This window comes from Alkalihalobacillus sp. BA299 (assembly GCF_017745675.1).
In the GTDB taxonomy this organism is placed as follows: Bacteria; Bacillota; Bacilli; order Bacillales; family Bacillaceae_F; genus Alkalihalobacterium.
Map to the genome: position 1 here is coordinate 57672 of NZ_JAFLJM010000008.1, position 115343 is coordinate 173014.

A 115343-nucleotide genomic window follows, 5' to 3' on the forward strand; every position below is an offset into this window, starting at 1 on the left:
AGCTAAAAGCAACAATCTTTGAGAAAAGAGCCTTTATTTTTAACTTATCGTGATTTATTTTCAACTTTAGCTGTTCTATTTTCAACTTATCGTGTTTTATTTTCAACTTTAGCTCATTTATCGATTTCTCGACAATAATTGACAAAATCCAATATCCAAAGATTAAGAAACCAATCTAAAATTACAAAAAAGAGGTTGGCTCATCGAAAAGTTAAAACCCCTCATGAAATGAGAAGTACTAGCACTTTAACGATGAGTCAACCTCATACAACTATTCACCTGTATTTAGATGAACTTGGTACCGGGGAATTCCTCGCTGTAGCGCAGCTCGTAATTCCTGTAATTTTTTCTCTCTTTTTTCCCCCTCGAAGTTTCCATCACTTGTGACGGTGACCCAAGCATGGCTCCCAGCCGTAATAATCATTCCTGGCGCAAAGCCTTCTTGCACGATGATTTCCCTTATTTTATCTTGGTCATCACCTAAGTCTTGTCTCTCTGGTGTTAGTGTACGGAAACTCGCGCTATGATTGATTTCTCCTTCATGGTCAATGAATGGTCGATGATTAATGACGTGGTAATTAATCGGACCAGGACCTAACATCCCATAGCTAATGTCTTGACCTGTCACCCGCTGCCCAGTTGTTGGATTTTCATCTAACGATTGTGGTGGGGTTGCCGGCGTACAAGCTGATAAAAGTAATGCACTTACTCCACAGCCAATGATGAACTTTTTCATAAAGGGCACCTCCATTGCTACATTCATGAAGCTGCATTAATAGAGTGCCCGTAACGAGCTATTACTTACCGAACAAATTTACCCAACCTTAGTTTCTTACTTTTTTAGCGTTAACGAGCTGTGGTTTTTCGGGGACAACATGACAATGACGACAGCGTGGCTCATAGCTTTCAGAAGCTCCGACTAAAATGATCGGATCATGGTAGCTCGCCGGTCGTCCTTCAATGAGTCGCTGCGTTCGACTCGCTGGTGCTCCACAACACGGACAAACCGCATGGAGCTTTTGAACTTCTTCAGCTAGTGAAAGTAAAAGCGGCATCGGCCCGAATGGCTCGCCGCGGAAATCTTGATCTAAACCAGCACAAATGACCCTTTTCCCTTTGTTAGCCAATTGGTCTACAACACCAACGATATTTTCATCAAAAAACTGAACTTCGTCGATAGCAATCACTTGCGTTTCATCTTTTACAAGTTCTAAAATATCGATTGCCTGATCCACCGGCAGCGCCATTACTTTCGATCCGCTGTGTGAAACGACTTCAACTTCACTATAACGATTATCTAATACAGGTTTAAACACTTGTACATTTAAATTTCCGTAGCTGACTCGGCGGACTCGTCGAATCAATTCTTCTGATTTTCCAGAGAACATGCTTCCACAAATAACCTCAACCCAGCCTTCTTTCTTCATTAAGTACATGAAACGTTCCCACCTTATAAGTTGTATCCAGAAAGAAAAGCGAAAGTGTCCGGTTAGCGAAGTCCACTAGACACTGGACACTGTAGCTAGCCATCACTTTCTTATCTTAATATGAAAAAACAGGCAAGTGTGTTACTTGCCTGTTATCTTCCTGATCGAGCATTACTTAAGATTATATTTTTTCTTGAAGCGGTCAACACGGCCACCAGCATCAGCAAGCTTTTGCTTACCAGTGTAGAATGGGTGTGAATCAGCACTAATTTCCACTTTAAGTAATGGATACTCGTTACCGTCTTCCCACTCAATCGTTTCGTTTGAGTACTTCGTAGAACCGCTTAGAAACTTAAATCCAGTACTAGTATCTAGGAATACAACTTTACGGTATTCTGGATGGATTTCTGGTTTCATTCGTTCTCAACTCCTTCCGCCCTGAATCTTTTCGAAACAGAGTTTAAAATCACACATGACGAAATTATAACAAGGCAAAGATCATTTTGCAACTTTATTTTGATTAAAGACAACTGAATAAAATTGGAAGTTTACCTTCTCACTTTTTTATATCCACTCATCTCTTTTTCCATCGCTTCAAAAAAGTCTTCGTTCGTCTTTGTTTCTTTAATTCGACGAATAAAGTGATCGATGAAATCTGGTGCATCGGTCATTGTTTTTCTGATCGCCCACATTTTTTCTAACTGATCCTTTGGTAATAGCAATTCTTCTTTACGCGTACCTGAGCGTAAAATATCGATCGCTGGAAAAATACGACGTTCTGCTAGCTTACGATCTAAGTGAAGCTCCATATTTCCTGTTCCTTTAAATTCCTCATAGATCACATCATCCATACGAGAGCCCGTCTCTACTAATGCCGTCGCTAAGATTGTTAAGCTTCCACCTTCTTCAATATTTCTCGCTGCCCCAAAGAACCGCTTCGGACGGTGGAACGCCGCAGGGTCAATACCACCTGATAGTGTCCTTCCACTTGGAGGAATGACAAGATTATACGCACGCGCTAGACGAGTGATACTATCCATTAAAATCACAACATCTTTCTTATGTTCAACGAGTCGCATTGCTCGCTCAAGGACTAATTCTGCTACTTTAATATGGTTTTCTGGTACTTCATCAAACGTCGAGCTTACGACTTCGGCTTTTACGGAACGCTCGATGTCAGTTACTTCTTCAGGACGCTCATCAATTAATAAAACAATCAGCTCAACATCAGGTTGGTTCTCCGCAATACTATTAGCAACTTCCTTCAATAATGATGTTTTACCCGCTTTCGGTGGCGCGACGATTAGTCCACGTTGACCATAACCAACCGGTGAAATCACATCGATAATTCGCGATGAAATTTTTCTTGGGTTTGACGTTTCCAGTTGAATTTTTTCTTCAGGATAAAGAGGGGTTAATGCCGGAAAGTGAGGTCGATCTTTTGATGTATCTGGATCTTCACCATTCACTGCTTCTACGTGCAAAAGTCCATGATATCGTTCGTTTTCCTTAGGTGGTCTAACCTTACCTGAAACTTTATCTCCATTTCGTAAATCAAATCTGCGAATTTGAGATGCTGAAATGTAAATATCTTCCTGGCTCGGGAGGTAATTGATTGGACGTAAAAATCCAAATCCTTCCGTTTGAATGATTTCAAGGACACCTTCCATAAACATAAGGCCGTCTTTTTCAGCTTGTCCCTTTAAAATCGCAAAGATTAATTCTTTTTTATTTAACTTGCTATAGTAAGACACTTTGTATTCTTTGGCTAGCTCATATAATTCCTTGAGCTTCTTATTTTCTAATTCTGCTAAATTAATTCCCATTGGGACACCACGCTTTTCTTTTTTACTAAAAACAAACCAGTATTTATTAAAAATCAAAAATTTTTTTAATTTACCTGTATACTTGGATAAAATGAACGTAAAATTCATTTGGGAAACGATCTTTTTTTGAAAGAAGGAGTAAAATGAAGTTTAATAGCATTTTTGGAAATGTAGATTCGCTTTGCGTATAATTACTATTTTAACCTTACTCTAGTGATTTATTCAATCACCAATTTAAAATTTCCACAAAAAAATTTAGATGCCGATAGGAAAAGGTTCCCACCGGCATCCAAATGTTGGTATATTATCAATTATTTTATAACTAAATCAGGCTTCTTCTTCATACTGTGTTTACCGTCGATAAATCGCACTGTACCTGATTTTGCACGCATAACTAACGACTGAGTCACAGCAGTTACACCTTTATAGCGAACCCCTTTTAATAATTCACCATCCGTTACTCCGGTTGCTGCAAAAATGGCGTCATCGCCCTTTACTAAATCATCCATCATTAAAACTCGAGTAGGATCCTCGATGCCCATTTTTCGACAACGCTCTAGTTCTTCTTCATTTTGCGGTAATAATTTCCCTTGAAGTTCTCCGCCAAGACACTTTAAGCCAACCGCTGCTAATACACCTTCAGGAGCACCACCCGAGCCTAGCATTATGTCTACACCCGTATCTTCAAATGCTGTATTAATTGCCGCTGCTACATCACCATCAGGCATAAGCTTAATTCTTGCGCCAGCATCACGGATTTCCTTAATCATGGTTGCATGACGTTCGCGATTTAATATGGCTACTACTAAATCTTCAATATCTTTATTTTTCGCTTTCGCCACCGCAGCTAGGTTATCAATGACCGGTGCATCAATATTTATTTTCCCAACCGCTTCAGGTCCGACTGCGATTTTATCCATATACATGTCTGGTGCATGTAATAGGCATCCATGGTCTGCCACTGCAATAACTGCAAGCGCATTCCATTGTCCAGATGCAACGATATTTGTACCTTCTAACGGATCAACAGCCACATCAACACGAGGACCATAGCCTGTCCCTAATTTTTCTCCTATGTAAAGCATTGGAGCTTCGTCCATTTCGCCTTCACCGATAACAACAGTACCTTTCATCGGAATCGTATCGAACACATCACGCATGGCTCCTGTTGCTGCTTCGTCTGCTTCTTCTTTTTTGCCCCGGCCCATCCAGCGAGCAGATGCGAGTGCAGCTGCTTCCGTTACTCGTACAAGTTCCATTGATAGACTTCGTTCCATATTCATTCTCCCCTTTTATTTAATTTTCGTAAAGCTGTTCGTTACGATTACCTCTTCTCCACATTCATCCGACTCTTACAATTGCATGCGTTTACGAGCTTTTGACTTGTTCTGCTTCTTCATCTGACATTTTTTCACGCCAAACTTTAGCACCTAATTGTAAAAGTTTATTTTCGAGATCCTCATATCCTCGATCCACATGCTCAAGTCCAGTTAACTCAGTAACACCTTCAGCTAATAACCCTGCAATGATAAGAGCCGCACCTGCACGCAAGTCACTCGCTCTTACTTTTGCTCCCTGAAGTTTAGTAGGGCCTGCAATGATCGCTGAACGACCTTCTACTTTTACATTCGCTCCCATTCGCCGTAACTCATCAATATGTTTAAAACGGGCATTATAAATCGTATCCGTTACGATACTTGTTCCTTGTGCTTGAGTGAGTAACGTTGAAATCGGTTGCTGTAAGTCAGTTGGAAAACCAGGATATACTAGGGTTTTAATATCGACACCTGTTTTTTCACGGTGGTTGTGAATCAATACTTGATCGTCATTCACTTCTATTTTCACACCCATTTCACGAAGCTTCGCAATTAACGATTCAACGTGGTATGGAATAATATTATCTATTAATACTTTTTGCCCCATAGCTGCGGCCATAATCATGTACGTACCCGCTTCAATACGGTCAGGAATAATCAAATGACGGCATCCGGATAACTCATCTACACCGTCGATACGAATGACATTCGTTCCAACCCCTTTAATTTTAGCGCCCATACTATTCAGCAATGTAGCTACATCAATAATTTCTGGTTCTTTTGCTGCATTTTCAATAATGGTACGGCCTTTTGCCCTTACTGCAGCTAACATAATGTTAATGGTTGCTCCAACACTGACAACATCTAAGTAAATTTTAGCACCTCTAAGCTCATCTGCTCGCAGATAAATCGCGCCTTGTTCGTTCGTAACAGTCGCTCCTAGCGCCTCAAATCCTTTAATATGTTGATCAATTGGTCTTGGTCCTAAGTTACAGCCACCGGGTAACCCAATCACTGCTTTTTTGAATTTACCAAGCATGGCCCCCATTAAATAGTATGAAGCACGAAGCTTCTTTACTTTTCCATTCGGTAAAGGCATCGCGATCATGTCTTTTGGATCAACGATAATCTCATGGTCTTTCAAATCGACCGTTCCACCGATCTCTTCTAACAAATCTGCCAATAATTGAACATCTGATATTTTCGGTAAATTATCAATTGTTACAGTGGAATCAGCTAATATCGCTGCCGGAATCAGGGCTACAGCACTATTTTTTGCACCACTAATTTGTACTGTTCCCTCTAGAGGGTAACCACCTTCAATAAGTAATTTCTCCATACTGATTCACTTCCTCATCCAATCGTCATTTTTCAAGTGAATGATGTATAAAACCGCTCTTGATATCACACACATACTTACCATTATAACCAATTTCAAATCGGATAAAGGTGTTTTTTAAAAAATTAAGTATTTTTTCATATCATTAGGGTATTAACACGTGAAAAAGCTGACCCATAAGTATTTAGCCCCTCACATTCATTGAGGTGCCTACTACTCTTTTTTCGAGTCAGCCGCTTTTTAGTGTGTTGTACATTAAATTACTTTTGTTGTTTTTCCCAATCGGCTAAAAACTTTTCAATTCCTTGGTCTGTTAACGGATGCTTTACTAATTGATGAATAACTTTATAAGGAATAGTTCCAATATGTGCACCTCTAGCCGCAGCTTCGCTCACGTGGATCGGATGTCTTATCGATGCAGCAATAATCTCCGTTTGAATTCCATGAACGTCAAAAATTTCAGCAATTTGAGTGATTAATTCTAAGCCATTATGTCCAATATCATCTAAGCGCCCAAGAAACGGAGATACGTAGGTAGCACCTGCTCTTGCAGCAAGTAGCGCTTGAACTGCAGAGAAAATAAGCGTTACATTTGTTTTAATTCCTAATTCAGAAAAGGCATGAACTGCTTTCAGCCCGTCCACTGTCATTGGTACTTTCACTGTAATATTAGGAGCAATAGCTGCTAATGTTTTCCCTTCTTCAATCATCCCTTCAGCGTCTAAAGCAATCACTTCTGCACTTACTGAACCTGGAACGATCGCTGTAATTTCACGTAAACGTTCATGAAAATCAACACCTTCTTTTGCTACAAGTGATGGGTTTGTCGTCACTCCTGCTAGAATACCTAAGTCATTTGCTTCTCGAATCTCGTTAATATTAGCTGTATCGATAAAGAACTTCATCTTGCTCCCCCTATCCATCATTTTTGATTATTAATTTTATTACATCTAATAATGAAGAGTTAAAAGTAGAAGGGTATTTATTCTACTTTTAACTCTTACAAATGGTTATTTATGCTTTATTTGATGAACCAAATTCACGCATTTTACCTTTAACCGTTTCTTTAATCGCATCACGAGCTGGTCCAAGGTACTTTCTTGGATCATAAAGATCAGGCTTTTCAGCTAATACTTCACGTACTGCCTTCGCTGATGAAATTTGGCTTTCTGTGTTTACATTTATTTTTGCATGACCGAATTCAATCGCTTTTTGAATGTCCGCTGTCGGGATACCCGTACCACCATGAAGAACGAGAGGAATACCAACTAGGTCATCAATTTCCTTCATACGATCAAAACCTAAGTTAGGCTCGCCTTTGTATGGACCATGAACCGAACCAAGTGCAGGAGCAAAGCAATCAACACCTGTTTCACGAACTAATTGCTCACACTCAGCTGGAATCGCATATGCCGCTTCTGCCTCATCAACAACTAAGTCATCCTCTTGACCACCGATACGCCCAAGCTCTGCTTCTACTGAAACCCCTAAAGCATGTGCAACTGCAACCACTTGCTTTGTGATGGCAATATTTTCTTCTAGAGGGTGATGAGAACCATCAATCATAACTGAAGTAAATCCAGCATGAATCGCCTCTACACACTTTTCAAAACTAGAGCCATGATCTAAGTGAATCGCTACAGGAACCGTAACTTTGTATTCCTCCATTAACGATTTAACCATGTTGACAACTGTTTTGAAGCCACCCATATAGCGAGCTGCACCTTCTGAAACTCCACAAATAACTGGAGACTTTTCTTCTTCAGCTGCTAATAAAATCGCTTGAGTAAACTCTAAGTTGTTTAAGTTAAATTGTCCAACAGCGTATTTTTCAGCTTTGGCTTTTTCAAGCATTTCTTTCATTGAAACTAAAGGCATTTCTTCATCCTCCTTAAAATAAAAACTGAGTCTAGCTCACGGTCAACTTACCTATATCCACGGGTAAATTCTTTTTCAAGATACCCTAAATAAAGTAGAAATATCCGAAAAAATATACTATGTAATCTAATGATTTCCAAGTGTGGTAAGTTAACATGAACGTACTCATTATAGCATAACAACTGGGTTTGTAAAAAAAGTGCCTTAGTTTTGTTTTTTAAATTTTTTTAATACGCTTACATTATCACAAGTTATTTTTCGCATTAAAATTATCTTTAATTACGTTTCGAACATCATCAATATCAAAAGGTTTTGCGAAGTGGTTAATCGCTCCTAAGTTAAGTGCTTCATTAATCATATTGAGTTCACCGTAGGCTGTCATCATCATGACATCAACATTCGGTTTAATTTCTTTAATTCGTTTTAAAATTTCAAGACCATCCATCCCAGGAATTTTCATATCTAATAAAACCAAGTCTGGTACTTCATCTTCAACGATTTTCAATGCTTGTACTCCATTAGCGGCCTGGAACATTTGGTACCCATCTTTTTGAAGAATTTCATTTAACAATACGCGAATTCCGTATTGATCATCTACTACTAGTATTTTTTTTGCCACCCGACTTCCCTCCAGTTTATGTATTGTTTTTATATTATTATTTTTCACCTATCCGACCTACTTATATATTCTTTACATTCATAGCCACTCTATTATATTCTCTATTGATTTGTGATTTCCTTCTTTTTTAGTTATATTCAATTGAGAAAAAGTTTAGGTACCAGGCAACTATTATTTAGGCTCTTTTCTAAAAGATTGTTGCTTTTAGCTATTGGACCGTTAACCAAGCGAAAGCTTGGTTCTTCACGCTTTGGCGTGAAGCCTTTGAACATAAATCAGTCAGATGGACAAATGAATTTGTCCATTAGGTCTGATTTATGTTCAAAAAACGGTCCAATAGCAACAAAGTTTACGAAAACAGCTATTATTTAAGAAAGGTAGTCGATGATGTTACAAATTTTTACGACACAATTAAGTGGAAAATTAAAATTAGTGAAAGAAAAACATGAAGAATTATTTGAAGATTGCAGCCGAATGCTCGCCCAATCTATCGTTAGTGGGCATTCGATTTACTTGTTTGCCACAGGTGAAATGGAGAGTGTAATCCCGCAAGCAATATACGGAAATGACCGCTTTGAAAATATAAAAGTAATCGAGAGCACGTGTGAGATCCCACTACTTGAAGACCAAGATACGGTTCTTATTTTCTCCCCTACTAATCATGACAAAGCAGCTCTTCAATTGGCTCGTTTAGTTTTTGAGCAAAATAAGGATTTTATTACGATTATCGGTAGAGTGGATAAGGGTAAGGATAAGGACGAAGTAGACAGCGGGTTAATCGACTTTACCGAATTATCGATCGAACTTCAGGCAGCCCCAATGATCCCTAAAGATGACGGCACTCGGATCGGAACACCGACATCGCTTCTCGCCCTATTCGTTTATCATTGCCTATATTTAACGACCGCTGATATTTTAGCGGAGTATGAGTAGCTTTAGACGAAGGGGTGGTAGCTTTAGCGTTTCAACCTGTTTTACTAATTTCGGTTCCCTAATAGACTGCCATGACACTTAACCCCAAAAAAGAGGCGGACAGCTATATATTAGCGTCCACCTCTTTTGTTTTCATTTATACTGCTCCGTTTGTCGTCGTTTCCTTTTGTTCTGCTTCTTTATTAAGTGAAGCATTTATAAATTCACGGAACAACGGTTGTGGTCTTGTTGGTCTTGATACAAACTCCGGATGGAATTGAGACGCTACGAAAAACGGATGATTTTTTACTTCAATAATCTCAACTAAGCGACCATCTGGGCTTGTGCCAGAGAACACAAATCCTTTTTCTTCCATTTGCTGACGATACTCATTATTAAACTCATAACGATGACGATGGCGCTCATAAATGACTTGCTCATTATAAGCACGGTGCGCAACGCTACCTTCCACAAGCTTACATGGGTACAATCCAAGACGCAACGTTCCACCCATATCTTCTACATCTTTTTGCTCTGGTAACAGGTCGATGATTGGATACTTCGTTTCTGGATTTAATTCAGCCGAATTAGCACCTTCTAATCCAAGAATATTTCGCGCAAATTCAATAGAAGCTAACTGCATACCTAAACAAATTCCAAGCATTGGTACTTTATTTTCCCTAGCATATTGAAGTGCTGCAATTTTCCCTTCAATTCCGCGATCACCGAAGCCACCTGGAATCAAAATACCATCCACTTCTCCTAATAATTCTTTTACATTTTCGGAAGTCACTTCTTCTGAGTTCACCCACTTAATTTCAATATCCGAATCAAACGCGTAACCTGCATGACGAAGCGCTTCAGCAACAGATAAATAAGCATCTGGTAAAGCTACATATTTTCCAACGAGTGCAATCTTCGTTTTCTTCGAGAGATTTTGTACTTTTTGCACTAGCGCTTTCCACTCAACCATGTCCGCATCGCCGCACTTGAGACTTAAATAATTACAAACGATATCATCTAAATGCTGAGCTTGAAGATCTAACGGTACTTGGTATAGCGTTTCTGCATCTCTTGCTTCAATCACAGCATTTTTATCAATATCACAGAACAGAGCGATTTTTTCTTTCATCTCTTGAGGTACTGGTTTTTCAGTACGAACGACGATGACATTTGGCTGTATTCCCAGACTACGAAGCTCTTTTACACTATGTTGAGTCGGCTTTGATTTCATTTCTCCAGCGGCAGATAAATAAGGAATTAATGTACAGTGGATATACATTACATTGTTTACACCAACGTCACTCTTAATTTGGCGAATCGCTTCAAGGAACGGTAAGCTCTCGATATCTCCAACTGTACCACCGATTTCTGTAATGACAACATCGGCTTTCGTTTCACGCCCAGCGCGGAATACACGCTCTTTAATTTCATTGGTCACGTGTGGAATGACTTGAACCGTTCCACCTAAATAATCACCGCGACGCTCTTTTTTAATAACCGTTGAGTAAATTTTTCCAGTAGTGACATTACTATTTTGACTTAAGTTAATATCGATAAAACGCTCGTAGTGACCTAAGTCTAAATCGGTTTCTGCACCATCATCAGTAACGAATACTTCCCCGTGCTGGTAAGGACTCATCGTTCCTGGGTCGACATTAATGTATGGGTCGAATTTCTGAATAGTAACTTTTACTCCTCTATTTTTTAATAAACGGCCAAGAGAAGCAGCTGTAATTCCTTTTCCTAATGAAGAAACAACGCCTCCGGTAACAAAAATATACTTCGTACTCAATCTCATCTACCCCTTTTGAAAAATATTTATCTGTTAATTGGTGTTCACAAAGGCGGACAAAAAGATCCGAGAAGTTCGAGGCGGTGCAGTTTCGAGTAGCACGCTTGAAGGATCCCCCAGACTTTTTGATCAACCTCTTATATAAAAAAATAAATTCATTCATTGGATGGCCAAGTATGTAACTGTATGTTGGTTAGTATATCCTTGTCATGCCGAAAGAACCAAATAAAAAAACAAAAGTGAGACCTATCCCTAAAAAAGGGGGCACTCACTTTTGTTATATCTACAGTTTTATATACGAATGTATTACTTATTCAATAGCCCAAAAATGATTTTACCTAGTTCGACAAGAAAAGTCAAGATCAGATATACGTGATTAAAACGGATCTTTGTGAAGCTTTCTGTCCTTTTCACTGACAAGTTTAGCTTAGTTCATCATCATCTTCTATAGCTTCTTCGTCATCTTCTTCAAACTCTTCCTCTTCTTCATCATCATCAGAGAAGCCATCTAAATCTTCCTCTTCAAAATCATCACTATCTTCATCATCCGCTAATTCATCAAGCTCATCTTCAATTTCTTCAAACTCATCTTCAAAGTCCTCGAAATCTTCATCAACATCAATTTCATCTTCATCATCAGTAGCTTTAGCTTTCTTTCGCGGTTTTGCTGTGATGATGTCTTCTTCAATTTTCTCAATTGGGTACCAAGCTTTAAGTCCCCAAACATTATCGCCAATACACATAAATCGGCCGTCTACATTTAATTCCGTATAAAGATATGAAATGCGTTGTTTCATTTGCTCTTCTGACATACCTTTAAGCTCAACAACACGCTTGATTAAATCAAAATAAGAGAAAGTTTGTTTTTCTTCTTTTAATACGTGAAATGCTACTTCAACCATTGATAATTCTTCTAATTCTTCACGGCTGTATGCACTAATACTCATACTTACGCACTCCTTTTTCACATCATTCATCTATTATGTATCCATTTTTAGCTAAAACAGCGCTGATCGTCAACCTTAAGTGACTACCTATCGCGTTTTTCTTCACTTTAACCTTAATAAAGTTTGGGTTTTTCAAGTATAAAAAATCATACTTTTCATTATAAACATATTTCATGGTAATATGCTAGAAATGTTGAAAAAAATTCTAATATCTACTCCTTGACGTCCTTTGTGAAACAAAAAGAGTAGTATGAACAATTAAGCAGACTCTGTGTCCTATAAAGTCATAAAAAGCGGGGATTTCAATATAATAACGGATTTCCTGTCCGTTGAAATCGAATATAGAGAAAACGAACTTGGGAATCCAAGCTCGTTTTTAGAATTAGCTGTGTTTTTATTTCGAATTCTATTGTTGTTTTTCATGTGAATGAAAGTTTTACATTTCTGAATAGCACCGGTTACAGTCATAAATTAGCTTCTTTTTTTAGTCTGTTTTAATTTTATTGCCTTACATATTACGACGATATTGTCCGCCTACTTGATATAATGCAGAAGTAATTTGGCCAAGACTTGCCACTTTAACTGTCTCCATTAATTCAGCAAAGATGTTGCCCCCGTTCACCGCTGTTTCTTGAAGGCGTTTTAACGCTTGGGCTGATACGTCTTTATTACGCTCCTGGAAGGCTCTCAAGTTCGTAATTTGCTGCTCTTTCTCTTCTTTCGTTGCACGGGCGAGTTCCATTTCAAACTCTTCTTCTTCTGGTTGGTTCGGGTTAATATACGTGTTGACGCCGATGATTGGTAATTCACCCGTATGTTTTAGCATTTCATAATGCATGGACTCTTCTTGAATTTTAGCACGTTGGTACTGTGTTTCCATCGCTCCTAACACACCACCACGATCATTGATGCTCTCTAACTCTTGTAATACGGCTTCCTCGACTAAATCTGTTAATTCATCAATGATAAATGATCCTTGAAGCGAGTTCTCGTTTTTGGCAAGACCTAACTCTTTTGTAATGATCATTTGGATTGCCATCGCCCGACGGACTGACTCTTCCGTTGGAGTCGTGATCGCCTCATCATACGCATTTGTATGAAGAGAGTTACAGTTATCGTAAATCGCCATTAACGCTTGTAATGTCGTACGAATGTCATTAAAATCAATTTCTTGCGCATGCAATGAACGGCCAGATGTTTGGATGTGATACTTTAACTTTTGACTACGCTCATTGGCAGCATATTTCTTCTTCATCACTGTTGCCCAAATACGACGAGCAACGCGGCCGATCACTGAATACTCAGGATCTAAACCATTACTAAAGAAGAATGATAAGTTAGGTGCAAAGTCATCAATGTTCATGCCGCGGCTTAAATAGTACTCCACGTACGTGAAGCCATTAGCAAGCGTGAAGGCGAGCTGACTAATTGGGTTCGCCCCAGCTTCAGCAATATGGTAGCCTGAAATCGAAACAGAATAGTAGTTTCTCACTTTTTGATTGATGAAATATTGTTGGATGTCACCCATCATTCGAAGCGCAAATTCGGTTGAGAAGATACACGTGTTTTGCCCTTGATCTTCTTTTAAAATATCCGCTTGAACCGTACCTCGAACGGTTTGCAGGGTATATTCTCTCACTTGAGCTGCTTCTTCAGCTGAAGGCTTTCTACCGTTTTCTTCTTCAAATTTTTGTAACTGCTGCTCGATTGCTGTATTCATAAACATCGCTAAAATGATTGGTGCAGGGCCATTAATCGTCATCGAAACCGACGTTGATGGCGCACATAAGTCAAAGCCAGCATAGAGCTTTTTCATATCATCAAGCGTACAAATGCTTACGCCACTTTCCCCGACTTTACCATAAATATCTGGACGATGATCTGGGTCTTCACCGTATAAAGTAACCGAGTCAAACGCTGTACTTAAACGTTTTGCATCATCATCTTTTGATAAGTAGTGGAATCGACGGTTCGTACGTTCTGGTGTTCCTTCCCCTGCAAACTGCCGTTTTGGATCCTCCCCTTTACGTTTGAACGGGAACACGCCAGCTGTATAAGGGAATGAACCTGGAACATTTTCCTTCATCGACCAGTTTAAAATTTCGCCCCAGTCTTTGAATTTAGGAAGCGCGACCTTTGGAATTTTTAGTCCCGATAAGCTTTCGGTTGTTAGCTCTGTCACAATTTCTTTATCACGGATTTTTGTAACGAACGAATCGCCAGAATACTTTTCTTTTAAGCTCTCCCAGTTATCGAGAATTGCTTTTGCTTGAGGATCAAGCTTCGTTTCATAATGGGCTTTTGTTTTTTCGAGCTGAGAAATCACATTTTCGTCTGTTTGCCCTGTTTCTTGAAGAGCTTCAATGGCTCCTGTAATTTGGAACAGTTTACGAGCAACTTCGACTTGCTGCTCTGTTACTTTTTTATAGTCACGAATCGATTGAACAATTTCTCGTAAATAGTGGGTTCGGTCTGGTGGAATAATTAAGTTTTTCTTAACCACGTCTTTACTCGTTTCAAGATTCGTTACCCAATCGGTTCCATATTTTTTATTTAACGTTTCAACGATTGCTTTAAACAATGTATTCGTACCTATATCGTTAAACTGACTCGCGATTGTTCCGTAGACCGGCATCGATTCTAACTTTTGATCGAAAAGGTTGTGGCTCCGTTGGTATTGTTTACGAACGTGACGAAGTGCATCTTCTGAGCCTTTTCGCTCAAACTTATTTATAGCAATCAAATCTGCGTAATCGATCATATCAATTTTCTCAAGCTGTGTAGGAGCACCAAACTCACTTGTCATTACATACATCGCGACATCTGAAATTTCAGTAATTTCAGCGTCCCCTTGCCCAATTCCACTCGTTTCAACGATAACAAGATCGTAACCCGCGGCTTTTGCCACGTGAATCGCGTCTTGAATGCTGTCTGAAATTTCACTTCGAGAGCTTCGTGTCGCTAAACTGCGCATAAACACACGCGGACTGTTGATCGAATTCATTCGAATACGGTCACCTAAAAGTGCTCCACCCGTTTTTTGTTTTGTCGGATCAATCGAAAGGATTGCAATCGTTTTATCCTCAAATTCGTTTAAGAAGCGACGTACAATTTCATCCGTTAATGAACTTTTCCCCGCTCCACCTGTACCTGTAATACCTAGTACAGGTACATTTTCCGTAATTTGTTTTAGTTCATTTAACGCTTTTTCTGCAGTGGCTGCAACTTCATTGAGCCCCATTGCTTGCTGCTCTGCTAATGATATTAATCTAGCGACTGCACGTGCGTTCTTATCTTTTAATTGCTCGACTTCGTTTGATAGGTCACGTACTGTTGGAAAATCGCATTCTTCAAGCATTTGATTAATCATACCTTGAAGACCATTTTGACGACCATCCTCAGGGGAGAAAATACGTGAAATACCATACTCATGTAATTCTTTAATTTCTGGAGGTGTAATGACTCCGCCGCCACCGCCGTATAAGCGAATATGACCTGCTCCCTTTTCCTTCAGTAAGTCATACATGTATTTGAAATACTCCATATGACCACCCTGATAAGAAGAAATTGCAATTCCTTGGACATCTTCTTGGATCGCTGCATCTACCACTTCTTCTACTGACCGATTATGACCGAGGTGAATGACCTCTGCTCCACTCGCTTGAAGAATACGCCTCATGATATTAATCGATGCATCATGACCATCGAATAAACTTGAAGCCGTTACAAATCGAACTGAATGCTTTGGACGATAAATATCAACCGCTTGCATACTTCATTCCTCCATTTCTTTTTTTACCCTTACGTACAATTATTTAATAATGCCTTTAAAAAGCTGCTCTATTTGGAGCTCTGTATATTGTTCTAACGTATATTGCTTCTTCAATACCCATCGTCTAAAAGTCCACATATGCCCTTGAACGATGATGTTATGGGCAAGCAGCTTAATTTCCGGCTCTTCTTTTAAATCAAGCAGCCCTTCTTCAATACAGTCTCGTACAATTGACTCAATCATTGCTGTCATTTCGTTTTCTTTTTGTAGGACATACGGCAGTGCTTCTTTCGGTAACGATTTAGCTTCCTGATACATGACGAGAAATTCATCTTCCATTTCATCAACGACTTTGAAATATGAAGTAATCGCTTGCTTAAGCCGATCAATCCCCGAACGATTATAATCTAAATACTGCTTGAGTCGATCACTAACTTCTTCATAAATCGAATCACAGACGAGATATAGCACATCTTCTTTTGAGCCGATATATTCATATAGCGTTCCAATACTGAACCCGGATTCTTTTGCAATCTCTCGCGTTGTCGTTCGATGAAAGCCTTTTTCTTTAAATAAGTTAACAGCACCCTTAATCATTTGTTCGCGGCGCTTTTTAATTAGTTGTTGGTCCTTTACCATTGAAGGCACTTTCTTTTTTCGCAATAAAAGATACCTCACTTTCTCGATTATCTTTTTATGAAGGACAAACTAACTAACGTCCGCCCTTACTACTTCTCTGTCAAATCCTTTACTACAGTAAAGGTGCCTGACACCATTTTATTGCACTTTTTATCATACACTTATTAGTCTGCTAATAACATCTTTGAAATAACGAGGCGCTGAATTTCATTCGTTCCTTCATAGATTTGCGTAATTTTCGCATCACGCATGTAACGCTCAACAGGATAATCTTTCGTATATCCATATCCACCGAATACTTGCACAGCTTCAACTGTCACTTCCATGGCGGTATCACCAGCAAATAATTTCGACATGGCCGACTCTAATCCGTAGGAAACGCCTTCACTTTCCTTCCAAGCTGCTTGATACGTTAATAAACGAGCCGCTTCAATTTTCGTAGCCATATCTGCTAATTTAAAAGCAATTCCTTGTTGTACGCCAATTGATTTACCAAACTGTTTACGCTCTTTTGCATAACCAACGGATGCATCTAATGCGCCTTGCGCAATTCCTAATGCTTGAGCGGCAATACCGTTACGTCCACCATCAAGCGTCATCATCGCAATTTTAAACCCTTCGCCTTCTTTACCAAGCATATTTTCTTTCGGTACACGTACTTCTTCAAAAATAATTTCCGTTGTAGGTGATGAACGAATACCTAGTTTCTTTTCCTTCTTGCCAACTGAAAATCCTGGCATGTCACTTGTGACGATAAATGCTGTAATTCCTTTATGCTTCTTATCCGCGTCAGTTACCGCAAACACAACATAAATGTCGGCAACACCACCATTTGTAATAAAGATTTTTGAGCCATTTAAGATGTAGTCGTCTCCATCTAGTTTAGCCGTTGTTTTCATGCTCGCTACATCAGATCCAGCACCAGGCTCCGTTAAGCCGTAGGCCCCAATGCTTCTACCTTCCGCTAATGCACGTAGATATTTTTGCTTTTGCTCTTCTGTTCCAAATTTATAGATCGGCCAGCTGCAAAGTGAAATGTGCGCTGAGAGCGTTACACCTGTCGAAGCACATACACGAGAAAGCTCTTCTACAGCAATAACATAGCTTACATAATCGGCTCCAATTCCACCGTACTCTTCAGGCCACGGAATACCCGTAAGACCCAGTTCAGCCATTTTATCAAAAATTTCACGGTCAAAACGCTCTTCTTCATCACGCACTTCAGCCGTTGGTGCTACTTCATTTTCAGCAAAATCCCTAATCATTTTTCTTAGCATTTCTTGTTCTTCAGTTAATTGAAAATTCATCTTGATCTCTCCCTTAAGTTATTGGATTTCCCGGACTTTTTTGAACATCCATTTAGATATTGTTCAAAAGGAGGACAAAAAGGACCGAGAAGTTCGAGGCGGTGCAGCTGCGAGTAACAGAGCGTATGCTTTTAATACGTGAGTAACACAGCAGCAAACCAACAAAGAAATTCGACAGTAATTTTTCCCGGACTTTTTGAACATCCACATTAATCACCTAGCAAAGACTTATTAATCACAACCCTCTGAATCTCACTCGTACCTTCATAAATCTCCGTAACTTTTGCATCTCTAAAATACCGTTCAACAGGATATTCCTTCGTGTAACCATAACCACCGAACACTTGAACTGCCTCAATGGCGACTTCGACCGCTGTACGTGAAGCGAACAGCTTTGCCATCGAAGCTTGTTGACCACACTTTAACCCGCGATCTTTTAAATTTGCTGCTTGATAAACTAGTAGTCTTGCAGCTTCGACTTTTGTTGCCATATCGGCTAATTTAAAAGCAAGCCCTTGCTGCGTTCCAATAGCACGACCAAATTGCTTTCGTTCTTTCGCATAATTTGTTGCGGCTTCTAGAGCTGCTTCTGCAATTCCAAGAGCTTGTGCAGCAATTCCAATTCGTCCATAGTCTAAGTTGGCCATCGCAATTTTAAATCCACAACCTTCTTGGCCGAGCAGGTTTTCTGCAGGTACGACCGCATCTTCGAAAATAAGCGTGTTTGTATTCGAACCGTGTAGCCCCATTTTCTTTTCTTTCTTTCCTACCTTAAATCCAGGGGTATCTTTTTCAACGATAAAAGCAGAGATTCCACGTGACCCCTCTTCAGGATTAGTTTTAGCAAAAACAACATACGTATCTGCTTCACCGCCATTTGTAATAAACACTTTCGAGCCATTTAAGACGTAATGATCGCCTTTTTTTACGGCTGATGTTTTTAAACTTCCTGCATCAGATCCTGCGCCAGGTTCCGTTAAGCCGAACGCACCTAAATATTTTCCAGACGCTAGCTTAGGAATATATCTTTGCTTTTGTTCTTCCGTTCCAAAATATAAAATCGGGTTCGTACCTACGGATGTGTGTACCGAAAGAATGACACCTACCGTTGCACTTACTTTTGAAAGTTCATTAATCGCAATAATATAGGATGTAAAATCCATCCCTGCACCACCGTACTGTTCAGAAATCGGAATACCCATTAAGCCAAGTTCACCCATTTGGTCAACAATTGCACGTGGAAACGTATCGTTTTCTTCCATTTCTTCTATAAAAGGAGTAATTTGTTCGTTAGCAAAATCACGAACCATCTTCCTCATCATTTCCTGCTCTTCTGTAAAACGTAAATTCATCCTCATCACTCCACTATCATATTCTTAGTTGTAAACATAAAAGCCGCGTCCAGATTTCTTACCGAGCCAGCCTGCCTTCACGTATTTACGAAGTAATGGGCATGGGCGATACTTATCGTCACCAAAGCCTTCATGCAATGTTTCCATAATGTATAAGCAAGTATCTAAACCGATAAAGTCAGCAAGTGTTAACGGTCCCATTGGATGGTTCATCCCTAACTTCATCACTTCATCAACCGCTTCAGGTGTTGCTACTCCTTCAAAAACGGTATAGATCGCTTCATTGATCATTGGCATTAAAATTCGATTCGAAACGAAGCCTGGGAAGTCGTTTACTTCAACTGGTGTTTTCCCTAATTGACGAGACAAGTCTTCAATGACACCGTATACTTCATCTGCTGTTGCTAAACCGCGAATGATTTCGACGAGTTTCATTACAGGTACTGGGTTCATGAAGTGCATCCCAATGACTTTTTCTGGCCGATTTGTAGCTGCTGCAATTTCTGTGATTGGTAAAGATGATGTATTTGTCGCTAAAATGGTATGTTCCGGAGTAATTTGATCCAATTCACTGAAAATCTTTGATTTGATTTCCATATTTTCAACAGCGGCTTCAATGACTAAATCTACCTTTGCCGCATTTTGAATGTCTGTTGATGGAGTAATTCGCGCTACGATTGCATCGCGCTCTGCTTCTGTCATTCGGCCTTTTTCCACTTGGCGATTAAGGTTTTTCTTAATCGTGTTCATTCCTCTTTCAACAAACTCTTCCTTTAAGTCATGCATATAGACTTCGAAGCCTGACATCGCATGAACTTGAACGATTCCAGATCCCATTTGTCCTGCACCAATTACCATTACTGTTTGAATTGCCATTTTCTTCTCTCCTATCTCACAATTAAGTATTTATATATTTCTTTAAAAAATAAGAAAGTTTATCTTTTCAGATGGTGGCTAGCGCATGCGCTCAGCGACTAGCGAGACTTCCTTCTCCTCCGTACGATAAGTCAACATCGGCTCGCTGCTGCTCCCCGTGTTTCCTTTATCTCCTGCGGTTCAGTCCAGTCCGTACGTCGCTAAACGAGCGCTTGCGCTTTTCTATTAAACTTCGATCATGATGGCGTCACCTTGGCCACCACCGCTACAAATGGAAGCGATCCCAATTCCACCACCACGACGCTTTAATTCATAAGCTAACGTTAAAATAATTCGTGTGCCGCTAGCACCAATTGGGTGACCGAGAGCGACAGCACCGCCATTTACATTTACTTTTTCAGGATCTAGACTTGCAAGCTGCCCACTTGCTAAGGCAACAGCAGCGAACGCTTCATTCACTTCGAATAAATCAATTTCAGCTAACGTCTTCCCTGTTTTTTCTAATAATTTATTAATGACAAGTCCTGGCGTTTTCGGAAAATCCTTTGCTTCAATCGCAAGGGCTGTATGACCTATAATTTTCGCTAGTACTTGTTTGCCTTCTTTTTTTGCACGTTCTTCAGACATGAGTACAAGTGCTGCTGCACCGTCATTAACGCCTGGCGCATTCCCAGCTGTAATGGAGCCATCCTTACCGAATACAGGCTTTAAATTGCTAAGACCTTCAACGGTTGTTTCAGCACGTGGTGCTTCATCTTGTGAAACAACAATCGGGTCACCTTTACGCTGAGGCACTTCAACAGAAACAATTTCTTCAGCAAATTTGCCTTCTGCAATCGAAGCGAGCGCTCGCTCATGACTTCGGCATGCCCAAGCATCTTGGTCTTCTCGAGTAAGCCCAAGCTCTTCTGCCACCGCATTTCCGTAGGTTCCCATATGGACTTGATTAAAGGAGCAAGTAAGACCGTCATGCACCATCATATCAACTACTTTGCTGTCACCCATTCTCATTCCCCAGCGTGCATTGGGGATAAAATATGGTGCATTACTCATCGACTCCATACCACCAGCAACAATCACTTCGGCATCGCCCACTCGAATGATTTGATCAGCCATCGTCACACTCCGCATTCCAGATGCACACACTTTGTTAATCGTTTCGGTTTGAACATCCCACGGAAGCCCCGCATAATGACCTGCTTGTCGGGAAGGGATTTGCCCCTGTCCGCCTTGAAGAACATTCCCCATAATTAGCTCCTCTACTTCACTGGGGTCAACATTAGCGCGACGTAATGCCCCTTTAATGGCAATACCACCAAGTTGACTCGCTTTTAATGAAGCGAGATCGCCACCAAACTTTCCAAACGGTGTTCTTGCACCAGCAACAATAACAGTTGTTGACATGTTATGGTTTCCTCCTTGTTTTGAGCGAGCGTTCGCTCGACTAATTATTTTAAAAAAGCGATCCAACTCTATAAACATACGTCTACAATGTTCGCGCTTACAATTTTACTATATGAATAAACTATTCACGCCCAACTCTATAAGTACGAGGCTGACCATTTGAGGTCAGCCTCAAACCTTATATTCTTATTGTACGATTACTTCCTCTTGTTTCACAATAGATTTTTCTAAAATTTCTGCAAGATCCATCGTTTTTACTTGCTCTTCGACTTCTTTCGCTTTTGTTCCATCACTTAACATCGTTAAGCAGTATGGACAGCCACTGCCGATGACACTTGGATTAACCTCTAGTGCTTGTTCTGTACGAGCGACGTTAATCCGTTCGCCTGAGTGTTCTTCCATCCACATCATACCGCCACCAGCACCACAGCACATTCCTTTTTCACGGTTACGTTCCATTTCAACGACCTTCACACCTGGAATTGCTTCTAAAATTTCACGTGGTGGACTGTACACGTCGTTGTATCGACCGAGGTAACAAGAGTCATGGTAAACGATCGTTTCATTCACTTCATACTTCGGTGTGATTTTACCTTCTTTAATCAATTGTGCGAGAAGCTCCGTATGATGGTACACTTCTACGCCCTCTAACCCAAACTCTGGATACTCATTTTTAAACGTATTGTACGCATGCGGGTCAATCGTGACGATTTTCTTCACATCGTACTTTTGGAACATGTCAATGTTTGCTGTCGCAAGTTCTTGGAATAAGAACTCATTCCCAATACGACGCGGTGTATCTCCTGAGTTCTTTTCTTTACTACCGATAATCGCGAATTTTACACCTGCTTCATTTAACACTTTCGCAAACGATTGAGCGATTTTTTGGCTCCGCTTATCGTATGAACCCATCGAACCTACGAAGAAAAGGTATTCAAATTCCTCGCCTGCTTTTTGCATTTCTTTAATCGTCGGTACGTGAATATCATCACGGCCTTCGCGCCAGTTTTCACGCTCTTTACGGTTAATCCCCCAAGGGTTCCCTTGACGTTCAATGTTTGTAATCGCTCGCTGGGCATCCGCATCCATTTTCCCTTCTGTTAAGACAAGGTAACGACGAAGGTCAATAATTTTATCGACATGCTCGTTCATGACTGGACATTGATCTTCACAGTTACGGCACGTCGTACAGGCCCAAATTTCCTCTTCTGTAATGACTTCACCAATGAGACTTACATCATAAGCAGCAGCAGCTTCTTTGTTTGCTTGTGACTGTGCAGCAATTTGATTTCCTTTTGTATTGCTAAATGCGTAAGCTGGCATCCACGGCGAGCGCGATGTAACCGCTGCCCCTTTTTCTGTTAAATGATCACGTAATTTAATGATTAAATCCATCGGTGACAGCATTTTTCCAGTGCCCGTTGCTGGACACATATTCGTACAGCGTCCACATTCGACACAGGCATACAAATCCACTAATTGCTTCTGATTAAAATCCTCAATTTTACCAACACCAAATGTCTCTTGACTTTCATCTTCAAAGTTGATCGATGCAAGTTGACCGACCTTGTGTGTTCTTCCTAAATAAACGTTATAAGGGCCCGCAATTAAATGCGCATGCTTCGATTGCGGAATGTAGACTAAGAACGTTAATAAGAATAATAAGTGTAACCACCAGAAAACAAAGAACAACGGGGCAGCTGCACTTGGTCCAATGCCTTGAGCGACCCAAGCGATACTAGATGCGATCGGTTCAAAGCCTGTTAAAGACTTGTCTAACCAAATTTTTTCCATCCCTTTTGCGCCTAACTTCGAAAGCATTAATCCTCCGATAAAAATGAGTACTAGACCAGACTTCCAGCCGCGCTTTAAGCGGACAAGCTTCTCCACATAACGACGGTGAAAAGCCCAAACGACTGCAATTAAGATCATCACAACGACGAGCTCCTGGAAGAAAGTAAAGTATGGATATAATGGCCCTAATGGTAAATGAGATCCTACCGCAAGTCCCTTCCAAATGACATCGATCGCACTAAATTGTACGAGTAAGAACCCATAGAAAAACATGACGTGGATCGTCCCACTCTTCTTATCCTTCATGAGCTTCTTTTGACCAAATACATTGACCATCACCACGTTAATGCGCTCTTTCAACGTATGATCAAATTCAACTTTCTTTCCTAGTTTAATATATTCGTATCTCGTTTTCACAAGCGAGGCGAACAAATAAACCGCATAACCTGTTACTAATAGAAAAGTTAACAAATTTACCCATGATAGCGCTTGCATTTGATTGTCCTCTCCCTTCTTTTGTTTACCTATCTTCCTTGTTTATATCGAGTAACTGCTTTAAAGATAGTAAATTAAAAGATAAATTTCAGAAAATTTAATATTGTGATCTCATTATAACACAAAAAAATCGTGAATGAGCATTCAGTCGATATATTTTATTAAAAAATTTTTTGAGGTGATTTCATCCATCTTATTTTTCAAATGATTTTGGTAATCCTAAAAGATATCGAACTTAACATTAGGAGGTCTCTTTTTATGTTTCTTTTTTGGATTATCGTCGCCGTTATCGTACTCCTCATGATCTATCTCAGACTAGATTTTAAATACGGACAGGAAAAACAAAGAAAAGAAGCGAAGCGTTTTAACCAAAAAATGCGCTATGGTAAGGTCCAATTGCTTACGACCGGCGATGACTTATTTGATCATTTTTTTCAAGATATTCAACAAGCCTCCAAACATATTCATATTTTATTTTATATTATTAAAAACGATAACATTAGTAAAAAATTAATGGCGTTATTAATGGATAAAGCAAAAGAAGGTGTAGAGGTTCGTCTACTCGTCGACCGAATTGGTTCTCATGTTAAAAAGAGTTCTATTGAAAAACTTAAAGAAGCAGGAGTCAGTTTCGCTTACTCTCATTCTCCTAAATTCCCATATTTCTTCTTCACGTTAAATCGACGTAATCACCGAAAAATTAGTGTGATTGATGGCACCATTGGCTATATCGGCGGATATAATGTAGGAGATGAATACTTAGGAAGGGATCCTAAGTTTGGATATTGGCGCGACTTCCACCTTCGTCTAGAAGGTGACGGCGTCCAAGACTTACAAGAACAATTTATTGAAGATTGGAAAGCAACGACAAAGGAGGCGATCTCTCATGAATCCTTATACCCTCCTTTATCAAAAGGGAATACACCGCTTCGAATTCTTCCGACCGATGGTGTCTATCTGGAGGATACGTTTATCGATTTAATCCGTCAAGCCGAACACTCGATAACGATCGGTACGCCTTATTATATACCAGGATTACCGATACAAGGAGAACTAATTACTGCAGCAAAGCGTGGAGTAAATATCCGTTTAATTGTACCGAAAAAAGCAGATCACCCTCTTGTTAAAGAAGCGGCATATCCGTACTTTAAAGATTTACTCGACGTTGACATTGATATCTATCAATATTACAGAGGCTTTTATCACCCTAAGATTGTCGTCATTGACGATCAAATTTGTGATATTGGAACAGCTAACTTTGATAAAAGAAGCTTCCATATCGATCATGAAATAAATTGTCTAATCTATGACAGCGAATTTATCCAAGACGTTTTAAGCGAAATTGACTATGATATTTCAATTTCTGAACGACTAACATTAAAACAATATAATGAACGGTCTATTTTTCAAAAAGGAAAAGAACGATTCGCCACTATATTTTCTGGCTTATTATAAGAAAAGCGGAAGCGCCCGTTTAGCGGCGTATGGACTGGAGCCCCTCCCGTATGAGATAAAGGAAACACGGAGAAGTGCTAGCGATCCGATGTTGACTTATCGTAAGGAGGAGAGCGAAGTCCACTAGACGCTGGGCGCTGCAGCTAGACAATAAGAAAAGCGGAAGGTGTCTGCTTATCGGCGACAAGCGCTGGAGGCCCAGCAATTAGTGTCCTGACTTTTGGACACGTTTGATGGACCGAAGCGACCTCGAGCCGATGACACCTGCAGCTAGACAAGAAAAGCGGAAGGTGTCTGCTTATCGGCGACAAGCGCTGGAGGCACAGCAATTAGTGTCCTGACTTTTGGACACGTTTGATGGACCGAAGCGACCTCAAGCCGATGACACCTGCAGCTAGACAAGAAAAGCGGAAGCGCCCGTTTAGCGGCGTATATCCTTGCGCCCTCCCGTATGAGATAAAGGAAACATGAATTAGCCTATTTTACCACATGTATCTATTTATCATTCTCAATCTATAGTATAATTAATTTATAATAATTTTAACTTAATATCAATTGTTAAAAATCATTATCAAGTCTGCTGTCACCGCTATGGTGGCAGCTTTCGTCGTTTTAATAGCTAAATGATGTTGATTGTAATTCTCAATTAAAAAAACGAAAAATGAAAAAAAGGAGTGATCCGTTTTGAATACTAAGCTAAAAGAACATCGACAGCTCTTTTTAGCATTAACGAGTGGAATCCTCATTGCTATCGCTTGGACGTTCGACCAATTTTCTACGCCAACCTATTTAACGGTTTGTTTGTTTCTCTTCGCCTATATCATTGGTGGATATTATAAAGCAAGAGAAGGTATAAAGGAGTTTATTGAACAGCGAAAGTTTTCTGTTGAAATATTAATGATTTTAGCAGCAATTGGTGCGGCATGGATCGGCTACTGGATGGAGGGCGCTATTCTCATCTTTATTTTTGCATTAAGCGGAGCTCTCGAAACGTACACGATGAATAAAAGTCATCGCGAAATCTCTGCCCTGATGGACCTGCAGCCCGAAGAAGCTACAGTTTTAAAAGATGGAGTCGAGCAAATTGTTCCTGTATCCGCTTTAAACATTGGTGAAATCGTTAGAATAAAGCCCGGCGAACGAATTCCTACGGACGGAATGATTCAAACGGGAAGAACCACGATTGATGAATCGGCGTTAACTGGCGAATCACTGCCCGTGTCGAAACAACGTAGCGAAAATGTGTTTACAGGAACGGTTAACCTTTCTGGAATGATTGATGTATCCGTTACAAAGCTTGCTAGAGAGACCCTATTTCAAAAAATCATTTCACTCGTACAATCTGCAAAACATGAAAAATCGCCGTCTCAACAAATGATTGAAAAGCTGGAAGGCCCCTATGTTAAAATCGTTCTCCTTCTCGTTCTACTCATGATGCTTCTCCCCTATTTTCTACTCGGATGGAGCTTTAATGAAACGTTTTATCGTGCTATGGTATTACTCGTTGTCGCCTCGCCTTGTGCCTTAGTTGCTTCTGTTATGCCAGCTACACTGTCAGCCATTTCAAATGGAGCGAGGCAAGGGATTCTTTTTAAAGGGGGCATTTACTTAGAGCAGCTAGCGCATATTAAAGCGATTGCTCTAGATAAAACAGGTACGATTACTAACGGAGTCCCTGTAGTGACCAACGTATATGTTCTAAATCATGTTAATGAGAAAGACCTTCTCCATGCCATATGTGCAATTGAAAACCAGTCATCACACCCTTTAGCCCATGCTATCGTCACCTATTGTAAACAAAGAGGGATTGAGCCTGTTTCGCCTGACTTTATGGAGACAAAGAGTGGCTGGGGAATATCAGGAACCGTGGAAGGCACACTATGGAAAATTGGGAAGCCTGACTTTTTTCCTTCTGAATGCCGAAAAGCTTTTGAAGAAACTGCGGCATCTATGAGCGAGGCTGAACAAACGCTTGTGTTTGCTGGTAAAGAAAATGAAATAGCCGCCGTTTTTGCGATTGAAGATACCGTTCGAGACGTTGCGATTGAAGCGATCGATACGATGAAAAAACAAGGGATTGCGACCTTTATGATTACAGGTGATCACGAGAAAACCGCAGAAAAAATAGCCACTGAGGTTCAGCTCGATGGCTATACCGCTAATTGCTTACCTGAAGAAAAAGTCACCGAAATTAAAAAGCTGAAAAAGCAGTTTCGAACTGTTGCTATGGTTGGTGATGGAATTAATGATGCCCCTGCCCTAGCTCAAGCTAATATTGGTATTGCTATGGGAGCAGGCTCTGATGCTGCAATTGAAACAGCGGATATCGTTCTTGTTAAAAACAATCTTTCAAAAATTACAAAAGCCATCCAACTTTCCAAACGATTAAATCGAATTGTCATGCAAAACCTCATTTTTTCGGTTGCCGTCATCCTTTTACTCATTGCTGGCAACTTCATGCAACACGTCTCATTACCACTCGGTGTGATCGGACATGAAGGCAGTACAATTTTAGTCATCCTCAATGGGCTGAGATTATTAAGGAATTAGAAATGCCACCTCGTCTTCTTTCAATCAGCTACAGTCATTATTAATCGACGCCCGTAATAGGACTTAGCCTTCTATTTATAAAATCAACGATAATTCGATTGAGTTCAGGTGCATTCTTTGTCGGAATTTGGTGCGTCGCTTTATCTACCGTGACAAGTTCAATATCAGCCAACCTTTGAATAAACATTTTTGAATAATGGTGTAAGTAAAAATCAAATTTAGCATAAATCACGAGCACTGGAGCATGAATTTCTTGAAGTCGATTTGTAGATCGGTAGTGTAAACCTTCCTTGTATAATTGATAAACAATATTCGGATCACCATGAGCGAAGTAATTAGCCATTTTTTCTCGAAAAGCCGTTTCATAATTTTTAGTATGAGCAAAGGCGAGCGCTTTCGCTAAAAATGAAATTCGCTTTAACCTAGAAACGAGCAGCCCAAGACGAAATTCAGTTCGTAAAATAAAACTATTTACCTCTGGGAAAGGGCCACTCATGATGACAGCCATCGTACGTTCAGGATGAGAAAGCGCAAATTCTTGCGCAATGGAACCACCGTTCGAATAGCCAAAAATAACAGCCTTACGAATATTCAGTTCATCTAATATTCGAGCAATATCTTCTGCGAGCAGGGACATCGTAATTTGTTCACTCCCTGCTCCACTTCTACCATTACCTCTAATATCAAAAAAAATCAATTGAAAATGCTTAGCTAAATCTCGCTGCTTTTCGAAGGTAATTAACCCCATACCAGGTGGGTGAATGAATACGATAGGAAGGCCTTTTCCTATCGTTTCATAATAAATGGGTGATTGAAAACGCCCTTGCACGTACGGCATCAAAATCCTCCTCCAACATTTTTGAGTATTTACCTTCTATCCGCTAACATAAGGTAAAATCCATTGTAATAATTTATATCCTAAGTAAATTCCGATAATCCCCGCAATTCCAGGAAATGCGGGTGGTGCTGGAATCGGTAATTTAATAAATGCAAATAGCAATCCAACGATTAAGCCTGCTAATAATGCCATAATTATTTCTTGCATCACATTCACACCTTTTCATTATCCTTTTATTAAAGTTTCCAAAAAGCAAACCCTCTATTTATTCCAAATAGAGGGTTTGTTGGTTATGCTTTTTTAAACAGTCTTCTTTTATTCAAATGCTATCAGCAGCTTCTTCACTTGTTTTTGGTTATTTTCAATAAATGAGATTGCCTCTTTAATATCATCCATCACAAATTGGTGAGAGATGAGGCCATTTTCTGTTAGTAGTCCTTGGTTTAAAAGTGAAACAACCTTTGAAAATTGGTTAGTTTGTAATCTTGAGCCAAGAATCGTAATTTCCTTTTTCGTGATAGGAAGCTGCGGAATTGATGACGGACGCTCGTCAAAGGCTAACACAACAACTCTTCCGGCAATCGAAACACATTCGACGCTTAACTCAAACGTACTTGGCAAACAGACAGCATCAATGGCCACGTTTACCCCTTCCCCATTAGTAAAATGGGTTACGGCATCTACTAACGATTCTTTTGATACATCGACAATGGTATCCGCACCGCTTTGTTTCGCAAAATCAAGCCGGTCTGGATTTATATCTGAAACAATACATTTTCCACCAGCGAGCTTTGCCATTTTTAAAATGCAGATGCCAATTGGTCCGGCGCCTTGAATGAGAACCGTATCGTCTTTTTGAACATCACCTCTCCATACCGCTTGGGCGCCGATTGTGTATGGTTCGGCTAATACAGCTTCCTCCCAGGGGACATCGGATGCTACTTTATGAAGGTATTTTTCCGGTAAAACGATAAACTCTCTCATTCCACCATCCTCATGAACACCGTAAACCGATAGTTCTTGGCAAACATTCGGTCTTCCCTTTTTACAGGCGTAGCAGTTTCCGCACGAGCGAGTCGGCTCCACGACCACATGGTCACCAGCTTTTAATTTATTGACATCGGGTCCCGTTTTTATCACTTCCCCAACAACCTCATGTCCAATGATAATTGGAAAAGTCGCCATAGGGTAAGATCCGTGAAAAATGTGCATATCTGACCCACAAACCCCTGCAAGCTTTACTTTAACGAGCACATCATCGTTGTTTTTAATATTAGGTTTATCAATGTGGGTGATTTCTATATTTCCAGGTTCTGTGATTTGAATGGCTTTCACATGTATTCCCCCTTCTTACCATCTTGTCGTGACCATCTTCTTTCTCGTATAGAAATTGACACCGTCTTTTCCATTTGCATGAAGGTCTCCATAAAACGAATCCTTATAGCCCGAAAACGGGAAAAATGCCATTGGTGCGGGTACACCGACGTTGACACCTAACATCCCTGCATCGATTGTCTCACGGAAATCTCGCACAGATTTTCCACTTTTTGTAAATAGACAGGCGCCATTAGCAAAATTAGATTGGTTCGATAATTCAATCGCCTCTTCTAACGTATCCACACGTGCAATTGATAAGACAGGAGCAAATATTTCGTCTTGCCAAATCTTCATTTCAGATGTGACATTATCAAAAATCGTTGGACCAACAAAATAACCTTCGTCATCCTTGGCGCCGCGACCATCACGAATTAAATCCGCACCCTCTTTTTCACCTTCTTCAATATATTGTAGTGTTCGTTCCTTATGGCTTTCTCGAATAACAGGACCTAAGAACACGTCTTTTTCTAATCCATTCCCAATCGTAATTTCATTAGCTTTTTCGACTAGCTTTTCAATTAACGGATCTGCCGCCTCGCCGACTGCTACGACGACAGAACATGCCATACAGCGTTCACCAGCTGATCCGAAAGCTGCACTAATAATTTGTTTCGAAGCATTATCTAAATCAGCATCAGGGAGGACGATAGAATGGTTTTTTGCCCCTGCTAATGCTTGGACACGCTTTTTATTGGCCGCTGCAGTTTTATAAATGTACTCTGCTACTGGTTGTGAGCCTACAAATGAGACGGCTTTCACATCTTTATGCTCTAAAATGCCATTGACGACATCATGCGCCCCATGGACGACGTTCAATACGCCATCCGGCAATCCCGCTTGTTTAAAAAGCTCTGCTAATCGATTGGCAAGTATCGGTGTACGCTCCGATGGTTTTAAAATAAAGGAATTACCGCATGCAATCGCAAGCGGAAACATCCAACAAGGAACCATCATCGGAAAATTAAACGGAGTAATTCCACCGACGACCCCGATAGGATAACGATACATCCCAGACTCAATGTTTGTCGCAATATCTGGTAAATGCTCGCCCATCATTAATGTCGGTGCACCTGCTGCAAATTCAACACACTCAATCCCGCGTTGTACTTCACCATATGCCTCATCAAAACTCTTTCCGTTTTCTTTTGTTATTAATTCTGCTAGTTCACTCCAGTTATCTACTAAAAGCTGTTGATATTTAAATAAAATACGAGCACGGCGTGGTACCGGTGTTTTGCTCCAAGTTTTAAACGCTTCTTTTGCTGTCGCAACAGCGATGTCAAAATCTTGGCGATTGGAAATAGGGACATTCGCCAACGTTTCTCCTGTGGCTGGATTCGGTACCGCTTCAACGTTATCGGATAACGAATTAACCCACTCACCATTTATAAAGTTTCTTAATGTTTGTACCGCCATTTCTTCCATCTCCTCTTTATAGTAGTATTTGTTCTTTCGTCAAATATTGATGGGCTTGTAATAACGTTAATTTTTTCTTCACTTCTTCTTGTACTGCCCGCATCGGTTCTTTAAATAACGTAATCCGGTCGAATTCATATGGATTTTCTTCCATTTCCTTGCGCATCGTATGACCGAATGCCATTCTGATGGCCGTACCAATATTAACTTTAACGAAATGATGCTTTATTAATGCTTGTATATCTATATCAGATACGCCGGTTGACCCATGTAGGACGAGTGGTGTATCAACAACCGCCTCGATTTCTTTCAGGCGCACGAAATCAATTTGGGCTGTTTGTTCTTCCATTCGGTGCACAGTTCCAATTGCCACTGCTAAGGTGTCTACACCTGTTTCTTCTGCAAATCTTTTGGCTTCCTGAGGATCTGTTAAATGACCTTGCAAGTCACTATAACCTACAGATCCAATTTCGGCTTCAATCGGTACCCCACATGCATGAGCAAAGCGAGTGATTTCTTGTGTTGTGCGAATATTTTCTGCAAGGGGCAGCTGTGATCCATCATACATGACAGACGTATACCCACTCATAATTGCCTGTGCCACCGTTTCATAATCCGCCCCGTGATCTAAATGGACAACGACAGGAACCGTAGCATTTTTTGCAATGGTTGTTAAAATATTTCCTAATAACTGAATGGGCATATGGGCAATAGCCACTTTGTTTGTTGCTAAAATAACAGGGGCTTTAACCTCTTCGGCTGCACGAACAACGGCAATCGCGTCTTCATAACCAAATACGTTAAACGCCGGTATCGCACCATTCGCATTTTTTAGCCCATCGATAATATGATGTAATGAAACTAGCATTCTACTACCTCCTGATTACGAACCTATTTCACAGATTCGCTTTTTTTAGCCGTTTGAATAAACGTTGTAATTTGTTCAATTGTCGGCATGGCATCTGAACAACTTTGGCTTGAAATCACGAGAGATGCGGAAGCACTTCCTAATTCCATCGCATCTTTGACACTATAATTGTTCATTAATCCATAGATAAAGGCGGCAGCGTAAGAATCACCTGCACCAAATGTTTTAATAATTTTAGCAGGAAATGGCAATTGCTCAAACGATTCCCCTGATTTTGTAAAGGCAATTGACCCGGCTGCCCCACGTTTGACAACAACAATTTCAGCCCCATAATCTAACCATTTTTGCGCAATATCCTGGTCACTCTCCGGTTTGAACTTACTCACATGATCCATCATCTCAAACTCTTCACGTGTTCCAATAATGACATCACATTGTTGAGCGACTAAGCTGTAATAAATACTCGTTTCAACATCTGATTTCCACGTATATGGACGATAATCAATATCAAAAATCAATTTGACCCCATGCTTTTTAGCGTATTCTAATGCTACAAAAATCGCTTCACGAGAAGGACTCATTGATAAAGCAGTCCCTGAGATTAATAAGGATTTTGTCTTTTTCAAAAAGTCTTCACTAACATCTTCAGGTGAAAGTTTCAGGTCTACAGCACCTTCACGATACATTAAAATACTACAATCTGTCGGTGATATAATTTCTGTAAAGGTTAAACCTGTTTTAGCTCCTGTCTGATCAACAACGAGCTGGGATGTGTCAATCCCGTTTTCGTAAAAATAATTCGTAATGAAGCGGCCGAACTGATCATTTGCCACTTTACCGATAAACCCTGTTTTCTGCTTTAATCGTGCCGATGCAACAGCAATATTGGCAGGGGAACCACCAAGGAATTTGGAAAACCTTGTAACATTCTCCATCTTCGTTCCAAAATCATCAGAGTTTAAATCAATTGCAGCTCTACCGATTGTCACAATGTCAAATTCTCTATCATCCGCAAACTTAATATTACTCATTCCTTTACACCATCCAAATCTAATCGTTTAGATTTATATTTTTTATAAGGGGTGAACACTTCGTTCACCCTGGTCTTCTATTTTTTACTTGAATTTCGAACAACCAATTGAGGTTGCAAAAGGATTTCCTTTTTAAGTTCATTGGAAGAATCGGATATAATATCAACCAAAATATGTCCAGCACGTCTCCCCATTTCCTTTGCATGAGGATCAATCGTCGTTAAATCCATGAGTTCAGCAAGATCACTATTATCAATTCCAGTCAACAAGATATCATCTGGAATTCGGATGTTTTCTTCTTTGAATGCTAAATATGCACCCGATGCAAGTAAATCAGAAGAACAGAGAACGGCTTCCGGTAAATTTCCCGAAACAATCAACTCTTTTATCACTTGATACCCACATTCTTTTGTAAAATCTGTCTCGAAAATTCTATCATTTTGTAATGGGATACCATTTGATTTCATCGCATCGCGAAACCCACTCATCCTTTCTTTAAAGGTAGAAAATTCTTGAGGACCTGATAAATACGCAATGTCTCTCACTCCAAGCTCGTTAAGATGGTTGACAATCATTTTAGAAGCATTCACATTATCCAAACCTATATAACATTCATGCTCCTCTAAACGATCTGGCTTTCGGTTGACAAATACATATGGAATATTATGCATGTGTAATTTATCCAACCCTTTTTGACGAATGAGCGTTGACGTTGCAATGACAACACCACCAACTCTTCGTTCAATCAAGTTATCAATATATTTATCCTCACGCTCTAAATTCGGCCCGATACTGCAAAATAATATTTCATAGTTATGCTTCCATGCCATTTCTTCTAAACCTAATACAACTTGAAGATATAATGGATTTGTCACAGCTCGAACGAGTATGGCAATCGATGGACTTTTCGATTTTTTTAAATTTCGTGCAACCGCATTCGGTCGATAGCCCAGTTCATTAATTGTTTGTAAAATAATTTCTTTTGAACGGGGGCTTACAATCGTCTTTCCATTAATAACGGCTGAAACCGTTGCCACTGAAAAACCAGATTTTGCAGCAACATCTTTGATGGTTACCATGATTTTTTTCCTCTTTCATTTAATCTACTTTTTCATCCTAAAATGTAACACATTCCTTTAGACTTTTCATCTTAAGTAATGGGAAACGAAGCTATCCTTTAGGATCGAGCAATATTTTATAGGCTGATTTGTTTCGAACCATGTCCACAGCTTCTTCCCACTTATGAAGCGGCATTTTCATAGAAATAAGCGGTTCGACTTGAATTTGTTTTTGCTCTAATAGCTTTAACGCACGAACCCAAGACGTTCGTTCTGATGCAAATCCATTTGTAATGTTGACTTCTTTTGTTAAAGCAAGGTCCATGTCGAATGTAATATCTTTTCCATATAATCCTACTTGAACATATAATCCCGTCTTTTTTAATAATTGTAGACAGTTACGCGCAGATTGCTCTACCCCCGCACATTCAAAGGCGACATCAAATCCGCTACCATTCGTAATTTCACGAACACGCGCTGTTACATCTTCTTCATCTGCAATGATCGTTTCGAAGGCTCCTAATTCCTTTGCTAGTTTTAAACGGCTGCGATCATGAGATGTTCCAATCACAATACACTTTCCACCTGATGCTTTTGCCACTTGCATTGTCAATAAACCAATCGCACCTGGACCTGAAACTAATACGTAATCTCCCGCTTGAACGGAACCCCGTTCAATGACACAGCGAACCATACATGCCAACGGCTCACACAATGTTGCTTCATCTAACGTAACATTGTCTGGAATGTGAAAAGCTAAATGGGCTGGAATCGTCATATACTCCGTAAAAGCCCCATGCACCCCTGAACCAATCGATTTACGCTCTTCACAAAGCATCAACAAGCCCTCATAACAATACGTACATTTCCCACAAGAAACGGCTGCAGTTAAGGAAACAACTCGGTCTCCTACTTTGAATTCTGTTACATCTGAACCAACTTCAACGACAGTACCTGAGTATTCATGCCCCATTGTAACAGGATAGTTTGCTGGATATTCATCATCAATAATATGCAAGTCCGTGCCACATATTCCTGTTGCATGAACTTTTACCTTTATTTCGAAGGCATTCACAACCGGTTCCTCGAGTTCAACAAGACCCACGTTGTGCAAGCCTTCTCCTTTTTTCATTAATGCTTTCATTTTGTTATCCCTCCACTGACTAAAACTAAATATCAAAGAATAAGCTTGGTACATAGGTTGCGAGCTGCGGAATAAAAATGGTTAAAATAACGACTAGCAACATCACGCCAACATATGGAAATAAATATGGTAGCATTTCCTTTAATTTTGCTCGACCTATGCTTGCTGTAATATAGAGAATTCCTCCAACTGGTGGTGTAACTCCTGCAAATACAAATGCAGCTACCATGACAAATCCGAAGTGGACAGGGTCTAAACCAAATTGTTGATAAATTGGGATTAATACTGGTGCCACTAGGATGGTTGCGGCAATCGTTTCAATGAACATGCCAATAATCATAATGAAAATAACAATTAATAGCATAATGATTAATGGATTTTCAGTTACACTTGCTAAAAACTTAATGACAGTCTGAGGTAGTTGGACGTAAGCGACAATCCATCCAAGAATTGCTGCACCTGCAATAATAAGTAATGCCATTGATGTATTCGCAGCTGCTTCTTGAAGAATCTTTGGAATGTCTTTGATTCGATATTCCTTGTAAACAAATAAGCCAATAAATAAAGCATACAAAACGGCGATAATTCCCGCTTCAGTAGCTGTGAAAAAGCCCGTGATAATGCCGCCAATCACAACGATTGGAAGGATAAGAGCCCAGATTGCATCTTTCGTTGTTTTCCACACTTGCTTGAGCTGGGGACGACCTTCTTCCTTTAAGTTATATTTCGCACCGTAAAAGTATGTGACAATCATCATGCCGAGTGCCATTAATAGACCAGGAATGACTCCTGCCATAAATAAAGCTCCGATGGAAATCCCTGTAATTGACCCGTAAATAATCATGACCATACTCGGTGGGATAATCGTACCTAATGATCCCGCACAAGCCTGCAGAGTAGCAGCTAAGCCAATCGGATAACGTTTCTTTTTCATCGCCGGAATTAATACACTCCCTACGGCCGCTGTATCAGCAGCAGCTGAACCTGAAATACCAGCAAAAATGGTACTTGTCATAATACTAGACATCCCAAGACCACCTTTGATGTAACCGACGACCGAGTATGAAAAATCGACAAGACGTTTAGAAATACCGCCTTTTTCCATCAATTGACCAGCAAGAATAAAGAAAGGAATAGCCAATAAGGTGAAGGAATTAAGACCCTCAAACATTCTTTGAGCGATGAGAGTCAAAGGAATATCAGATTTAAATACGATTCCTATTACTGAGGCAGAGCCCATTGCAAAGGCAATAGGCAAACCTGCAATTAAAAGGATTAAGAATGCAATACCAACGAGAGCTAACATAATTCTTCATTCCTCTTTTTTATTAAAATCAAGTACGTTTCAATCTGTGCAAAAATCATCACGAGCGCACCAATTGGAAGCGCAAAATAAATATAACCATAAGGTACTCCCATGACTGGAGATAAATTCGTCATATTAAGGATAGATAAATTAATCCCTAAATACCCTACCAATCCTAAAAATAAAACACTAACCACATTCAGACCCGTAAAGACGACCTTCCAAATGGACTGAGGAAGCATGTCAATCACTAAGTCAAACGTAATGTTCACCCCTCGGCGGATCGTAAAATATCCGCCGATGAATGCTAACCAAATAAACAAGAACCTCGCCATTTCTTCTGTCCATGGCATTGTAATACTTAGTATCCGTGAAACCACCTGTAATGTAACAGCTAAAATTAGGAGAAAAAACAGTGTTACAACTAAACTGCTGATTATCTTTCGAGTAATAACCACACGACTTCCCCCTATTGCTGTGCTTTAATTAATTCATATAATTCCTCTAAATTGTTGTCAGCTACAAACTTCTCTGTATATGGTGAAGCAGCTTCTTTAAAAGGTGCTAAATCTAATTCAATAATTTCCATACCAGCTTCTACTAATGCTTGACGTGCTTTTTCATCAATTTCCACTGCCTGACTGCTGTACCATTCTACACTCTCAGCAAGAGCTTCATCTAACGCTGTACGAAGATCATCTGGTAATTCATTATACTTTTTGTCACTAATGCCAATCGCTTGGTGTACTAACACGTGCTTCGTATCTACAATATATTTTCCAACCTCATCAATTTTGATCGTTCTTAAAAATTCTGGATTTGATTCTACCCCTTCAACAACATGTGTTTGAAGACCACTGTATACCTCTCCACTAGGCATAGAAACAGGTACTGCTCCAAAACTCTTGAACGTTTCAATAACAGACGGAGAATCTAATGTACGAATTTTCTTTCCTGCTATATCAGATAATTGGAAACTATCAGGAGAATCTACAGATTTTTCAGTTAACACCGTTGATCGGAAAGATGCTGGATATAAAGCTAACGCACGAATTTGTGCTTCCTCTAACGTTCCCTTCATCAGCTTATCTCCAAGTTCACCTTGTAAAGCATTGACCGATTGATCAAGGTTATCAAACAAATATGGAGCATCTAACAATGCCATTGGCTTATAGAAGTTAGCTAAAACTCCTGTATCAACTAACGTCATATCAACTGTACCCATTTTTAATCCTTCTAAAAGGTCCTTTTGCTGACCAAGCTGACCAGCTGGATAAATTTCTATTTGAACTTGACCATCAGTTTTTTCTTCAACAATTCTTTTGAATTCAACGACTTGCTTTGACAAACTATGTGCATCAGCAAGATGATGCCCAAACTTTAATGTATACGTTTCTTTTTCTTCACTTTCTGTGCTACCTTCATTACTTGTGTCTGTTCCATTACTTGCATTTTCCGCATTGCCTCCTCCACATGCTGCTAATAAGAGAACAAAACATGTGATAAGAAAGATAGATAAAAGTTTACTAGCCTTTTTCATTGTAACTCCCCCTAATTTAATAATTTGTAATCCCTTACATAATTCCATAATCTAAACGTTTAGATTTTATCGTATACAAAACTTATTTTTTTTAGGTTTATAATAAATTGCAATAATCCCTTTTAATCTATTAGAACCTAAAAATAATAAAAGCTACTTATTTTAATTAAGTTTTGTTAGCTTTTTTAAAATCTAAACGTTTAGAATTTTTGGATAATGCTATTGTAAATGATTAGTGAAAGCGTTGTCAATCACTCTTTTAAATTTTTTTGAAAATTATTAATTCAGCACTTGTGTTACCGTATTTCTATTTTTTGATAAAAATATGTCCCAAATAAAATAGAGCTAAACCTGAAGGGTAGCACCTTCCCTAAAGGTTTAGCTCTCATTATTTACTCGCTGTGTTGCCCGCGAAAAAGAAGGATTACATACGCTCTGGTGCAGAGACTCCGATGAGTTTTAACGCATTTTGAAGTGTAATTTGTACCGATTTCACGAGGGCAAGTCGTGCGGCGCTTTTATCACGGTCTTCTGGATCTATAACACGTTCAGCATTATAAAAGCTATGTAATGCTGATGCTAGTTCGAAGGCATAATTGGTTAGTCGATGCGGCGATAGCTTTTCAGCACTTTCTGCTACAGCTTCAGGGAACTCGCCAACTTTTTTCAATAAATCAAATTCTTTTTCTGAGGAAATTAAGCTGAGGTTCGTCGTATCCTTAAGCGGTAATCCTGCTTCCTCCCCTTGTCTTAGCATACTGCAAATACGAGCATGCGCATACTGCACATAATACACTGGGTTTTCATTGGATTTACTTACGGCTAAATCCATATCAAAGTCAAGTTGTGTATCGGCACTACGCATCGCAAAGAAGTAGCGTGTGGCATCAATTCCTACTTCTTCCATTAAATCACGTAACGTTACAGCTTTACCTGTACGCTTACTCATTTTAACTTTCTCACCGTTTTGGAATAACGACACCATTTGAATGATTTGTACATCCATTTGCTCTTTATCATAACCGAGCGCTTGAATCGCTGCGCTCATACGAGGGATGTATCCGTGATGGTCAGCTCCCCAAATATTGATTAATTTTTCGAAGCCGCGCTCTAGTTTGTCCTTGTGATAAGCAATATCTGGTGTTAAATACGTATATGTTCCATCATTTTTAATAAGAACGCGGTCTTTATCATCGCCATAAGTCGTTGATCTAAACCATGTCGCCCCATCTTGTTCATACGTTTCGCCTTTTTCAGCTAATAGCTTTAATGTTTCTTCGACTTTGCCTGACGTGTAAAGTGATGTTTCCGAAAACCAATTATCAAATTGAACACGGAAATCGCTTAAATCTTTCTTCAGCTTATCTAACTCACGCTTCAAACCATAAGCGCGGAAAAACTCAAGTCGCTCTTCTTCATCCACATGAACGAAACGATCCCCATATTCATTTGCTAAATCTTGGCCGAAGCCAACAATATCTTCTCCGTGATAGCCGTCCTCTGGCATATCCTTATTTAATCCAAGTGCTTGAAAATAACGTGCTTCAACAGATACGGTTAAATTATGAATTTGATTACCCGCATCATTAATATAATATTCTCTTTGGACGTCATAGCCTGCTTTATCTAACACATTACATAATGCATCGCCAACAGCAGCCCCACGAGCATGTCCTAGGTGAAGACTTCCTGTTGGATTTGCCGAAACAAACTCAATTTGGATTTTTTTACCTTTTCCAACATTTGTTTTGCCATACTCACTTCCAGCTTGAAGTACGGCAGGAATGATATCACGTAAATACCCATTATCCATATAAAAATTAATAAATCCAGGTCCAGCAATTTCAATTTTCTCAATCGCCGCTTTTTCTTTATTTAAATGGCTGACGATTTCATCTGCTATCATACGTGGTGCTTTTTTAGCCACACGCGCTAACTGCATCGCCATATTTGTTGCATAATCGCCATGCGCTTTATCTTTTGGCGTTTCTAACACGACATCAGGAATTTGACTTTCGTCCGCTAGTCCTGCTGCTACGACAGCAGATATAATTTCTGCTCTTAATTGTTCTTTCATTTGCTCTACACTGTTCATTCATTTGCCTCCTCAATCGTCATCTTAACATCAAACGTACCAGACGGTTCATCTTGTAAAAAATAATCATATTTTAATTGGAGCTTGCCTTTCATTTGATTTTTAGGCCACTCATATGTAAAAGCATGTGTTTTGGCGTTCGTTTTCCAAAAGCCGAATGGACTCCGATATGTGCCTTCAGTGTTTTCTCCAACCGTATATGTTTGCCGCATCGACAAATCACCTTGCCGAATGATGGTTACTTCATTATGGCCAATTTTGACGGTAGTTTGAACATTTATTTTCTCTTTATGAATTTCTTTAAATAATATATAAGTATGGCCTTTTTTTACATATACATTACCTTCTCCTTTTAGGGAAAGTGTTTGTGTTTGACGGCCTTGACGAATAGTCGTTTCCATTTGAACGGTAATCGGTCTTTTTCCATCCACAGACATCGGACTTACCCACCTTTCTATTTTTCAAGTTTAGCGAGTTTGTCCATTTGTTGCAAGAAGAATTGTTGTAGTATTGTCTTTGTGCCAGGTACCAAGAGAGTAAAGTTTAAACTTTGGACGGTCTTTTCAATTTTAGACTGTTTATTTTCAAGTTCCGATGATTTATTTTCAAGTCCGGCAATTTATTTTCGAGTTCACAGCATTTATTTTCAACTTTAAGTCATATAAAGATTTCTCGACAAAAACAAACATCGTTCAACACTCAAATTTTCCTTAAAGGAATTGATCTTTCCTATACACAAAAGAAAGCTGACCTCATAAGTCAGCCTTTCATAATATTTTTATTTTTGAACCCAGCCGAGGATGATTTCTCGAATAAATTTACTTGCTGCGATCGGTGTTTGCTCGGTTGGATCGTATGCTGGTGCTACTTCGACCAAGTCAGCCCCAATGACATTTACATCAGAATTAGCAATAAGGTGGATCGCTTCAAGTAACTCTTTAGACGTAATCCCTCCTGCTTCTGCTGTTCCTGTACCTGGCGCGTGAGCAGGGTCTAATACATCAATGTCGATCGTTACGTAGACGTTACGTCCTGAAAGCTTCGGCAACACTTCCTGTAACGGTTTGGCAACATCGAACTTAGACATATGCATGCCTGACTCTTTTGCATACGCAAATTCTTCTCTCATACCCGAACGGATCCCAAATGAGTATACATTTTCAGGTCCAATTAATTCGCACGCTTTACGAATTGGCGTTGAATGAGATAATGGTTCTCCCTCATATTGCTCTCGTAGGTCTGCGTGGGCATCTATATGAATGATTGCCATATCCGAGTACTTTTTAAACATCGCTCTGAAGATTGGCCAGGATACAAGGTGCTCTCCACCTAACCCAATTGGAAATTTCCCGTCTGCAATCAGCTTATCAATATAATCTTCAATCATATCTAAACTACGGGCTGGGTTACCAAACGGAAGCGGGATGTCCCCTGCATCAAAATAATTCACTTCTTCTAAGTGCTTGTCTAAATACGGACTATATTCTTCTAATCCTAAAGAAGCTTCACGGATTCTTGCTGGTCCAAACCGAGAGCCTGGTCGAAACGATACCGTCCAATCCATCGGCATTCCGTAAATGACCGCTTCACTTTCATCATATGTAGATCTGCTCATAATAAATACATTTCCTGAGTATGCTTCATCAAATCGCAAAACGGTATCCCCCTACTTAATCAAATCTTCCACAAATCTCGGCAAAGCAAATGCCGCTTTATGAAGGTCTTTTGTATAGTATTTTGTATCGATATCATGAAAACGACTATCCTCAATTGCTAATGGGTCGTGCTTTTTTGAACCGATCGTAAACGTCCACAGTCCACTTGGGTACGTTGGAATGTTCGCAATATACAAGCGAGTAATCGGAAAAATTTCTTTGACATCACGCTGGACATTCGTAATAAGCTCTGGTGTGAACCAAGGATTATCCGTTTGAGCTACGAACACACCGTCTTCTTTTAGCGCTTTTGAAATACCTGCATAAAACCCTTTTGTAAACAGGTTCACAGCTGGTCCAACTGGCTCTGTCGAATCGACCATAATAACATCATATTCTTTTTCACTATTTGCAATGTGCATGAAGCCGTCATCTACTTTGACTTCAACTCTAGCATCGTCTAACATACCTGCAATTTCAGGTAAGTATTGCTTTGAATACTCAATGACTTTACCGTCAATTTCAACGAGAGTTGCCTTTTTCACAGACGGGTGCTTTAATACTTCACGAATCACGCCGCCATCACCACCACCAACTACTAACACGTTTTCTGGGTTCGGATGTGTAAAAAGTGGGACGTGTGCTACCATTTCGTGATAAACAAACTCATCCTTTTGGGTCGTCATGACCATTCCATCAAGTACAAGCATGTTACCAAACTCTTCTGTTTCAACCATATCCAACTTTTGAAATTCTGTTTGCTCTGTATGTAACGTTCGTTTGATTTTCATCGTAATTCCAAAACGCTCGGTTTGCTTTTCTGTAAACCATAACTCCATCCTATTCACCTCTTATATAAAATTCTTTTTTTATTTTATCCGAGTTTCTTCTTATTCTACCCGAGTTTCTTTCTCTTACTAAAGTTAATCAAACAAAAAAAGTATAAATGAATCGTACAAAAAAGCAAGAGAATTTTTAGATCTTTAGGATATTTGTGTTTAAAAATCACTTAATTTTCCAAGAATAGAGATGATTACGTGTAAAAAATAAACCGAAGTGTAAAGAATTTTTCCAGCTTCGACTTGGAACAAATAAACATTAGTTTTTAAATTTTATAGATAAAGAGGTGGCTAAATTGGAAGTCATCATCAAAAAAAGACGTTCTAAACGAAAAATTGGTTGGTTTCGCCGGTTATTTCGTTTTTCCTTATTTATGATCGTTTTATGTATGCTAGCTGCCGTTTCATTATTAACATATTTAAAAATGGAAGGTGCACCGCTTTTACAAGTTTCACAGACGACTCGCTTTTTTGATGCCAATGATGCAATCATTGGCGAGAGTCATCAAGGTCAGAATCGTTATTGGATTCCACTTGAGGAAATGAGTGAAGACCTTATTCATGCGACGCTAGCGATTGAGGATCGAAAATTTTATAACCATTACGGCTTTGACCCTACACGTATTGCCGGAGCAGTTGTGGCGAATGTAAAGTCAGGGGGTAAAGCGCAAGGTGCAAGTACGATTACCCAGCAGTACGCGAGAAACCTTTATTTAACTCACGATAAAACGTGGAAGCGAAAATTTAATGAAATCCTCTACGCTCTTCGCCTAGAGATGTATTATACGAAAGATGAAATTTTAGAAGGGTATTTAAATACGATTTATTATGGACACGGCGCATATGGTATTGAAGCAGCAGCTCAGTATTTTTTTAACAAAAAAGCATCTGAACTAAATTTAGCAGAAGCAAGTCTTCTTGCTGGTATTCCGAAGGGACCAAGCTATTATTCGCCGCAAAATGATTTCGATCGAGCAAAACAGCGTCAGGAGCTTATATTACGTTCAATGGCTCAAACCGGATATATCACACCATCAGAGGCTGAATCGGCTAAAAACGAACAGTTAAAGTTTGCCACAATCGAACATGAAAAATCTGCAATCATTGGACCTTATTTTCAGGATGTTGTCAAACAGCTGCTAGTCGATGAGTACAAAATTGATGAGACGTTAATCGAACAAGGTGGCTTACAAATATTTACGACTCTCGATCGCGATATGCAAGAAGAAGCTGAACGTTGGATTGAAGCTGAGCTTGGAGCGAAAGAAGAACTGCAAACTGCACTTGTTGCGATATCCCCTCGGACTGGTGATGTAAAGGCACTCGTCGGTGGTCGAAACTATATGGAAAGTCCATTCAACCGGGCCACGCAGGCCAAACGTTCACCTGGATCGACATTTAAGCCCTTTTTATACTATGCTGCCCTTGAACATGGCTTTTCACCATCGTCAACTTTATTAAGTGAACCAACGACATTTACATTTGACGATGGCAGACCTGATTATGCGCCTTCTAATTTTAATGAAAGGTATGCAAATGATTTTGTCACCTTATTACAAGCACTGGCGTTTTCTGATAATATTTACGCAGTGAAAACGCATCTATTTTTAGATACAGAAACATTAGTAGAAACAGCTGCAAGATTCGGTATTCAAAGCCCGTTAGAAAATAACCCGTCACTTGCTTTAGGGACAAACGAAGTCAGATTACTAGAGCTAACCAATAGCTATGCAAGCTTTGCCAATGGTGGTCAACGAGTTGAACCTCGGTTTATTCGAAAAGTCATCGATAAAAATGGACAGGTTTTATTCGAGCGACAACCGATCGCTGAACAAGTGTTAGATCCGAATCTTACATTTATCATGACCGATTTAATGACAGGAATGTTTGACCGCTCGTTGAATGATTATGCTAGTGTCACAGGTGGTTCTGTTGCCCATCTTATCAATCGGCCAGTTGCTGGTAAGTCAGGCTCTACTCCTTATGACAGCTGGATGGTTGGATTTACACCGCAGCTTGTTACAGGTGTCTGGGTTGGTTATGATCAAAGAAAACAGCTCGACCATCGTAAAGAGGGACAATTTGCGAAACGAATTTGGGCACAATTTACAGAACACGCACTAAAGGATGACTTAAAACTCGATTTCCATAAGCCTCCCGGCGTCACGGGTGTGTTCATTAATCCGAAAAATGGTTTACTTGCTACCGATGCATGCCCGGTTCGCCGAATGACCTATTTTGTAGCCGGTACAGAGCCGACCGAGTATTGCCAAGACCACGCTCCAGAAGAGGAAGCCGAAGCTGAACTGACAGAAGAAGAAGTACACGAAAAAGAGAAATTCCTTGATCGCTTTATAAAATGGTTCAACTAAAAAGTGATGGAAACGTGAAATATGGTGAAAAAATTATAAAAACAGTGGTGTTAGGCACCTTTCACTAAAACACGACAAAAGGCAGAGGATAACTCCCCTGCCTTTTGTCGGTCCTAGTATAAATATGTGTCGATTTATACTAATTTTAAGTTTAATTCGATTTTCACAAAAGCTCAAGTCCTTGGAAAATAGTTCATAAATCGTTCAAAGATAAAGAAAAAACGGACTAGACAAACGGTAATTTATTGTTCTTCACCTAGAAGTTCTTTTCTTAACTTTAATTCGGAATGATTCCACATCTCTTCACTATAGGATTTTAAATACTCCCCTAGTATTTTTTTCGACTTATCATCCATATGATCAACGATAATATGGCCTTTTAACGATTTATCCATTCGGTTCACATGCTCAGGTAAGCTTTTATAACCACGGCGTGTTTCCATATCAATGACCATTTCACACGCTGTCACTCCGGCATAATACGGCACACTTCCTTTATTGTTAACAGACACCCAAACTAACCAATACAGCTTCCCGTTTGGTGAGTCCTCGCGGTTCGGTGTAAACTTAATTCGCTTTTCAACCGCCGAGCGCGCATGTAAAGCACCCATATCTACAAACGCTTCTTCGCCCTCTACATTAATAATAACCGGCGAAACATTATTTAAGTCAATCACTCCGGTCCCGTATCCGCCATGTCCATCAGTCGAGTCATTACTTAAAATATTAAATCCAGCTTTTGTTTTTTTCTGTTTATCTTTTTCAAAGAGATCCATAAGTTGATCATCCCTTCTTCAGTTTTCTATTAGTCAGCATAACGTTTCATTATGCATTTATTCTTACATTAGTGTATCACATGAAAATTATTAGTGCATGGATCATATATAGACTGTATTAATCTATAAGTTTCTGTAACTTCTACTTAATCAGCTAATGGCATACCTCTAACCCCTAATCCTCCATCACTCTCAATAATCGTTCCTGTCATGGCTCTCGCTTCATTAGAAGCAAGCAGGACATAGGCCCCCATATGGTCTTCAGGCCTTTGTGCAATTTGCAGTGGATTCCGTCTGCGGATTAGTCTTTCTCGTTCAACAGGGTCTAACTTCTTTACACAATCTTTTAAAGGCGGAATAGCACCTAAGTTTGTAATTGTACCTCCAGGCGATACACCGTTTACTCGAATTTCAGGAGCTAGCTCATAAGCAAGTTCTTTTATTAAGCCAACGACAGCATGTTTACTCGCCGTATAAATGGGTCCTCCACCGTTTGGATAAAATGCAGAGTTAGAAACTGTTGCGATAATCGTTCCGTTTGTCTTCTTTAATTCCTTGAAGCTCGCTTTCGCACCGTGAAGTAACCCTTTTACATTTATATCAAAAATCATTGAAAAAGCTTCATCCATTTTATCTTCCGGTAATTGCTCAAGAGAAACAAAACCATCAAATACACCTGCATTTGAAACAAAGATATCGACTTTCCCAAAAGCTTCAACCGTTCTTTTTACTACTTCTTTATGGTCAGCTAAGTTTCTTACATCGCCGCAAAAAGTTATGATCGCTACACCAAGTTCATCTTGCAGACTTGCTAATCTGTCTTCTGAGAGATCAAACACACAAACGAAGGCACCCTCTGCTACATATCGCCTCGTAATTGCTTCACCAATTCCCGATGCCCCTCCAGTAACAATAGCGACTTTACCTTTTAATGCATTAGACATAGCAACTACTCCTTTATTTTCCATTCTAACTTTTCTACCTTTAAACAAATATGGCTAGATTTCGTGTATCAATCGTTGTTTGGTCGACAATAAAGAAGCGCTTTGAAAGCTTCCATTCCCCATCGATATAAGTAAATTCATCTTGGCGTTCTCCAGAAATTAAATCATGGTGTATATCCGTTGTCCGGTTGCGATAAATGAGTAAATAGCTTCTCACCACCGCTTTTTCATTTTCCGTATACTCTTGAACGGTTACATTACTTACGTATCGCCTTGTACGAGAAGGAGGAATTTCTGCCCATGCATAATCGGTTTTTAAACGATCTACGCGCATTTTCATTGTTTCATAGTCATCTTCGAACGTAAACATATCTGTAGAATAATCAGGGCGTTCAATCCCATCTTTATTGACACGAACAGGCATTTGATATTTTAAATTCGGATGAAGGAGGTTGTACCAGCTATCAAAATCAATATTATCTAAAAAGCTCGCTTCATTATATAACCAACGCTCAAAATAGAAGGTGGCTAGCATCAACTCTTTATTCTCCATCTTCGGTCTCCTTTCTTCCACGATTTAATAACTCCAACCAATACTTGTAGTAGTTCCGGTGACTTGCTTCTGTAAACTTGTCATCATAAACAACACCAGGGCCAGGGAAGTCTTTAAGTGGCTCACGATGTAACCCCATCGTGTAATTTAAGTTCATTTCCCTTATTTGCGGTAAAATTCCTTTTGCAGCAGCAGTGATATCTGTAAATACTTCGGTATCATCTTGTTCAAAAATACCAGAAGGACTAAAGGTTAAAACAAACGATTCTCTTGAACGGCGCTTCCAGTCCTCTGATGCATGTTTCTCTACTAAAAACCATGTGATCACTTCCATCTTATCTGGTCCAACAGGTCTCCATTGGCGAAGAGACGTATTAGAGATATGCTGCCCTTTAATTTCTGTATGCGAGACTAAAAATGAAAGGTTAGGAAACAGATTCCCGTTTGTATTTTTTAAATTAGAAATAATTTCAAATTGCTCAGGTGATAAGTTTTCTTTATATTCTGGTATGAGCTCTTCTGGAAAGGCATAAATCGGATTGGGCATCCCAATATTACAGCCATGACCATTTTCAGTATGAACTTGAACTCCTTTTTTCGAATATTTCGGTCCAGGTACCATTCCTAATTGGGCAATGGATCCATGAGTAACCATCGTGTGGTAGGAGTCACCGACAAAATTATCTGCTCCTGTTTTCCAATGCGAATGAATAATATACCGTTGTGGCGGACCTAATACAACCATTTCGGCACGGCAAATCACTAAATCCCAGTAAAATTTAAAATCACCTAGAAAATCTGATAATGGTTCTGGATCAGGATTCCACGTTCCAAAAATACATCCTTTATACGTTTCGATCGTCACTTGATGCAAAGACATTTTTTCTTTATCGAGTGTGTCACCATAAATCTCTTTTTGGAGCGGAACACCGACTAACTTCCCATTATTCTTAAAGTTAAAACCATGGTACGGGCACGTAAATGTCTTTTTATTCCCGTGATCAGCACGGCAAAGCTTCATTCCGCGATGGGTACACATATTATAGAATGCTCTTATTGTCCCCTCATCGTCTTTTGCAATGATAATTGAATACCCAGCTAAATCTCTCGTAATGTAATCACCCTTATTGGCAATTTCACTTTCATGGCCAAGAAATAACCAAGTTTTCATAAAGATTTGTTCTTCTTCTAATTTATAAATCGTTGGATCGCCCAGAATAAAAGCTGGTATTCTTCCTTCCTCTGGGCAAACCGTTTCGTTAATATGATCTAGAACTTCGTTTCGGCTCATTTCAGATACAAGTTTCGTTTTATTCATGAATACACATCCTCCCCTTTATGTTTCTATCCATTAAACCTCATATTTTTCTAAAAGTTCAATAATCACTTTAAAAGTTGAGGTTGTATCCATATAGGCATAACGCCCTCGATTGTTCCAAAAGTTTCCTTTTTGGATAACTGGGTAACCCATCTCTTCCAAAATTTTAATTTTGTCATCTAAATTGTCAACAACAAAAGAAATATGATGGATTCCTTCTCCTTTTGTTTCTAAATGTTCTTTCCATGTACTTGGAGAGTCTAGTGCTGGTTCAATTAATTCAAGTTGAATTAACGGCGTATTAATAAACATAAATTGACCCTTCGCTTCAGTAGGCTCTCCTCTAAAAGTAATATGCGTAATTTCACTTTTCCCTGAAGGTATAACCGCTGGCTTTTCTACTCCTAGTAACTTACAATAGTGATCTGCTGCTTTATGAAGGTCACAAACTACGATCGCAATTTGCGTTAGTTTATCTGTACCTAATAGCGCTTTTTCATTTTTTCCGTCACTTTCTAACGGCTTATATGCTTCTTCACGTTCTAATAGCTCAATAAGTGTTTTATGTGTATCTAATGTATCTACGTAAGCATATTTACCATTACTTGACGTAAATTCACCTGTCTGCACCAACGGAAAACCTTCCTGATCCATCGTTTCAAGACCTAGTTTAACCGCATCAACATCAAACGCAATATGATGAATCCCTTCTCCGACTGTATCTAAATATTCACGCATCGTACTAGGCTCTGGATTCGGTTCAATTAACTCAATTTGAACAGAAGGTGTATTGATAAAAACAAGTTTACTACGTGCTTCAGACGGTTGACCATTATAAACTACTTTTGAAATTTTACTCGGTGCTGTCAAAAACCACTCTGGCTTTGGAATTCCTAATAATTTAGCAAAAGCATCTCTAGTTGCTTCAATATCTTCTACGACAAAAGCAATTTGGTTCAATGTATTATTTCCTAATAACGGTTCATTCGTACCCATCTAAAACACGCTCCTTTTAATCTATGAACTGTGATTTATTGTAAATAGGAAGTTTTCGTTTTAACCAACTCGAACGTCTTCCCCGATATTTTTTAAAGTTGATAAAATACTTAATGCTGCTAAAAAACTCGTTTTCGGATTACTTGGCATCGGATTATTTTCTATATTAATGGAAAAGGTGCCAAAAGCCCCTTTTGCCTCAATTGTATGAATATTTTTATCGATCGTTGGGTCGGCAATAATTTTTACTTTCGTTGCCTCAACCCCGATACCTGCTAAGGAAAGTACAATCGACACATTTACATTTTTCGGGAATTGTGCAATAGCCTCTTTCGCTGAACCTTCATAAATAACTTTTGCTTCTGTAATTTCTTGTGTTATTAACGAATGTGCCGGCTTTCTCGTTGTAATGGAAACATAGTCTACCGTATCAGCCGCAATCGCTGATTTTATAATATCTAATCCTCCAATTGCCCCAGATGGAAGATAGACGGTTGTTTTAAACTCTTTACATATACGTTTGATTTTTGCGTCAAATTCAGTATCAGCAAATGCTCCAACGCTAATTACTAAAAGGTTTTTTCCATTTCTTAGAATTAAAGGGGCGTATTGTTTGGCAACTTCGAGATTTGCTGCTTCAATGACTAAATCGAGGTCTGCTGTAAGGAACGTTGCAAAATCATGATAAGCAATTGCTTCATATTTCTCTGCAAGTGCATTGGAACGTTCACTATTTCTACTATAAATAGAAGTAATTTCATACTTGTTATTTGGGTCATGGTTTATTTTTTCTAACAAAAACTCTCCAATGTTTCCTGAGCCTATTAGTCCAATTTTCATTTTCTTCTACACCGCCTAATTCGCAAATCCATAAGAGTCTGTAAAAAATTCTAGTCCCCCGTAAATCGTTTCTGTCGATAAACCACTTTCTTTTAAACCTGGAAAATCGAGACGTAAATCTTTAAAGATTGTATGGTTATTATGGAATACGGCACCTGCTTGAATTCGGTCTGCTAGTTTAATTGCTAGACTCTCATCTTCAGTCCATACCGATGCTCGTAAACCAAACTCGGTATCATTGGCTAAATGAATGGCCTCTTCAGTATCAGAGAAAGGTAGAATTGGTACAATCGGTCCAAATTGCTCTAATTGAACGATGTCACTAGTTTGTTTTACTCCGGTAACAAATGAAGGTAACATGAAATACCCATTTTCCCAAGATTCATCATCGAGTTTTCTCCCACAATTCACTACATTTGCACCTTCTTGGATCGTTTTATTTTTTAGGTCGTTCACAAAATCAAACTGAGATTTATTGTTTATTGGACCCATTGTCGTATCTGGATGTAATCCATTGCCGACAACAATACGGTGAAAATCTTTTTCAAGCTTCGTCACGAATTCTTCGTAACGAGATTGATGAACATAGATTCTTTTCACTGCCGAGCAAACTTGACCCGCGGCACGTAAGACAGCACCTCTCATATTTCGAATGGCTTCATCATCTAGTTTAGCATCCTGTAATACGAGTGCTGGATCATTTCCCCCTAATTCTAACGACAGTTTTTTTACTGTTGGCGCACAATTTTTAATGATCTCTTTACCTGTTTCCGTACTGCCTACAAAGGCAACTGCTTTTACTTTCGGATGACTACAAATCGTATCGCCAATTACTCGTCCTGAACCTGTCACAATATTTATGACACCTTGCGGGAAGCAGGCTGCAACTTCCTTTAAACAATTCATGACCGTTAAAGGACAATCTGTTGCTGGTTTAAAGACAACGGTATTACCTGTGAGTAATGCAGGAACCAATCGTTTAAACGTTAAAATCATCGGTGAATTCCAAGGAGCAATAATGGCAGTCACACCACGCGGACGCTTTCTTATCTGCACTTTTTGGTGTTCATTGCTAAAATCCTGTACTTGCCACCATTCTTTGAGTAAGTCAGGTCCTTTTTTCATAATTTCTACACAACGACCTAAATCCTTTTTCGCTTCTATTAAAGTCTTTCCGTTTTCTCGAACAAACAATGAGATGTTTTCAGAGATGATTTTTTCTAATTTACTAGCTACAGCTAGCATTAAATTGGATCTTTCTTCAATTGTCGTTTGTGACCAAGTTTGAAACGCTGAAGAAGCCGCTTCAACCGCTTGGTTGACATCATCTTGGGAACAGAGAGCAATCTCACCGACTACTTCTTTTATATTGGCTGGGTTTATAACTGGTTTGACATGAGAAGACGAAATCCACTCTCCATTTATTAAATACATTCCTGATATGGAAGGAAAATTATCTTTTACTAGCACTTGTATTCCTCCTTTATAATTTTTTCGGTTTAAATGCCGAAGCTGCTCCCGGAGGTCCTGCAAATGGCTTAGCCATTGGCCCAACCGCATTCATATCTACAACGATCATCGTCGTTTCATTTCGTTTCGTTGCTGCTTCTATTTCAGTTGCAAATTCTTGTGGTGAACTGATTTTTACCGAATAAGCTCCCATGGATTGGCCTAACAAAGCAAAGTCTGGGCTTAATAAATCAACAGCAACCTGTCTACCGTAAGCTGCATCTTGGATATTCCTTAAAACTCCGTAGCCACCATCATCAAATAGAACAATAATTAATGGAAGCTTTTCTTGAACAGCAGTTGAAAGTTCTCCAACGTTTACCATAAACCCGCCATCACCTGCGATTAATACAACTTGACGATCACGGTTCGCAATCTGAGCTCCAATTGCTGTTGGTAGACCTTGCCCAATACCGCCACCTGAAGCGTGAATTGAATTTCTTGGTGCTGAAATCTCAAGTAACCGACTTCCCCACACATTGGCTGGAACGGTTACGTCTCTCACATAAATTGTTTCACGAGGTAAGCTTTCTCTCATACTATCTAAAATTTGTTCATATGGCCCCAGTGTGCTTCGTAAATGGTCACGAAGTTTATTTCGTAATGCTTTTATTTCTTCTACATACGATTCTTTACTTGGCAACTCACCAATTTGAGTATTTAAACGATTGATCACTTGTTTTGCATCGCCGACTATGCCATAAGAAACAGGATAATTACGATTCATCGCATCATAGTCGCCATCAATAGCGATATGGTTTTCTGGAGCTGTTATTTTCCAGTTCGATGTTTCGTTGCTTCTAAAGCGAACGCCGATACTAATTAATAAATCCGCATCCGCCATTAAGTTTCTCGTATCTTCATAAGCTGCAAAATGACCAATACATTGATCATGATCTTCTGGAATAATTCCTTTTCCTGACTGACTTGTAATGACAGCAGCTCCTAAGTTTTCAGCGAGTGTTAAAACTTCTTCAGAAGCATTGGCAGAAATTGCTCCGCCGCCAACCCAAAGAACTGGGCGCTTAGCTTTTGTTATCGAAGCAATCACTTCTTCAGGTATTGAAACAACCGGCTTTACTGCTTCACTATTATTTTGAAAATCTACGACATTACTTTTTTCAATAATTGCTGATTGATAATCAATTGGAATTTGAACCGTAATCGGGCCTGATGGTACGGCGAATGCCTCTTTAATCGCTTTTCGAATGAAGAAAGAAGTTTGTTCAGGGTTCCGTAATTGATACGCTTTTTTACTACAGCCTTCCATCATTGAAAGCTGATCTTTCATCTCATGAATATAGCCTTTTCCTGTACCGATATATTTAGATCCAACTTCACCGGTTAAATGTAAGATAGGTACACCCGCACTCCACGCTTCAACTAATGATCCTGCCGCATTACCAGCTCCTGTACCTGTACTTGTAATGACAACTCCTAATTTTCCTGTTGAGCGAGCATATCCATCTGCCATATTAACGGCACCACTTTCCCCTCGAGAACATACAAGATGAATACTACCCTCTCTTAAAATCGCATCGTAAATTGGCATATTGTGAATACTTACGATTCCAAAAGCAACTTCAACCCCAGCTTGAACGAGTTCTTGAACAATGGCATCTGCCGTTGTAAATTCCATTCCATAGACAGCCATACATTACCCACCCTTTATTGTAGTTATAATGTTTTCCCTAACCCACCAGCTACTTCAATTGTCGTTCCTGAAATATAGCTGGCTCTTTCAGACGATAAAAAGAGAATGGCACTTGCCACTTCATCTGCTTCTCCAACGCGACCTAGTGGAATTTTTCGCTTTTGCGCTAAATCGTTATAATACTCTTCCACAGGAACGTCCAGATTAGACTGTAATCTTCTTCTTTCCCATTGATCCGTTTTAATTAACCCTAAACTAACCGAGTTGACGAGAATATTATCTTTTGCAAATTCATGGGAAAGTGTTCGACTTAAATTGAGTAACCCAGCTCTTGTTGCAGCTGTTGCCACCATATGTGGTTCTGGCTCTTTTGAAAGAGTCGCGTTAATATTGACAATTCTCCCACCATTTTTTTGCTTCAAATAAGGATAAACTGCTTTTACCGCATAAATAATCGCAAAATATTTTAGCTGAAATTGTTCTTCCCATTGTTCGTCTGTAATATCAAAGAAATGCCCCATAATACTTTTTCCTGCTGAGTTTACTAAAATATCAATGCCACCGAATGCTTGAGCCGTACCTTTGACGAATTCATCAACATCAGCTTTTACCGTTACATCACATGTTTTTGCAAAAATTCGCTCACTCGGAGCGTACTCTAGTAAATAATTGACCGCTTGATCTAGTCTTGATTGATCACGACCACAAATGGCAACATAAGCACTCTCTTCTAAAAAACGTTGAGCTGTTTTCAAACCAACTCCTGAAGATCCGCCCATAATGACAGCCACTTTTGAATTTAACCCTAAATCCATAAAATTACCTCCATTTATTAATGAACGTTTCTTTCTGCCTTAAACCAGCCTTCATCAGGAACGCCACCCATTGCTTTCCGCGCTTCAGGTGTTGGTGGTCCAGCAATTCCCCATTGGTCCATCAGGTGAGGAACCCGTTTCCATACATGCGCTCTCCAAGTTGTTTCATCTTCAATAGTCGCTAAGTAGCATGTATATTCCATAACGAACCCACCTGGATCTTGAAAGTAACAGAAAATATTATCGCCAGGGCCGTGTCTTCCTGGTCCCCACAATTCTTTATATCCGTTATTTCGGATTTGGGCGATTCCTCGCATAACTTCATTTACACCATCCACTTCATACGCAATGTGGTTGACCGCACTGTGACCTTCCTTGTTAAAGGCAATACAGTGATGATTGGTATTGCAGCGGATGAAACACATTTGATGTTCGCTCCAATCCGAAATCTTAAATCCCAATACACGAGTATAAAACTCTACAGCATCATCAAGATTGGCCGTATTGAGTACAACATGGTTTAAGAGCATTGGGTTTGTAGCCACTTTTTGTTTCCAATGGTTTGTATGAATCTCAACCCATGCCGATAATTCAATACAGCGGTTTTCCGGATCAACGAATCTGAAGCCATACCCTCCACCTTGTTCATCTAAATAACCGGGCTCAGATACAATTGGGCAACCTTCTTTTTTAATTTTTTCATATGCTTGATCAACTGCAAATTTATCAACAAGCCCAAAGGCTAAATGGTGAAGTCCTTTTTTATCACCAGCTTTTAAATGCAAGATATGATGTTCTGGACCTGAGCCACGAAAATAGATATTTTCGTTATCTTCATAAACTTTATCTAGTCCCCATATTTCTTGATAAAAGTCAGCTTGCTCTTTTATATTTGGGGTAATTAAACTAATATGTCTTAAATGAGTAATCCCTAGCAATTGAAAAACCCCTCTCTCCTCATTTTTTGTATCTTATACGAATATGGAGACCTTATTAGATCTCCATATTCGTTCGATTTTCTTTTCCTTATTTATTATCAGCTTGCTGTATAATTGCATCTCTTTCTTTTGCACGCTTCAAACGCATTTCTTCTAAAGGTGTTCCTTCTGGATAAGTTGGTAATTGTGGTTTAGGTGCTCCTAGCATAACAAGCATCATCGCATCTTCATCCCCGTCGTTACGAATGCCACGATAGTATCCTGGAGGGCAACTAATGCAATCTCTTTCGTTCAATTTGATTTCGTAGTCATTTCCTTCATGTTGAAGAAGGGCTGTTAACTTTCCTTTAAGAACAAAGAATACTTCTTCAACATCTGAGTGAAGGTGTAGCGGTCCGATACAACCTGCTGGCAAAACCATTGTACTTAATGTAAAGTTTTCAGCTTCAATGACATTGGCATCTTTATTTGCAGTTGCACCGCGGCCAATATAACGCATTTGCGCTCTTTTATAGCGCGGATCAATTTCTTCTTGGAATGATAATACTCCCCAATCTAGTTTGCGATCTTCTAATCTAGCTACATATTTTTTTTCAAATTCCTCAATTGAAAATTGTTGTTCTGACATATAAAATTCCTCCTAAAATTATTTTGTGTTTTATATATAAAACACTGTTTTTTATTATATACATATTGTATTAAAGCTAAAAATAGATGTCAATAAACATTGTTCGAATTGTTCGAATTTTTTACAATGTTTTATTTAGCCTAATTGTTTTATTTATACTTTTCACATGTGTTTAATCGGAATTATGCATATGTTTATGCTATACAATAAGAAAGATTTGATTCAATGAATGGGAGTATAGGTCCAATGGGTTGATTCTTTTAACCATTGGACTTCTTTACCCACTTTAATTAAAAATATTAACACTGTAACTAATTGTCGATGAAATATCCTTTGCACATCTACATACTTTTGTAATGACGTCTCCGATGACTTCTTCATTTAAAGACTGAATTGGCGCTGCTACATTCACAGAAGCTACCACACCATCATGATTAAAAATAGGAGCTGCTACTGAGCGAATATTAGATTCAAACTCACCATCACTTATGGCATAACCCTTCATTTTAATTTCTTCTAACTCTTTCCTAAATTCTGTAAGCGTTATTTTCGTACGCTCTGTAAATTGTTTTAAATTAATACGCTCTAATTTTTCGTTTAACTTATCCTCAGATAAATAAGCTAATAAGCATTTCCCCATCGCTGTCGCATGGGCTGGCAAACTTGATCCGACATTGATTGTAACCGTCGTTACCCCCATTGTTGGCATTCTTCCAATATAGACAACTTCAAAGTTTTCTAATATCCCTAGGTGAGATGAAAAACCCGTTTCATCTCGTAATTGTTCCATAAATTTTCTTGATAATTCAGGGAGTTGCAATGTATTCATATACGAAAAACCTAGTTCTAATACTTTTGGTGTTAAACTATATCTTTTTGTGACTTCATCTTGATGTAAATACCCTAAATCTTGTAACGTATAAAGTAATCGGTATGGTACCGTACGACTTACCCCTAAATACCCTGAAATTTCAGCTAACGAAAGCGTTGGTTGTTCTGGACTAAACATTTTTAAGATCTCCAGACCCCTTACTAATGAGTTCGAAAGGTATTTACTTTTATCTTCCTTTGCCATGAGCGATCCCCTCCATTTTTAAGCTATTTCTATTATATTAAACAAGTTGATATTATTCCTATTATATGAAAGCTTATGCTATTTTCCATTATTATATATATAGTGCGTGTGCTTTTACAGTATATATAGGAGGAAAGGGTTTAAAAGACTCTCCATACAAGGAAGAATTATATGACTTTAATTTCCTTTACATAAGTAAAAATGATCTCATTAAAGCTTTCTGGGTCTTCTTGATAACAGAGATGGCCTGTCTTAGGAATAATATACATGGTAGAGTAAGAAAGTTGTTCATGGAAAAACTGTGATTCACTTACAGGAGTAACGCGATCTAGTTCCCCACATATGATTAACGTTCGAACTGCAATGTTTTTTAGCGCATTCATTGGATTAAAATGATATAGACAATTTGCGACGGAACGATATCCAGATGGACGAATTTGTGCCATAATTTCTTCAGCTTCTTTCTTTACTTCTTCAGAAGCATACGGCGAAAGCAAATTCGGAACACGCAGCTTCGCTATTTCTTTCGGATTGAGATTGTCAATCATATAATAGCGATCGTCCCGCCTCTTCTTGTTTTCTTCTTCTGTTAATGCAAAGCCACCGCGTGTTGAGCTTGCTAATATTAATCCTTTTACTTTTTCAGGGTATTTGGCACAAAACTCTACAGAAATTCCACTTCCCATTGAATGTCCCAATAAAAAAACGGTTTCATACGAAAGGGCATCAATAAATTGCTTTAGTACATCAGCAAATTCAATAAACGACTGGAATTCTACTTTTTGATCAGAGCTTTTCCCGTAACCTGGCGCATCCCAAGCAATAACTGTGAAATGCTCTTTTAATGATTCCACTTGATTTTTCCATGAGCGGGAATTGTTACCTAAACCATGTAATAATACTAATGGTTCCCCTTGACCCTCAATGACATAATGAATTTGGAAATCTCCTGCCTGAACAAATGGCATTTGTTTACCTCCCTAAAGAACAATTACTTCCAAAAAATAAATCTATTTTGTACAAGATCTAAACAAGTACTTAATAAATAACCGACAACACCAATTAATAATACCATCGCTAATACCGTCTCTTGTACGAGTGAAGATGATAAATAAACTAATAAATACCCCATTCCCTCAGTTGAGCTAATCATTTCTGTTAAAATCGCAATAATTAATGCTAAGGGAACAGCCATTCGGAGGCCTGTAAAAATTGCAGGGGTTGTTGCTGGTAATAATACTTTCCAAAACATTTTTCGATCGTTAGCTCCCATATTTTGTGAAGCCCAAATATATAAATGGTTAACACGTAAAGCCCCATAATACGTACTAATTACAATAGGAAATAAACATTCTAACGTAATTAATAAAATCTTCGAACCTGAACCTATACCAAGAATAAATACTAAAATAGGATAGAGCGCAACCCTCGGGATTGGATAACCAATTGAAAGCATTGGCTGTATTAATGTGTTAAACACATTATAGCGGCTCATCATTAACCCGATTGGAACTCCTATAACGGCTGCTAGTGTAAAGCCGACGATTACACGATACATCGTTACAGATAAATTATCCCAAAACATACTAGAAGTTGCGATATCAAAAGATACTCCTGCTACTGTGAAGAAAGAAGGAAATAACCTTTCCGGAAACACACCCGTAATTGCAATAATTTCCCACAAAATAAAAAGAATAAATATCGACTGATACTTTATTATTTTATTCAATATTTTTTTTACCATGTTTTCACCCCGTTACGTTTGGCACTTTGCTAAAAATTAGACTAGGCAACTATGCTCGCTTTATATCCCACCATAATACTTTGCTACGAATTTTTAATAAAATCCGATCAAAAATGAAACCTAAAGTCCCGATAAATGCAACTGCAGCAAACATAATATCCGTTCTTCCTACAAGATCAGCATTTAATATTAAAAATCCGAGTCCAGACCCATTAGATGCACCAATGATTTCAGATGAAAACATCATGACAAACGTTAACCCTAAAGAAATTCTTAATCCATCGAATATTTTAGGCAGAGTACCTGGAAAAACAACTTTATATAGGAGTTGAATCTGAGATGCTCCCATATTTTCTCCAGCCCATAAATGAACTTGTTTAATAGAGCGAACACCGTCTCTAGTTGCTACAAAACTAGGAAAAAATGCCGTTAAAAAGATAATTAAAATTCGCGTGGTGTCTGTCATCCCAAACCAAACCATAAGAATAGGTAATAATGCTACCTTTGGAATAGGATTTATTGCGTTTATTATAGGATCAAAAAAATTACCTATTCTTTTATAGTAACCTGCTAAAATACCAAAGCCTACTCCGATCACTACAACTACAATAAAGCCTAGTAAAGAGCGATAAAGACTTGCTTCCATATGGGCAAATATCTCTCCACTACTTACCAATTGCCACATTGCTGTTAAAATAGTGGATGGACTTGAAAGATAGGTTGGGATCCACTGAACAAGTGCTAATCCCTCCCAGATCAACATCAACACAATAATTTCTATAGCGGCAATTTTTTTGAAATTCTTATCCATTGACAACCTCCGGAGTGCTTGTAACTGGTTTATGGTGTTCTTCGTGCAAGAGATCCCAAATATGATTGCGGTAGTCTCTAAATTCACTAGACTTATATAAACTTAAATCACGTGGTCTTTCAAATTTAATATCAATAATTTCTGATATTGTTGCTGGTCTACCAGAAAAGACAACAACTTGGTCACTTAAAAAGACAGCTTCTTCAATATCATGTGTAACAAATAAGACACTTTTTTGTGATTCACTCCAGATTCGTTGTAATTCGACTTGCATCTCTTCTCTCGTTTGTGCATCTAATGCTCCAAATGGTTCATCCATTAGTAATACATCTGGATTAAACGCGAGTACTCTTGCTAGCGATACTCTTTGTCTCATTCCACCTGATAATTGAGAAGGTAAATGATTTCTAAAATCCCATAAACGAACGAGCTTCAAGAATTTTTCAACAATTTCAATTCGTTTGTCCTTTGAAACTCCTTGAACATCTAATCCCCACGCGACATTATCAAATACATTTTTCCATGGGAAAAGTGCAGACTCTTGAAACATCATCCCCCGGTCTGGACCTGGCTTTTCAACCTCCTTCCCCCTAATTCTTACGGTTCCAGAGGTTTTTGGAATAAAGCCACCGACAATGTGTAAAAAAGTACTTTTCCCACAGCCACTAGGACCTACAATACTTACAAATTTTCCTTCAGGTATTTCCAAACTAATATCTTGGATAGCAAGAACCTCTTCTTTACTAGAAGAATAAACTTTTCTTAAATTTTCAATCTGCATCGCAGGAATTTTGTTTTTCATCGTAGCTTCCTCCTTGAAAGAGTGTTTCATTTTTTTGTGAGGAAAAAAAGTAATTACTTTCTTCCTCACAAAAAACAATTACTGTTCTGGTAAATAAGACTCATCAAGCAGTTCATTTACATCAAATGGTGCATCTAGCCAACCATCATTCACCATGATTTCTTGAACCTTTTCCCAGCCTTCTTGATCTAAATATGCCGATCTGTTACTATCCGTCATACCAACATAAATGGCTGGATCAGCTTGAACTTTTCCTGCATCAACGATCATTTGTCTAGCATCTTCACCATTTTCCATATAGTAATCTACAACCGCTTGATAATCCGCTAAGAAATCTCTAACTGCATTTTCATTCTCTTCAATAAACTTAGGATCAAAGAAAATAACTAAGAAATCCTCATCTACTGGAATACCCGTTTTTGAAGTAAATACAGTCGTAAATTCACCACTAGCTTCAGCTTCTGCAAAAAATGGTTGAGGGAATAACCCTACATCAATTCTTTTCGATTTAACAGCTTCTGTCATAGCTGGAATTGGGGTAATTGCAAATTTTACGTCTTTATCAGGGTCTAAACCAGCACTTCTGATTGCACTTCTTGCCCAAAGGTCAGCTGGTGATCTAAAGTCAGAAATACCAATTGTTTTACCTTTAAGATCCTCAACACTTTCGATCCCTGATTCTTTTAAAGCCATAAAGGCGTTATTAAACCCTTCATTTGGAGTATCCTTTGTCAAAACAGTAACCACTTTTAAATCAATGCCTTGTTCATGAGCGATCATCGATGCACCTTGTCCAAGAGAACCAGCGTCAAGTTGTCCTGCTTGATAAGCATTGAGCCTGTCTGCATTCGCTCTGAATTGAGAAACATTTAATGTATAACTTTTCCCTTTGTTAGGAGCTAATTCGTCATCTGCAATTTCTAGCAACCATAGCGTTTCCTCAGCAGCATATCCTCCACCAAATCGAATTTCGACAGGTTCTGCATTTTCAACAGCTTCGCCACTTCCAGCATCCTTATTCTGAGAAGTTTCAGTTGGAGTACTAGATTCACCGCCACAGGCTATTAACATTCCAACCATGAACGAAACCATTAAACTTAAAAATAAATATTTCTTCATCAATAATCCCCCTATGTTCTGCATTAGATTCAATACCATTGTGAGTTAAAACTGTAATCCATTAAGGAAATTCGTCTAATTCACTCTAGTTGCTAAATTGAGTCTCGATTGCCTCCTCTCTTTTATGTTTTGTATATAAAACACTGTTTTTTCTATATACATATTGTAAATAGTTTTTAAGTATAAAGTCAATTGCATTATTTTAATTTTTAAAAAATTCGGTTAAGTAATCTCACATATTTTTGTAACTTCCGAACATTTATATTAAAGCGCTTACATTTTGTGAGTAATCTTTAGCTATTGCTTATCTATTATAATTAAAACAAGGTATTCTTTCGGAAATTGCTAAAAAAATTTTTTTCTATTATTCCTACTGAAAAATTTCTACCAAAGTAAACCCTAATAAAATCATAATAAAAAAATGACTCCAGCCCTTTACTAGAGTCATACACTAATACTTCTATATTGTTCATTTAAGCGGCACAGCTGAATTTTATTGTAACTGTTTGAGTTGATCAATATAAGAAAATGCCCGGTCCATTTCTTCCTCCGAATAATTTTGCTTCTTTTTGACCGTCATGACTTTTTCAATGATTTCCTCTTTTGACAGCTCATCAAAGTAAAGCACTGTTGAAACGAGTTCAAGAAACCGCGAGCTTTGATCATTCATACTTGACACGGACGGCTGAATGTTCGGCAATTCAAGATTGTACATCTTCAGGAACTTGACCCCTTCATCCGTCAATATGTACCGGTATTGTTGATAACCACTTTTCGTTTCTAGCGTTTCTTGTAAAAAACCGAGGTTGCATAGCTCTTCAATTCGAAGTGTGAGCTCTTCTGAATACGGTCCAAACATATGAAACTTAAATCGTTCTGAAAATGGAATGTTTAATTTTTTAGAGATATAAACAATCTTTTGCAGCTTTTTCCGTCCAACAATTTCACCCGCTTGTTGAAACATGAATAACAGCTTTACATGTTCCTTTAGCAAAACGCTCCTCCCCTTCATTTAAAAAGAATGTCTTTAATTTTTTGCTTTATCGTTGCATTCTCTGTTTCATCCTCTAGAACATCGAATGGAAAGTATAATTTGTGGTCCGTTCGTTTTTTTCCAGAAATCGCCTCTACGACTTCGGATTCACGAGACAATTCGCGAATTTTTCCATTTGGCATCTGCAAATGGATCGGCAAACGCTCTTCTTCTTCACCAGGGCGATAAAAATCGTACGGCAGGTCAGAAGATGAGTCTACTACGAGATAGTATTCAGGGTTAATGCCAGCTTCATGGAAAAGCTGGTAAAGTACAGGCCATTCCTTCATTTGCAAATTTGGATTAAATTCGACATATTTAAACAATCTTCTATTTAAAAATCTACCACAAAGATCACTTAAAATGCGATCATCTTCATCCTGCCAAATTTGGAAATAATAAAGGATTATCGCCTCATCAAGCCGCAAATAGTCTTCAATACTCATATTTTCATTAAACAGCGAATAAAAGTGAATCGGCTCTTGTTTAAACTGGTACCCCGTCTCATATAAATGCTTCGTTCGCCACAAAATTTTACTTAAAATCACTTCTGCACTGCGCGTGACAGGGTGAAAATAAACTTGCCAATACATCTGGTAGCGGCTCATAATATAATCTTCGACCGCATGCATCCCACTTTGCTTAATAACCACTTGGTCTTCTAACGGCCGCATGACTCGTAAAATTCGTTCCATATCAAAATGACCGTAGCTAACCCCTGTAAAGTAAGCATCTCGTTGCAAATAATCCATCCGGTCCGCATCAATTTGACTAGAAATTAAACTGACGACTAACTTGTTGTTGTATGTTTTTTCAATAACATCTGCTACTTTTTGCGGAAAATCGTCCCCCATTTTGCGGAGCACTTCGTTGATTTCTGTTTTTCCAATAATAATTTCTCTCGTCCACTCTTCGTGGTCGGTATTAAACACTTTTTCAAAGGAATGGGAAAAAGGGCCATGACCGACATCATGCAATAGCGCCGCCGCTAAACATAATAGCCGTTCATTATTATCCCAATGAGGCCGTCCTTGAAACACTTCAATAATTCTCCGTGTGATTTCATAAACTCCAAGCGAATGATTAAAGCGAGAGTGTTCCGCCCCGTGGAACGTGAAAAATGTCGTCCCTAGCTGACGAATGCGGCGTAAGCGTTGAAATTCTCTTGTACCTATCAGCTCCCAAATGAGCGTATCCCGAACATGTATGTAACGATGGACAGGGTCTTTAAACACTTTTTCTTCACTTAATTGACCATTTATATTTTGCATAAAGCACACTCCATCTCCATTTTACTATCTCTATTATACTAAAGAAGAGAAAGGTTGTCCTAAAGCTTGAAGCGGCTTAACGAAATATAAACATTTCAGGATTTGACAGCAATGAAGGAAGGGATTTTTATTTTTTGGGTAGTTTATTCTCAACTTCGCATCGTTTATTTTTAAGTTTAGGACTTTTATTTTCTAGTTCGTGGCTTTTATTTTCAACTTTCTCTATTTTATTTTCAACTTTGACCAATTTAAAGATTTCTCGACAAAAACAAACAAATGTCGACACAACCGAGCAACGTATTCAGTAATTTTTCTATAAGTAAAAAGCTATCCGAAACACTAAGGATCAGATAGCTTCATTTTAATTTTTTTCCGACTTTTTCAATGAGTTGATCTTCATTTGCAGCCGATATCGGACGGTTATTGACCATCGTAAAAGACTTTTTTCGGCCTGGCCCACAATACGATTGACACCCGATATGAATTTCTGCATCAGGGTCGAGCTTTTTTAACCGAGGCAATAAAGTTTTTATATTCGTGGCTTGGCAAATGTCACATATGCGAAATTCGTTTGCCATTATCGTTAATTCCTTTCATTTCTTTATGGTAAGATAAGATGAATAATGTCTTTTATTCACAAAGGATAGTATACCATATCTACTATCGTTCGCAATCTTTAGCGATTTTAGACGTATTTTTAGTTCCAACTTTAAGGAGTAACGTTTATGAATACATTAACCCATCATCTTACTAACCGACCTTGGCGGTTTATTGATCAGTCAACACTAGGGCGTTATTTTGAGGCTCTTCAGTCATTTGCTTATGACGACGCATTATGTATAGCGGTTGGAACCAGTTCTTCTGATTCAATTCTAAGGACGTGGGTTCACCATCATACGGTTGTCCTCGGCATTCAGGACAGTCGGCTTCCTTTCGTTCAAGAAGGTATCGAATATTTAGAAGATCAAGGGTACCATGTCATCGTTCGGAATTCTGGCGGACTTGCCGTTGTTCTCGATGAAGGTATATTAAATGTGTCACTCATTCTTAAGGAAGAGAAAAAGTTTTCCATTAATGACGGATATGAGTTTATGTTTGCCCTTATTCAACAGCTGCTGCTCCCTTACGGAGTGGACGTTCATGCAAAAGAAGTCATCGGTTCCTATTGCCCTGGTTCCTATGATTTGAGCATTGACGGCAAAAAGTTTGCTGGTATCTCACAACGGCGCATCCGTGGCGGCGTTGCCGTACAAATTTACCTTTGTGTAAGTGGAAGCGGCAGTGAGCGTGCGAAGCTCATTCAAACATTTTATAGCCGTGCTGTGCAAGGCCAGCCAACAGCATTTGAATATCCGAAGATCGTCCCTGAAACGATGGCATCATTAACCGAACTACTAAATGAAGAACTAACGGTTCAAGCAGTTATTCATCAGCTGCTACTTACATGTAAAGAGCAAGGGGCTCACCTTTCTTCCTCTTCCTTTACGGAATTAGAAATGCAGTCCTATGAAGAACAGTACGTTCGCATTATTAAACGGAATGAGCGAATCAACGGATAAATTCAAAGTGCCAGGCATCTCCAATGCTGTAAAAGCATTAAAGGTGCCTGGCACCGTTTTTATGTGGCTGTTTTTATGCTAATACTTTTCGTGTGATCGATTGCATCGCTGTAATGAGGGAGAGTTTATAGACGTCAGATACATTACAACCACGAGATAGATCGTTTACTGGCTTGTTTAACCCTTGTAAAATCGGTCCAATCGCGTCATATCCACCGAGACGTTGAGCAATCTTATAACCTAAGTTTCCTGACTCTAAGCTCGGGAAGATGAATACGTTCGCTTCCCCACGTAATGGCGAATCTGGAGCTTTCTTTTGAGCAACAGCTGGAACAAACGCTGCATCAAATTGGAATTCACCATCAATGACTAAATCCGGTCGTGCTTGTTGTGCTAACTTTGTAGCTTCAGATACTTTACGTGTTTCGATTGATGATGCGGAACCTTTCGTTGAAAAGCTTAACATCGCGACTTTTGGATCTAATCCAAAAACTTTTGCAGTTTCTGCTGTAGCAATCGCAATTTCCGCTAATTCTTCGGCATTCGGAGCAATATTGATCGCACAATCACCAAATACAAATTTTTTATCACCTTTAACCATAATGAAAACACCTGATGTTTTCTTAATTCCTGGCTGAGTTTTAATAATTTGTAAAGCAGGTCGTACTGTATCTCCTGTTGAATGAGCAGCTCCACTAACTAAGCCATCTGCTTTATCAAGATGTACAAGCATCGTGCCAAAATAATTTTCTTGCATTAGTTTTTCTCTCGCACTATCTTCCGTTTCTTTTCCCTTGCGGCGTTCCACAAAAGATGCAATTAATTCATCTAAATATTTATATGATTTGGGTTCAATGATCTCGACGTCTTTAAAAGTAACGCCAAGCTCTTTTGCTTTTGAAAAAATCTCAGTTTCACTTCCAACTAAAATGGGCTTAACAACTTCATCATTTGATAACTGGCCGGCAGCTTGTAAAATTCTCTCATCAAAACCTTCTGGTAAAACAACATTTGGGTAATGACTTTTCACTTGCGCTTTTATTTCTGTAAAGAGATCGCTCATTATTCTTCCTCCTACCATTGATCAGATGACCTTACCATAAGCATACTCCTCTTTATTTGAAAAATAAACCACCTTGGTTAATGTAGTAAAAATGAAAATTTTCTATCATTTTACATATTACATTCAATCATTATATTAATAAATTTTTCCAATATATCCGCTATAAATTACGATTAAAGTACTCCTTTTCATCGTTTCCTTCTTCGCCAACGCTCATGCAATCAAAAGCTCGCTAATATTTTACAAAAATAACAGCAGCTTCTTTTTTTCTGAATTTTCATTATTTATTGTTGATAAAATGAATATCTATTCATTATAATGAAAGGAGCCGAACAATTAAGGGAGTGGATTGGAATGGAACATCAACCTGTAATATATGAAGGAAAACAAAATGTCGCCACGATTACATTAAATCGACCTAGCGTCAAAAATGCCATTAACTTAGCGATGCATCAGGAGCTTTACCGTGCATTTCAACAAGCCAACGAAGACGATGAAGTTCATATGATCGTTTTAACAGGGTCAGGCGATGCTTTTAGTTCTGGAGCCGATTTAAAAAGTTTTGCGACAGAAGAAGTAAGCAATATTGATTATGGTGATTATTTAAAAGAGACTTATGATAAACTTTTACTATTTATGGATACGATCCAAAAGCCTACTGTCGCGTATATCAATGGTATCGCCGTTGGAGCCGGCTTGAGCCTTGCCCTCGCTTGTGACTTCCGGGTAGCTGAGTATGATGCGAAAATGGGATTAAGCTTCTTAAAAATTGGCCTCGTTCCTGACGCAGGAGCCTCATATTACCTTCCCCGACTCGTCGGCCTTGGAAAGGCGCTTGAAATGTCTCTAGGTGAACCCATTTCAGCGGAAGAAGCCTACCGAATTGGCTTGGTTCATAAAATCGGACAACCTGATGAACTCGTTGAACAACTTCTACAGATTCCAACCGGTGCATATGGACTCATGAAAAAAAATATGCGCTCAAGCTATGAACATTCATTAGCTGAAGTCCTTAAAATGGAAGAAGATGCCCAAAGTGTAGCAGGAAAAACGGACGAACATATTGCTGCTGTACAGCGATTCTTAAAAAAATAGCCATAACAGAAAGCTAACTCAAACGCTCGCATTTAGCTACTAATATGAGTTAGCTTTTCTTCTTTTTAAATGAAAAACTACGTTCTTTTTTATATGTGAATCCTTTTAATTTCTTTATAAATTCGGTTGTTACCTCATTTAGCTCCCTTAAATTACTGTCTACACTATTCCCTATGTAGGTAATATGGAACAGTTTCACCTGTTTATGGTATAGTATGTTTTGGTACATATATTTTCAAATTTAAAAGGAGTGTTAGTATGAGTGAAGCAGCAATTACTTTAGATGGTTGGTATTGTCTACATGATTTCCGCGCGATCAACTGGCCTGCATGGAAGACGCTTTCTAGTGAAGAACGTCAGCAAGTATTAAACGAATTCATTGGAATGCTTGAAGAGTGGAACCAAACCGAAGAAAACAATGAAGGTAGTCATGCGCTTTACACGATTGTTGGGCAAAAAGCTGACTTTATGCTTATGCTACTTCGTCCAACTATGGAACAACTGAACGAAATTGAAACAGTATTTAATAAAACTCGTTTTGCTGAATATACAATTCCAACGTATTCTTACGTGTCCGTCGTGGAATTAAGCAATTATATGGCAGGTAAAGACGGTGGAGACCCGATGGAAAATCCAGAAGTACGCGCTCGCCTCTTCCCTAAGCTACCAAAAGCTAAACATGTTTGCTTTTATCCGATGGACAAGCGTCGTCAAGGAAACGATAACTGGTACATGCTACCGATGGAAGACCGCCGTAACATGATGCGCAGCCACGGCATGATTGGACGTCAATATGCAGGTAAAGTAAAGCAAGTTATCACTGGTTCTGTTGGCTTTGACGATTGGGAATGGGGCGTAACGTTATTTGCTGACGATGTTCTGCAATTTAAAAAACTAGTCTATGAAATGCGTTTTGATGAAGTGTCAGCTCGTTTCGGTGAATTCGGTTCTTTTTATGTCGGAAACCTTCTAAATGTCGACGGAATCGAGCGTTACTTTCACGTTTAAGCTCTAAATCATTTCGTGAAAAATCTGAACTAAGAAAAGCGCAAGCGCCCGTTTACTGACGTACGGACTGGACTGAACCGCAGGAAATAAAGGAAACTCGGGTGTTCGGTAGTGAGGCGATGTTGACTTATCGTACGGCGGTGAGGGAAGTCTCGCTAGTCAGTGGGCGCTGCAGCTAGACATTGAAAAGCGCAAGCGCCCTACTTATCGGCGACAAGCGCTGGAGCCCTACCACTTTAAACTTCATAGCATATTTAAAACCAGCTCAATTTTGAGACTGGTTTTTTTGTATCGATTTTCAGGAAAAAGTCATAGTCCATTTTTTCCTAACATATATTTGAACTAACTGTGTTTGGGTATGCCGTAACATTACGGTACTGTAAAATTCCATACAATCATAAAATTCCTCCAGCCCATCACGAACGGCACCTAACGAATAGGAGGTGAACAAATGGCCGTTATCAAAGCGAACAGTAATGACATCGATATGTTAGCCCGATTGATGCGTGCTGAAGCTGAAGGTGAAGGTGAACTCGGGATGTTGATGGCAGGAAATGTAATGGTCAACCGAGTTCGGTCAGCTTGTCTAGATTTTGTTGATATCAATTCGATTCCTCGGATGGTATTTCAATCCCCAGGTGGTTTTGAAGCGACACAGAAGGGGTACTTTTATCAAAGGGCTCGGGAAAGAGAGCGCAGGCTCGCAAAAAAGCTAATTGATGGAGAAAGACATCACCCAGCAGAATTTTCTTTATGGTTTTTCCGTCCAGAAGGTGCTTGTCCTGCTCAGTGGTGGGGGCAATGGAACTCAGGACGTTATAAGCTTCATTGTTTCTATACACCATTAGCATCCGACTGCCCGCAAGTTTACAGTGTGTACTAATAATTATATATGATAAAAATGAAAAAGCTAAAAGGAGTGATACGATGTATCAGCAACAATGGGATATGCAATCAATGTATCCAGCGATGAATAGTCAGCCGTCACCGTATATGCAGCAACAACCTATGATGCAGCAGCCGATGATGCCGCCAATGCAGCAGCAACAGCCGATGATGGAGCAGCCTCCATTTTTTTTAGCACCACAACCACAACTGCAGCAGCAATTCCCGCAAGTTCCAGGGATGCTACCAATGGAACAATCGTACATTGAAAACATTCTTCGACTCAATCGCGGAAAATCGGTAAGAGTCTATATGACGTTTGAAAATAACCCTGATTGGCCAGCGAAAGTTTTTACTGGTCATGTGGAAGAAGCCGGTAGAGATCATATTATCCTTCATGATGATGTTGCAGGGAACTATTACTTACTATTAATGGTTAACCTTGACTATGTAGAATTTGATGAGCCAATTAACTATGAATATCCATACAATGGTGTCACACCGTTAGCTGAATACTCACCTCGTGATTAAATATTTTGTAAAATAAATATAATCACTTGAAAATTATACAAAAAAGCTGACTCTAAAATAAGGTATCAGGCACCTAATAGGCACAGCTGCAAAGACGAGGTGCCTGATGCTAAAGAGTCAGCTTTTTATTATGCTCTAAACATACTAATGGCAAGCAAAACCCAGCCTACGATAAAAGCTAGGCCCCCAAGCGGAGTAATCATTCCAAGCTTGGAAATACCTGTAATGGCTAGAATGTATAAACTACCTGAAAATAAAATAATGCCTAGTACTAATAGCCAGCCTGCCCAATGCACTAAGCTCGATTCGATCCCTTTTGAGCTAATCAAACCGACCATAATCAATCCAAGGGCGTGATACATATGATATTGTACACCCGTTTGATAAATTTTTAAGTAATGTTCAGTTAGACGACCTTCTAATCCATGTGCTCCAAATGCACCTAAAGCGACCCCTAGTGCCGCACCGATACTACCAAGTACGATAAATAGATTAAACATTAGACAATACTCCTTTACTTCCTATTCTGTTTAATATAAGATTATCATATTTTCCTAAGAAAAGCGCAAGTGCCTTGGTCAGCCACGGTACTGCGGTTCGATTAAAAATCTAATAAACTTCCTTCATCTTTGGACGTATGATGTACTGTGCTCGTCGTTGTTGTTACACTCGAGCTCGGTAAAGCACGTTTAACCTGAGGAACATTTGTTTTTTCAAGAGTTGAATACTCCTTATCCGTTAATAACTCACAATATGCTTTAATCATCTTTGCTGCTTCTTGCACTCGACGTTCATTACCTTGTTCCACTTCTAACTTCATTTCGCTCAATTGTTTTTCGATTTTCGCGATCACACTCTTGACTGGAATGTTCATTCTTTCCCTCCTGTTTCCTAATCACCTTATTGAAATATATATCTACCGTTGTACCCACTTGTTCAACACTCGTAATTTCCATTTCCCCATGATGATGCTCAACAATACGGGCACAGATCATTAACCCCAATCCTGTTCCTGTTTCTTTTGTTGTAAAAAATGGCTCACCAATTCGTTCTAAAACGTCTTGAGGAATACCGATACCATTATCTTTAATTTGTATATGTATCCTATTATCAGCAGTTTCCTGAACAAGAACCTCAATTTGGCCGCCATAACCCATCGCTTCAATGCTGTTTTTTAATAAATTGATAAGCACTTGCTTGATTTGATCAGGCTCACACTCAATTGTCGTCTCTTCAATGTCAAACGACGAAGAAATTGAAATACTTTTCATGATTGCCGACGTATTTAATAAGGTAAGAACTTCTTCTACTAATTTATGGATTGGGACACTTTCAAATTTTTCAACACCAGGTTTCGCAAGCAAAAGAAATTCACTAATGATTTTATTAATTCTCGCCAGCTCACTTAACATGATCGGTAAATGATCATTCGACGATTCTTTTCGCTCTTTCATAAGTTGAAGAAAGCCTGCGATGACTGTAATCGGGTTACGAATTTCATGTGCAACTCCTGCTGCTAGCTGCCCTACAACAGAAAGCTTCTCTGATCGTCTTATCCATGCTTCCGTTTGTTTCTTTTCCGTAATATCTCTAATAATCGTTGCTAAAGCAACAATTCTCCCATCTTCCGTTCGAATGGCTGAAACAGACATTGCGACTTCTAATAACTCTTCATCTATCGTCCAATTCTTCAACTCCATTTCACGAGTTGTTTCTCCTTTTAAAACGGATTCCCAGTTTTCTCGTAAAAGATGCAATTGGAATTCTTTTATTTGCGGCATCATCTTTCCAGCAACTTCTTCATCTTTCCAACCATATGTATCCTCAAAGCCTTTATTGACCTGAAAGATAACCCCATTTTTATCATGGATAATAATTGGGTCAATTAACTGATTAAATAAAGAATCTAAATACCCTTTTGTTCTCATTAATTCTTTGGATGTAACCTCATTTTTCTTTTCGGCTTGAAGCAATAACTGTTCTGTAAACCGACTGGAAAATACAAGAAAAATGGTAACTAACACTCCAAATAAAGTGACGTAAATCACATCAACCGTATCTGCACCTGGAAAAATTTCATTTCTAAATTGAAAGAAAAAGTACACCGTTGCAATGCTTGTTAGTAGACTAGCAAATAAAATCGGCCTTACTAAATGATAAATCGAGCTAATAATGAGTCCTAACCATAGGAATATAAAATTGATTAATAATGGCTCGTATGTAATCAACATCGCGAAAAAACTAAAAATAAAGAAAATCGTCAAATACATAGTCACATGAGTGGCCGCTTTACTTTTTGATAGCAAGTAAATGATTAAGCAGGTCACCAATCCCGTTGGAGCAAGAAACTTGAGAATTACTGGATCTATAAAAGCATTGATGACTAAACTCATCAAATAAAATATGATCACTAGTTTGGTCATTAGCTGGTTCCTTTTAAAGATAAGATCATTTCGCTTATTTTCTTCAATACCCATTCTAAATTCTCCAATTTTCGACATGATTTCCCTCTATTATACATGACTAAAAATAGGATGTCAGCGAAAAAGGTGTCAGTCACCTTAGTCGATTAAAGGGACTGACACCACTCATCTTGAACTTTTTTATGATTTTGTCATTTCTAAAAATTGTTCTACATCATTAACGACAAGATCAATCGCCTTTTGCCAAAAATCGGCTTTTGTTAAGTCTACATTTAAATGCTTTTGTGCTAATTCTTCAACGTTCATACTTCCTGTATCACGCAATAGCTCAATGTAGCCATCTTCAAACGAAGCGCCTTGTTCTAGCGCATGCGCGTACACACCAAGACTAAATAAATAGCCAAATGTGTAAGGAAAATTATAAAAAGGAACACCTGTAATATGGAAATGTTGTTTAGCAGCCCAAAAATGGGGGTGATATTCTGAAAGCGATTCACAATATGCTTCTTTTTGTGCCTCTACCATTAATTCATTTAAATCATTTGCCGATAGTAACCCTTCTTTTCGCTTCTCATAAAATCTCGTTTCAAATAAAAAGCGAGCATGAATATTCATAAAGAAGGCAATTCCTCGACCGAGTTTACTTTCAATAAGAACGAGCTTCTCTTCTTCTGATTTTGCTTGCTGCACCGCAGCATCACTTACAATAAGCTCCGCAAATGTAGAAGCTGTTTCGGCTACATTCATCGCATACGATTGCGCAAAGTTTGGCATATCGCGCATCACATAGGCATGGTACGCATGGCCTAGTTCATGCGCTAACGTCGATACGTTTGAAGCACTGCCACTGTATGTCATAAAGACTCGAGTTTCACCACTTGCTGGTAACGTTGTACAAAATGCACCCGGTCGTTTACCTGGTCGGTATTCTGCTTCCACCCAATTTTTTTTAAACGCCATTTTTGTAAACTCAGCCATTTTCGGACTAAACTTACCAAATTGCTCAATAATCGTCTCGGCCGCTTCTTCATAAGGAATCGTTGAACTTGCACTTCCGATTGGGGCATGAACATCATACCAAGCGAGTTGATCAATCCCTAAATATTGAGCTTTCCGTTCTAAATACGGCAGAAACCGCGATTTATTTTTCGTTATCGTATTCCACATCGCTTGTAAAGTGGCTTTTGACATCCGATTAATTTCTAGTGGTTCTTTTAAAACATTCGTCCAGCCTCTTTTTTCATATAGACCGAGTCTAAAGCCTGCAAGATGGTTGATGGTCGTAGCGAAAAGATCCTCGTTTTCAGTCCATATTTTTTCCCACTTTTCAAAAGCATCCTTACGTACATTACGATCACTATTCGCTAATTTATTTTCAGCTTGGCCTACAGAAAGCTCTTCAGCTTTTCCATTTTCTTTAAACGTAATTTTCATACTATTAACAAGCGCATTATACATATCTGCCCAACCATGGTAACCACTTGTCGTTAACTTTTGCGCAAGCTTCTCCTCCGTTGGCGATAGCTTATCTTTCGCCCTTTGCGCTCGTTCTTTTAAGTAAAACGCAACACCCTCGAAATGTTCCTCAATAATTAAATTCCATTCACTTTCATCCAACTGCATGATTTTCTCATCTATACTCGTTAAAACTCCTTGAAACATCGAAGCAAGCTCTTTTGCTGTTCCACTTAGCTGAATGGCTTTTTTATCGGCTGCGTTTTGAGCGGTTAAACAACCGATAAATGCTCCAATCTCTCTTACTTTCGAAGCTACTTGTCCAGCTGCTTCGATCGTCTCTATAAATTTTTGCTTTTCATTATGTACTTCCGTTATTTGAACAAGCCCCTGTTCAAGGCCAATTAATTCCCTTTTTGTTTCTGTAATAAAAGAACGTAACTCTTTTGACTCACTACCATCTGGAAAAATACTATCTAGATCCCATAACTGATTATATTTTGTTTGCATACCTCTTACCTTACTCCTCTCACATTTTTATTTCGTTACTCTAAATATATTTTACACTACTTACCTATTTTTTTAAAAGAAATTACATTCTAAACATAAAATCTTTTAATTGAGACAATTAAAGCTGCTTTCATAGGTTATTATGACCTTGTTGTTCTTTTTTATAGGTTTGCCTTCCCTAAAAAGAACCAAATGGTTGGTTCTTTTTTCAACTTATACTGTTTTATTTTCAACTTCTCCGAAAATATTTTTAACTTTAGGCATTTTATTTTCAACTTCGGTCCATTTATCGATTTCTCGACAACAATAGACAAAATCCAACACTACTCACTTTCTATAAAAATAAAAATAGACCCGATTTCCCGAGCCTACATTTAAAAACTTTATGAAAAGCCACCTGTCCACTACTTTTCATTTCAATATTCGTGTCTACTGATCTGTATATTTCATCAGTTACCATTTTTAAGAATAATTATAAAACCCTTTTCCACTTTTCCTTCCTAATTCCCCTGCTGCAACCATTGTTCTTAATAATTCTGGGACTCTATATTTAGAATCATTCGTTTTAATGTACAATGCCTCTTGAATATTTAGTAACGTATCTAAGCCAATCATGTCAGCGAGCCAAAGCGGTCCAATTGGGTGATTGGCACCTAACTTCATCCCTTTGTCAATATCGGCTACTGATGCGGTTCCCTCGTCTACCAGGGATATCGCTTCACAAATCATCGGGACGAGCAATCGATTTACAACAAATAAAGGGGTGTCACGTACTAGTATACTTTCTTTTTGAAGCTCTGCTACAAACTTCTCTACTGTTTGTAATGTCTCGCTTGACGTGTTTTCGGTACAAGTAATTTCCACTAAATTCATTAATGGCACTGGATTGAAAAAGTGTAAGCCACATACACGATCGCTACGATTTGTTACAGCAACCATATCTGAGATTGTAAGACTCGATGTATTTGAAGCTAGAATCGTATGTTCCTCACATAATGAATCTAGCTCCTTGAATACTTCCCGTTTTGCTTCAATATTTTCAATAATTGCTTCAATCACGATATCTGCATTCTTCAACTGTTGTTTATCAGTTGTAAACGACACACGATTGATAATTTCACTCATCTGAACCGTATTGTCCTTTTTAGACAACTTTTCTAAGCTCTTAACCATCGCTTCACGCGCCTTCGTTAAAGCTTCTTCAGTAAGGTCGACCAATACGACCTCATTACCGTATGTAGCTGAAACTTGCGCAATTCCATTTCCCATAATGCCAGAACCTAATACACCTATTTTCATTGTTTCTCCTCACTTTCACCAATCATTTTTGATTCATTCTTGTTAAAAGATACTTATCATTTCTTCTACAAAATTTTATTCGCTCGCGTTAGGTTTGCCATCTCAAAAATATTCGCCACAGCTTTATTTAAGTTTTCAAATCGATTATCTTCAATTTCACCTTTTGCCCAACGTGCATAAATTTGCTGTAAAATAACCCCTAGCTTATAAAAACCAAACGCAACATAATAGTTGATATGAGACACATCACGTCCGCTTTCCGTCGCATACAGTTCGACAAATTCACGGCGGCTAAAGAAACCTGGCTGGTTCGTTACAACATTAATTCCAAGGTCTGGATCCCCTGATTGATTCCAATAAGCAACCGTAGCACCTAGATCTGTCATAGGGTCGCCAATCGTTGAAAGCTCCCAATCGAGTACACCGTTTACCTTGCTAGGATCTTCATGATCTAGTAACAAATTGTTTAATTTAAAATCATTATGAACGATCGTCGTTTCTTTTGTAGCAGGGAGATGCTTTAAAAACCATGTCTCTAATTCATGAACACCTTGTATTTCATCTGTTTTTGAGTGCTGATATCTTTTTATCCAGCTATTTACTTGTCTCTCAAGATAGCCTTCTGGTCGACCAATATCTATTAAATTTGCTTTCTTATAATCTATTGATTGTAATTCAATTAATGCCTGAATAATGCTTTTAGATATAGTGGGTCCTGCTACAGTAGAGTCCCTATATGCTGCTGGTAAAACATCATCGATCGCTACCCCCTGTTTTTTTTCCATGATATAAAAATGTCTCCCCATAATTTCTGGATCCTCATTATATAAATAAGGTTTAGGGGCTAATGGGTACACCTTATTAATCTTACTTAAAATCGTATACTCCCGCTGCATATCATGTGCCTTTTTCGGAATTTCTCCAAAAGGAGGTCTTCTTAACACCGTCTCCCATTCCCCAAATGAAACTAAATACGTTAAGTTAGAGTAGCCTTCGGAAAACTTCTTGATCTTCATTGGCTCGTTCGGAATTTCTTCAATAGAATCCCTTAATAGCCGTTCGAATCGCTTCCAATCAATATGTTGATGGTCAACAATGGGATGATTCGTTTCCATGATTTCTCTCCTTTCTGTCACTCTACTTCCCTTGAAAATTTGGTTTTCTTTTTTCTTTAAATGCCCGTACGCCTTCTTGCATATCCTCCGTGCAGCAGAGCTCTGCAAAGGCATTTGATTCCAGCTCTTGCCCTTCAGCTAAAGAAGCTTCTAATCCCTGATCAATTACAGCCTTTGCCAGTGAAATTGCCTTCGGGCCCTTGCTTGCTATTTCCTTGGCAATGGATAATGCGACGGAGTAGGATTCTCCATTTGGGACTACTTTTTCTACTAATCCCACATTGTACGCCTCTTCAGAGGAAATCGCTGCCCCAGTAAAAATCAATTCCTTTGCCTTCCCTTGTCCTATCAACCTAGCTAAACGCTGGGTTCCTCCATATCCCGGAAGGATCCCTAAACCCGTTTCAGGAAGGCCCAGCTTTGCTTTCTCTTCAGCAATACGAATATCACAAGCAAGTGCTAATTCCAGTCCTCCACCTAAAGCTAGCCCATTGATGGCGCAAATAACAGGAAAATGGGCATGTGCCAATTGATCAAAAATCTTTTTACCCTTCTCTACTAATTGTTTTCCGCTCACTGCATCAAGTGACGGAAATTGGTTTATGTTTGCGCCTGCTACAAAGGCTTTTTCACCCATTGCTCTTATGACCAACGCTCTGCAGGATGGCTCCAACAGTATTTTATCAACCGCGACTTCCAACTCATTTAAAAGGGTGTCCGTCAATACATTTAACGGCGGGTTATTAATTGTAATGGTTGCAATAAAATCTTGAATATCATAAGTAACATAAAGACTTTTTGTTTCTTCCATCTAGCATCCTTCCTTTCTATTTACTCTCCCTTACTAGTTTGCAAACGAAACTGCCGTTTTGATAGATCGGTACTGCATCCATGGTCTCAAAATGGTCTATTACCCATTGCGATGTGTGGCCATAACCAGTTTGTACTAATAAATTAGCCGTTTCTCCTTCTAAAAGGTTTTGAAATTCTATAGACTTAGAATTTAAATAAGAATCTCTCGCTAATTTAGCGGCGTCCGAAAGCTGGTAGTTTCCTTTAGCCATTAGATGCTCAATAATATGCCCCGCACCGACGAAGTCCTCCATGGAGAAGCGCCCTGCATTACCTGAACATACGATGACGATAGAGGAATCATCCTCTTGTAAGTGAATCTCTTCTGCTACTCGGTGTCCATTAAGAAGTGAGGAAACATATAAGCTTACAGCGTTCTTCGCATTTTCCACTGCAATCGTCCCATTTGTCGAGCATATAATGGCAGCTTGTTCATTACTTGGTTTTGCAATCAGAGTTGGATCTGGGTATTGGAAATTTTCAATACCCTCCCCGTTTAATTCTCCCATGAGAAGAAAGTAATATGGTTCCTCTTTTACCACATCTAATGCGGTTTGGGCATCCTTTACCGCATATACAGGTTTAAAGCCATTTTCGACTAAACATGTAATCGTAGAAGTAGCTAGAAAAACATCAATCACAACAGCAGTGCAATGTTTTATTAATGATGAATCAACTAACTCCTTTTGCGTAATGACTTGAATTTTTCGCATGTTCTCAAATCCTTTTTATTTGTTCACCATTATTCGTATTTAAATTGAAAAGTGGCTACCTTTTCTTTAATGTTTTTAAGTAAAATAAACACATTTTCTATTACTATCATTCCAAAAGCAATCGGAATAAGGAAGAACAAAGGATAAAGCGGATAAAGAGCTCCCGCCGCAGGAAATGCCATTTCTCTTTCCAATCCTGTCATCGCATATGTCCATGTAAATTGCGTCATCAACACAAGTATCACTATTTCAATGACAAGCATCCCAATGATAAACACCATTTTCGTTTTATTGTGAAACTTCTCAATAAGTAAATCCATTTTAGGTAATACACCCGAGGAGTAGATATATGCGAGTGACGGGAATACCACAAGCGGCATAAAGTAATTTTTCACAATTTCAAATCCACCTCTAATGGAATCCCCTGCTAGATTACGCAGTATTACATCATATACAATAAAAAACATCATCAAAAACAAGGCAATTCCACTAATCCATACACCGATGACCTTTATATAATTAAAATACTTATACGCATTTTCGATACCTTTCAACACCTTCATCCTCCCTTCATTAATCCATGGAATTCGGTAAAAATGTTACGATTTCAGGAAAAGCAATCATTAATCCACAAACAACAACTAACGCAGCTACCGCAAAAATCATTCCGATTCTAAATATGGGTTCTAAACGAATTTTACTCACCCCAGCAACAGCATAAACACTTAGCCCAACAGGCGGTGTAATTAACCCAATTGTGCAAATGACTCCAACAAATATACCGAACCAGAGTAAATCAACTTGAAGCTGTGTAATAATCGGAAGAAGGACTGGGATCGACATTAAAATAACGGCAGCCCCTTCAATGAACATAAACATAATAAATAAAACGGCTGAAATGACAATTAAGACTAGCACTGGTGAATCCATAATTGGCTCTAAAAGGGAAATTAACTTCCTTGGTAAGAGAGATAACGAAACGAATCGGCCAAAAATTTGAGCACCAATCATAATTAACATAACCATTCCGGTTAACCGGAGTGTTTCAATCACTGAAGACTTTACAAAAGTTGCATTTACCTTTCCTAGAACTAAAGCGGAAATAAATGCAGCGAAAGCACCGACAGCACCAGCTTCAGTAGGAGTAAATACTCCCGAATAAATCCCTCCAAAAATAATGACCATAATAAGTAGTGCCACTATACAAACGATAAAAAGCCTTAATGGTAAAACGGTAGTCTGCGGCACGTCTATTGTTGCTGCTATTTCTTGTACGTCTTCTTTCTCTTTCTTTTGCAGTTTAAAGCAAACAAGCATCGAAATGATAAAAACAACCAGTACCATTATTCCTGGGATAAATGCCCCTATAAACAATTTTCCTACAGGCGTCTCTGTCGCTACTCCATATAAAATGAGAATAATACTTGGCGGAATAATTCCTGCAAGCGAACCACCTGCTGCTGCTATTGCTCCTGCCAAAGGCGCGCTATAGCCGTGCTTTCTTAGCTCCGGAATCGCAACCTGACCTAATGAAGCAGCAGTCGCTGTTCCAGAACCCGAAACTGCACCAAGAATTCCTCCGATTGTAAGCGTAAGTACGCCTAAAATGCTATTCTTTCCTTTTGAAACTTTATGCACTATATAGAAAATATCTCTTACAATGTCGGATTGAAGGATGAATTGGGCCATTAATACGAACAATGGAATCGTCGTCAACGTATAACTTGCTACACGATTAAAAGGTTCATTTCCCAACAATCCAGGTAGAATACTAAAGCCTTCGAGCAATATCAGACCTATGACCCCACAGGCAAATAGTACCGAATGAATATATAAACCTGAAGCGAGAAATAGGATTAGCATAATAAGGATTACGAAGATAACTACTAAACTACTCATAGAAGAACCCTACCTTTCACTTATCAAAATAACGGAAAAATCTTGCCACCGTTTGTAAAACGTATCCTATAGCATACATTCGGTGACAAGATTATGCTTAAACTATTAAATATTCATGATATTACTAAGTGTTATTGCACTTCTTGAACCGCTAGAGGATTAGTCGATATTTTTTAAGCTTTCCGTCACATCTCCACCTTGTTCGATAATGATGTCACGCCATAACGTAATTAGTTTCTTGCCTGGTAAACCTTGTTCTTCTAAAAGATTTGCATAATCCATCCAAGTTTCTTCGATACCTTGGTTAATTAAATCTTGCACACCTTGGTCTAAAGAAGAAAACTCAACAAACTTACCGCCATCTTCCTTGTTTTGGGCAATGATCTCTTCTGAACGTCTAATCCATTCTTCTGCACCTTGAGGGAAGATTTCTTCGTTTGCTTGAATCATTGCTTCTTGCACATTTTGAGGAAGTGAATCAAATTTCTCTTTGCTCATTCCAATAAACGCATTGAAATGGCCAAAGTTTACACCTGTTACCGTATATCTAAATAAATCTTGGAAACCATAGCCTGACCAGTCTGCAATACTGTAAAAGCTTCCGTCAAATGTACCTCTGCTTAATGCATCATACATATCTACTGCTGGCATCGTCACACTATTAATCCCCGTTTTTTCTGAATATACTTCATGGATACGAGATGGTGTTCTAAGTCCAGTTCCTTTTACATCATCTACAGAGTTAAACTCTTTACCCGTAGTAGAAATAGAGTATTCTTGTGTTGTCGAAATCGGGAATACCTGGAAGTTAGAAAATTGCATGTCAGAATAAGTTTTGCCGTCGGCTAGCTCCACATCACTATTTAAAAGCGCTCTCCACGCATTTGCCCCAATATGAGCATCTGAATGTGCTAAAGGTAGCATTGTCACCTCAGCCATTGGATACTGATCTGGTTGATAGATTGGTAGAATAAGGGCAACATCGACTGTGCCATTCAGTACGGCATCCCCTTCACCTGGAACGGAAACAAGCTCTCCGCCAGCGAAAGTTTCAAATTGAACTTGTCCATCTGTCAGTTCTTCTACTTTATCCATCCAAGGAACCATATTGTCAGACCACCAAGCGTGTTGTGCACTTAATCCAGTGGCCGCTCGTAACGTAATCACTTCTTTCTCTTCTCCTGCTGAGCTGCCTCCATCTGAAGTGCTACCTCCAGATTCTCCTCCAGTAGTTCCGCCTGAACAAGCACCAAGAAATAATAAAGCACTTACAACGATCGAAGAAATAAAGCTTTTTTTAAATTTTTTCATCAACAAAGCCCCCTAATTTTTTATGTTTTCATAAAAGCAAATACTACAGCCCGATAAATTGCGCATTTCGTTTTTCATAAAAAGCTGAAACGCCTTCTTTATGATCTTCGGTCTGAAGAAGTATTGCTTGAATAACGTTTTCCTGTAGAAATGCAGTTTCATGATGAAGATTTGGAGCGTTATTAACTAGGTATTTTACATACTTATTTGCTACCACCGGTCCATTTACAATAAACTGAGCAAACGATTCTGCCGCTTCGACGACATCCCCTTCAGCCACTCGATTAATGAGGTCATGCGATAGGGCCTCTTGTGCTTGAATAACCTTTCCTGCAGAAATCCATTCCTTTACAATTGGTGGATTAAGTCGCTCGGATAACGACTTAATCAACCCTAAATCGGGTATGAGCCCAATGTTTGTAAAACTGAGCGCAAACTTTGCTTCATGACTTGCTACAATAAAATCTGAAGCTAGGGCAATACTAAAGCCTGCACCAGCAGCATAGCCATGAACTGCAGCAATCACGTATTTATCGGTTTCCATCAATTTTTTTGATAGACTAGATGCATGCTCTACCCACTTTGCAGCTTCAGAAGCATGCGTAATATTTTGCATCGTTTCAATATCCCCACCTGCACAAAAGGCTTTTCCATTTCCAGACAGAACAATCACTTTTACTTCAGGGTTTTTTGAATAATCATCAAGGCAATCGTTTATCTCCTGCACCAATTCTCTTGACAATGCATTTAATTTTTCAGGACGATTTAATATAATGTGACCAATTTGATTTTGTATTTTTCTTATGACTAATTCACCCAAATCTTCAACCTCCTTTTCCAATCTAAAATATTCTATCTAAGGATGAACGATTAGTTTACCCCATGTATCTCTACTTCCTAATTGGTGTAATGCTTTTGGTACTTCACTAAATTCATACTGATGATAAATTAATGGTCTTATTTTTCCCTCTCTGTATAAACCCATAAGTTCATGATGCGCCTCTTTTACTTTCTCAGGATACAGCTTTCGGAAATAACCAAAATGAACACCTACTAGAGAATAGTTTTTAATAAGGATATGGTTGGCAGGTGCCTCCGGAATCGCTCCCCCAGCAAAACCAATTAATAGAAGTCGCCCATCAAATGCAATACATTTTCGCGACTGATGAAAAACATCGCCACCGACAGGATCAAAGATGACATCTGCACATCGGCCTTTTGTTTCCTCTTTTACCACTTGAACAAAATCTTCATGACGATAGTTAATCGCTATATCTGCGCCGATTTCCCTACAAATATCTACCTTTTCTTGTGAACCAGCTGTTGCAATCACTTTCGCACCTAATGCCTTCCCAATTTGAATAGCAGCAGATCCGACACCGCCTGAGCCGGCGTGGACTAATACCGTTTCCCCTTCTTTCAACAGTGCCTTTGTTTTTAACGCGTAGTACGCTGTGTGATACGTAATATACATTGCTGCCGCTTCCTCGTAAGTAAGCTCATCAGCAATCGGAAATACATCATCTTCCTTTACAACGACCCATTCTGAAAATCCACCATTCGGTAGCAAGGGTGTCGCGATGACCCTTTGCCCCGGTTTAAAAGAACTACCCTTCCCAACACCTTCTATAATTCCCCCGACTTCTGCACCAGGAGTAAATGGCAACTCAGGTTTTTCCTGATATTTTCCTTGGCATTGTAAAATATCAAAGAAATTAAGGGAGAAAGCTTTTATCCTTACAAGTACTTCTCCATGCTGCGGGACAGGTGTGGGCGATTCCAAAATTTCTAAAGCATCATCTGGATCTCCTAGCTTTGTTACAGCCCAAGACTTCATCCTGCTAATCACCTCGTTCAATTTTAAAGAATCATGAATTTCTGATTGTTTGTATTTACAATTGTTCCTTTAATTCAATTCTTGCAATATCTCTTAAATGAACAGCATCTGGGCCATCTACTAATCGCAGGGTTCTGGCGTTTGCGAAATGCTCTGCTAGAGGGAAATCACTTGATACACCAGCACCACCAAATAGTTGAATCGCTCGGTCGATTACGTTAATAGATACACGTGGTGCTGCAATTTTTATCATGGCAATTTCTTTTCTTGCCCCTTTTGCTCCAACCTCATCAATTTTATTGGCAGCATGTAAAGTTAATAATCTTGCTTGTTCGATTTCAAGACGGCTTTCAGCAATCTCTGCTCGAACAGTTTCTTTGTCTACTAATTTTGAATGAAATGCTTCTCTGCTATTTGCTCGTTGAATCATTAATTCCAACGCTCGTTCTGCAGCACCGATTGCTCTCATACAGTGGTGAATTCTTCCTGGCCCTAATCTTCCTTGAGCAATTTCAAAGCCTCGTCCTTCACCAAGAAGCATATTCGATGCAGGAACTCTTACATTGTTGTAATGAACTTCCGCATGTCCATTTGGGGCATGATCATAACCAAACACTGGTAAATGCCTCTTTACTTCTACTCCAGGGGCGTCAAATGGGACTAGAATCATTGATTGTTGTTTATATGTAGCCTCATTCGGGTCCGTTTTCCCCATAACAATCGCAATTTTCACGCGAGGATCTAAAGCTCCTGTTGACCACCATTTCTTTGCATTAACAATATAGTGGTCCCCGTCTCGGACGATGCTACTTTGAATATTCGTGGCATCGGAAGAAGCTACATCTGGTTCTGTCATGGAGAAAACTGAGCGTATTTTACCTTCTAATAATGGTTGAAGCCACTGCTTTTTTTGCTCTTCGGTTCCGTATTTTACAAGAACTTCCATATTCCCGGTATCAGGTGCATTACAATTGAAAATTTCTGGAGCAATTAACGAGCGACCCATGATTTCACAAAGGTGCGCGTATTCGAAATTAGATAAACCTTTCCCATATTCTGTATCAGGTAAAAATAGGTTCCAAAGTCCTTGAGCTTTTGCTTTTTCTTTTAATTCCTCGATAATCGGTGGAATCATCCATCTGCTTTCCTGGTTATTTAGCTGCTCTTCAAAGACGGATTCATTTGGATATACGTGCTTATCCATAAACTCTAGTAAATCTTCCCTTAGATTCTGTGCATTAGCTGATAGTTTTTTTAACATCATTCATTCCCCCTAATTATTTTTTAATGTTTGCTTTAATATTTTCCCAGAAGCGTTTCTCGGAAGCTCATCCAGAAATTCATAGATTTCAGGCACTTTAAATTTTGCAAGATATTGTAGGCAATGTTGTTTGATTAACGGAATATCTTCTATCGTTAATTGTTCACTAACAATAAATGCTTTTACTCTTTCACCGAAAACCGGATCGGGATCGCCAACAACTGCAGCCTCTTTAATCAAATTGTGCTTTTTCAAAATATCTTCGACTTCGATAGAGAAAATCTTTTCTCCACCGCGGTTAATCATATCTTTCTTACGATCACTAATATAAAAGTATCCATCCTCATCAACACTGCCTAGATCTCCGGAGTGCCAATACCCATCAGAGAAGTTATGTTGGTTTGCTTCTTCGTTTCTCCAATATTCTTTTATTACCATGGGTCCTTTGATAAAAAGTTCTCCCACTTCACCAGCAGCGACTTCATCTCCAGTTGAGCTCACTATTTTTATATCTGCTACTGGAACTGCACGTCCAACTGAAGTGACTTTCGATTTAGAGTAAGAAACAGGCATTAGCGTTGCAGGAGATGTTGTTTCGGTTGCACCGTATGCATTGTGTAAATTTGCATTTGGAAATGCTTCTTGTAGCATGCTATAGGTTTGCTGGTAAATCGGTGAGCCTCCAAAAGCGACTTTCGTGACAAAATCAAATGAGTTTTGCTTAAACTGTTCATCTGTGGACATCATGACGAATATAGTAGGTACGTTGAAGAGAAAATTAATTCGGTATTTTAGTATATACTCGATATATAGTTTGTTTTTGTAGCTTTCCATACTATAAGCTGTTCCACCGATGTAAACCATGTGAAGTAATTGGCCAACAAGACCGGTCACATGAAACATCGGAACAGCAATCAATGTTTTCATCGTATGATCTGTCTCAAAAATACTTTTAAAATTTATCAAACTATGAATGACATTAATATGGGTTAAAACAGCACCTTTAGGTCTACCAGTTGTTCCTGAAGTATATAGGATAAAAATAGGGTCTAATTCATCTGTTTCAATAGGAAGCAACTCATTTTTATCTTCCAAAAGTTGTTTAAACGTGTTCTCACCATCAACTACAAAAATATTTTCGTCTTTTGGGATCGTCGTTATATCAACTTCTTTAATTTTTTCAATTTTTGAAATGAACTTATCTTCACTAACGATAACCTTCACTTCTGAATGCCCTAATATATAAGCTATTTCATCTACAGAAAGCTTGACATTTACAGGCACCATAATTGCTCCTAATTTGACACAAGCAAAGACCATTAATGGAAAAGAGAGCCGATTCCCTATCAAAGTTGCTATCCGGTCACCTTTTTGGACTCCATATTCTTTTTGAAGGTTAGCAGCAATAACGGTCGAATAGGCATCAAGCTGCTCATATGTAAGTGATGATTCTTCAGTAACAACAGCCTCTTTATCTTTATACGCTTCTAAGCTAGTCGAAAGCACCTCAGCAAGATTACTAGGTCTATCGTTAAATACTTTAATCTTGCCTCTTCCAAAAAGTTCTGTCTCTTTGACGAGCATATATTGTCCTCCTACTTTAAAATTTTTATTACATATTCACTATATAAGTCTGTCAACTGTTCCTTTGATAACTTCCCATCAGGTTTATACCATTGTTGAATCCAGTTCATTGCACCTAGAATAATCATCCTTGCTATGGATGGTTCCTTTGCTGTAAACTCTCCACTTTCAATTCCTCTTGAGATGATTTGAGCAAATAAATTTTCATAGCTCTTTCGTAATTTTAGTACTAAGTGAACTTGTTCCCTTTTATAGAACCGTTTTGGTTCCATAATTATATTAAAAGTTTCTTTGTCCTCTACTGCGTACTCAATATGCGCCGCAACCATTTTATGGAGAATTTCCTTAACCGAACCATTTCCATTTAAAATTCTTTCAAGTTCTTCTATCGCTTGAGAAAGTACAAAATTATGACATTGGTACATTAAATCACTTTTATTTTTGAAGTAATAATACAACGACCCCTTTGTCATTAAGAGTTCTGCAGCTATCTCTTCCATCGTTGCCCCGCTATAACCTCTCCGGTTAATGATATCAATCGCAGACGCTAGTATTTGTTCTTTCTTCTTTATTATTTTCATCTCTGAAAGTTTCATCATCATCACCCACCACCATTGTAATCGCTTACAAAGGTTATTTTAATCCCCCGTTTAGGTTATTCTTTCGACAGCACGATACATTTTTTATTAAGAATTTAAACTGTGTTCGATTTTAAAACGATGGTTAAGTTTTTTATATACATTTATAATAAACCTACTCTATACCAAAATGCAATATGTTTTTTGAATAATGTTTAAATTTTAAATTACGTTTATATTCAGACAGTTCATTCAATAAATTTTTAACATGACCTTTTGAGAAAAGAGAGTAATAGTTACTTACGATTTCCGAGTAAACAATAAAAATAGACCCGGTTTCCCGAGCCTTACTAGTTTAAAAGCATATTATGAAAAGCCACCTGTTCTGTACTTTTCAATTAACTCATCCCATTCCCTTTCTGTAAAACGGGACAATGAACGATCGCTATGGTTAGGTACAACATTTTCTTGATCTTGTTCTTTTGCGATAAGGATTGCTTTAATTCCAGCAATATTCACACCTTGGTCGATAAGTGATTTAATCTCGATAAATCGATCAATATCATTTAATGAAAAAATTCTTTGGTTTCCTTCATTACGAGCGGGTTTTATCAGTCCTTGCTCTTCATAGTAACGAATTTGTCTTGCAGTTAATTGAGTCATTTCTTTGACTACACTAATTGGGAAAATCGCCACATGACGAGGGAAATTTTTCTTCATCCCCCCTCCCTCCTTTTAGCTCAGTAATGGTAAACTACTTTTTATTTTGCTAATTCAGCATACACCTCTTGTAGTGTATGAAAGCCTAATTGTTGCACCTTTTGAACATTTTTAATCCATAGTTGTGCTGTCATCTTTGCATCTTCTAACGCATGATGACGTGTGGATAGCGGAATATCAAAAAACTGACAACACTCATCTAACGTTACTAAACTTTCATTCGGTGAAGCTAATTTAATAAGGAACGATGTATCTATGACACGGTGAATAAAGTTCGTCCGTAATACGTGCCAGGAAATGTGCTGCATGAATGCTTTCTCATGCTGAGCATGATGAGCCACTAATGTACGTCCTTCAACATATTGATAGAACTTTGCCAGCACTTGATCAATCGTAGGTGCACTTTGCAATTGTTCATTTTGTATCCCTGTAAGCGCAGATATTTCTTCAGTTAATGGTTGATCATGATGCACTAATGAGTAGTAACCATCGTCTTCAACCATCGTTGTCCCTCTAACTTTTACAGCACCGACTGAAATAATCTTGTCTCCTCGGTCAGGGTAAAAACCCGTCGTCTCTATATCAAAAACAACGACTTCTAAATCATCAAACGACTTATTTAAAACACTTTCTTTTTTTAATTCTTTTTGAAGTTGCCTTACATACGCCAGCTGGGCTGCATTCGATTGCTGCTGTACAGATGTGTATACATTAGGACTTAATTTACCTGATAACTGTTTCATGTATTGAATCATGCTATTAATCACTTCATGCCACACCCTTTATCGATGTGCTTTTTTGTTAGTTTATAAAGACGAGCACCTTGCCTAAGGTATTCTTTAAGCTCTTCTTTATCCAAAGGGGTTAACATCTTGACCTTTAATAAATGGATCGTTTCATAGCTTTTTTCATTCCCCTGAAAGCGGAGCCGAAACTGAAGAAGCTTTTGGAAGGGCTCTTTTAACCGTTTTATTTCACCTAGACCATCTGGTAGTTGCTCAAACCTCGTTAACGTTTGCGGACTCATTATGTGTTCTTGTAATGCTAATAGTCGCAACGAATTCACATAAGGAAATAGAGCCGTATTTTTCAAATGAATCACATTCGTATGTTTTCCGTAGGATTCAACCAGCAATTGTCCAAACATTCCGATTGCTTTTTTACGTCGTTCTACATTGTCATAAAACCTTAAGATAAGCTTTGGATTATTATTTAGTTCCGCAAAAATAACATTTTTCAATTCCTCAAGCAATTGAGAATCTCCAAAAAATACTCTAGAGTCAAAAAAGGTCAGTAAATGGCGAAGCGTTTCAAAGCTTTCTTCGACCATCCACTTTCTTAACTGATTTTTCCATCCAAAAAGTGATTTACACCAACGCTTGTTAGAGGCCATAACACGACCGTCACATTGGACGTAGCCCACACATTCTAAGGCAAAAGAAATCTCTTTTCCTAACCTTAAAAAATACTCATTTTCGCTACCATCTTCCGATTTAAACACTAGACCATGATCTTGGTCGCTCCAAATCGCTTGTTCAAACCTTGCAGCACTTCCCATCATAAAGAAAGCAAAGTGAGTAGGGGGAGGACCCCACTCACTTGTAACTTTATCAATCGCTAATTTGACCGTTTTCATGATAAGTTCATCATGAAACTCATTTAACTTCGTATGATCGTTTTTTACTTGGTGAATGTATGAGCTTCTCCACATGTTTAACTGTTCATACGTTTTGACAACAGGTTGTTTCATGTGGTTTCACCACCCATTCTTATGCTCCAGTTTTCTCATTTGATTGCATGCTTTCAGGATATCCATAGCTTCCATGTTCACTAATATCAAGACCCATAATTTCTTCTTCTTCAGTAACACGTAGTCCACCCATAACCTTCTTCATAACATATAAGATAGCAAATGAGACAATGAATGCATATGCACCAGCAGTAACAACACCTAATGCTTGAACACCTAATTGTGTAAATCCACCGCCATAAAATAATCCGGCTTGCCCCCAACCAATATCAGTTGATAGAGCAGGGACTGCGAAGAAACCAGTAGAAAGTGTTCCCCATACACCCGCTGTACCATGAACAGATAGTGCAAAAATTGGATCATCAATTCGAGCTTTATCAAAGAATTTCATACTTACAACGACAATTAATCCACCAATGATACCAATAATAACTGCTGCCCAAGGCTCAACGAAGCCACAAGATGCTGTGATTGCTACTAGACCCGCTAATGCTCCATTTAATGTTGTTGGAACATCTGCTTTACCACTCATTACCCAGATGAGGAACATCGCTGCAAGAGCACCAGCTGCTGCTGCTAATTGCGTATTAAGAATAACAAATCCAAAGAATGCGTCCGCTACCCCAAACGTACTCGCACCATTAAATCCAAACCAACCTACCCAAAGGAGAAGTACCCCTAAGGCTGTGTATACTTGGTTATGACCTGCTAAATCATTTGATGAACCATCTTTATTATATTTACCAATACGAGGCTTTAATAGAATCGTTGCTGCAAGAGCTGCCATAGCACCTGTTAAGTGAACTACCGTAGACCCTGCAAAGTCCTGTTTACCGTGTGCACCTAACCAGCCGCCACCCCAAATCCAATGTGCAACTACTGGATAAACTAAAGCTGAAAATAAGATTGCAAATACTACGTAAGCTGACAATTTCGCACGCTCAGCGAAACCACCAAACGCAATCGTTAAAGCAATTGCGGCAAATACTAACTGGAACATGAAATCAACAGAACCTGATAAACCATCAGTTGGTGCTGATGCATCCCCATAAAAGAAATTAGATAAACCAATAAATCCACCTGCACTATCACCATAAATAAATCCATAACCTACTGCCCAGAAAACGAGTGAAGCAAGACTCACTGTAAAGATTGTCTTTCCTGCAATATGACCCGCATTTTTCATTCGAGTCGAACCTGCTTCAAGTAAAATAAATCCACCTTGCATAAGTAAAACTAAAAATGTACCAATAATGACCCATAAATTATCCATTAATATAGTTTCCATCTGTGAACTTCTCCCTTCGTTTTTGTGTTAATATAGCTAACATCTTTTGTTAACTTAATTATACCTTCTTCATTTTCTAAAACTACATTTTTGGGAGAAGATCTAACATGGTTTCTCGTATTCTATATTTTTACCATTTTATCTCTTAAAATGGTAAATCCTAAGGTCATTTTTGATTGTTTAAGTGCATCTTACGTCTGAGCTGATATTTGACACAACCAAAAAGCTGTCCCAAAGCAATCTATCCTTGCATATAGGAACAGCGTCTTCATCTCTATAACAACTCTAATTCATGTTATTCATCTATTTCCCAATCAATGGGCTTTTCTCTCGTTTCCAATAACCACTCGTTAACTTTTGAGAATGGACGACTTCCGAAGAACCCCCGGTTAGCAGAAAATGGACTCGGATGGGGAGCTTTAATAATAAAATGATGTTGACTATTAATTAAAGCTTCTTTCGCTTGGGCATGGCGTCCCCATAAAACGAAAGCAATTGGCTTTTGTCGTTCATTCAGTTTTTCAATGACCCGATTAGTAAACTGCTCCCAACCAATTCCTTTATGCGAATTGGGCTCACTTTTTCTCACAGTTAAAACCGTATTTAATAAAAGCACACCTTGCTTCGCCCATTTGATTAAGCAGCCATTATCGCTTAATTCACAGCCGATATCCGTATGTAGTTCTTTGTAAATATTTTTTAACGATGGTGGGAGCTTTTCACCTGGATTGACCGAGAAACTTAAGCCATGCGCTTGATTTGGCCCATGGTATGGATCTTGCCCTAAAATCACAACCTTCACTTCTGCAAAAGGGGTATAGTGAAATGCATTGAAAATGTCTTCCTTATTTGGATAGACCGTTGCCTTTTGATATTCAACGGTCAAAAACTCACTTATCCTTTCAAAATATTCTTTTTTACATTCATTTCCGATAATCTCTTTCCAGTCATTACTTACATTTAGCACCATCTCCTATCCTTCCCAAGTAAGAATGCTTTTTAATTCATGAAACACTGCTGGATTTCCAACAAGTACTTGATAGCCTTTTTCTTGCTTGATACTTAAAGTCTCTCCTTTTGCTTCCTTAATAATTAATAACCCTGCACAAATATCCCATTCCTGTAGCTTCAGCTCCCAATAACCATCAAACCGGCCCGCCGCCACTTGGCATAAATCCATCGCAGCACTTCCGGTTCTTCTTATGCCACCGACTTTAGTAATGATTGCATTGAAATGATCAACATTGTTATTTGGATCCGTTGCACGGTCGTAAGGAAAGCCCGTACAAACAACCGCTTGATTTAATCGTTCCACGCCTGAAACAGAAATTGTTTTTCCATTTAAAGTTGCACCGCTTCCTTTGACCGCTTCATACATTTCATCTAGCTTCGGGACATACACCACCCCAATCACTGTTTCTCCTCGAAATTTAACTCCGACAGAAATACTGAAAAGCGGAAAGCCATGCGCAAAGTTAACCGTCCCATCAATCGGGTCGATTACCCATTCATATTCAGCCTGCCCTTCATGCCAGCCACTTTCTTCACTCATAATCGCATGGTCAGGATAGTGACTTTTGATTTGATCTATCAGGTACTGCTCACTCCACTCATCGACCTCCGTTACTAAGTCGATGTCAGAGGACTTTGTTTTCATCTGAAACGGTTGTTCTATGCGAATTAATTGCTCTTTTCCTACTTCTTTTACCCATGCCTTTATATTTTCTTTGATGGCCATCCATTCTGTCATTGGTACTCCACTCCTTATATTAAAGTTCAATTCTATATTATCCTATAATCTTTTCTACAAAAAACTTTAAAACACATCCCTATAAAAAATAGCCTTCAAAATGAAGGCTTCCGGATAAACTTTTAGGGGGTATTAAAAATTACACTATCACCTTTTCAATATGGATTTGGTCATAAATTTCTTTAAAATATGATAAATCGATTTCACCAGTTTTTTTATTCATTGCATTTAATATACCACAAGTATTTCCTACCCTTAATATTTCTTCATAACACGAATTGCTGTGTATTTCTTTTACCATTCCAGCTACCATAGCATCTCCAGAACCAACAGGATTTATTACTTTTACGTTCGGTATACTAGCTTTATATATTTTATCGCCACAAAGAGCTATACTACCATTCTGACCTAATGAGACTACTATCATTTCAATATTATAATCTCTAAGTTTATATAATGAAGTTATTACGTCTTTTTCAGATTCAATTCTAACGTTAAGTAAATCTTCAATTTCAAATATATTTGGTTTTATTAGGAAAGGTGCAGCTAATAAGGATTCTCTTAATGAGGCACCACTTGTATCTAAAACAAATTTTACTTTCTTCTCATTAACAAGCTTTATTAATTTATAATAATAATTACTACCTAAACTATGTGGTATACTCCCCGAAGCTGAAATCACTTTTAAATCTCGTTTCATTATTAGATTTAATATTAGCTGGAGAAGGGATTCGGATTCTCTTTCGGAAATCGTTGGACCCGTTTCAAGTATTTCAGTTTGTGACCCTTTAGAAAGGATTGCGATACAATTTCTTGTATCTTCATTAATTTCAACAAAGTTAGGAGTTATATTCATATGATTCAATTCTTTTTTTATTAATTGACCATTCTCTCCTCCTAAAAAGCCAGTTGGCATAATTTCACAACCTAATTGCTTTAATACTTTTGAGACATTTAGTCCTTTTCCTCCAGCAGTTTTATAATAGTTACTACATCTATTGACTTCATTATTGTGAAATTCATCAATATAATAACATATATCAATAGATGGATTTAATGTAATGGTGCCAATCATTTTTATATCTCCTATACTTTTATTGTGTGGGATAAACCTTTATTTTTAATATATAAGTAATCTGCTACTTAACCCCAATAAATTCTTTATATATTTTTTTTAATTCATTAAGATTTGTATTCCCTTCCATTGGCCCTTTTTTAGTAACTGCTTTTGCTCCTGCTATGGATGCAAGATTCATAGCCTCAATATAACCAACTCCTTGATTTATACAAGATATAAAAGTGCCTCCAAAGCAATCTCCTGCTCCAGTTGGATCGATTTCATCAACTTTATAAGGCATTCCAAGTTCTATCAAGTCTTTTGTATATAGAGTAGATCCTCGACTCCCTCTTTTGATAACAACAATTTCTGTACCATTATTTATTAACAATTCTACACTTTTTTGTTCATCTTCTACTCCGGTTAAATAAAACAGTTCTTTTTCACCGGCTAAAACTATATGTGATTGATATAGAATATCTACTAATAAATTTCTTTTTTCAATATCGTTGATGATTTCTTTTCTAACATTAGGGTCAAATGAAATTTTTGTACCATTTTTCTTAGAAAGTTTTATTCCCTTTAAGATTGCATTATAAACACCTTTGTTATAGATAGCAGAACCCATGATATGGAAGTAGTTACAGTTCATAAATTCTTCTTCCTTTATGTAACTTTCATTTATTTTTCCACAAGCTGCATTAGAAATATGAAATATAAAGTCTCGATCTCCATTATCCTTATAGGTAACAAAGGCAACCCCTGTTGTTTGGGTTTCTAACACCTTAATACTTGAAGTATCTACTCCATCGGTTTTTAAACGGTCAATATTTATTTTGCCAAAACCATCGTTACCGACTGCTGATATTATCAGCGTATTACTTCCACATTTAGCTGCTTGGTCAATAAATATGGCTGGAGCTCCACTTGGGAAAGGTCCTACGAAGTCTCCCGTTTCATCAAATTTTTGACCAATATCTTTTGCCATAATTTCAACAAGTATTTCTCCAATTGTAATAATTTCAGCCATTTGCAGTCACTCCATTTTTATTTATTTACCAAGCATTCTCTCTTTATTTCTTACATCAATATATACAGCCACTATTATTATTAGTCCTTTTACAATTTGCTGAAAATAATAAGGCAACCCAATTAAGTTCATTCCATTATTAATGACACCAATAATTAAAGCTCCTATGAACGTTCCAAATACAGTTCCATATCCACCCATTAAGCTTGTTCCACCTAATACAGCGGCAGCAATGGCATCCAATTCGTAACCAACAGCAGCATTAGGTTGTGCAGAATATAGTCTAGAAGATAAAAGAATTCCACTCACTGCAGAAGCTACACCAGAAATGATAAAGATTTTCATTTGTAAAGAAACTGTATTTATACCTACATATTCTGCAGCTAGTTTATTGCCTCCAACCATTTTGGCTTGTCGTCCAAACTTTGTTTTTGCAAGTACGATATGAAATATCACCATTAATACGATTACGATTAATACTGGAATCGGAAGAAAATTAAAGAACTTTTGATTTCCTAGAGATAAAATAAACGAGCTTTCGATTTGAATAGGTCTAGCATCTGTAATAGAATATCCAATCCCTCTGAAAATTCCCATTGTGGCAACGGTTACAATAAACGTCGCAATTCTAAACTTAGCACTTACATATCCATTAAATAAACCAGCTAGCCCCCCTACAATTAAGACAGCAGCAATTGCAATAAATTCATTAAATCCACTTGATAACATTACTCCTAATACGACACCACATAGTGCTAAAATGGATCCAACAGATAAATCAATTTGCCCAATCATTAAAACAAAAGTCATACCAAAAGCTAATATTGCAATAATTGAAACTTGAGAGAAAATATTTAGTATGTTGTTTACATTTAAAAAGTTAGGACTTAAAATGGAAAATAAAAAGATTAATCCAAATAGTGCTAGTAATACACCTCCGTAACTTTTAAAAATTCTATTTTCTGTAATTTTCTTTATCTCCATTGTTTATTCACCCCGCTTAGTAATATAGGACATAATCTCTTCTTGTGTCGTATTCTTTGGATCTAATTCACTTACAATTTTTTTATCATTAACAACTAATAATCTATCTGAAACGTTTAATATTTCTGGTAATTCAGACGAAATTAAGATAATACCTACACCTTTTCTAGCAAGCTCAATCATTAGTTTATAGATTTCAAACTTTGCACCAACATCTATACCCCTAGTAGGTTCATCTAATATTAGAATTTCTGGCTCAATTTCAAACCATTTAGATAAAACGATTTTTTGTTGATTTCCCCCACTTAGTTTATTGACGGTTTGATAAACATTTGGTGTTTTTATTTTAAGATTATCTTTATGTTCTTTTGTGATTTGCACTTCTTTTTGATGGTCAATCAATTTGAATTTGTTTAATACTTTTCCAATATTAGCAAAGGTAACGTTTTCATAAACACTGGCTGATAGTACAAGTCCTTCATGCTTTCTATCCTCAGTAACAAAAGCAATTTTGTGCTCAATAGCGGAAAAAGCATTTTTTACATTTACCTTTTTTCCATGTAAAAACATATCTCCTTTATCTTTTTTTAGCATTCCAAAAATTCCTTGAACGATTTCTGTTCTTCCTGACCCCATTAATCCATATAAACCTAATATTTCACCAGGTCTGACAAATAAATTAATACCATGGTAATAACCCTTTTTATTATAATCTTTTAGTTCTAACAATTTTTCATCTTTAATAAACTTAAAATCTTTAATAGGATAGACTTTGTCCATTTCTCTACCGACCATCATTTTGATTAGTTCATCGGTAGTGGTTTTACTTGTTTCAACAGTCCCTATATATTTCCCATCTCTTAATACACTTACGTAATCTGTTATTGTAAAAATTTCTTCCATTCTATGAGAGATATAGATAATAGAAGTTCCTTGACTTTTTAATTTATTAATAATTTCATACAACTTCTCTGTTTCCTTACTACTTAATGCAGAGGTAGGTTCATCCATTATAATAATTTTAGGATTAGTAGATAATGCTTTTACGATTTCAACCATCTGCTGGTTAGAAATCGATAGTTCATTCACGACCTTTGTAGGAGAAATATCTAAATCAAGTTCGGCAAGTAATTTCCTTGCTTTTTTGTTCATAGCATTGTCATCGATCATTCCATATCGAATAGGCTCTTGTAAGGCAAATATATTTTCAGCTACAGTCATATTTGGACTTAAACTAAGTTCTTGATAGATTATACTAATCCCTAAATCTTTTGCGTGTACTACATCTTTTATTTCAACTTTGTCTCCAAAAAAATATATCTCCCCTTCATCAGGAGTATAAGAACCTGATAATATTTTCATTAATGTAGATTTACCTGCCCCATTCTCTCCTAAAAGAGCTAATGCTTTACCTTTTTCAAGACTTATATTAACTCCATCAAGAGCAACAACCCCTGGAAACACTTTACGAATACCCTTCATTTCAAGTATAGTCTGCAAAAGTATCACGCCCATTTCTATCTTTTAAGAGTCTATGTAATTACCTTAAATTTTGAAGAAATACCTAAAATTAGGTATTTCTTCAAAAAATGATTAATTTAAATCGATTGTTACTTTATCATTTTCAACGCTTACATCAACAAATCCCTTTCCAAATACATAAAGACCAGGTGTGATTGGAATTAATTTTTCAACAGTTTCACCTTTTGCTAATTTGATTGCGTTTAAAATTCCTTCCGAGCCCATTTTATCAGGAAATTGAACAACTACAGCTTTAAAAGCGTTCTCATTATCCACCGAATTTCTAGCTTCCTCAAGACCATCAAACCCTACGACAAGAGCATCAGAGTTTCTTTCTGAAATAGCCGCAGTCGCAGCAATTGCCATATCGTCACCAAATCCAAAAATCCCGTCAAGGTTCGAATTACTTGTTAACATATCCTCAGAAGCATTCTTTGCTTCTTCTCTGGTACGACCAGGCAATTCGGTAACTATATCTAGGTTAGAGTACGTATCAGCAATTCTCTTAAACCCGTCAATTCGATCTCTAACAGATTGAACCTCTGGATAAGTAATAAGACCAACTTCACCATCTTCACCAAGGAATTGTGCCATCGCTTCAGCAGCGATCATTCCACCTGTAAAGTTATCGGTTGCAATATGCGAATCAACTTCTACACCATTTGCACTAATATCGACTGTTACAACCGGTATGTTAGCTTCTTGAGCTTTAATAACTGCACCTCTTACACCGTCTGAATCAACAGGAGTAATAATAATCACATCTACACCACTATTAATAAAATCTTCAATAGCTGAGATTTGACGGTTTAAGTCTTGGTCTGCAATTGAAACCGTTAAATCAACATTTTGAGTTTCAGCTTCTTTTTCCATTTCTTCTTTAATAGCCACATAAAACGGATGTGATTGAGTTAGAATTGATGCACCAATTTTAATCTTTTCCTCTCCTGCATCACTTCCAGAGCTTCCTGTACTTCCACCAGTATCTTCACTACCACAAGCAGATAATAAACCAATTACTAATACAGAAATAAAGAAAAACGATAACGCTCTCTTCATATTTCCATCCCCCTAATCTTGTTTTCTATTATTTTGCTTTTCCAATACTACCAGCTAACTCAATTTTTTCGATCGCCAATTTCTTTACAGTTTCCTTTGCAGGTACCATGTATTTTCGAGGGTCAAATTCAGTTGGATTTTCCTCAAAGAATTGGATTAAGGATTGTGAAAAGGCATTTTTCAGTTCTGTAGCTACATTTACTTTAGCCATCCCTAGAGAAATGCAGTGCTTTACTTGTTCAGCCGGTATCCCAGATCCCCCATGCAATACTAAAGGGACTTTAACTCTTCTAGATATCTCATCAATTCGTTTAAAATCAATGTTAGGTTCCCCTTTATAAATACCATGAGCAGTACCGATAGCAGGTGCTAATGTTGGAACTCCCGTAACTTCAACAAACTCTTCACACTCTTTTGGGTCTGCTAAAAGAGCATCTTCCTCACTTACGACAATGTCATCTTCTACACCACCAACTTTTCCAAGTTCGGCTTCTACATTGACATTTAAAATTTTGGCTAATTCAACCACTTTTTTTGTCTTTTCGACATTTTGTTCAAATGGAAACATTGAAGCATCGATCATGACTGATGTATAACCAGCATACATACACTTCACAATTAGGTCGTAGTCTTGGCAATGGTCAAGATGTAATGCAATTGGAATATTTGCATTTTTAGCAGCTGACTGTGCAGCAGAAACGATATAATCAGCCCCTAAATGTTTTACTGTACCAACAGTTGATTGTAAAATTAACGGGGAGCGGCACTCTTCTGCAGCATCAACCACAGCTTGCAGCATTTCTAGGGTATGTATGTTAAAAGCAACAATACCATAACCTTCTTCTCTTGCTTCATTTAATAATGGAGTCGAAGAAACTAATTTCATTCAATTCACCCCCTTTCAAATAAATAATGTTTATTTAAAATAAGAAACTACTAAATCAAACTATGGTTTCAAATATATAGAGACCTAAAATTAAAACGTTTCAATTTCTATATAAAATGGAACCGCTTTCTTTAAAGTATAAAAATCTACATTTATTGTAAATTTTTAACTGATTTTGTTTCAATTAACTGAGTTTTAAGTCTTTGAATTTGAGGAAAGTTACTAAAATCACCTTTCATTCGTTTTAATAGGATTTCCGCAGCTTGAATACCAATGTCTTTGCACGGTTGAACCACCACGGAAACAGGTGGATTAAACATTTGGAAAAGTTCTGTTTGATCATACCCACATATCGATATATCCTTACCTATTTGCAAGCCTTTTTCCATCATTGTTTTCATTGAATTTACAGTGATCGGGTAATTTGTAGTAAAAATAGCAGTAGGTCTTTCCTCTAAGTTTAGAAGCTGCTGAAAAGCATCAACCCCCCCATGTTTAGAGTATTCAGAATAAACAATATAATCATTATTTATCTCAATATTATAGTCGGTTAGGGCTCGTAAATAGCCGGTTAAACGCTCTTGAGCGGTGTATATTTCTGTAGGACCCGAAATAATTCCAATTTTTTTGTGACCTCTATTAATTATCATTTCAACCGCTGAATAAGCGCCGTTAACATTGTCACAAACTACAGCATCTAACTCACAATCTTTTACAAGTCTATCTATTAATACAACCGGTATCCCCTCATCAATTATTTCATCAATCTGTAATTCTGAAGAGGTTACGGGCATTATAATAATCCCATCTACATGTTTGTTTTTTAAATAATTCATTTTTTCAATCTGCTGTTTAAGACTGTCATTCGCACTACAAATGACAAGGCCATAATTTAGAGGGTTTAGAATATCTTCTATCCCTTCAATAACTTGTGTACAAAAAATATCAGTAATACGTGGAATTAAGACACCTATTGTATAAGTTTTGTTTGTTCTTAAACCACGTGCAATAGGATTAAAAGTAAAATTGAGCTGTTCAATAGCTTGCTCAATTTTCAGACGGTTAGCTTCTTTTATTTTGTGGCCATTTATATACCGTGATACAGTTCCTATAGATACATTAGATAATTTAGCTACATCTTTTATAGTAGACATTATTTTCACCTTTTTGAAACGTTTACAATTTTCAAAAAATAAAAATTGAAACGTTTTAATTTTTGATTTATCTAAATAATAATGCATAAGTTTTCTAGAGTCAATACCTTTTATTATTTTCAATAAATGAATCTCCTACCTCTGCTCTCTTTTTTAATTTTCTGGGCTCAAGACGTGCTATACCTTAAAGGATTTAGTATGATAGAGGTAGTATCATTTGGAGCAACTCCATCATGAAGTCACTACCTTATATACAACTCTTCATCAATTGATGATGAAAAGGAGGAAAAACCTTTGGAAGCTATAAATAAAGAATTAGTTCAACAAGCGATTAATCACTTAGCAAACCGCGAAGTGTATGTACATCTTGAAACAACGAACGGTGCGTATACCGCTTATCGAAACGGTACACCTTTCTCAGCTGGAGTTTTTATTCGCAACAGTAAAATCTCATTTGAACATGGTAAAGTTACTGGTGAGGGTCCTTTTCGAGTAGGGCTAAAAATAGAATTAGGTTGGGTCTATGCAGAAGGTGTGACACACTGGACGATGGAAGGCGAACAAATACTACTCGCAGGATTAGATGATAAAGGACGTTTAGCCGTTTCACTTCAATTGAGTCCACAGCCATTTAAGTAAAAGGAGGTCATGGTCTGTATGGAAGATCATTTATTAGTCATTTTACCACACCCTGATGACGAATCATTCGGCGTCGCAGGAACGATGTTAAACTATAAAGAAAAAGGCGGAAAAGTAACATATGTTTGTATGACAATGGGAGATATGGGAAGGAATATGGGAAACCCGCCAATTGCTAACCGTGAATCCTTACCCCTCATTCGTAAAAAAGAGCTTGAAAATGCTGCAAAAATTTTAAAAATTGATGATTTAATTCTCTTAGGGTTAAGGGACAAGACGATTGAATTTGAAGATGAAGAGAAACTATCTGAGCGAATTAGAAATTTAATTGAAGATTGTCAGCCGACACTCGTGATTACATTTTATCCTGGTTACAGCATTCACCCTGACCACGATGCATGCGGTGCAGTCGTTATGAAAGCACTAGCGTCAATTCCTAAAGAAAATCGTCCGACCGTATATGCATTAGCCATTTCAAGAGACAGTGAAACTGATTTAGGTAAACCACAAATCATTAATGATGTTCGACCTTATCTTCAACAAAAGCTCGATGCGTTAAAGGCTCACAAGACACAAATGCAGGAAGTCGTCCGGCAAACAGAAATTGCCCTGCAAGAAAGCAATGATGAAGCGGTTGACCGATTAAAATATGAACGTTTTTGGCTTTACCCTTTTGGCGATGAATAAAAATACCCCCACTAAACCTTGCATTGGTTTAAAAGTGGGGGTATTTTTTATTAACGGATTCCGTTAGGGGGATAGAAAATCAAACAGCACACGTCAAGTCGCATACGAATTTGCATAGTTTTTAACATAAATTAACAGTATAAATAGAAAGCAATGAAAATCCCTTTTCTAACGTGTTATAAGACCTGACATCCTTAATAAACTTTATAAACTTGCCCTGTCTGAGCACCTTCAACACTCTTCACAAATGCATTCGCAACTTTGTTAGCTGATACTGGATTAAAGCCTTTAAAAAATTCTCCATATTTGTCTAAGGATTCTTCTAGGACGTTTGGACTTACAGTATTAATCCGTATATTACGTTTCAATTCAATTGCTGCAGATTTGACAAAACTAGCAATCGCACCATTAGCCATAGCTGCTGAACTGCCTTTTAAAAATAGGGGTTTGAACTTTACCACTTTATTGAATTTCCTAACCCGTTAGTGAAAAAGCGATCCTCCATTGTTGAAGCATCGCCCGTTTGTTTAAGTGTAACATTTCACATATTTCTATTTCGCCACCGAATTAAAAACTCCTTTTTACTTCGCACCCTTATAGTATCAACTTACCTAAAATTTCCCTCATACATTTTAATCCAATCTTTTACTGTCAACATAGAGACGAGTTCGCCAATAAGCTGAAAAGGAATTTTTCTGGGATTAGTAAATCGAATACAGCTTTTCCCCATATTTAACTTTGTATCCATATGATTAGGGTATTCTTTTTGAAACCATTTAAATAATTCTTGGTCAGCATAAACCCCCATATGATATACAGCTATATGATTTTTTTGTGCCGTAATACTAATAAATGGTAAAGGAGTATCCTTTTTACAATGGTATCCATCTGGATAAGTAGCTAACGGGACCACGTAAGATGGCATGCCATATTGCATTTCAAATACAAAACCACTTGGGATACTTTGATCAATTACTTTTTTAAGTGTTATGAATGAGTCTCTCCATTTAGTTTCCACATTGTCTATATATTGATCTATTTCAGACACTTAATTTTACTCCTATTTAGTCTTGATAACAAGTTTCATACTCACCTTTCATTAGCAATACTCTTCTTCAAGTAATCTTCTATAGTTTAAGAACATTATTTCACAATCTATACATATACTTTTACACAAAATTGCATTTTCCTTTTGAAGGTTCTAATTTTCAGATAATTGGTTACACGTGAAACACCGCACAGCTAATGACTGTGCGGTGTTTATTTTTATTTTTATTAGAATTTTGCTTGATAGCTATCAATTTCCCAACCATGAACAGCTGTTCTAAAGCTATCATATTCAGCACGTTTCAATTCGATATACTCACCAAAGACATGATCTCCTAATGTTTCTCGTCCAATTTTACCTTCCTCTAGTGCATTGACTGCAGCTTCTAGGCTTGTAGGTAAGTTACGAATTCCACGTTCTTTTAACTCAGCAGGTGACATGCTGAAAATATCATCTACAACTTCAGCTGGTACATCTAGATTACGGTTAATTCCGTCAAGTCCTGCAGCAGCAATAATAGCATATGCTAAGTAAGGATTTGCAGATGGGTCTGGACAACGGATTTCTACACGAGTTCCTGCTCCGCGTGTTGCTGGAATACGGATAAGAGCAGAACGGTTTGATGCAGACCAAGCAACATAGCAAGGTGCTTCGTAACCTGGAACTAGTCTCTTATAAGAGTTTACTAGCGGGTTAGTAACAGCTACGAAATTATCAATATTGTCTAGTAAACCAGCAATAAATTTGTAAGATTTCTCAGAAAGCTGACGGCTGTCGTTTTCGTCATAGAATGCATTTTCTTGCTTTGCGATATCAAACAATGAAATATTTACGTGCATTCCACTACCATTTGCTCCTGCAATTGGTTTTGGCATAAATGAAGCGTGTAAACCAAATTGTTTAGCTACTGTTTTAACAACCCATTTATACGTTGTTGCATTGTCAGCAGCACCTAGTGCATCAGCATACTTAAAGTTAATTTCATGCTGTCCTTCAGCAACCTCATGGTGAGATGCTTCGATTGTGAAGCCCATTTCTTTTAACGTTCGATAGATTGCTAGACGAACTTTTTCACCATAGTCATGTGGTGATGGCTCGAAGTATCCACCAAGATCTTGTGTATTTAATGTAGGACGTCCTTTTTCATCTGTCTCGAATAAGAAAAATTCTAACTCTGGTCCAACACTAATGGAATACCCTTGCTCTTTTGCTTTCTCTTCTGTTCTTTTTAGTACGTGGCGAGGGTCTCCTTCAAAATCCGTTCCATCTGGGTTTTTTACGCCGCAAAGAAAACGAGCTTCTGAGTAGCCTTCTTCAACCGACCATGGAAGAACGCAAAATGTATTTAAGTCTGGCATTAAGTATAAGTCTGATTTATTAATTGGAGAAAATCCTGTGATTGATGAACCGTCAAACATCACTTTTCCTTCAGCACATTGGTCAATTTGCTCTGCTGTAACCGTTACATGCTTTAATGTACCTTCAATATCAACGAATTGCATATGAATAAGCTCCACATGCTTTTCTTTAATAATCTCTTTAATCGCCTCTAAAGTTAACTCTTTTGTAGAAACTGTACTCATTATCAAACACTTCCCTTTCGTGTAATCTTAATTAACATCTCTTGTTATCTTCTATTTTAAATAATCATATAATTTCTGCAATGATTTTGTTAGATTATCTGACAAAGAGATTTTAAGAAAAGTAAAAGCACCCGTATAGTGGCGTATGGACTGGAGCACTCGTATGAGATAAAGGAAACACAATGAAGGTTAGTGAATTAATGTTGACTTATTGTACGGGGGTCAGAGAAGTCTCATTAGTCTGTGGGCGCTTGCGCTAGATATCTTGAAAAAGGTGACAGGCACCGTTAACAAACTGAAGTGTTAAACGTGCCTGTCACCTATTATGTTAGTCTTATTTCTTTTTTCGGGAAGCGCCAACTCTTACCTTGCTATTTTTTGATTGACCACCTCTTGAACCGCCTTTACGATCACGGTCACGATCTTTGTTTCCGCGACCGTAACCACCGCTGCCTTTTCCTTTACCTTTCCCTCTGCCACCGCCAGATTTAAATCCTTTGACACGTAACGGTGCTTCTTCTGTTAACTTGATTGGAACATCATTTGGCTCTTTTGTTAACATCTTTAAAGCCGCAGAAAGTAACGTTACAGAATCGGTTTCTTCAAGAAGCTGTTCAGCTGACATTCGATACGATTGGAAATCATTTTCATCGATCGTTTTCAATAAACTTTCCACCGTCATACGAAGTTGTCCTTCCATTGCCTCAGCTAATGTTGGAACAGGTCTTCTCGTAATTTTACGGTTCGAAGTTTTTTCAATCGTTTTTAAGTGTGTTAATTCTCTTGGTGTAACAAGTGTTAATGCTAGGCCTTTATTTCCGGCACGACCTGTACGACCAATACGATGAACATAGCTTTCAGGATCTTGCGGAATATCGAAATTATAGACGTGAGTCACACCCGTAATATCCAATCCACGTGCTGCGACATCTGTTGCAACAAGAACTTCGACTGTTCCTTCCTTAAACTTCTTAATGACACGGTCACGTTGGTTTTGGTTAATATCACCATGTAAGCCTTCTGCACCGTATCCACGTTTATTCAAAGCTTCAGCTACTTCGTCAACACGACGCTTCGTTCGACCAAATACAATCGCGAGCGTCGGCGAATGAATGTCCAACATGCGACAAAGCACATCAAATTTTTTCGATTCCGGAACTTCCATATATTCTTGTTCAACATTTGCAGTTGTAATCTCTACGGATTTAACTACAATTACTTCTGCATCTGGCTTCATAAACTTTTCTGCAAGTCCACGAATTTGTTTAGGCATCGTTGCTGAGAACAATAACGTTTGACGCTCACTCGGGACTTCTTTCAAAATCGTTTCAATGTCCTCAATGAAGCCCATATTTAACATTTCATCTGCTTCATCTAAAATCACCATATCAATCGTGTTCATTTTAATCGTTTTACGACGCATATGGTCCATAAAACGTCCCGGTGTTGCGACGATAATTTGTGGTTTACGCTTTAATGCCTTAATTTGGCGAACGATATCTTGTCCTCCATAAATCGGTAAGGCTTTAACTCCGCGAAGGTTTCCAATTTTGTTTAGCTCTTCCGCTACTTGAACTGCAAGCTCACGGGTAGGTGCTAATACTAGACCTTGAATCGTCCCCGCATCAACATCCATCTTTTCAATTAACGGGATTCCAAAAGCTGCTGTTTTTCCTGTTCCTGTTTGTGCTTGTCCAATCACATCTTTTCCTGCAAGTAATGTTGGGATCGTTTGTTCTTGAATAGGCGTTGCCTCTTCAAACCCCATTTCTGTAATCGCTCGGACAATTTGATGGTTTATTCCAAAATCATAAAAAGTTGCCAATGTATCTTATTCTCCTTTGTATCTAAAATTATTTGTAGAGCACGCACTTATATTTTATATCGTTTGCTTTTTTGATCAGAATTATCATATTCAAATAAAGATGTAATTATTTAAAAAACCACTTTGAAAATAATCTAAATTAAGAGCCATTAAATGGAAGGAAAAGTAAAATGAAGAAAAGCCATATTCCAGTCATATGGAATATGGCCATTATCTTAACGTATATTTAATCGATTATAGACGAGTTACGTTAGCTGCTTGTGGTCCACGGTTTCCTTCAACGATTTCAAATTCAACGTCTTGGCCTTCTTCTAAAGTCTTGAAGCCTTCACCTTGAATTGCACTGAAATGTACGAATACATCGTCTCCACCTTCGCGCTCGATGAATCCGAAACCTTTTTCTGCATTAAACCATTTTACTTTTCCTACCATTTTATATGGCCTCCTTAAAAAAACAAACTTTGTTAAAAGCAAAAAACTGATGATGATCCGGTGCAACTCTAATACTGTAGTAAAGAGGCCGATATGAAAATCTCAGGTTCCTGACTTTTTAACACTAATGTAACTATATTACTTTTTACGCTAAAAAGCAAATCGAACATTAACGGTTCGTTACCGTTTCCGGATACAAATCATGATTCATTAGCCGGAAATTCGCCATTTCTTCATACTTTGTACCTGGTCGTCCATAGTTACAGTAAGGGTCAATTGAAATTCCCCCACGTGGTGTGAATTTCCCCCAAACTTCAATATATCTCGGGTTCATCAATTTAATTAAATCATTCATAATTGTATTTACACTATCTTCATGGAAATCACCATGATTCCGGAAGCTAAATAAATACAGCTTCAACGACTTGCTTTCAACCATTTTAATATCCGGAATATAGCTAATATAGATCGTTGCAAAATCAGGTTGTCCTGTTTTAGGACAAAGCGTTGTAAATTCAGGGCAATTAAATTTGACAAAATAATCTCTTTCTGGATGCTGGTTATCAAAAGTCTCTAATACACTAGGATTATATTCATAGTTGTACTTTGTATTTTGGTTACCTAATAGCGTTACATCTTGTAAGTCTTCATCTTTCCGACCGACCATTGTTTTTCCACCTTTCTATACCGGAATTAATTATAGGTAGATCGCCAAACGTTGTCAATGGGTTGATACATTACACTTTTGGGTGATTTGAAGGTTTACCTTCGCTCGGAAAGACTTGCAGATTGTTTTGGTAGCTAATATCATCTGGATCGAGTCCGTTTCCTAATGAACCATAGACGTTCCCCGCCCGAGGGTCGACTAATTCTTTATGCTGATAATAGATGCGCGGAGTTTTAAATAGGGCAATCATCGCTTTTAAAAAAGGCATCTCGTGGTATCGTTCAGGCCAATTTTGCTTGATATGCGCTTTCACTAATGGATAATATTTTGGACTAATCGATGGAAACAGATGATGTTCTGTATGATAAGAAAAATTAAAATGAATCGCATCCACCCATTTCGGCACGGTTACTGACAAACTGTTCGCTAACGGGTCGTTGACAGGTACGAGCGGATTGAGCCGGTGATTTGTTGAAATATAAGCCATTACAATAAAATTCGCAATCAATAATGGGAGTAAGAAAACAAAAAACCAGTTGGCAAACCCAATCCATAACAGAACACCAATCCATGAAGCCCAAGGTAAAATAAACTGTAGCCAAACTTTGGGCCGGTTTCTCGGATTAAAGTCTTTTATATAAATCGTAAACATTCTTAATGAATGAGCAGTAAATGTCATCGCTAACGAGAGTAAACTAAATGACGCTCGAATAAATAATGGCACTCGATACAATAAGCGTACAAACGGCTTTTGAGCCAATTGTTCAGCACTAATCCACGCATCAGGATCTTTATGTTCATCCTGAGTATGAACATGGTGATTCATATTATGCCATTTTCTCCAAAGACTTGGTCCTGTACATAATGGCCAAAAAGTAATTGCTCCTAAAAGGTCACGAAGCCAAGGTTTCCTAACAACGGTGCCATGAAGAATTTCATGACCTAAAAATCCAAGACTTGCATAGCATGCTCCTAAAACGATCGCAATCAATAAGTTAAACCAGACGTTTAATTCTAAAAAACCAATAGCTAGAAATCCTGCAACGATAACAATAAGAAAAGCCAGCCCACCTAAAAGACGAGAAGGTACGGGCTTAAATGCCTCTTTAGGGAGGTGGGGTTTAATTCTTGCTGCATACCAAGATAATGATTCGTATTCCTTCATTTCATGCTCCTTCCAAATTTAACAATTTCTTCATATTACATGACTTAGTTTTCCTAACATTACTTCTTTTTAATCCAAAAATTTCTTCTTTCTTCTTTCTTCTTTCTTCTTTCTTCTTTCTTCTTTCTTCTTTCTTAGTTATCGTACCAATACGAATCAGGAAAATCAATTTGTATTTATTACCTGGTTCTAATATCTAATATTATTAGTTAATATTAGATTAAATTCATTTTTATAAATCCACCATCTCATCAGGTCGTATATCCTTACTTTGATTGAACATTCGTTCCAAAAGGATTTCAGGTTTCTTCTCAACAATAAGCAAGTCTACATTCGCTTGCGGCATAAATCCTGCCTGTGCCGCTTTTTTTAATAAATCATTTAATGGATCATAGTAATTTAACACATTCAATGCACCTATTGGTTTTTTATGGATGCCAATTTGGGCCCAGCACATCACTTCTAATAACTCTTCAAACGTGCCGATGCCTCCAGGTAGAGCAATATACCCATCCGCAAGATCTGACATCAGTGCTTTTCGTTCGTGCATCGTTTCCGTTTCATGAAATTCGGTTAATAGTGGGTGAACTTTTTCCTTAGAAAATAGGTTCGTCGGCATGACACCGGTCACTTTACCACCATACTGTAAAACACTGTCGGCGATTCTCCCCATTAATCCAATTTTCGAACCACCATACACTAATTCAATCTTTTGCTTTGCTAAAATTTGTCCTAATTGAGCTGCTCCTTGCTCAAATTCCGGACTCGCCCCTGCATTTGAACCTGCAAACACACATATCTTTTTCATCGTGTCTCTCCTAATCCAATAATCTTTTCTAAATTATATTGTACCATTCTGAGCAACTTAACATAGAGAGGACATTTGATTAGAACTACTAATTTTTATAAGGCCATTAAACCATTTTCGCTCCAAGCATGTACTTGATTAAAGGACAATGACAAATTACGATAATCGTTTAGAATAGAACCATTATTAAAGTGTAAAAAAATTATGCTTATGATACGCTGTTAAAGAGCAAATTAACATTAAAGGAGTTTTCAACGATGTCTAGATCCAATCAAGATCAAGAAAAGCAGCTAACAGAAAAGAAGAAAATCAATCTCCAAGATGCGATCAAACAACAGCTTGCCAATAAAAAGAAGAATCAAGGATTAGGAAATTTAAGCACTCACGCTTCGAGCCAGCCGAAAAAGATGAAAAGCCAGCAAACGAAAAAGATTAATAATCAACGGAAGCGGATGGGTACGTAATGAACGGACAAAACCGTAGTGCCATCTCACCAGGCCTTGAAGTTAATATTGTCTTGAAACAGGATCAACGAACAGGAAAATTAACAAACGGTATCGTAAAAGATATATTAACGAAATCAAGCTTTCATCCTCACGGGATAAAAGTTCGCCTTCAAAGCGGCGCTGTTGGCCGAGTTAAAGAAGTCCTGAATCCTCAAAAATAAACCAATTACTGCAAAACAAAAGCCAGGCACCTCCATTACACGTTTGGAGAGCCTGGCTTTTATGCTTTTGTAATCCTTCAATTATAATTTAAATTCTGGCACCTATTCTACATAGTTTAATGTTAAAACCGCCAATACTTTTGTTGTATGAATCAGATCTTCAATTTCCATAAACTCATCATAACCGTGTAAGTTATTATGGTTCGTACCTGGCCCAAAGTTAATTCCAGGAATCCCATTGTTAATAAACCAACGTGTATCGGATTGTCCTAACATCCCTACGACTGGTAAAGTTTCTCCTTTTACTTCACGGCTTGCCTTTTGAATTTCTTCAATTAGTGGAGAGTCCTCCCCTGTAACAGTTGGCTCTGTTTGAAAGTCTAGTATTCTTTCTATTTCAATATCCATATCTTCGTCTTCTCGCTCTAATTGATCGATCATCGTCTGGACACGATTGTAAATATCACCTAACGAATGTTCTGGAATCACGCGAAAATCAACTTCTATTTCACACGAATCAGGAACAACATTAATTTTGGTTCCACCATTAATCACACCAATATTTACGGTTGTATACTTCATGCCTTTAATAGTTGACGGTTGAGTCATAAGGCTTTCTTGTAGCTCAGTTAACCCTTGTATGACCTTCCCCATTTTTTCAACCGCATTTTTCCCTCGCCATTTAAATCCCGCATGTGCAGGAATGCCTTTCGAAATGATTTTTAATTGCAGTACACCTGCCATCGCTCGAACAATTTGGTTACTATAACCTTCTACAATGGCCATGTCTCCCTTAACGAGCTGATTATTCGTAACATATCCGGCACCGAGTACTCCACCTGTTTCTTCATCACACGTAGCTGCTATTGTTATATCTCCGCTAAATGGTAGATTAGCTCTTTTTAGAGCAAGTGCAGCCATTATATATGCCGTTAATCTCCCTTTTGAATCAGTAGCCCCCCGACCATAAATACGGCCACCTGCAACCTTTCCAGAAAACGGTGGATACGTCCATTTGTCTGGATTACCTGCAGGTACTGTATCAATATGACTATTAAAAATTAAATGTTTCCCACCACCTGAACCTCTAAGGGTAGCGATTACATTTTTGCGACGTGTAGTATGTCCAGCCTTTTTAGATAGTTCCTCAGGTACTTCAATTAACTCTACCTCAAACCCGAATTTTGACAACTCTGTGCAAAGAAATTCTGTTATTTCATCATAATTACCCGGTGGATTTTCACTCGGGATTTGAATTAACTTTTGTAAAAAGGATACAACTTCTTCACGCAACTCTTCAATAGTACTACTAACGATTTCTGTTTTCATACGAGTTCCTCCCAAATTTGTATAAGTGAATTATCATTTACTAAATCAAAAATAAAAACTCTATTCCCAAACGATATATCTAAGTAGAAAACGTGTTTGAACTTCAAGTTCATGCTCTAAGATTCCAAAACAGAACAATATGCCAATAACTAAAGCTAGCATGGATGAACCAATAATCTTTCATCATTAAGTCTCAAATGTAATGCTAGGCGGAGCCACTATTCCAAAACCGGATCCTTCATTAATTGATATAGAAACCTTATTCGGAATTGTTCCAAACGGATCATCTGTCAGATAAAACGGGCCTACCAATTCATGTGCATACCGTTCTGTTAGTAAGGTTGCAAAATGAAGGTTAGCATATGTACCTAGCCAGGAATCCCAAGGACTAATGACCACACAATCAATCCCTGCAGCATCGGCCATACTCACAATTTTTAGTGCAGGTGTAATCCCACCCGTTTTAATCAATTTAATGGCAAAAAGATCGACTGCCTCTTCCTTAATCAACGTCAAAGCTTGGTGTGGGCTATATAAGCTTTCATCTGCCATAACTGGAATCGGGGACCCTTGTCTAACTTGTTTTAAACCTGCTATATCCCATTCTCGTACAGGTGGTTCTATATAATCAATAGAGTATGGAGCAATTTTGTTTATAACATGTAAAGCAGTTTTCACATCAAAACCTTGATTAGCATCGACTCTTATTCTTACGTCCGGACCTAAAGCATCTCGAATAGCTTTAACTGAAGAAATATCCTTTTCGGGTGTCGTTCCTACTTTTATCTTAAATGTGGAAAACCCCATGTTTCGTTTTTCTTCAGCCTTAATGATCATTTGGTCAATAGGTTCATCACCTAATACATAGGCTAACTCTAGATTTTTCTTTTTCGTACCCCCTAGTAATTTGTAAACAGGTATATTTAAGGATTTTCCTTTTAGGTCCCACAATGCTAAATCAATTGCCGATTTGGCCGCACTTGCTTTCCCAAGCACCCTATTCATAACCTTATGGATTTCATCAAGCTCAAATATCTCTTGCCCAATAATAGCTGGCCCAAGTTCTTTATCCACCGCTACTTTCATAATCTCAACTGTTTCACCTGTAAACATAGGTAAAGGGGAGGCTTCACCAAATCCAGCCACTCCCTTATCTGTTGTAATTTTCACGATGAGATGTGGATGAGAAGACGGTATTTTCCCATAGGTTGTATGAAATGATTCCATAAAACGTGTTTCAATGATTTGTGTCTCCACTTTATTAATCTTCATTTTAATACTCCCTCCTCTTAGTGCCCGCTTTGAGGCTTGTATCTTTTAAATTAAAACCTATCGCCGATACTTTTATTATTTAAATAAAAGGGAGTATAGAACCCAACCGTTCACTCCTAACCAAGCTAGAATATTATAAAAACAATTAAGCCAGTAGAGTTACTGACCTGATTTTAAATTCATAGATAATTGAGATTTGTTTGTGTGAATCCTGTGAAGAACTTCTAAATTTTCAATAGACATCTCACGTTTTCCATCTTCAATTTCTACAATCATTTTTAGTGTTGCCTTGGTTAATTCCATATTAAGACCTGCTAGCTCCCCTTCTTCAATTACTGGTGTTAAATGATCTGGAACCTCTGTTTTTCTTTTTCTTACTGCAAGATCACGCCAAATCCCTGTCTTTGTTTTGGTATACGTTCGTAAGCGTGAAACAAGTTTATTAAATTGATCATCTATATAATTATGGTTTCTATTTTCGATTGGAAAAACAAGTTCAGGACACCAGTCGTCAAAACCCTCAGGGCTTATTCCCTTAGATTCTGCAACTGCTAGAACTTCTGCAGCAAGATCACAGAATAATAGACGATGTCTAGGTAAATCTAGTAAATCTGCAATGGTTTCATTGGTTAAAGCTGTAGCCGTTAAAATAGTTCCGTACGCTATTTTTCCCCACAAATATCCGTTAATGTTATCTGTAGACTTGGCATTTCCCCATAGTGATAAAATTTCTACTAAATTTTCTACTCGTTTTGAGATCGATCTATCTATCTCACCGATATATACACTTCCAATCCCGCCATAATTAATTTCACCTGGTTTCATATAATCTGCAAATAAGTTCACAAAGCACCCTACAGTCCGCTCTTTACCAATTAGGCTTGCGATGACTGACTCACACAGTCCATTTTGAAATGATACAACCATAGATTGAGGGCTTAATAGATGCATAAAGCTTTGAACGGCTGCCTTCGTATACTGAGCCTTTACACAAAGAAAAACGACATCTAGTGGCTCCCCTTTTTCTATTAATTCATCTACTGTATAAGCATCAACTGCAACCGTAAAGGGATCTTCCTGCATGTTTATTTTTAGACCATTGCTCCTCATTTCCTTGACATGATCTTCTGCAATATCAACAAAGGTAACTTGTTGTCCACCTTTAACTAAATAAGCACCAATTACTCCTCCAATAGCACCTGCTCCAAAAATCGTGATGTTCATCCTAATATCCTCCCCAATTTATCCGTTAATAGCCCATCTCATAAACGCCAGACATTTTTAAATCAACACCCAGTTCGACAGCAGCTTCTTTGGCCCAATAAGGACTCCTTAACATACCTTTACCGATGCAGACCAAATCCGCGCGTTCTTCTTGAATTACAGCTTCTGCAACATGTGGATTTTCTAACTTCCCAACAGAAATTACAGGTACTCCTAATTCTTTTTTATATAACTCTGCATACTTAACCTGATATCCAGGATATACGTGCGGCCTTGTCGGGCAATCCCCACCCGTACTAATATCAAACATGTCAACTCCTGCTTTCACAAATTGTTCAGATAGAGCTAACATTTCTTCGGGTTGATAACCACCTTCACTATATTCAACAGCTGACACTCTTAGAATTAAGGGCATATCCTTTGGCATTTCCCGTTTAACAGCACGAATTATTTCAAGCGGAAATTTTCCATAATCCCCATATTCGTCGTCTCTTTTATTACTAGCTGGTGACATAAATTGGTGTAATAAATACCCATGCGCGCCATGCAATTCAATGGTATCAAATCCTGCTAGGACAGCTCTCCTTGTACCCTGAGCAAATTTTTCAATAATGTCTTCAATTTCACCTTTTTCTAAGGCACGTGGGACAGGATTTTTTTCTGAAAAAGGAATGGCGGATGGAGCGACGATATCCCCACCTTCAATAACCGATTTCCTCCCAGCATGTGCAATTTGCATTCCAATCTTCGCCTCATATTTATGCACGTCATCCACAATTTTCTTAAAGGCCTCTGCTTGCTCATCATTATAGATGCCTAAGCAGTTTTCAGTAATCCTGCCACGAGATTCCACGTCCGTCATTTCAGTTAAAATTAAGCCCGTTCCCCCTATTGCCCGTGAGACAAGGTGAACAAAGTGCCAATTTTCAGGGACACCTTCACGTTCAAAAGCTTGATATTGACACATGGGAGAAAGGACGATTCGGTTTTTCAAGGATAAATTTTTTTCGTTAAAAGAATCAAAAAGACCTGGCATGCTATTAAATCCCCCTTAACATGTTTTCTTCTTTAGATGATTTTTAGCTTGCTGTACAAGCTCAAATGCATTTTTTATTGTATAATTCACTTGATTAACATTTCTTTTTAATTCTGTTTTTAATTGATAGTATTCGTCACTACCTTTCTCAGCTGCAGCAAGTTGACCTACTTTTCCTAACAATGGTAGAGGTGCTTGTTTCATAGCTAAATCATGCTGAAATGGATTTCCATTTACATAATTTAAAGGAACAAGTAATTTAGAAAGACGTTTAATCATTTGATTTACCTTAGAAATATCTTGTTCAGTCATTTCATTTTGAATAAACTGATTGAACGCTTCTACCTCTTCTTCAAGTTGAGTAATCCGGTCAATAGATCGTGTAAAACTTAGTTCCTGACCAGCAAGTTGCTGATAATGAAGGAGAATATCCTTTAGTTCCTGTACTGCAGCTAATTGATTAATAGGATACAGCTGTTCAGAACAAGCTTGATAAACGATAGATACATAAATCTTACAATCTCTTTCTAAATTCTCCGGATCAATTTTATCCACCGTATCTTCTGTTGTATGCCACCACCAGCCAAAGCCACCACCTTTTCCTGCACCAAACAATTGCGAGAATGCTTCAGAGGCAGGGTCGTCAGATTGTGGTTGTTCGGATAATCCCATAAATAAGGATGGCACACCTGGCCCCCAGAAAGATTGATCTCCTG

The 115343-nt window shown here is 38.2% G+C and carries 108 protein-coding genes and 1 pseudogene (1 of these 109 only partly in view); 13 read left to right on the forward strand and 96 right to left on the reverse strand.

Annotation, left to right across the window (positions count from 1 at the left end):
* Positions 1 to 271: 271 nt before the first annotated feature.
* The 9 genes from J0N78_RS12205 to J0N78_RS12245 all read right to left on the reverse strand — a co-directional run bounded on the left by J0N78_RS12205 (position 272) and on the right by J0N78_RS12245 (position 8405).
* Positions 272 to 736, reverse strand: a complete 465-nt coding sequence (locus tag J0N78_RS12205; protein ID WP_209123379.1) for a YajG family lipoprotein — start codon at positions 734 to 736, stop codon at positions 272 to 274.
* Positions 737 to 824: 88 nt separating this feature from the next.
* Positions 825 to 1436, reverse strand: a complete 612-nt coding sequence (locus J0N78_RS12210; RefSeq protein ID WP_209123380.1) for a thymidine kinase — start codon at positions 1434 to 1436, stop codon at positions 825 to 827.
* A gap of 162 nt (positions 1437 to 1598) precedes the next feature.
* A complete protein-coding gene (locus tag J0N78_RS12215) occupies positions 1599 to 1844 on the reverse strand; it encodes a type B 50S ribosomal protein L31 (RefSeq protein WP_209123381.1) in 246 nt (81 codons plus the stop codon).
* Positions 1845 to 1975: 131 nt separating this feature from the next.
* Positions 1976 to 3253, reverse strand: a complete 1278-nt coding sequence (gene rho / locus J0N78_RS12220) for a transcription termination factor Rho (protein WP_209123525.1) — start codon at positions 3251 to 3253, stop codon at positions 1976 to 1978.
* Positions 3254 to 3564: 311 nt separating this feature from the next.
* A complete protein-coding gene (glpX, locus tag J0N78_RS12225; RefSeq protein ID WP_209123382.1) occupies positions 3565 to 4530 on the reverse strand; it encodes a class II fructose-bisphosphatase in 966 nt (321 codons plus the stop codon).
* A gap of 91 nt (positions 4531 to 4621) precedes the next feature.
* Positions 4622 to 5908, reverse strand: coding sequence for a UDP-N-acetylglucosamine 1-carboxyvinyltransferase (locus J0N78_RS12230; RefSeq protein ID WP_209123383.1), 1287 nt, complete (start codon positions 5906 to 5908; stop codon positions 4622 to 4624).
* 260 nt (positions 5909 to 6168) lie between these two features.
* Positions 6169 to 6813, reverse strand: coding sequence for a fructose-6-phosphate aldolase (gene fsa / locus J0N78_RS12235; RefSeq protein WP_209123384.1), 645 nt, complete (start codon positions 6811 to 6813; stop codon positions 6169 to 6171).
* Positions 6814 to 6922: 109 nt separating this feature from the next.
* Positions 6923 to 7786 (reverse strand): class II fructose-1,6-bisphosphate aldolase, encoded by an 864-nt coding sequence (gene fba, locus J0N78_RS12240; RefSeq protein WP_209123385.1) that lies wholly within the window; start codon positions 7784 to 7786, stop codon positions 6923 to 6925.
* A 244-nt stretch (positions 7787 to 8030) separates the two neighbouring features.
* Positions 8031 to 8405, reverse strand: coding sequence for a response regulator (locus J0N78_RS12245; protein WP_209123386.1), 375 nt, complete (start codon positions 8403 to 8405; stop codon positions 8031 to 8033).
* A gap of 384 nt (positions 8406 to 8789) precedes the next feature.
* On the opposite strand from J0N78_RS12245, the gene J0N78_RS12250 reads away from it, so the two are divergent.
* Positions 8790 to 9338, forward strand: coding sequence for a DUF2529 family protein (locus tag J0N78_RS12250; RefSeq protein WP_209123387.1), 549 nt, complete (start codon positions 8790 to 8792; stop codon positions 9336 to 9338).
* Positions 9339 to 9474: 136 nt separating this feature from the next.
* On the opposite strand, the gene J0N78_RS12255 is transcribed toward J0N78_RS12250, so the two are convergent.
* The 9 genes from J0N78_RS12255 to J0N78_RS12295 all read right to left on the reverse strand — a co-directional run bounded on the left by J0N78_RS12255 (position 9475) and on the right by J0N78_RS12295 (position 23698).
* A complete protein-coding gene (locus J0N78_RS12255) occupies positions 9475 to 11112 on the reverse strand; it encodes a CTP synthase (RefSeq protein ID WP_247747275.1) in 1638 nt (545 codons plus the stop codon).
* A gap of 422 nt (positions 11113 to 11534) precedes the next feature.
* Positions 11535 to 12059 (reverse strand): DNA-directed RNA polymerase subunit delta, encoded by a 525-nt coding sequence (gene rpoE, locus J0N78_RS12260; RefSeq protein WP_209123389.1) that lies wholly within the window; start codon positions 12057 to 12059, stop codon positions 11535 to 11537.
* A gap of 508 nt (positions 12060 to 12567) precedes the next feature.
* Positions 12568 to 15831, reverse strand: coding sequence for a fused isobutyryl-CoA mutase/GTPase IcmF (gene icmF / locus J0N78_RS12265; RefSeq protein ID WP_209123390.1), 3264 nt, complete (start codon positions 15829 to 15831; stop codon positions 12568 to 12570).
* Between the two features lie 39 nt (positions 15832 to 15870).
* The gene (locus tag J0N78_RS12270) at positions 15871 to 16494 is read right to left on the reverse strand and encodes a TetR/AcrR family transcriptional regulator (RefSeq protein WP_247747276.1); all 624 of its coding nucleotides are present in this window, start codon (positions 16492 to 16494) and stop codon (positions 15871 to 15873) included.
* A gap of 140 nt (positions 16495 to 16634) precedes the next feature.
* The gene (locus tag J0N78_RS12275) at positions 16635 to 17777 is read right to left on the reverse strand and encodes an acyl-CoA dehydrogenase (RefSeq protein WP_209123391.1); all 1143 of its coding nucleotides are present in this window, start codon (positions 17775 to 17777) and stop codon (positions 16635 to 16637) included.
* Between the two features lie 209 nt (positions 17778 to 17986).
* Complete coding sequence (locus J0N78_RS12280; protein ID WP_209123392.1) at positions 17987 to 19129, reverse strand: acyl-CoA dehydrogenase; 1143 nt, start codon at positions 19127 to 19129, stop codon at positions 17987 to 17989.
* A 24-nt stretch (positions 19130 to 19153) separates the two neighbouring features.
* Positions 19154 to 20005, reverse strand: a complete 852-nt coding sequence (locus J0N78_RS12285) for a 3-hydroxybutyryl-CoA dehydrogenase (protein WP_209123393.1) — start codon at positions 20003 to 20005, stop codon at positions 19154 to 19156.
* A 225-nt stretch (positions 20006 to 20230) separates the two neighbouring features.
* Complete coding sequence (locus J0N78_RS12290; RefSeq protein ID WP_209123394.1) at positions 20231 to 21409, reverse strand: acetyl-CoA C-acetyltransferase; 1179 nt, start codon at positions 21407 to 21409, stop codon at positions 20231 to 20233.
* 186 nt (positions 21410 to 21595) lie between these two features.
* Positions 21596 to 23698 carry a (Fe-S)-binding protein gene (locus tag J0N78_RS12295; protein ID WP_209123395.1) on the reverse strand — a complete coding sequence of 701 codons (2103 nt, stop codon included), beginning with the start codon at positions 23696 to 23698 and terminating at the stop codon, positions 21596 to 21598.
* A gap of 258 nt (positions 23699 to 23956) precedes the next feature.
* Between J0N78_RS12295 and cls the strand changes: the two genes are divergently transcribed.
* A complete protein-coding gene (gene cls / locus J0N78_RS12300) occupies positions 23957 to 25153 on the forward strand; it encodes a cardiolipin synthase (protein WP_209123396.1) in 1197 nt (398 codons plus the stop codon).
* Between the two features lie 684 nt (positions 25154 to 25837).
* The gene (locus J0N78_RS12305; protein ID WP_209123397.1) at positions 25838 to 27703 is read left to right on the forward strand and encodes a heavy metal translocating P-type ATPase; all 1866 of its coding nucleotides are present in this window, start codon (positions 25838 to 25840) and stop codon (positions 27701 to 27703) included.
* A 40-nt stretch (positions 27704 to 27743) separates the two neighbouring features.
* On the opposite strand, the gene J0N78_RS12310 is transcribed toward J0N78_RS12305, so the two are convergent.
* From J0N78_RS12310 to speE, 15 genes are all read right to left on the reverse strand, one after another.
* Positions 27744 to 28541 (reverse strand): alpha/beta fold hydrolase, encoded by a 798-nt coding sequence (locus J0N78_RS12310; RefSeq protein WP_209123398.1) that lies wholly within the window; start codon positions 28539 to 28541, stop codon positions 27744 to 27746.
* 36 nt (positions 28542 to 28577) lie between these two features.
* Positions 28578 to 28748, reverse strand: coding sequence for a XapX domain-containing protein (locus tag J0N78_RS12315; protein WP_209123399.1), 171 nt, complete (start codon positions 28746 to 28748; stop codon positions 28578 to 28580).
* A gap of 108 nt (positions 28749 to 28856) precedes the next feature.
* Positions 28857 to 29876, reverse strand: a complete 1020-nt coding sequence (locus J0N78_RS12320) for a zinc-binding alcohol dehydrogenase family protein (RefSeq protein ID WP_209123400.1) — start codon at positions 29874 to 29876, stop codon at positions 28857 to 28859.
* Between the two features lie 15 nt (positions 29877 to 29891).
* The gene (locus J0N78_RS12325) at positions 29892 to 31334 is read right to left on the reverse strand and encodes a CoA-acylating methylmalonate-semialdehyde dehydrogenase (RefSeq protein ID WP_209123401.1); all 1443 of its coding nucleotides are present in this window, start codon (positions 31332 to 31334) and stop codon (positions 29892 to 29894) included.
* A gap of 16 nt (positions 31335 to 31350) precedes the next feature.
* Positions 31351 to 32202 carry a class II fructose-bisphosphate aldolase gene (locus J0N78_RS12330; RefSeq protein WP_209123402.1) on the reverse strand — a complete coding sequence of 284 codons (852 nt, stop codon included), beginning with the start codon at positions 32200 to 32202 and terminating at the stop codon, positions 31351 to 31353.
* 23 nt (positions 32203 to 32225) lie between these two features.
* Entirely contained in the window at positions 32226 to 33233 is a 1008-nt protein-coding gene (gene iolC / locus J0N78_RS12335; RefSeq protein ID WP_209123403.1) for a 5-dehydro-2-deoxygluconokinase, read from the reverse strand.
* Between the two features lie 77 nt (positions 33234 to 33310).
* Positions 33311 to 34312 (reverse strand): LacI family DNA-binding transcriptional regulator, encoded by a 1002-nt coding sequence (locus J0N78_RS12340; RefSeq protein ID WP_209123404.1) that lies wholly within the window; start codon positions 34310 to 34312, stop codon positions 33311 to 33313.
* 91 nt (positions 34313 to 34403) lie between these two features.
* Entirely contained in the window at positions 34404 to 35435 is a 1032-nt protein-coding gene (locus J0N78_RS12345) for a zinc-dependent alcohol dehydrogenase (protein ID WP_209123405.1), read from the reverse strand.
* 25 nt (positions 35436 to 35460) lie between these two features.
* Positions 35461 to 36741 (reverse strand): TRAP transporter large permease, encoded by a 1281-nt coding sequence (locus J0N78_RS12350; RefSeq protein ID WP_209123406.1) that lies wholly within the window; start codon positions 36739 to 36741, stop codon positions 35461 to 35463.
* Positions 36735 to 37199: a TRAP transporter small permease gene (locus J0N78_RS12355; protein ID WP_209123407.1), complete on the reverse strand. Its 465-nt coding sequence runs from the start codon at positions 37197 to 37199 to the stop codon at positions 36735 to 36737. Before J0N78_RS12355 ends, J0N78_RS12350 begins: the two co-directional genes overlap by 7 nt.
* Before the next feature lie 11 nt (positions 37200 to 37210).
* Positions 37211 to 38281 (reverse strand): TRAP transporter substrate-binding protein, encoded by a 1071-nt coding sequence (locus J0N78_RS12360; protein WP_209123408.1) that lies wholly within the window; start codon positions 38279 to 38281, stop codon positions 37211 to 37213.
* A 424-nt stretch (positions 38282 to 38705) separates the two neighbouring features.
* The gene (gene argS / locus J0N78_RS12365; protein WP_209123409.1) at positions 38706 to 40376 is read right to left on the reverse strand and encodes an arginine--tRNA ligase; all 1671 of its coding nucleotides are present in this window, start codon (positions 40374 to 40376) and stop codon (positions 38706 to 38708) included.
* Positions 40373 to 40813 carry a YwiB family protein gene (locus J0N78_RS12370; protein WP_209123410.1) on the reverse strand — a complete coding sequence of 147 codons (441 nt, stop codon included), beginning with the start codon at positions 40811 to 40813 and terminating at the stop codon, positions 40373 to 40375. Before J0N78_RS12370 ends, argS begins: the two co-directional genes overlap by 4 nt.
* A 341-nt stretch (positions 40814 to 41154) precedes the next feature.
* Complete coding sequence (speB, locus tag J0N78_RS12375) at positions 41155 to 42030, reverse strand: agmatinase (protein ID WP_209123411.1); 876 nt, start codon at positions 42028 to 42030, stop codon at positions 41155 to 41157.
* 12 nt (positions 42031 to 42042) lie between these two features.
* Positions 42043 to 42870 carry a spermidine synthase gene (gene speE, locus J0N78_RS12380; RefSeq protein WP_209123412.1) on the reverse strand — a complete coding sequence of 276 codons (828 nt, stop codon included), beginning with the start codon at positions 42868 to 42870 and terminating at the stop codon, positions 42043 to 42045.
* Positions 42871 to 43157: 287 nt separating this feature from the next.
* Between speE and J0N78_RS12385 the strand changes: the two genes are divergently transcribed.
* Entirely contained in the window at positions 43158 to 45242 is a 2085-nt protein-coding gene (locus J0N78_RS12385) for a transglycosylase domain-containing protein (RefSeq protein ID WP_307794925.1), read from the forward strand.
* Positions 45243 to 45484: 242 nt separating this feature from the next.
* Here J0N78_RS12385 and J0N78_RS12390 read toward each other — a convergent pair whose 3' ends face one another.
* The 20 genes from J0N78_RS12390 to J0N78_RS12485 form a co-directional block, all read right to left on the reverse strand.
* Positions 45485 to 46018: a YwhD family protein gene (locus J0N78_RS12390; protein WP_209123414.1), complete on the reverse strand. Its 534-nt coding sequence runs from the start codon at positions 46016 to 46018 to the stop codon at positions 45485 to 45487.
* A 146-nt stretch (positions 46019 to 46164) separates the two neighbouring features.
* Positions 46165 to 46962, reverse strand: a complete 798-nt coding sequence (gene hcaB / locus J0N78_RS12395; protein WP_209123415.1) for a 3-(cis-5,6-dihydroxycyclohexa-1,3-dien-1-yl)propanoate dehydrogenase — start codon at positions 46960 to 46962, stop codon at positions 46165 to 46167.
* Between the two features lie 40 nt (positions 46963 to 47002).
* The gene (locus J0N78_RS12400) at positions 47003 to 47536 is read right to left on the reverse strand and encodes an aromatic-ring-hydroxylating dioxygenase subunit beta (protein ID WP_307794926.1); all 534 of its coding nucleotides are present in this window, start codon (positions 47534 to 47536) and stop codon (positions 47003 to 47005) included.
* Positions 47505 to 48833, reverse strand: coding sequence for an aromatic ring-hydroxylating oxygenase subunit alpha (locus J0N78_RS12405; RefSeq protein WP_209123416.1), 1329 nt, complete (start codon positions 48831 to 48833; stop codon positions 47505 to 47507). The genes J0N78_RS12400 and J0N78_RS12405 overlap by 32 nt, the downstream gene beginning before the upstream one ends.
* 33 nt (positions 48834 to 48866) lie before the next feature.
* Positions 48867 to 49829: a VOC family protein gene (locus J0N78_RS12410; RefSeq protein ID WP_209123417.1), complete on the reverse strand. Its 963-nt coding sequence runs from the start codon at positions 49827 to 49829 to the stop codon at positions 48867 to 48869.
* Positions 49830 to 49889: 60 nt separating this feature from the next.
* Entirely contained in the window at positions 49890 to 50669 is a 780-nt protein-coding gene (locus J0N78_RS12415) for an aspartate dehydrogenase (RefSeq protein WP_209123418.1), read from the reverse strand.
* Positions 50670 to 50684: 15 nt separating this feature from the next.
* Positions 50685 to 52139, reverse strand: coding sequence for an aldehyde dehydrogenase family protein (locus J0N78_RS12420; protein WP_307794927.1), 1455 nt, complete (start codon positions 52137 to 52139; stop codon positions 50685 to 50687).
* A 13-nt stretch (positions 52140 to 52152) separates the two neighbouring features.
* On the reverse strand, positions 52153 to 53832 hold the full coding sequence (locus tag J0N78_RS12425; protein ID WP_209123420.1) for a thiamine pyrophosphate-binding protein: 1680 nt from the start codon (positions 53830 to 53832) through the stop codon (positions 52153 to 52155).
* Positions 53833 to 53855: 23 nt separating this feature from the next.
* On the reverse strand, positions 53856 to 54647 hold the full coding sequence (locus J0N78_RS12430) for an SDR family oxidoreductase (protein ID WP_209123421.1): 792 nt from the start codon (positions 54645 to 54647) through the stop codon (positions 53856 to 53858).
* 17 nt (positions 54648 to 54664) lie between these two features.
* A complete protein-coding gene (locus J0N78_RS12435; RefSeq protein ID WP_209123422.1) occupies positions 54665 to 55585 on the reverse strand; it encodes a VOC family protein in 921 nt (306 codons plus the stop codon).
* 88 nt (positions 55586 to 55673) lie between these two features.
* The gene (locus tag J0N78_RS12440; protein WP_209123423.1) at positions 55674 to 56213 is read right to left on the reverse strand and encodes a cupin domain-containing protein; all 540 of its coding nucleotides are present in this window, start codon (positions 56211 to 56213) and stop codon (positions 55674 to 55676) included.
* Positions 56214 to 56499: 286 nt separating this feature from the next.
* The gene (locus J0N78_RS12445; RefSeq protein WP_209123424.1) at positions 56500 to 57288 is read right to left on the reverse strand and encodes an IclR family transcriptional regulator; all 789 of its coding nucleotides are present in this window, start codon (positions 57286 to 57288) and stop codon (positions 56500 to 56502) included.
* Positions 57289 to 57455: 167 nt separating this feature from the next.
* The gene (locus J0N78_RS12450) at positions 57456 to 58256 is read right to left on the reverse strand and encodes an alpha/beta fold hydrolase (RefSeq protein WP_209123425.1); all 801 of its coding nucleotides are present in this window, start codon (positions 58254 to 58256) and stop codon (positions 57456 to 57458) included.
* Positions 58257 to 58279: 23 nt separating this feature from the next.
* Entirely contained in the window at positions 58280 to 59032 is a 753-nt protein-coding gene (locus tag J0N78_RS12455) for an ABC transporter permease (protein ID WP_209123426.1), read from the reverse strand.
* 49 nt (positions 59033 to 59081) lie between these two features.
* Positions 59082 to 59843 carry an ABC transporter permease gene (locus tag J0N78_RS12460; protein WP_209123427.1) on the reverse strand — a complete coding sequence of 254 codons (762 nt, stop codon included), beginning with the start codon at positions 59841 to 59843 and terminating at the stop codon, positions 59082 to 59084.
* Positions 59836 to 60645, reverse strand: coding sequence for an ABC transporter ATP-binding protein (locus tag J0N78_RS12465; protein WP_247747277.1), 810 nt, complete (start codon positions 60643 to 60645; stop codon positions 59836 to 59838). Before J0N78_RS12465 ends, J0N78_RS12460 begins: the two co-directional genes overlap by 8 nt.
* A gap of 78 nt (positions 60646 to 60723) precedes the next feature.
* On the reverse strand, positions 60724 to 61764 hold the full coding sequence (locus J0N78_RS12470; RefSeq protein WP_209123428.1) for an ABC transporter substrate-binding protein: 1041 nt from the start codon (positions 61762 to 61764) through the stop codon (positions 60724 to 60726).
* A gap of 493 nt (positions 61765 to 62257) precedes the next feature.
* Positions 62258 to 62758, reverse strand: a complete 501-nt coding sequence (locus J0N78_RS12475; RefSeq protein ID WP_209123429.1) for a YwgA family protein — start codon at positions 62756 to 62758, stop codon at positions 62258 to 62260.
* Between the two features lie 14 nt (positions 62759 to 62772).
* Complete coding sequence (locus J0N78_RS12480; RefSeq protein ID WP_209123430.1) at positions 62773 to 64068, reverse strand: HD domain-containing protein; 1296 nt, start codon at positions 64066 to 64068, stop codon at positions 62773 to 62775.
* 356 nt (positions 64069 to 64424) lie between these two features.
* Entirely contained in the window at positions 64425 to 64646 is a 222-nt protein-coding gene (locus J0N78_RS12485) for a YuzB family protein (RefSeq protein WP_209123431.1), read from the reverse strand.
* 147 nt (positions 64647 to 64793) lie between these two features.
* On the opposite strand from J0N78_RS12485, the gene lipL reads away from it, so the two are divergent.
* Positions 64794 to 65627 (forward strand): octanoyl-[GcvH]:protein N-octanoyltransferase, encoded by an 834-nt coding sequence (gene lipL, locus J0N78_RS12490; RefSeq protein ID WP_209123432.1) that lies wholly within the window; start codon positions 64794 to 64796, stop codon positions 65625 to 65627.
* 73 nt (positions 65628 to 65700) lie between these two features.
* Here lipL and pta read toward each other — a convergent pair whose 3' ends face one another.
* A complete protein-coding gene (gene pta, locus J0N78_RS12495; protein ID WP_209123433.1) occupies positions 65701 to 66690 on the reverse strand; it encodes a phosphate acetyltransferase in 990 nt (329 codons plus the stop codon).
* Between the two features lie 354 nt (positions 66691 to 67044).
* On the opposite strand from pta, the gene J0N78_RS12500 reads away from it, so the two are divergent.
* The 4 genes from J0N78_RS12500 (at position 67045) to gerQ (ending at position 70209) form a co-directional block, all read left to right on the forward strand.
* Positions 67045 to 67785 (forward strand): enoyl-CoA hydratase/isomerase family protein, encoded by a 741-nt coding sequence (locus J0N78_RS12500; RefSeq protein WP_209123434.1) that lies wholly within the window; start codon positions 67045 to 67047, stop codon positions 67783 to 67785.
* A gap of 258 nt (positions 67786 to 68043) precedes the next feature.
* Positions 68044 to 68793, forward strand: coding sequence for a hydrogen peroxide-dependent heme synthase (hemQ, locus tag J0N78_RS12505; protein ID WP_209123435.1), 750 nt, complete (start codon positions 68044 to 68046; stop codon positions 68791 to 68793).
* 451 nt (positions 68794 to 69244) lie between these two features.
* Positions 69245 to 69676, forward strand: a complete 432-nt coding sequence (locus tag J0N78_RS12510) for a cell wall hydrolase (protein ID WP_209123436.1) — start codon at positions 69245 to 69247, stop codon at positions 69674 to 69676.
* Positions 69677 to 69720: 44 nt separating this feature from the next.
* Entirely contained in the window at positions 69721 to 70209 is a 489-nt protein-coding gene (gene gerQ / locus J0N78_RS12515) for a spore coat protein GerQ (protein WP_209123437.1), read from the forward strand.
* 128 nt (positions 70210 to 70337) lie between these two features.
* Here gerQ and J0N78_RS12520 read toward each other — a convergent pair whose 3' ends face one another.
* The 29 genes from J0N78_RS12520 to J0N78_RS12660 all read right to left on the reverse strand — a co-directional run bounded on the left by J0N78_RS12520 (position 70338) and on the right by J0N78_RS12660 (position 100368).
* Positions 70338 to 70709, reverse strand: coding sequence for a DUF423 domain-containing protein (locus J0N78_RS12520; RefSeq protein ID WP_209123438.1), 372 nt, complete (start codon positions 70707 to 70709; stop codon positions 70338 to 70340).
* 101 nt (positions 70710 to 70810) lie between these two features.
* The gene (locus J0N78_RS12525; protein ID WP_209123439.1) at positions 70811 to 71083 is read right to left on the reverse strand and encodes a DUF5327 family protein; all 273 of its coding nucleotides are present in this window, start codon (positions 71081 to 71083) and stop codon (positions 70811 to 70813) included.
* Positions 71004 to 72710: an ATP-binding protein gene (locus J0N78_RS12530; protein WP_209123440.1), complete on the reverse strand. Its 1707-nt coding sequence runs from the start codon at positions 72708 to 72710 to the stop codon at positions 71004 to 71006. Before J0N78_RS12530 ends, J0N78_RS12525 begins: the two co-directional genes overlap by 80 nt.
* A gap of 102 nt (positions 72711 to 72812) precedes the next feature.
* Positions 72813 to 74597: a M3 family oligoendopeptidase gene (locus J0N78_RS12535; protein WP_209123441.1), complete on the reverse strand. Its 1785-nt coding sequence runs from the start codon at positions 74595 to 74597 to the stop codon at positions 72813 to 72815.
* A 462-nt stretch (positions 74598 to 75059) separates the two neighbouring features.
* Positions 75060 to 75896 (reverse strand): 3-hydroxyacyl-CoA dehydrogenase family protein, encoded by an 837-nt coding sequence (locus tag J0N78_RS12540; protein WP_209123442.1) that lies wholly within the window; start codon positions 75894 to 75896, stop codon positions 75060 to 75062.
* 65 nt (positions 75897 to 75961) lie between these two features.
* Complete coding sequence (locus tag J0N78_RS12545) at positions 75962 to 77011, reverse strand: phosphotransferase family protein (RefSeq protein WP_209123443.1); 1050 nt, start codon at positions 77009 to 77011, stop codon at positions 75962 to 75964.
* A 22-nt stretch (positions 77012 to 77033) separates the two neighbouring features.
* Positions 77034 to 77822 carry an enoyl-CoA hydratase/isomerase family protein gene (locus J0N78_RS12550; protein ID WP_209123444.1) on the reverse strand — a complete coding sequence of 263 codons (789 nt, stop codon included), beginning with the start codon at positions 77820 to 77822 and terminating at the stop codon, positions 77034 to 77036.
* A 16-nt stretch (positions 77823 to 77838) separates the two neighbouring features.
* Complete coding sequence (locus tag J0N78_RS12555; RefSeq protein WP_209123445.1) at positions 77839 to 78576, reverse strand: 2-phosphosulfolactate phosphatase; 738 nt, start codon at positions 78574 to 78576, stop codon at positions 77839 to 77841.
* A 29-nt stretch (positions 78577 to 78605) separates the two neighbouring features.
* On the reverse strand, positions 78606 to 79133 hold the full coding sequence (locus J0N78_RS12560; RefSeq protein ID WP_209123446.1) for a TRAP transporter small permease: 528 nt from the start codon (positions 79131 to 79133) through the stop codon (positions 78606 to 78608).
* Positions 79134 to 79149: 16 nt separating this feature from the next.
* The gene (locus tag J0N78_RS12565) at positions 79150 to 80475 is read right to left on the reverse strand and encodes a TRAP transporter large permease (protein ID WP_209123447.1); all 1326 of its coding nucleotides are present in this window, start codon (positions 80473 to 80475) and stop codon (positions 79150 to 79152) included.
* A 159-nt stretch (positions 80476 to 80634) separates the two neighbouring features.
* Positions 80635 to 81786, reverse strand: coding sequence for a type 2 periplasmic-binding domain-containing protein (locus J0N78_RS12570; RefSeq protein ID WP_209123448.1), 1152 nt, complete (start codon positions 81784 to 81786; stop codon positions 80635 to 80637).
* Between the two features lie 43 nt (positions 81787 to 81829).
* Positions 81830 to 82606, reverse strand: coding sequence for an enoyl-CoA hydratase/isomerase family protein (locus tag J0N78_RS12575; RefSeq protein WP_209123449.1), 777 nt, complete (start codon positions 82604 to 82606; stop codon positions 81830 to 81832).
* A gap of 36 nt (positions 82607 to 82642) precedes the next feature.
* Positions 82643 to 83623, reverse strand: coding sequence for an NADPH:quinone oxidoreductase family protein (locus J0N78_RS12580; protein WP_209123450.1), 981 nt, complete (start codon positions 83621 to 83623; stop codon positions 82643 to 82645).
* Between the two features lie 55 nt (positions 83624 to 83678).
* Positions 83679 to 84884: an acyl-CoA dehydrogenase family protein gene (locus J0N78_RS12585; protein WP_209123451.1), complete on the reverse strand. Its 1206-nt coding sequence runs from the start codon at positions 84882 to 84884 to the stop codon at positions 83679 to 83681.
* 12 nt (positions 84885 to 84896) lie between these two features.
* Positions 84897 to 86468, reverse strand: coding sequence for a class I adenylate-forming enzyme family protein (locus tag J0N78_RS12590; RefSeq protein ID WP_209123452.1), 1572 nt, complete (start codon positions 86466 to 86468; stop codon positions 84897 to 84899).
* An 11-nt stretch (positions 86469 to 86479) separates the two neighbouring features.
* Positions 86480 to 87067: a TetR/AcrR family transcriptional regulator gene (locus J0N78_RS12595; protein WP_209123453.1), complete on the reverse strand. Its 588-nt coding sequence runs from the start codon at positions 87065 to 87067 to the stop codon at positions 86480 to 86482.
* A 345-nt stretch (positions 87068 to 87412) separates the two neighbouring features.
* Positions 87413 to 87766, reverse strand: coding sequence for a MerR family transcriptional regulator (locus J0N78_RS12600; protein ID WP_209123454.1), 354 nt, complete (start codon positions 87764 to 87766; stop codon positions 87413 to 87415).
* Positions 87767 to 87807: 41 nt separating this feature from the next.
* Positions 87808 to 88533, reverse strand: a complete 726-nt coding sequence (locus tag J0N78_RS12605; RefSeq protein ID WP_307794928.1) for an exonuclease domain-containing protein — start codon at positions 88531 to 88533, stop codon at positions 87808 to 87810.
* Entirely contained in the window at positions 88530 to 89516 is a 987-nt protein-coding gene (locus J0N78_RS12610; protein ID WP_209123455.1) for a DUF294 nucleotidyltransferase-like domain-containing protein, read from the reverse strand. Before J0N78_RS12610 ends, J0N78_RS12605 begins: the two co-directional genes overlap by 4 nt.
* A gap of 19 nt (positions 89517 to 89535) precedes the next feature.
* Entirely contained in the window at positions 89536 to 90804 is a 1269-nt protein-coding gene (locus J0N78_RS12615; RefSeq protein WP_209123456.1) for an ammonium transporter, read from the reverse strand.
* A gap of 295 nt (positions 90805 to 91099) precedes the next feature.
* Entirely contained in the window at positions 91100 to 91771 is a 672-nt protein-coding gene (locus J0N78_RS12620) for a uracil-DNA glycosylase (protein WP_209123530.1), read from the reverse strand.
* Between the two features lie 6 nt (positions 91772 to 91777).
* Positions 91778 to 92554: an inositol monophosphatase family protein gene (locus J0N78_RS12625; protein WP_209123457.1), complete on the reverse strand. Its 777-nt coding sequence runs from the start codon at positions 92552 to 92554 to the stop codon at positions 91778 to 91780.
* Positions 92555 to 92693: 139 nt separating this feature from the next.
* Entirely contained in the window at positions 92694 to 93629 is a 936-nt protein-coding gene (locus tag J0N78_RS12630; protein ID WP_209123458.1) for a 1-phosphofructokinase family hexose kinase, read from the reverse strand.
* Positions 93630 to 93693: 64 nt separating this feature from the next.
* Positions 93694 to 94641, reverse strand: a complete 948-nt coding sequence (locus J0N78_RS12635; RefSeq protein ID WP_209123459.1) for a sugar kinase — start codon at positions 94639 to 94641, stop codon at positions 93694 to 93696.
* Positions 94642 to 94662: 21 nt separating this feature from the next.
* Complete coding sequence (locus J0N78_RS12640; RefSeq protein WP_209123460.1) at positions 94663 to 95625, reverse strand: ABC transporter permease; 963 nt, start codon at positions 95623 to 95625, stop codon at positions 94663 to 94665.
* A 3-nt stretch (positions 95626 to 95628) separates the two neighbouring features.
* Positions 95629 to 97089 carry a sugar ABC transporter ATP-binding protein gene (locus J0N78_RS12645; protein ID WP_307794929.1) on the reverse strand — a complete coding sequence of 487 codons (1461 nt, stop codon included), beginning with the start codon at positions 97087 to 97089 and terminating at the stop codon, positions 95629 to 95631.
* Positions 97090 to 97218: 129 nt separating this feature from the next.
* A complete protein-coding gene (locus tag J0N78_RS12650; RefSeq protein ID WP_209123461.1) occupies positions 97219 to 98205 on the reverse strand; it encodes a substrate-binding domain-containing protein in 987 nt (328 codons plus the stop codon).
* Positions 98206 to 98233: 28 nt separating this feature from the next.
* Positions 98234 to 99091 carry a class II fructose-1,6-bisphosphate aldolase gene (gene fba / locus J0N78_RS12655; protein WP_209123462.1) on the reverse strand — a complete coding sequence of 286 codons (858 nt, stop codon included), beginning with the start codon at positions 99089 to 99091 and terminating at the stop codon, positions 98234 to 98236.
* A gap of 152 nt (positions 99092 to 99243) precedes the next feature.
* On the reverse strand, positions 99244 to 100368 hold the full coding sequence (locus J0N78_RS12660; protein ID WP_209123463.1) for a LacI family DNA-binding transcriptional regulator: 1125 nt from the start codon (positions 100366 to 100368) through the stop codon (positions 99244 to 99246).
* 171 nt (positions 100369 to 100539) lie between these two features.
* Between J0N78_RS12660 and J0N78_RS12665 the strand changes: the two genes are divergently transcribed.
* A complete protein-coding gene (locus J0N78_RS12665) occupies positions 100540 to 100884 on the forward strand; it encodes a YojF family protein (protein WP_209123464.1) in 345 nt (114 codons plus the stop codon).
* A gap of 18 nt (positions 100885 to 100902) precedes the next feature.
* Positions 100903 to 101571, forward strand: coding sequence for a bacillithiol biosynthesis deacetylase BshB2 (gene bshB2 / locus J0N78_RS12670; protein ID WP_209123465.1), 669 nt, complete (start codon positions 100903 to 100905; stop codon positions 101569 to 101571).
* Positions 101572 to 101765: 194 nt separating this feature from the next.
* Here the strand turns inward: bshB2 and J0N78_RS12675 are convergent.
* From J0N78_RS12675 to J0N78_RS12710, 8 genes and pseudogenes are all read right to left on the reverse strand, one after another.
* A pseudogene (locus tag J0N78_RS12675) lies at positions 101766 to 102008 on the reverse strand (Rossmann-fold NAD(P)-binding domain-containing protein); the annotation flags it as partial.
* A gap of 170 nt (positions 102009 to 102178) precedes the next feature.
* On the reverse strand, positions 102179 to 102619 hold the full coding sequence (locus J0N78_RS12680) for a DUF1801 domain-containing protein (RefSeq protein WP_209123466.1): 441 nt from the start codon (positions 102617 to 102619) through the stop codon (positions 102179 to 102181).
* 227 nt (positions 102620 to 102846) lie between these two features.
* A complete protein-coding gene (gene glnA, locus J0N78_RS12685; RefSeq protein ID WP_209123467.1) occupies positions 102847 to 104202 on the reverse strand; it encodes a type I glutamate--ammonia ligase in 1356 nt (451 codons plus the stop codon).
* 334 nt (positions 104203 to 104536) lie between these two features.
* A complete protein-coding gene (cshA, locus tag J0N78_RS12690; protein ID WP_247747280.1) occupies positions 104537 to 106027 on the reverse strand; it encodes a degradosome RNA helicase CshA in 1491 nt (496 codons plus the stop codon).
* Positions 106028 to 106261: 234 nt separating this feature from the next.
* On the reverse strand, positions 106262 to 106459 hold the full coding sequence (gene cspD / locus J0N78_RS12695) for a cold-shock protein CspD (protein WP_075385201.1): 198 nt from the start codon (positions 106457 to 106459) through the stop codon (positions 106262 to 106264).
* A gap of 169 nt (positions 106460 to 106628) precedes the next feature.
* Positions 106629 to 107126 (reverse strand): preQ(1) synthase, encoded by a 498-nt coding sequence (gene queF, locus J0N78_RS12700; protein WP_209123468.1) that lies wholly within the window; start codon positions 107124 to 107126, stop codon positions 106629 to 106631.
* A gap of 70 nt (positions 107127 to 107196) precedes the next feature.
* Complete coding sequence (gene desB / locus J0N78_RS12705; RefSeq protein WP_209123469.1) at positions 107197 to 108291, reverse strand: Delta(10) desaturase DesB; 1095 nt, start codon at positions 108289 to 108291, stop codon at positions 107197 to 107199.
* Between the two features lie 232 nt (positions 108292 to 108523).
* Entirely contained in the window at positions 108524 to 109099 is a 576-nt protein-coding gene (locus tag J0N78_RS12710) for an LOG family protein (RefSeq protein WP_209123470.1), read from the reverse strand.
* A 257-nt stretch (positions 109100 to 109356) separates the two neighbouring features.
* Between J0N78_RS12710 and J0N78_RS12715 the strand changes: the two genes are divergently transcribed.
* Complete coding sequence (locus tag J0N78_RS12715; protein WP_209123471.1) at positions 109357 to 109563, forward strand: hypothetical protein; 207 nt, start codon at positions 109357 to 109359, stop codon at positions 109561 to 109563.
* A complete protein-coding gene (locus J0N78_RS12720; protein ID WP_209123472.1) occupies positions 109563 to 109766 on the forward strand; it encodes a YwbE family protein in 204 nt (67 codons plus the stop codon). The genes J0N78_RS12715 and J0N78_RS12720 overlap by 1 nt, the downstream gene beginning before the upstream one ends.
* A gap of 102 nt (positions 109767 to 109868) precedes the next feature.
* Here J0N78_RS12720 and J0N78_RS12725 read toward each other — a convergent pair whose 3' ends face one another.
* The 5 genes from J0N78_RS12725 to J0N78_RS12745 form a co-directional block, all read right to left on the reverse strand.
* Positions 109869 to 111095, reverse strand: a complete 1227-nt coding sequence (locus J0N78_RS12725) for a M20 family metallopeptidase (protein ID WP_209123473.1) — start codon at positions 111093 to 111095, stop codon at positions 109869 to 109871.
* 186 nt (positions 111096 to 111281) lie between these two features.
* Positions 111282 to 112367: a mandelate racemase/muconate lactonizing enzyme family protein gene (locus J0N78_RS12730; protein ID WP_209123474.1), complete on the reverse strand. Its 1086-nt coding sequence runs from the start codon at positions 112365 to 112367 to the stop codon at positions 111282 to 111284.
* Positions 112368 to 112526: 159 nt separating this feature from the next.
* Entirely contained in the window at positions 112527 to 113591 is a 1065-nt protein-coding gene (locus J0N78_RS12735; protein ID WP_209123475.1) for a ketopantoate reductase family protein, read from the reverse strand.
* Between the two features lie 25 nt (positions 113592 to 113616).
* Positions 113617 to 114627: an NADH:flavin oxidoreductase/NADH oxidase gene (locus J0N78_RS12740; protein ID WP_209123476.1), complete on the reverse strand. Its 1011-nt coding sequence runs from the start codon at positions 114625 to 114627 to the stop codon at positions 113617 to 113619.
* Between the two features lie 15 nt (positions 114628 to 114642).
* Positions 114643 to 115343, reverse strand: partial view of a M28 family peptidase gene (locus J0N78_RS12745; RefSeq protein ID WP_209123477.1) — the final stretch only. The gene runs 1057 nt beyond the window's last position; 701 of the gene's 1758 nt are visible here — the last part of the coding sequence; the start codon falls outside the window, past its right edge; it ends in the stop codon at positions 114643 to 114645.

Coding starts and splice junctions, on each gene's coding strand:
- J0N78_RS12205 (WP_209123379.1), bottom strand. CDS start 736: ATGAAAAAGTTCATCATTGGCTGTGGAGTAAGTGCATTACTTTTATCA.
- J0N78_RS12210 (WP_209123380.1), bottom strand. CDS start 1,436: ATGTACTTAATGAAGAAAGAAGGCTGGGTTGAGGTTATTTGTGGAAGC.
- J0N78_RS12215 (WP_209123381.1), bottom strand. CDS start 1,844: ATGAAACCAGAAATCCATCCAGAATACCGTAAAGTTGTATTCCTAGAT.
- rho (WP_209123525.1), bottom strand. CDS start 3,253: ATGGGAATTAATTTAGCAGAATTAGAAAATAAGAAGCTCAAGGAATTA.
- glpX (WP_209123382.1), bottom strand. CDS start 4,530: ATGGAACGAAGTCTATCAATGGAACTTGTACGAGTAACGGAAGCAGCT.
- J0N78_RS12230 (WP_209123383.1), bottom strand. CDS start 5,908: ATGGAGAAATTACTTATTGAAGGTGGTTACCCTCTAGAGGGAACAGTA.
- fsa (WP_209123384.1), bottom strand. CDS start 6,813: ATGAAGTTCTTTATCGATACAGCTAATATTAACGAGATTCGAGAAGCA.
- fba (WP_209123385.1), bottom strand. CDS start 7,786: ATGCCTTTAGTTTCAATGAAAGAAATGCTTGAAAAAGCCAAAGCTGAA.
- J0N78_RS12250 (WP_209123387.1), top strand. CDS start 8,790: ATGATGTTACAAATTTTTACGACACAATTAAGTGGAAAATTAAAATTA.
- rpoE (WP_209123389.1), bottom strand. CDS start 12,059: ATGAGTATTAGTGCATACAGCCGTGAAGAATTAGAAGAATTATCAATG.
- icmF (WP_209123390.1), bottom strand. CDS start 15,831: ATGCAAGCGGTTGATATTTATCGTCCAAAGCATTCAGTTCGATTTGTA.
- J0N78_RS12275 (WP_209123391.1), bottom strand. CDS start 17,777: ATGAATTTTCAATTAACTGAAGAACAAGAAATGCTAAGAAAAATGATT.
- J0N78_RS12280 (WP_209123392.1), bottom strand. CDS start 19,129: ATGAATTTACGTTTTACAGAAGAGCAGGAAATGATGAGGAAGATGGTT.
- J0N78_RS12285 (WP_209123393.1), bottom strand. CDS start 20,005: ATGGCAATTCAAACAGTAATGGTAATTGGTGCAGGACAAATGGGATCT.
- J0N78_RS12290 (WP_209123394.1), bottom strand. CDS start 21,409: ATGTCAACAACTGTTATTGTTGCTGGTGCAAGAACACCGTTTGGAAAG.
- J0N78_RS12295 (WP_209123395.1), bottom strand. CDS start 23,698: ATGCAAGCGCTATCATGGGTAAATTTGTTAACTTTTCTATTAGTAACA.
- cls (WP_209123396.1), top strand. CDS start 23,957: ATGTTTCTTTTTTGGATTATCGTCGCCGTTATCGTACTCCTCATGATC.
- J0N78_RS12310 (WP_209123398.1), bottom strand. CDS start 28,541: ATGCCGTACGTGCAAGGGCGTTTTCAATCACCCATTTATTATGAAACG.
- J0N78_RS12315 (WP_209123399.1), bottom strand. CDS start 28,748: ATGCAAGAAATAATTATGGCATTATTAGCAGGCTTAATCGTTGGATTG.
- J0N78_RS12325 (WP_209123401.1), bottom strand. CDS start 31,334: ATGGCGGTACAAACATTAAGAAACTTTATAAATGGTGAGTGGGTTAAT.
- J0N78_RS12330 (WP_209123402.1), bottom strand. CDS start 32,202: ATGCTAGTTTCATTACATCATATTATCGATGGGCTAAAAAATGCGAAT.
- iolC (WP_209123403.1), bottom strand. CDS start 33,233: ATGAGTAATATTAAGTTTGCGGATGATAGAGAATTTGACATTGTGACA.
- J0N78_RS12340 (WP_209123404.1), bottom strand. CDS start 34,312: ATGGTAACCATCAAAGATGTTGCTGCAAAATCTGGTTTTTCAGTGGCA.
- J0N78_RS12345 (WP_209123405.1), bottom strand. CDS start 35,435: ATGAAAGCATTAATGAAAAAAGGAGAAGGCTTGCACAACGTGGGTCTT.
- J0N78_RS12350 (WP_209123406.1), bottom strand. CDS start 36,741: ATGTTAGCTCTCGTTGGTATTGCATTCTTAATCCTTTTAATTGCAGGT.
- J0N78_RS12360 (WP_209123408.1), bottom strand. CDS start 38,281: ATGAAAAAGGCTAGTAAACTTTTATCTATCTTTCTTATCACATGTTTT.
- argS (WP_209123409.1), bottom strand. CDS start 40,376: ATGAACAGTGTAGAGCAAATGAAAGAACAATTAAGAGCAGAAATTATA.
- J0N78_RS12370 (WP_209123410.1), bottom strand. CDS start 40,813: ATGTCTGTGGATGGAAAAAGACCGATTACCGTTCAAATGGAAACGACT.
- speE (WP_209123412.1), bottom strand. CDS start 42,870: ATGGAGTTATGGTTTACAGAAAAGCAAACCGAGCGTTTTGGAATTACG.
- J0N78_RS12390 (WP_209123414.1), bottom strand. CDS start 46,018: ATGGATCTCTTTGAAAAAGATAAACAGAAAAAAACAAAAGCTGGATTT.
- hcaB (WP_209123415.1), bottom strand. CDS start 46,962: ATGTCTAATGCATTAAAAGGTAAAGTCGCTATTGTTACTGGAGGGGCA.
- J0N78_RS12405 (WP_209123416.1), bottom strand. CDS start 48,833: ATGAATAAAACGAAACTTGTATCTGAAATGAGCCGAAACGAAGTTCTA.
- J0N78_RS12410 (WP_209123417.1), bottom strand. CDS start 49,829: ATGGGTACGAATGAACCGTTATTAGGAAATAATACATTGAACCAAATT.
- J0N78_RS12415 (WP_209123418.1), bottom strand. CDS start 50,669: ATGAAAATTGGACTAATAGGCTCAGGAAACATTGGAGAGTTTTTGTTA.
- J0N78_RS12425 (WP_209123420.1), bottom strand. CDS start 53,832: ATGGCTGTCTATGGAATGGAATTTACAACGGCAGATGCCATTGTTCAA.
- J0N78_RS12430 (WP_209123421.1), bottom strand. CDS start 54,647: ATGGATTTAGGGTTAAATTCAAAAGTGGCTGTCATTATGGGCGGATCT.
- J0N78_RS12440 (WP_209123423.1), bottom strand. CDS start 56,213: ATGTCAGAACAACAATTTTCAATTGAGGAATTTGAAAAAAAATATGTA.
- J0N78_RS12445 (WP_209123424.1), bottom strand. CDS start 57,288: ATGGCAAAGGAAGATAAAAGTAAATACCTTTCGAACTCATTAGTAAGG.
- J0N78_RS12450 (WP_209123425.1), bottom strand. CDS start 58,256: ATGCCATTTGTTCAGGCAGGAGATTTCCAAATTCATTATGTCATTGAG.
- J0N78_RS12455 (WP_209123426.1), bottom strand. CDS start 59,032: ATGGTAAAAAAAATATTGAATAAAATAATAAAGTATCAGTCGATATTT.
- J0N78_RS12460 (WP_209123427.1), bottom strand. CDS start 59,843: ATGGATAAGAATTTCAAAAAAATTGCCGCTATAGAAATTATTGTGTTG.
- J0N78_RS12465 (WP_247747277.1), bottom strand. CDS start 60,645: ATGAAAAACAAAATTCCTGCGATGCAGATTGAAAATTTAAGAAAAGTT.
- J0N78_RS12470 (WP_209123428.1), bottom strand. CDS start 61,764: ATGAAGAAATATTTATTTTTAAGTTTAATGGTTTCGTTCATGGTTGGA.
- J0N78_RS12480 (WP_209123430.1), bottom strand. CDS start 64,068: ATGCAAAATATAAATGGTCAATTAAGTGAAGAAAAAGTGTTTAAAGAC.
- J0N78_RS12485 (WP_209123431.1), bottom strand. CDS start 64,646: ATGGCAAACGAATTTCGCATATGTGACATTTGCCAAGCCACGAATATA.
- lipL (WP_209123432.1), top strand. CDS start 64,794: ATGAATACATTAACCCATCATCTTACTAACCGACCTTGGCGGTTTATT.
- pta (WP_209123433.1), bottom strand. CDS start 66,690: ATGAGCGATCTCTTTACAGAAATAAAAGCGCAAGTGAAAAGTCATTAC.
- J0N78_RS12500 (WP_209123434.1), top strand. CDS start 67,045: ATGGAACATCAACCTGTAATATATGAAGGAAAACAAAATGTCGCCACG.
- hemQ (WP_209123435.1), top strand. CDS start 68,044: ATGAGTGAAGCAGCAATTACTTTAGATGGTTGGTATTGTCTACATGAT.
- J0N78_RS12510 (WP_209123436.1), top strand. CDS start 69,245: ATGGCCGTTATCAAAGCGAACAGTAATGACATCGATATGTTAGCCCGA.
- gerQ (WP_209123437.1), top strand. CDS start 69,721: ATGTATCAGCAACAATGGGATATGCAATCAATGTATCCAGCGATGAAT.
- J0N78_RS12520 (WP_209123438.1), bottom strand. CDS start 70,709: ATGTTTAATCTATTTATCGTACTTGGTAGTATCGGTGCGGCACTAGGG.
- J0N78_RS12525 (WP_209123439.1), bottom strand. CDS start 71,083: ATGAACATTCCAGTCAAGAGTGTGATCGCGAAAATCGAAAAACAATTG.
- J0N78_RS12530 (WP_209123440.1), bottom strand. CDS start 72,710: ATGTCGAAAATTGGAGAATTTAGAATGGGTATTGAAGAAAATAAGCGA.
- J0N78_RS12535 (WP_209123441.1), bottom strand. CDS start 74,597: ATGCAAACAAAATATAATCAGTTATGGGATCTAGATAGTATTTTTCCA.
- J0N78_RS12540 (WP_209123442.1), bottom strand. CDS start 75,896: ATGAAAATAGGTGTATTAGGTTCTGGCATTATGGGAAATGGAATTGCG.
- J0N78_RS12545 (WP_209123443.1), bottom strand. CDS start 77,011: ATGGAAACGAATCATCCCATTGTTGACCATCAACATATTGATTGGAAG.
- J0N78_RS12550 (WP_209123444.1), bottom strand. CDS start 77,822: ATGGAAGAAACAAAAAGTCTTTATGTTACTTATGATATTCAAGATTTT.
- J0N78_RS12555 (WP_209123445.1), bottom strand. CDS start 78,576: ATGCGAAAAATTCAAGTCATTACGCAAAAGGAGTTAGTTGATTCATCA.
- J0N78_RS12565 (WP_209123447.1), bottom strand. CDS start 80,475: ATGAGTAGTTTAGTAGTTATCTTCGTAATCCTTATTATGCTAATCCTA.
- J0N78_RS12570 (WP_209123448.1), bottom strand. CDS start 81,786: ATGAAAAAATTTAAAAAAAGCTTTATTTCTTCGATCGTTGTAAGTGCT.
- J0N78_RS12580 (WP_209123450.1), bottom strand. CDS start 83,623: ATGAAGTCTTGGGCTGTAACAAAGCTAGGAGATCCAGATGATGCTTTA.
- J0N78_RS12585 (WP_209123451.1), bottom strand. CDS start 84,884: ATGTTAAAAAAACTATCAGCTAATGCACAGAATCTAAGGGAAGATTTA.
- J0N78_RS12590 (WP_209123452.1), bottom strand. CDS start 86,468: ATGCTCGTCAAAGAGACAGAACTTTTTGGAAGAGGCAAGATTAAAGTA.
- J0N78_RS12595 (WP_209123453.1), bottom strand. CDS start 87,067: ATGATGAAACTTTCAGAGATGAAAATAATAAAGAAGAAAGAACAAATA.
- J0N78_RS12600 (WP_209123454.1), bottom strand. CDS start 87,766: ATGAAGAAAAATTTCCCTCGTCATGTGGCGATTTTCCCAATTAGTGTA.
- J0N78_RS12610 (WP_209123455.1), bottom strand. CDS start 89,516: ATGAAACAACCTGTTGTCAAAACGTATGAACAGTTAAACATGTGGAGA.
- J0N78_RS12615 (WP_209123456.1), bottom strand. CDS start 90,804: ATGGAAACTATATTAATGGATAATTTATGGGTCATTATTGGTACATTT.
- J0N78_RS12625 (WP_209123457.1), bottom strand. CDS start 92,554: ATGACAGAATGGATGGCCATCAAAGAAAATATAAAGGCATGGGTAAAA.
- J0N78_RS12630 (WP_209123458.1), bottom strand. CDS start 93,629: ATGATTGGCACCATTACATTAAATCCATCTATTGATATATGTTATTAT.
- J0N78_RS12635 (WP_209123459.1), bottom strand. CDS start 94,641: ATGGCTGAAATTATTACAATTGGAGAAATACTTGTTGAAATTATGGCA.
- J0N78_RS12640 (WP_209123460.1), bottom strand. CDS start 95,625: ATGGAGATAAAGAAAATTACAGAAAATAGAATTTTTAAAAGTTACGGA.
- J0N78_RS12650 (WP_209123461.1), bottom strand. CDS start 98,205: ATGAAGAGAGCGTTATCGTTTTTCTTTATTTCTGTATTAGTAATTGGT.
- fba (WP_209123462.1), bottom strand. CDS start 99,091: ATGAAATTAGTTTCTTCGACTCCATTATTAAATGAAGCAAGAGAAGAA.
- bshB2 (WP_209123465.1), top strand. CDS start 100,903: ATGGAAGATCATTTATTAGTCATTTTACCACACCCTGATGACGAATCA.
- glnA (WP_209123467.1), bottom strand. CDS start 104,202: ATGAGTACAGTTTCTACAAAAGAGTTAACTTTAGAGGCGATTAAAGAG.
- cspD (WP_075385201.1), bottom strand. CDS start 106,459: ATGGTAGGAAAAGTAAAATGGTTTAATGCAGAAAAAGGTTTCGGATTC.
- queF (WP_209123468.1), bottom strand. CDS start 107,126: ATGGTCGGTCGGAAAGATGAAGACTTACAAGATGTAACGCTATTAGGT.
- desB (WP_209123469.1), bottom strand. CDS start 108,291: ATGAAGGAATACGAATCATTATCTTGGTATGCAGCAAGAATTAAACCC.
- J0N78_RS12710 (WP_209123470.1), bottom strand. CDS start 109,099: ATGAAAAAGATATGTGTGTTTGCAGGTTCAAATGCAGGGGCGAGTCCG.
- J0N78_RS12715 (WP_209123471.1), top strand. CDS start 109,357: ATGTCTAGATCCAATCAAGATCAAGAAAAGCAGCTAACAGAAAAGAAG.
- J0N78_RS12720 (WP_209123472.1), top strand. CDS start 109,563: ATGAACGGACAAAACCGTAGTGCCATCTCACCAGGCCTTGAAGTTAAT.
- J0N78_RS12725 (WP_209123473.1), bottom strand. CDS start 111,095: ATGAAAACAGAAATCGTTAGTAGTACTATTGAAGAGTTGCGTGAAGAA.
- J0N78_RS12730 (WP_209123474.1), bottom strand. CDS start 112,367: ATGAAGATTAATAAAGTGGAGACACAAATCATTGAAACACGTTTTATG.
- J0N78_RS12735 (WP_209123475.1), bottom strand. CDS start 113,591: ATGAACATCACGATTTTTGGAGCAGGTGCTATTGGAGGAGTAATTGGT.
- J0N78_RS12740 (WP_209123476.1), bottom strand. CDS start 114,627: ATGCCAGGTCTTTTTGATTCTTTTAACGAAAAAAATTTATCCTTGAAA.